Below are 115343 nucleotides of genomic sequence, written 5' to 3' on the forward strand. Positions count from 1 at the left end.
GTCCGTTGCGCGAGCATCGTCCCAACCGTCACCTCGGAGCGCCTCTTCCACTGGATCTACGACATGGGCTTTCAAGTGTCGATGGCGACCTGAAACACCTCGCTGGTCGCTGTCACGCTATCACCCGCAGCGTCCAGGATTCCTTGCGAGAACTCTGATCGTGCGGGGGCTGCCTGCCAGGCCTCGTACGCGGACGTATCAGGCCATCTCGCGACGACGACCACGGTGCCGGGATCGTCCGATGTCACGCAGAGCTGGGCCGATACGGCTCCTGACTCCTCGAGTATGCGAGCCCTCGCGTAGTAGCGGACGACGTCGCCGCTGCGTTCCCGGGGCACGTGAAGGGTGAGGATCGTGAGCACGCTCATGAAACAAAGTGTTGCACAGATCACCGTCATGCATCTAATGTTGCGCCGCAACGACGGTGAACGGAGATCGACATGACCACCTCTGCGGGTGCGACAGAAACGCAAAACGCTGCCCTCCTGGCGCGACTGGATAATCTGGAACCCGGGAAACCTCACCGGCGTCTGATGTTGATGGGCGGCCTCGGCTACACCTTCGACTCGTTCGACGGCGCCCTCATGGGCTACGCGCTCTCCGCGCTCATCATCATCTGGCACATCCCCGCCGAGGTCGGCGGATGGCTGTTGTCGTCGATCTTCTTCGGGTATCTGGTCGGCGCGCTGGTTGCCGGTGTTCTCGCCGACCGCTTCGGTCGACGGAAGTTGATGATGACGTCGCTGCTCATCTTCTGCGCGTGCAGCCTGCTGATGGGCACCGCGACCTCCCTGCCGGAGCTGTTCATCTGGCGTGCGCTTGCCGGTATCGGAATCGGCGCGGAGACCGCGCTCATCGCCCCTTACATCTCCGAGTTCCTCCCCGCTCGTGTCCGCGGCAAGTTCGTCACCAGGACCGTCGGGTTCCTCGCGTTCGGCTACGTCCTCGCCGGATTGGTCGCTCCGTTGGTCATCTCTCCCCACCCCGCGGTGGGATGGCGGATCGCCGCGGTCCTCTGTGCGCTTCCGGTGGTCCTGCTGCTGTGGTGGCGACGCAAGCTCCCCGAATCGCCCCGCTACCTGCTGGCCAAAGGCCGGATCGAGGAGGCGGCCGACGTGGTCGAGAAGATGGAACGCGAATCCGGCGTCACGCCGGCGGGGGCTCCACCGGTCACCGTCGACACCGCGAAGGGTGCTGCATTCGCATCGCCCCCGGTTGCCCCGCAGCGGGGTGTGCTCGCTCCGCTGGCCGGATTGTGGACAGGAGGATTAGCCCGCACGACGATCATGATCTGGCTGCTGTGGTTCATTCTGATCGGAGTCAACTACGGATTCTCCTCGTGGCTTCCCTCGCTTCTGGTGCTGGAGAAGGGAATCACGCTGACGAATTCCTTCCTCATCGCTCTCGTCACCTCTCTCGCACAGATTCCCGGCTACTACGTCGCCAGCGTGCTGATCGATCGGATGGAGCGGAAGTGGCTCCTCGCCGTCTACGCACTCGGAGCGACGAGCGGTGCGATCGTCGTGGCTTTCGCCGACACCACGCCGGTCCTCGTGCTCGGTTCCGCCCTGCTGGCGGCGTTCACGAATGGGGCGGCTGGCGTGTACTACACGTACACCGCGGAGCTCTATCCGACCGCGGTGCGTGCCACGGCCATGGGCACAGCCTCGGCCGTGGGCCGTCTCGGAGCGATCACCGCACCGATCGCTATCGGCTACCTTTTCGCGCGCATTGGATGGATCAACGTGTTCCTGGTCCTGGTGGGCGCCCTGGTCCTGGCCGTAGCCGTGGTGGTGGCCTTCGGCGCACGCACCTCGGGCCGCAGCCTCGACGAGAGCAAGCCCGACGACCACTGACACCCATCGAGCGGCGGCTGAGGACCGCTTCCTTGCCGCCGCGTCAACTATCGAGAACTTTCAAGGAGACGCCATGCGCACTCGGGTAGTAAACGCCCACACGCTCGAACCCTCGACGGGAGAGCGTCAGAAGAATGTGTGGATCGACATCGCCGACGGGCGGATCGCCGCCAGCGGTGCGGGGGAAGCCCCGGCAACGGCCGGTGACATTCGAGTCATCGATGCGGGCGGGGGCACCGTCATGCCCGGCTTGGTCGACGCCCACGTGCATATCCTGGTGACCTCCACAGATGCCGCCGATCGCGCTCAATGGACGCCGGGCTACGCGACGGTGAGGGCGTTGCGATCGGCGGGCGACATGCTCCGTCGTGGCTTCACCACCGTGCGCGATGTCGGTGGTGCCGACCATGGCATGGCACGTGCCTTGCAGGAGGGCCTGGCCCCCGGGCCGCGACTGATCTTCGGCGGCAAGGCGCTTTCGCAGACAGGTGGGCACGGCGACTTCCGCTCTCTCAACGACGACTCGCAGCCCTGCTGTCAGCTCAAACCGGACTTCGGACGCATCGCGGACGGCGTCGATGCCGTGCGGCACGCGGCCCGCGACGAGTTCCGTAAGGGCGCGCATCATCTCAAGCTCGTCGTCTCCGGAGGGGTCGCGTCCCCGACCGATGAGATTTCAGCAGTTCAGTACACGCCGGAAGAGATACGTGCCGCCGTGGTGGAGGCCGAGAATCACAACCGGTACGTCACGGTGCACGCCTACCACCCGCGCGCGGTGAACCAGGCGCTGAAGGCCGGGGTGCGATGCGTCGAGCACGGGAACCTCATCGACGACGAGTCGATCCGTCTGCTCGTCGAACAGGACGCCTTCCTGGTACCGACGATCATCACCTACGAGGCGATGTACGAGGCCGGCGCGGCGTCCGGCCTCTCCGCAGGATCACTGAAAAAGCTCGACGAGGTACGCACCGCGGCCGTCGCCGCGCTCGAGCAGGCCCACCGGGCAGGAGTGAACCTGGTCTACGGTAGCGACCTGCTCGGTGACCTGCAGACACGCCAACTCGACGAGTTCACCATCCGTGCGCGCGTCCAGCCGAACATCGATGTGATACGCAGCGCCACCAGCACCGCTGCGCGCCTTCTCGGTATGGAGCGAGAGATCGGCACCCTCGCCCCGGGCGCTCTCGCGGACCTGCTCGTGCTGGACGGCGATCCGGAACAGGACCTCGCGGTCCTCACTACACCGGAGCGGCACCTGCGTCACGTGATCCACGGCGGCACCGTCACCGACATCGCCACAGCTCGGCCGCAGTACCGGGCGGCCGATGGGATCTGCTCCGCAACAGCGATGACGCATGCGCACGAAATTCCGGATCGGATCGCCGCCGAAGCTCGATAGGTTCGAAGAGGAGTGGAGATCCGTAGTGAGTGCCGGCCGACTGGTCGTCGCCTCGAATCGGTATGGGGTAGGTGAGGCCATGGCTTTGGGGCGGACGGGGCCGCAAACGAGTCCGATTCGCGAGGATGGCATGACCGCGGCGCGGACCCAGTCGGCAACAGGCTCGGCGGCGAGGGCATCGAACGTCCCGTCGAGGTGTATCAACGCCAGACCGTGCACCAGCGGCCACACCGCATCTGCATCGCGCCCAGGCGGTAGTAGGAAACGTCGGCTGCACAATAGATTTGACCTACTCGCGGGTCGCCGCTGTCGCGGCCGCGCGTTCGGCGGGACGAATGCCGGTGGTGCCGGACCTTCCCGGCGATCTTCGAGCGAAGGCCGCAGCAGTGCTGTTCAGTCGAGGTTACCGACCGATCTCGGGTCGGCGATGGCATCGTTGACCGACGGAAAGTTCAGGGCATCGTCGAGAAGTCGCACCCCGTCTCGGCGAATCCAGTACCGCTTGAGGACTCGTTGGACCATGGAGACTTCGATGTGGTTGATTCCACTCAGGCTAGCCAAGTCGTCAGTTATCAACCGCTCGACGTCCTGCTCGGAACGGAAGCTCCCGATATAGGTCAGTGATGCTGTTCCCGCCACCGTCGCAACCGATCGTGCCGAGGGATGCTTGCTGAGTATTCCGGCGATGGTGGTGAGTTCACCGAGTTGGACGGTCAGATTGATCAGCGCATCGATGGGGTAGCCGATCAGCCCGGGTTCGATTTCGACGCGGGGGGTCACGATTCCCCGGTCGAGGAGACCTAGGAGCACCCGGTACGCAGTCGACTGCGGAAGGTCGAGGGCCCGCGCGACCTCGGTCGCCCCGATCCGTCCGTTTCGTCGCACGAGGCGTGCCACCCTCCACGCTTCTTCGGTCAGTGTCGCGGACTGAACCGTCTCGGAAACACGAGTGCCTTGGAGACGATCGCACTGTTCCCGGCTGAGTCGATTGAGCCGCCATTCCGCTGCTGTTCTGTGGGACTTGAGGACGGTGTCGGTGCGGCTGGAGACCAGGCCGTCGAGGCCGCTGAGTGTATCGATCAGCAGATCCGCACCATCCGCGCGGTTTCGCGGTTGAATGATTGCAAAGATGTCGCTCGGCCCGGTGGTGATCGCCACGTACTGCGTCTGCTCCAGCTGCGAGACTTCGGCCGCCAGCGACGCAACCAGTTTCGGTTCCGCGGACATCCACACATAGCGTGGCGGTACCTCGTCCAGGGCGGACCAATTGATCTGGGCGACCACCCGGAGGTGGCCGTTGTCGATGAGGCGATTCAGGCGTCGGCTGACCGTCGCGGAACTGACGCCGAGAACCTCGGCGAGGTCCCGGACGCCGGCACGCGGTGACCACTGCAGTGCGGCTATGAGGTCCAGGTCGGTTTCGTTGATGCCTTCGTCGAGGCGTTCGTGGTCGGGCACACCGTCGATCTTAGTGGAGCGCGTGTCGATGCCCTACTCAGTCAACCAGACTGTAATGACTGAATGATGCACTAATTGACTACCAGAGGGTTGACGTTTCTCCAAAGGTCGATAAAGTTGCTGATTGTTGCATTCGAAAGGGTGGAGGAAGCGTGCAGATTGTTGACCGACGCGACGGGCTCATGACTGGAACCTTGATGAGGTTCATGTCCACTGTCGAACGGGTGGGAAATAAGCTTCCACATCCGTTCTGGCTGTTCGGGATTCTCAGCCTGGTCCTGGCTGCGGCATCTGCCCTGCTTGCTGCCTTCACGGTGAGCGTTGCAATGCCCGGGAGCGGAGACACGGTTGCCGTTCGCAGCTTGGCATCGTCGGACGGAATCACGATGGCGCTGAGCACTGCCGTCGAGAATTTCGTGACCTTCCCGCCTCTGGGAAACGCGCTGGTCATCATGATCGGGGTTGCGGTCGCGGACAAAGCCGGACTCCTGAGTACTGCACTGCGTGCGGCGGTGCTGCGGGTGCCGCCCAAGATGGTCACTTTCGGGCTGGCCTTCACCGCCATGATCGCGCATGTCGCGTCCGATGCTGCATATATCGTGTTGATTCCGTTGGGCGCCATCGTGTATCGGGCAGTTGGTCGCAGCCCCATCCTCGGTATCGTGGTCGCGTTCGTGTCGATATCGGCCGGCACGGATGCCAGCCCACTGATAACTCCGACCGACGTCATCTTGTCCGGCCTGACCACCGCGGCCGCGCACACAATCGACTCCGCGGTCACAGTCGGGCCGGTCGCGAACTACTACTTCTCCCTCGCCTCCTCAGTAGTACTTGCCCTGATCATCACGCTGGTCGTCGAACTGTTCATCGCCAAACGCGTCGAACAAGACGGTTACGACCTGCCTGCCGAGACCGAGGACGAAATCAACGCGCGCGGCCTGACCGCGGACCAGCGGCGCGGGTTGCGTAACAGTGCGGTGTGTACCGCCATACTGCTCATGCTGATCGGGTTGGCATTGCTCCCGTCCGGGTCACCGCTGCGCGGAGAGGGCGGCGCACTGCTGGAATCCCCAGTGGTATCCGAGATTGCAGTCGTGTTGTCGCTGATGTTCGCCGTCACCGGTGCCATTTACGGCATGGCGGTGGGAACGGTGCGTACCAGCCGCGACATACCCGAGCTGATCACGGCGGGTCTGCGCGACATCGCGCCGATCGTGATGTTGTTCTTCGCAGTGTCCCAGTTCCTGGCGTACTTTCGATGGACCCACATCGGCGAGGTCATCGCGGTGCAGGGCGCAGGCCTACTGAAGGCCGCCGATGCGCACACCCTGGTGATCGCGGCCGGACTACTCATCCTCGTCAGCTTGATCAACTTGATCATTACCAGCGGATCGGCGATGTGGTCATTGATCGCACCCATCTTCGTGCCGATGTTGATGCTCCTCGACATTCCCCCGCAGACGACACAAGCGCTGTATCGCATCGCTGATTCATGCTCAAACGTCGTCACACCCATGGGTGTCTACTTCATCCTGGCCCTGGGATTCGTCCAGCAGTACCGCAAGAATGCCGGAATCGGAACCCTCGCCGCCATGACCGCCCCGATAGCGATGGCGATGTTCCTCGGCTGGGTCCTGCTGTTTGTCATGTGGTGGATCCTCGGCATTCCCCTCGGACCCGGATACCCCGTCCGATAACCGCCCCGCACGCGCCGATCGTGGCGCGCAGCCTCACCTCGAAAAGGGAGAAACAGGTGTCATACCTGCTCGTTCGCAACGGAAACGTGCTCACCGAAGACTGCACGGGATACGCCTCGGTCGATCTACTGTCCCGGAACGGACAGATCGTAGAAATGGCTCAAGGCATCGAGCCACCGCCTGACTGCGCCGTAATCGATGCGCGTGGCCGGTCGATTCTCCCCGGTTTCGTGGACTGCCACGTCCATTCCACCGCGGTCACCGCCGACACCACGTTGCTCAGAACGCTGCCACCGAGCTACGTCACCGCCGGCGCCACACAAATCCTCGGAAACATGCTCGCCCGCGGGTTCACAACCGTCCGCGATGTCGGGGGCGCCGACTTCGGTCTCGCACGCGCGATCGACGAAGGACTGATCCGCGGCCCGCGCCTGATCTTCGGAGGAAAGGCACTGAGCCAGACCGGCGGCCACGGCGACAAGCGCTCCCCAGGAGTTCAGGCATCCGACGACCATCCCTACTGCGGTGGATCCTGTCGTGTCGTCGATGGCGTCGAAAACGTCCGCTTGGCGGTCAGAGAGGAACTACGCCGAGGCGCCAGCCACATCAAGCTCATGGCATCGGGCGGTGTCGCCTCGCCGACCGACCACATCAACTCGACTCAGTATTCGATACCGGAACTGGAAGCGGCTGTCGCAGAAGCAACCGCCGTCGGCTCGTACGTGACCGTCCACGCCTACGCCCCGGCCGCCATCAACCGAGCACTACGCGCCGGAGCTCGCTGCGTCGAACACGGCAACCTACTCGACGATGACAGCATCGTCCTACTGAAGGAACTGAACGCCTACCTTGTGCCCACTCTGGTCACCTACTGGGCACTCGAACGCGAGGGTCGCGAACACGGACTTTCGGAAACCAGTTGGCGGAAGGTCGCAGAAGTGCTCGAAGGCAGTATCGATGCTCTGCGGCGAGCCTCGGACGCCGACGTGAACATCGCGTTCGGGTCAGACCTCCTGGGAGGCATGCATAAGTATCAGAGCGAGGAATTCCGCATCCGCAGCAAGGTGCAGTCACCGACTCAGATCATTCGCTCCGCCACGACAGTCGCGGCACGTCTGCTCCAAATGCCCGACAAAATCGGAATTCTCACACCCGGCGCCTACGCCGACCTGCTCATCTGGGATGCGGATCCCCTCGAGGACGCAGTCGTATTGGCTCAACCGGATCGCTACCTCGAAGCCGTCGTCAAAGATGGTCAGCTCGTGAACCGACCAGACAATTAAGAGCGGGTCTCATGCGGGTGGATCGAGCGCAGTCCACCGAAAACTGCGCGCGCCGGTGTCGCTCGGCAGGACGCCGAGCGACACCGGTAACCCTTCAGTGCAGGGCGGTTTGGAGGGTGTCCTGCGCCAGCTTCTACGGCCCTAGGGCTGCCTTGGGGTCCGGTCGCGGGTGTCGTACGGCTGACCACGTCATCTCCGCAGCTCAGCGCCGGAACGGACGTCTGAAACACCCGAGATGGGCCTGGATGACTGATGCGTGGAGAACGTCGTGTCCGTTGAAGATCAGTTCGACGGTGTTGGATGCGTCGGCCGCGGACAGCGAGATTCGGTTCGCGTGGACGTTTGGGCCGTCGGTGGCGTCCATGAGGAAGGTGACAGTTTTCTGTGCTCGCGTGTCGCATGCGGTGACACCGATGCGTCGACGAGGCCCCATCCGGTCACGAACGTGGATGGATGGATGGGCGGAGGGGTGTTCACCTATAGCGAGCGATGATGCGGGCCTTGGTAGCTCCACGAACTGATTGACCAGTAATCACACGCAAGAGGGACCTCAAATCACACCTGATCCGGCTTGCTGCGGGCAGTTCCGCACACTTGACTCTCATGAGCCGCCGATGAGGCCGCGCGGGGGAGTGGACTGCCTCACCGTCGTGTCACCGGAGGTCTGCACACCTCACGGCTGAAGAGGGGCCTGTAGGTCTCTGCCAGTATGTGGGGTGAGTGACGTAGAAATTCATTACGTGCGACTAAGTCGACACCGCAGCTCAGTACACTTTTGCATTGCACGTTCGGGATGCACCACCCCGCTCTGCGGAGACACAGCGGTCGCGTCGGTGTCGGCTTACAAATCGCCGATCACGTCGGTCATCAAGCGCGACCGCCCTCCGATGTACCGACCCTTGCCGGGAACCGCACGTTGGCGATTGCCGGCGGAGGGTACGGGCCTCGAGCCCTGACGTCGATTGCGGTACGCTTCGGCACCACCGTCTACAGGTTTTTCGTCTGCACTGCCCATCCCGGCTCCGTGCACAATCCGCAGTCCGTGCCGACGAACTGCTTCTTCGTCGGTTCGCTGTTGTGCAGGGTGTAATCGAACCAGTCGGCCACCATGCCGTAGCCGGCAATCATCATCTGCGCGCTGGTGTCGGTGCCGCTGAGCCCGTAGGTGAGGCCACTGTGCCCGGCGGTCTCCTGACTGACCAGGACGGTGGGAACGGTGAGCAGGTCGAAGTTCTCGACGCTGTTTTTCGTCGCCTGGTCCGCCGGCCCGCCGTTGAACAGCAGTGTCGGCACCGTGATGTCGTTTAGCGCGTTCCGCTCGTACCCGAATCGCTTATTGGGGAAGAAGCCGGTGTTCAGTCCCGCTACCGATTTCACGCGCGGATCCGCCGCGGCCAGGAGCGCCTCGACGCCGCCGCAGGACGTGCCCATGACCCCGATCTTGTCGCTGTCGGCCTTGTGGCCCAATTGTTCGGCCGCCTCGTCGGAGTCGACGGCCCAGTCGATGGCATCGGTCAGCCGATCCGGTCGCGCGAGGGTGTCATCGGGGAGCTGGTCGACCGGCAACTCGTCGAGCGCACCGTTCGCGATCACGATGTAACCTTGCGCGGCCACCCCGCTGAGGAAGCTGGTGACCGCGATGTTGCTGGTCCGGCAGCCCCCGTTGGCCCACGCGAGGACGGGCACACTGCTGTCGGGGAACGCACTCAGGTCAGCAGGATGGTAGACGGTGTGCCCGTCGAGTCCGTTCGTCCTTTCCCGCACCGTCGCGTGGTAGTCGTCCCGCGATGAGGCGGCGGCTGCGGGTTCCTCCGCCGACGCCGTAGATTCTGCCGAGGAGCACCCGGTCAGGGCGAGGCCTCCCAAGATTGACAATCCGGCCAGCGCGGATACCGCCCGTAGATGGTTGTAGCGCATATTGTCTCCTTCAAGTCTGAAGTGGTCAGGACTGAGCGACGGGAAGCTGGACGAGCGACGGGGAGCTCGGATCGGACACGATCTCGACGGTCGACCCTTGTGCATCGGGCAGCGGGATCGTCTCGCGGTGGTCGTAACCGGTCACCGTGACCTGGATGCGGTGGCCGGCGCGGAACACGTACGACATCGGGAGGATGTCGAACCGCATCCGGGTCGCCTCGCCCGGTGTGAGCGGTTGCGCGTCTTCCCGGTACGACCGGTGGAACGGCACTTCCGCGGGAAGTTCGTACGGTGCCTCGGTCTCCGCGCGCAGCGATGCGGTGAGTCGGCCCTCTGTGATCACGGAGACCGTGCCGTCCGGTGCGACATCCTCGATGTAGGCGAAGATGTGGGCGTCGTCGCGGTCAACGCGCACGGTCACGTCGGCGATCGGGGTGCCGGTGACCTCCGTGTCCTTCTCGAGTGCTGCCCCGACGAAGAAGGCCCCGGCGCCGGGGACGTGGCAGGGCTGGACGGTAGAACCCTCGCCGGCGTCGGGGCACTCCACTACGGTGTCGACCGTGAATCGCGATGTCCCGGGCGCGGTGGAACCCAGGACGCCGTCGCCGCCGAGGGCGAAGTCGGTGAGCCCGGACGAGGTTGGTGGCCACGATTCGGCTGTGCGCCAGCCGATGTCACCGGTGGGGTCGTCGATGGAGTCCACTATGGCGTATCGGATCGGGGGTGCTTCGTCGATGCCGGTGTCGATGCCCTTGAGGTGAAAGTCGAAGAACCGCTGCGCTTCCTGAACGAGTGCCAGACCAGGGTTCTCGCAGTGCCGCCAGGGACCGATCAGCAGCTTCGATCCGGAGGTGTTCAGTGCCGTGACGATGCCCTGGTCGCGGAATTCGTCGCGCCAGCCGCCGACGATGTACAGCGGCACCTGTGACTCCCGGATTTGATCGGCGTAGGTGCTCAGGCTGCCTTCGGCCCAGAAGCGGGATCCCACCAGCGTCGAGTAGTCGTCGCGGTAGGGCATACCTGCCCACATCTGTGCGAGCGGGGTGGAGAGTTGGTGCTGCTCGGCGGCTTGGCGCAGGAGAGTCTTGTCGTCGTCGCCGGAGACCGGGGTCAGTGCAAGATCGTCCTCTACCTTGCGTGTGGGGCCGTATCCCCACTGTGCGGCGATGCCGCCTCGGCGCATGGCGTCGTACTTGTTCCACGAGAAGCAGCCCGCGAAGGCCGCCTTCAGGTGTGGCGGACGCATGCTGACGGCGTGCATGGCAGCATCGCCGGTGTTCGAGCAGCCGTAGACCCCGACCTGCCCGTTCGACCACGGTTGGGTGGCGAGCCACTCGGTGACGTCATAGGCGTCCTGCGCCTCCACGCGGTCGTGGTATCCGCGGCGCACCCCGAACGACTGCCCGTTACCGCGGCGTGCGACCTGCGCGACGACGTAGCCCTGGTCGGACATGGACGTGAGGTTCGAGTAACCGGCCTCTTTCGGGCCGACACCGTCCTTCGGGCTCGGATAGATGTCGAGCTTGTGATGCCAGATCACCGGGAACCGTCCGTCGACAGCCTGCCCGTTTTCGGCCGGCCTGTGCAGCAGGACCGCCAGCTTCGTTCCGTCGCTCATCGGAACGTAGAACGTCTCGGTGGTGCGCTCGGTGAACTGCGGGGTGGGCGCGTACTCGGCAAAATCTGCTGCAATCTCCCCACTTTCACCGATTCGTGGCACGACCACCGCCAGGCCGGCCACGACGGCAACTGCGATCAGACCGGCGAGAAACCAGCGAATTCTCGACATCATTTCCTCCGAGGACGTTGCGGGAACGCGTCCAGCCGGCCGAACGTCAGCTTCGGGCAGGACGCTTGTCGTCCGTGCGAGTGCGCGGACGGGTAGTGCGCGGCGTGCGCGCGAGGACCGCACCGCACACCAGACAGGCGAGTGTTCCGACGGCCATTGCCCAGCGCGCGGACGCACCGTCGACGATCGAACCGGCGATGATCGCCCCGACGGGGGCGACACCGACACTGCTCATGGTCAGCAGCGCCGAGGACCGGCCGAGAAGATGGGACGGGCTCAGGGTCTGGACGGCACTGCCCAACGAGCTTTGGAATGCACCCAACCCTAGACCGATAATGGGTGAAACAACAAGGAAAACAACAATATTGGGAGACAGTGCCGCGCAGGCCAGCGCGCCGCCGAGGACCATGGTGGCGAGTGCGACGACGCGGAGACGCACCTGGGCCAGCGTGGAGACGACGAGTCCACCCACGACCGCGCCGACCGCATTGAGTGCGTGCGCGGCACCGAGCTGCGGGGCACCGGCGTCGAGGCTGATGGTCACCATCGCCGTGACGACCACCATGAAATTCATCGCCAGCACTGTCACCGCGACGTTGGTCGCGAACAGTCTCCGCAACGTCCGGTCGGCCAGTAATGTGCCGATGGCACTGCGCGCTTCGTCCGAGTCGGCGGGTCGAACGGGACGCGCCACGAACCGCTTCGCGTTCATCGAACACATCGCCAGGATCACGAATCCGTAGGTCGCGGCGTTGATGCCGAAACACGTGGCCGGACCGGCCACTGCGTAGGCGATGCCGGCGATGCCCGGGCCGATCGACCGGGCCGCCGACAGGGCAACGGTATTGAGCGATACCGCCACCCCGAGTTCACGTGCTCCGACGAGTTCGAACAGGAATGCTTGGCCCGCCGTGCGGTCGAACGCCTGCACCACCCCGGAGAACGCGACGATTGCGAGCAAGATGGGAAGGTGGTCGATGCCGGAGCTCGCCGCAAGAGCGAGCATCGCCGCGGCGAGCGAGGACAGTGCCGCGGTGACGAACAGGATTGACCGGGGACGGAACGTGTCCGCGGCAGCACCGGCCACGGCGGAAAGCAGCAGGATCGGTGCGAACTGGCATACCGTGACGAGGGCGAGTGCGCGGGCGCTCTCGGTTTCCTCGACAATCCACAGGCTCAATGCCAGGTTCTGGAACCAGACACCGGTATTGGAGGCGATCTGGCCGGTGAAATAGAGGGCGAAGTTGCGCCGACGGAGCGGTGGCGGGACGAGGGAAGCCATCGGGGCCTCAGCCGAGGACTCTCCTCTCGAGAAAGCCGCCGATCGCGTTCTCGACTACCGTCGCCGTGTCGCCGCGCGAATCCGCGTTACTGGCATTGATTTCGAGTACGGGAATTCCGGCTTGCTCGAGTGCCGCGGTGGTGAAGGTCCCCCCGGGCACGTCGTCGGCCACGAGGTGGACGACCGCATCGACTCCATGGGCGAGCGCCTCCTTCACGTACCACTGCGACGACCACGGCGGTGTGTAGAGCTGGTCGGTGAACCCGACGAACCGGGCGGCGAGGGTCCGCATCGGGTCGTCCCCGTAGCGAGGGTAGCCGTCGGCCGCGATGGCCAGGTACATGGACCACACGAAGACGGCCCCGTACTTATCCTGGAAACGCTGGTACAGACCTAGGTCGAACCAGAGACCGCGTCCGATCCACATGAGGCGGACCCGCTCGTCCGGGCATACGGCCCGGCGCGCGTACACGGCCTGCTCGACCTCCTCATAGAGCGCGCGTGCGGCGTCGCGCGCCCACTCGCTGCCGCGGTGCCACTGCGGGATCATCACGGCCGGGATGCTGTCGTTGACCGAAACGGGAGTGGGACGGGAGGACGCGATCAGGTCCCGTGTCCGCCTGTTCCACTCGGCTTGCTCGTTGACCAGATCCATCACGGCGGCGAGGCGGTCGAGGTCGAACGTCCGACCCGTGCGTTCGGTGAGGAACTCGACGAGTTGCCAATTCTCGTCGGTCATCAGGTCCAATCGGTCGGCAGCGTACGCCTGATCCCACCGATGCGGGACGAGGTCCCACCAATTGTCGGGTGCAGTGGTCGCCGAAGATCGCTCGAACGCGAAGAACTCGGTCTCCGGATGCTGCGCCCACAGGTCAAACACCTTCCGGGTGGCGTCCCCACTGCTCTCGGCGATAACGAAGTCCGGTCGGGGCAGCCCACCCCAGGGCGCCTGCTCGGCTGGGAGGTTCATCGATCCCAGTCCGATCGCGTCGTACTGGTACGAGTCGTCCGGATAGCCCAGCCCGGCAATGGTGTTCAGGCTCGCCGGGCCCAACCGTTTGGCGGCCACGACGGACGCCCACCACTGGTTGACTACGTACGGGATCCCCATCGCGCGCAGGATTTCCTGAGGTGCGTCCGCGTTGACCAGCGCAAGCGGGGCGCCGGCGGCCACCTCGGCTCGCATCTGCGCGAACCACTCCTTCTGGCGGGCGGTGGCCGCGGTCGCTGCGGCCAGCCGCTCCGGTGACGCTGTATGTGCTGCGCTCATCGTGCGGATACCTCGCAATCTTCCCGGGTCAGCCGTTGGAGGGCTTCCCCCAGTTCCCTGTCCGGCCAGGTACGACCACCCCCGGCCACTTTCTCCGTGCGCACGCACTCACCGACTTCCCGGACCAGTGCGGGAAAGTCCCAGTCCGGTGCGGGATCGTTGCGGCGGACGAGGGACAGGACCGCATCCGCAGCGGCGCGCCGCACACCCTCGGCGCTATAGCCGGCCCGGTCGGTCAACCCCGACGTCTGCGCCATCACCCCGCAGTACAGGCGATGCAACGCGATTGCGCTGTGGGCACTGTCGAGGTCGTCACCTGCGGCCGGCACCGGCCACAGGTCCGCCACCGCATCACCCCAGCTGTGGTCGTCGCCCACCAACCGCGCACCCGCCGACTCGAGCGCGGCGTAGGCGTGGTCGTGGTCGTGTGGGCTGCCGGTGAGGAAGACGCGCGGCCCCGCCGGGATCGGTGACGGGTCCGCGAGCAACGCCTCCGCCAGTGCGATGCACTCAGTGGGTTCCGCGGACTGGCTGAGCGCGAACAACCGGAGGGCGTCGACACCCGACACTGTCGGGATGGCCGATCTCCGTCGTTCGCGGACCTCGACCAGTCGGCATCCGAGGCGGGCCCGGACAGTTTGTGCTGCACGAAGATTTTCGAGCGTATGCGGCCGGCCAGTCCATAGCGTGATGGTCTCGGCGAGTCCGGCGATCTGACTCGTGTTGTACCTGCGCGTCGACTTCCGACGCAGATGCAGGACGTCGAGCAGGTGGACGGGCGGCACCGGACGGCCCTGCGCCGCCAGCGCACGCAGTACGTAGAACACGCGCAGCGACGCCTGGCTGTCCCGCGACACGACCAGTCCGCGGAGGAAATCGACGTCCCCCGCGAGGATCTGGTCGAGGATCGAGTAGGCGGTCGCGTCGACCGCACCCCCGAGCAGCGTGACGGCTTCGGGACTGGGTGACCGGTCGACGCTGGACAGCCGGTACGCGAGTGCACCGCAGGACTCGAGGATCTCGGGCGGCACGTCCGCTCCGACGACCCCGATCACCGCCGTCCCGTCGGCCGCGGCGGCGCGCGCACGATCGAGCCGGCTGTCGTAGCGCCTGCGCAGCCGCGCCGATGCGGACGATGCCGAAGACGCAGAGGACGCCGTCACAGCGCTTTACTCTCGACGAGGTCGGCGATGTGCGACTCGTCGTACCCGAGCAAATCTGCCAGGATCTGGGTCGTGTGTTCACCGAGCGCGGGCGCGGGACGGTCGAGCGTGGTCTCGCTGCCGGACATCGTGATCGGCAGCCCGCTTCCGAACAGTTCGACCACGTTTCCGTAGGTCGGGTGTGTCAGAGGTACCACCTCACCGCGTTCGACGACGATGGGGTCGCGCACTGCGTCGCGGGGCGAGCGAACCTCCGCGCATGGCGCACCGTGGCTTTCGAGGTCCGTGATCACCTTTGCAAGGGGCTTGTCGGCCGCCCACTGTCCGATCATCGCGTGGAGATCGTCGGCATTGTGGACGCGGCCGTCGCGCCGAGCGAATCGGGGATCGGTGATCAGGTCGGGGCGCCCGATCGCCGTCAGGACTCCGTGCGCGAATCCGTCGGTGGGAGCGCAGATGGCGAAGTAGCCGTCCTCCGCCTCGAAGGTGCCGAAGGGGGCGAGCCGCGGCACGAGTGCGCCGGTGCGGGTGGGCAGTCCGATCATCTCGAAGGCGTCGAAGGGCTCCGCGGCCACCATGGAAGTCAGCGCACCGAGCATCGAGACGTCGACGTGCTGTCCCCGACCGGTGCTGTCAGCCTGGATGACGGCCGAGAGGGTGCCGATGACGGCGAACAAGGGCGCGACGAGGTCGCCGATGGGTAGACCGAAGCGGATGGGGGCGTCGCCGGGGCTGCCTGCGGTCATCATCACGCCGCTGAGCGCCTGGATGATGGTGTCCATCGCTTTGCCGGTGCCGGGGCCGCCCTGACTGCCGAACCCGCTGATGGAGGTGTAGACCAGTCTCGGGTTGGCGGCGGAGACGGCCGCGTAGTCGATTCCCAGTCGCGCGGTGACACCGGCACTGTAGTTCTCGACGACGATGTCCGCCTGCCCGGCGAGGTCGAGGAAGACCTGCTTGCCGTGAGGGTTCTTGAGGTCGAGGGTCATCGACTCCTTGTTGCGTCCGCGAGACAGCATCGACACCGACATGTCGTCCGCGCTGGTGCGTTTCACCGACAACCCGTCCGGCGTGACGTATGGCGAATTGTTGCGTGCGGCGTCCCCACCGCGCTCGGGGTTCTCGATCTTGATCACGCGGGCACCGAGACCGGCGAGGAGCAGAGTCGCGTACGGCCCGGCCAGTGCGGTGGTGAGGTCGAGGACGACCTTCCCTTCGAGGGGTCGCTGAGCCATTATCGGATCCTTTGCTGTGCAGTGGGTGCGGTGACCATCACGAGGTCACCGTCGCGGTGGAAGTCGGTGTCGAAACCGGCTGCGCGGGTGATCGTCTCGATGTACTCGACGACGCTCTCGGTGCGGGAATCGTCGGCGGTGAGCGGCACCGGTCGCGCGTCGTCGTCGATCCAGCACGGAACGAAGCCGGCGGCGACCAGGCCGTCGGCGTCGAAGGTGCACGTCGCGACGGCGGTGTTGCGGCTCTCGGGGTGGAAGGGGTAGGACGGCATCGCCGGATCGGGGCTGAAACCGAACATTTCCTGTCGGCGGGCGGCCCACGCGCGGCGTTCGGCGGAGTCTCCGCCGACCGGGGTGAGCGCATGGGTGACCGTGACGAAGTTGCCGAGCCCGTGGAAGATCGGCTTTCCGCAGTAGAACTCGATGCCGCGCATGATGTGGGCATGATGCCCGATCACCAGGTCGGCGCCTGCGTCGATCGCTGCGTAGGACACCGGGGACTCGTAGTCGGCGAGGACCGCCGGGGTATGCCCGATTCCCTTGTGCAATGCGACGACGAGGACGTCGACCTGGGGTCGCAACGCGGTGATGTCCGCCTTCATCTGGGCGAGACTGTCCGGTGCCGCGAACGTGTAGACGGTCGGCGGTCCACCCGGGGTGGCGGAGTCGAGTTCGTAGTGGGTGAGCACCTTCACATACGCGGCGCCAGCCTTCTGGGACGCCGCCCAGGACTCGCGCGGTCCGACGCAGTTGTAGCTGAGTACCCCGACGCGCAGTCCGGCCGCCTCGGTGACAGCCGGCTCCCGGGCCTCGGCAAGGTTCCCCCCTCCGCCTGCGGTCCGCAGGCCGGCCTTGCGCGAGTAGGAGATGGTGTCGAGCACACCCTCGGTACCGACGTCGTAGAAGTGGTTTCCCGCGAGGGTGACGACATCAAACCCCGCCTCTGCCACCGCCTCGAGCGCCTGCGGGTCTGCCGGCGGGGCCGGCACGTCAGTGCTCGCCTGCACGGTGCTGGTCGAGTGCGGCACTTCGATGTGCCCGATGGCCACGTCTGCCGACCGGAACAGGTGTGCGCTCGGCGCGAAGTAAGAGGCGGGGTCGGGCTCGTCGAGGACGAGGTCACCGACAGCCATGACGGTGCAGGTCCGGCTCACTGCGACTCCTTCACGAGTTCACGCTCACGGCTTGCTGTCAGCGATTGGGTGAATCGGCTCAGGAATCGCTGCAAGCGTTCGCTTTGCGGGCGTTCGAAGAACTCTTCGGTGGTGTTCTGCTCCACCACCTTGCCCGCGACCATGAACACGCAGCGGTCAGCGACCTGTCGAGCAAACTCCATCTCGTGGGTGACAACGATCATCGTCAGCCCGGCTCGGGCGAGATCCTTGATGACACCGAGCACTTCGTCGACCAGCTCGGGATCGAGTGCGCTGGTCGGCTCGTCGAACAGCAACACTCGCGGACGGGTGGCCACCGCCCGCGCGATCGCGACCCGCTGCTGCTGCCCACCCGACAGTTGCCGAGGGTGGGCCTGCGCCTTGTCGGGCAGTCCGACCTTCTCGAGCAACGTCTCGGCACGGACCCGGGCGTCCTCACGCGAGAACCCGTGGACCGCGACGGCCGCCTCGGTGATGTTGCGCAGCACGGTCCAGTGCGGGAAGAGGTTGAACTGTTGGAACACCATTCCCATGCGTCGTCGTTGCTGGGCGACCTGTTCGTCGGTGAGTGGGCGCAGGGCTCCGTGCCGCTGCGCGAAACCCAGCAGTTCGCCGTCGAGGTACATGGCGCCGCCGTCGATCTTCTCGAGTTGGTCGATGCAGCGGACCAGGGTCGATTTCCCGGAACCGGAGGGGCCGAGGATCACCACGACCTCACCTTCGGCTACCTCGAGGTCCACTCCGTCGAGCGCGGTCGTGCCGTGATAAGTCTTGCGTAGGTTTGTCACCCGGACTACGGGGGTAGTTCGGTCGGTCATCGCGAGGCCCTTCCTCGAAGAAATGTGGTGCGCCAGGAGGTGGTAGCGCCCTCGTCACGGCGTTGGCCCTTGCCGTACCGGCGTTCGAGTCGGCGTTGCACGAAAGTGAGCAGCGAGACGACGACCAGGTACCAGATGCAGGCCACCAGCAGCAGCGGAACCACCTGGTACGTGCGGTTGTAGATCAGCTGCACGGAGAAGAGGAGGTCGGTCATGGCGATCACCGAGACCAGGGACGTGCCTTTGAGTAGCGAGATGAACTGGTTTCCGGTCGGGGGAACGATGACGCGCATGGCCTGCGGAAGGATGATGCGCGAGAAGGTCCGCCACTGGGTGAAACCCATGGCGCGTGCGGCGTCGCGCTGGCCGGCATCGACCGCGCCGAGCCCGGACCGGATGATCTCGGACATGTACGCGGCCTCGTGCAGGCTCAGGCCGATCAGGGCTGCGGTGAGCGGGCTGATCAGTGCGGTCGACGACCACGACCCGAACGTGGGTCCGAACGGGATTCCCACGGAAATCTCCGGCAGAAGGTAGGCCAGGTTGAACCAGAAGATCAACTGCACCAGCGGCGGAATGCCGCGGAAGACGCCGACATAGGCCTGGCACACGATTCGTACGGGCCAGAAGTCACTGGCATGGCCGGCCGCGAGAGCGATGCCCAACAGCGATCCGACCGTCATGCCAACGATGGTGATGAACACCGACATCGCGAGACCCTGCAGCACCGTCGGGTAGAACAGGTAGCCCCAGACGATGTCCCAGGCGAACCGTTCGTTGGTCACCACAAAGTTGACGAATTGGGCGGCCAGAACCAGGAGGATCACCGAGATGATCCACCGGGCGGGGCGCAGGCGTGGCCGGGCCCGGGCGACGTCGAACTCTTCGGGTCTCGGTCTGGTGTGAGGTTCCGCGGACACTGGGGCGGTCATCGAGTTTCCCTGCTCTTCGGACATGACGGGGGCAGACAGGCGCGGGTTCATGCGGCCGGGGTGGGGTTGAGAACCGGAGCGGTAATGGCGATGTCCTCGAGCTGCCACTTCTTCACCAGCTCCTGGTACTGCCCGTCCTCGAACAGCAACTTGAACGCCTCGTAGAAGACCGGTCCGAGTTCATTGGTCTTCGGTGTCAGGAGGACGAGCTGGTCGGCGAGTGCGCCCTGCTCCTCGGTTTGGGCGACGGTACGCCACGTGTTCGGTTGCGCCGCTGCCGTATCGATCGCACCGCTCTGTGTCAGCGCCGCCGAATCGGCCCGGCCGGATTGCACTGCCAGCAGTGTCGCGTTGGTGTCGGCGAGACCGACGAACTCCACCCCCGGCTGCCCCTTGGCGGCGCACCAATCGGACAGTTTGTGGACCTGTTCCTCGGTGATGGATCCGACGACCCCTGCGGACCGGGTCCCGCAGAGCGCGTCGGCGTTCTCGGCGTCGATGCCCCCGTTCATCGGGATGAGGTAGGAGGTGCGGCTGGTCAACCATTGGACACCGTCGAATTGTGCGAGCCGGTCCGGTGTCGCCTTCACAGGGCCGTTGAAGGCGTCATACCGGCCGGAGAGCATCCCGGAGAGCATGGCGGGAAGACCGCTGGTGATCTCCGTCCGGACGGGAATTCCCAGCACTCCCGACAGCGCCTGCTGGACGTCGGGGTCCATCCCGGTGAGCGTTTTGCCATCCGGTCCGACGGTCCGGTATGGGGGGTGCGAGTCGCCGGCGAAGACGATCTCACCCTTGTCCTTGATCGCCTGCGGCAGTTGGTCGTACAGGACGCCGGCGTTGGCGCCCGGCCCCGACAGCTTCTCGGTGTCGGCGGTCCTCTGATCGATCGACGTACACCCGGCCAGCGCCAGCGCCGATAGCGCGACGGCGGCGCAGAAGGTCTTTGAACGAGTGAGCCTCATTGGTCCCTCACTTGGTGGTCGAGAGGCCCCGAGACTCAACAGTCCCTGAAGCCGGAAAGTGATGCGTGCAACAAGGACGAAGTTAGTTCAATACATGACTTCCGTCAACGATATGACGAAAGTTGCTACGCCTCCGAGTTCGTGGCCCGCAGATCGAGGCGTTCTCCGGCTTCCATCCGGGCGACCGGGTCGAGCTGATCGTGCAGCGCGCGGAACAGGCGCTGCGCCGGCGCCGCGGGCCAGTCCGCGGGCAGGTGCTCGAGTGGCAATCGAGGGTCCTGACGAATTACCTCGAGCCACTCGGTGACCAGAACCAGTTGGGTGGCCAGCGCGCCGCCCGCACGACTGCCCGGGTCGTTCCATCGGTCGAGGAACTGCGCATATCGGTCGGCGATACCCGCTATGTCCCAGGCGTCACGCAGCATTGCGGGCACGTCCATCCCGGACTCGGCCCTGCTGTAGAACACGCGCACCTTGTCACTGCCCTCGACACCGTCGAGGACATCGGTGACATCGCGTGTAGACGGTGAAACCCACAGTCCTCCTTGAAGGGAGCCGAACCCCGCCCACTGCAGACGTGCCCGGAGTTCGTGGCGCTGCTTCTGCCAGGAGTCGGGAAAGCTGAAACTGAGAAGGGTCCATGTTCCATCCCAGCTGCTCTCGACGGCGCCGGTGCGCCAGATCCGGACGTGGCCGTCCTGCAAGATGGCTTCCGCTCGCGAGGTGAGTCCGACATACGTGCGTCGTCCGTGGCGGTGCTTTGTCAGGAGACCGCGTCTGACCATGCGGTCGAGCGCAGAGCGGGTGGCATGTTCGCCGACGCCCACTGAAGTCAGGACGTCGAGGACGCTCGACGTACCGACGAGGACGTCGCGGCCGAGCACGTAGCGGCCGAGGACCGTCAGCAGGACGCTCTGCGCCTTCACTCCAGCGGCGGCGTCATAATGCGAATCCGTTACGTTCGTCATAAAAGTGACGATACTCCCCGGATCGACAAATGGCATCAGGGCGCGCGGAAACAACCCCTGCCCTTCACTGGGCGCAGGGCAGGTCAATCTGATCCGCCACCGTGAACACTGGTTGTGCGGGCGGCCTCCTTTCTCAATACGCGACAAATGTTACCCCGAACGGGCACTGGTATGCATCCTTTTCTTTTGACTCTTTGTAGGAGGACGACCACCCGACCACCACCGATACTCTGTGACGGTGAGTGACAGCCCGATGCGACCGCAGTACCAGAATTCCCAGCGCCTCCTGACGACACTGCTGGGCGACTACTGGTTCTGGCGCCGCGAGCCGTTACCTTCGCGGGTACTGGTCGACCTGCTCGCCGAATTCGGACTGGCCGAACAGGCCGCGCGCGCCGCGATCCGCCGACTCGCCGCGCGCGAACTCGTCACCGTCTCGAAAGTCGGCCGGACCACGTTCTACGGCGTCCCACCCAAAACCGAGGACCTGACCATGGAACGGCTCACCCGCATCTTTCGATTCGGTTCGGGAGACCGGGCCTGGGACGGTTTCTGGACCTTCGTGATGTTCTCCGTACCGGAGGACCAACGCGAGCTGAGGCGGACCCTCCGCACCCGGTTGCGAACGCTTGGCCTCGGATCCCTCTACGACGGCGTCTGGGTATCGCCGTGGGATCTCACCGAAGAAGCCTGCGCTGTGCTGGCAACTGTCGGTGTCGACCGCGCCACCGTCAGTCGCGCCCGAATCACGAAGAGTGCCTCGTTCAGCGGCGACCCGGTACAAGCGTGGGATCTGCCCGAACTTGCTCGCGAGTACGACAGTTTCGTGGCCGACACCGCCCGGCTGCGGACACGAGTCACCGAGCAGCAGACCACCCCCGCGGACGCCCTTATCGTCAGGACCAAGGTGATGGCCCGGTGGCGAAGCTTCGCCGACATCGATCCCGATCTGCCGGCCGAAGTCCTGCCCAGCCCGTGGCCCAGAGACGCGGCACGACGTCACTTCGTCGAGATCTACGACAACCTCGGCCCCCTCGCGGAAACGAGAATGCGGGAGATCGTCAAGCGGCACGCGCCGGAACTCGCCGACCTCGCCGTGCACCGCACCAGCACGGATCTGCGGCGCGGCGCACGTAGGCTCGGCTCCGACGTACGCTGAGAGCGCTCGGCATGCGCCACAGGCGAACTCGTCGGTGGTGTGGTGCGTACTTTCCGGTTGTCGAGAACAATCCCGACCGCATCGTCGATCCCACCGTGCAGGACATCCTCGCGGAGTGGTTGGCCACGAACGAGTGCCGGAGGCTGGACAGAGGTGGGGTATTCCAATCGATGAACTCGCCGTCGCGTCTGGTACCGCGAGGCCACGGGCACCCCATCGGTGTGGTGGTCAGGTCGGCCAACCCGCAAAGTACCCGAACCGGGAGAGGAGGCGGCGTCGGGGCCACTGCCGAGCCATCCCAGCCAGCCTGGATGCGCCAGCCAGCCGACCGAACGGATGCTGGGCGGCCTGGGGCGCTGCGCGTAGATGGATGTCTTTGTGCGGGATGGATGGAACGGATCGATGGTGGAGTGGGCATTGGGAGGGACGGGCGGGCGGATGGAGGAGAGGGTCGGTCGGGTCGATGTGTCTGTGGGCATAGATGGATGGAGAGGTGTTCACCTATTGCGGGTTGTGATGCGTTGGTAGCGGAGTGGCTGGGCTGACCAGTCGGTAATCACACCTTGAATGGTCGTCAGATCACACCCTGCGAACTGTCAACGGCATCGTTCTCAAGGAAGGAAGCGGCATCAAACCCGGGACGGTTCAACATGCGACATCGGACAATTTAGTCGTCGAAGATGTGCGATAGTTCGTCGCGCTTGTTCGACATCTGGTTCTCGATGTAGAGAGCGTTGACAAGCGCGAGTGCCAAGATGATTGCCGCGACCACACGGACCCACTTCGCCGCACCAAAGAAGAAAGCAACAGCCACGCCTGCTCCGACGACTCCGACTCCTGTCCAGATCGGGCCAGAGCCGGTCAGGAGACTGACCGACTGCATGGACATCGCCAATCCGATGCCAACGAGCACACAGACGCCGATCGCAACCGCTCTTTGCCTGCTTGGTCCGGGGCTGGACGCCGAAGTCGTGACAACAGGGGCGGACCATGCGGTGCCGTCCCAATAGATCTTTTTTGCAGGGTCGGATGGATCTGGATACCAACCGGGCGCTGGCTGCGTCATGTTTCCCGCTTCTGTTTAGCTGCACTATCTACAGGGAGAACAGCATAGCCAGGGCGGACATCGTGCAGAGAACTCTGGAGTTGACCCCTGACGGGGACACCTGACTGACGGGACGGCAGGTCCCGCGCGAAGGATGTCCATATGTCGGGCAAACGCAAGCGGTACACCCCGGAGTATCGGGAGCAGTCCGCCCGTCTAGTGATCGAGACCGGACGTCTGATCGCGTAGTCGCGAAGAAGAGCGGGGTCAGCGAACAACTGCTCGGCAAGTGGGTGGCCCATGTGAAGGCGCGCTCCGTCATTGAACATGACCGCGCTCCGGACGTCGACGCGCGAGCCGAGCTCGAACGGCTCCGCCAGGAGAACTCCGAATTGCGTTTGGACCGCGAGTACTTGAAAAGGTTGCGGCCTTCTTCGCAACCGAATAGAACCGGTACACGCCTACTGGCTGATCGACGCGGAGATAAACGCGCCCCGGACCAGCATTCCGATCCCACCCGGCACCTATAGCGCGCGCGAATGCCCACCGAGGTCGAAACTCTGGGCGAACGGGTACACGACAGTTGCTAGTAGACCGGGTTTGACGTCCTAGATTGAGCCCGATCAGGCGGAAATCGTGGATCGCGGCACATAGGTGACCCAAAACCAGGTTGATGGGTGAACACCCTATGGATGGATGAACGGAGGGGTGGAGCCGGAGCGCGGGGGTGTTCACCTATTGCGAGCCGCCTTAATGCTGGCCTGGGTAACTCCACGAACTGACTGTCTGGTAATCATGCGTAAGTAGGCCCCTCTAATCACACCTGTTTCCGCTTGCTGCGGGCATGTCCGCGCACTACCTGCGAACGGTGCGATCGCTGCAGATCGTTCTGGTGGGCGGGCAAACCGGCTGGCAGCGCCCCGGATGGGACAACGCTCCAATAGAGCGGAGGTGTCCCGACTCAGTGCATCTGATGCTGTGTAGGTTCCGCGAAGGGGTGTTCTCCAGAATGCGCATGTTTCATGAGCCATACGGATTCTGGCGCCGAGGCTGGTTCGCGAGGAATCTGCCGGGCTGTCGAACCGCTGTCGCGACAGGCTTGTGAGACGTCGCCTACCGGTCGATTGTCAGGGACTGTCCCACGGTCTCGAGCACAGGGTTTAACGGTGGTATCGGTAGAGTGGTTCGGCGACGCAGACGGGTTTGTCGGTGGCACTGCATTCCACGGTCACTGCGGAGACGATCTGGACTCCGGCGTTGATGTCCTGGGCCGAAATTATCTCGGCGTTGAGCCGGACCTTCGATCCCGCGGGGACGGGGGCCGGAAACCGGACCTTGTTCAGGCCGTAGTTCACCGCCAGGGACGTGCCCTGAACTTCGAGAACCTGCGCGAACATGACGCTGAGCAACGACAGGGTGAGGTAGCCGTGGGCGATGGTACGCCGGAACGGGCTTTCCGTGCGGGCCCGTTCCGGGTCGAGATGGATCCATTGGTGGTCGTCGGTGGCGTCGGCGAAGGTGGTGATTCGGTCTTGGGTGATCTCGAACCAGTCACTGGGGTCCAGTGTGGTGCCGACGAGGTTCTTCAACCCGTCGACGGTGGTGGTTGTGGGCATGGTGGTTACTTTCGACGCGATGGGCTTGCGGGGTGTGGTGCGGTCAGGTGATGGTCATGCCGCCATCGACGGCGAGTGTTTGTCCGGTGACGTAGCCGGCGGCGTCGGAGGCGAGCCAGATGAGGGTGGCGGCGAGTTCGGTGGCATCGCCGGTGCGCCCGAGCACCATCCGTGACGCGAGGCTGTCGAGGTAGCCGTCGTGATATTGGTCGGTCATCTCGGAGGCGAAGAAGCCCGGGGCGAGTGCGTTGACGCGAATTCCCTTGCGGGTGCCCCATTGTTGGGCGAGGTCTCGGGTCAGACCGATGATTGCGGCTTTGCTGGCGCTGTAGGCGGCCTGGGGCAGACCGGCGGTGGTGAGCCCGAGGACGCTGGAAATGTTGACGATGGAACTGCCGGGTTGCATGACCTTCCCGCACGCCTGGGCGGTCCAGTAGGAGCCGCCCAGGTTGATATCGATCACCGAGCGAAACTGGTCGGGGGTTTCGCGGGTGGCGGGGTGGGCGGTGGCGATTCCGGCGTTGTTGACGAGAACGTCGACGCGGCCGAACTCGGTCATTGCTGCGTCGACCAGAGCGGTGCACTGATCCGGATCAGCGATGTCGGTAGCTACGGGCAGGGCCCGTCGGCCGGTGGCACGGACCAGTGCGGCTGTGTCGCCCAGTTTGTCGACGCGACGCGCCGCGAGGACGATGTCCGCGCCGGCCTCGGCGAGGGCCTGAGCGAAGGCCACGCCGAGACCGGACGAGGCGCCGGTGACGATGGCGACGCGGCCGTCGAGGCGGAATTTGTCGAGCACACTCATGTGTGATGTCTCCTGGGGTTCAGAACCAGCTGGGGTTCATGTCGAGAGTGGTCCGGTCTCCGCTGGCCAACAGATCGAGTTGCGGGCCGACCTTGGGCAACTCGTGGGTGTAGAAGTAGCGGGCGGCCATCCGCTTTCCGTCGTAGAAGTCACCCCTCTTACCCTCGGTGGCGATGAGCTGTTCGAGCCACATCCACGCGATGACCGTGTGCCCGAAGGCTTCCAAATAGACCGACGAGTTCGCCAGCGCGGCCGCCGCGTCACCGGACGCCCACAAGGCGGCGGTGATGTCGACGACCCGGTTCCAGACGGTGTCGAGGGCGTCGGCGTAACCGGTGGCGTCGCCACCGAGAGACCGAGCCCGCGCGACGGTGGCAGCGATCTTCGATCCGAGCAGTGAGAGTCCGGCACCGTCGTGCATGGTGACCTTGCGGCCCAGCAGATCCAGCCCCTGGATCCCGTGCGTGCCCTCGTGGATCGGATTCAATCGGTTGTCGCGGTAGTACTGTTCGACGTCGTAGTCGCGGGTGTAGCCGTAACCGCCGTGCACCTGAATCGCGAGGCTGTTCGCCTCGAGGCACCACTGCGACGGCCAGCTCTTCGCGATCGGGGTCAGCACGTCCAGGAGCAACGTCGCCTGGTCGCCGGTGGCCGCATCGTCGGCCGTGTCGTGTTCGTCCACCAACCGTGAGCAGTAGAGGCCGAGCGCGAGCGCGCCCTCGACGTAGGACTTCTGGGCCAACAGCATGCGGCGGACATCGGCGTGATCGATGATCGGCACCGGCGGCGAGGAGGGGTCCTTGGCGCCGAGAGGGCGGCCCTGGGTCCGCACCGTCGCGTAGTCGAGCGACTTGCGGTATCCCACGTATCCGAGGGCGATCGCGAGGAACCCGACACCGATCCGGGCCTCGTTCATCATGTGGAACATGTAGGACAGGCCGCGGTGTTCCTCGCCGACCAGGAAACCGACAGCACCCGATTTCCCACCGGGGGTGTGGGTGCCGTCGCCGAACGCGAGCAGGGTGTTAGTGGTGCCGCGGTTGCCCATCTTGTGGTTGAGGCCCACCAAGGTGACGTCGTTGCGCTCGCCGGCGGCACCGTCGGCGCCGGGAAGGTATTTCGGGACGATGAACAGCGAAATGCCCTTGACACCCGGGCCGCCACCCGGGGTCTTCGCCAGCACCAGGTGCACAATGTTCTCGGTGAGTTCGTGGTCGCCACCGGAAATCCACATCTTCGTTCCGGTGACCCGGTAGCTGCCGTCGTCCTGCGGCACCGCGCGGGTGGTGATGTCCGCCAGCGAGGATCCGGCCTGCGGCTCGGACAGGCACATGGTGCCGAACCAGCGGCCCTCGAGCATCGGACGGACGTACTCGTCGATCTGCTGCTCGGTGCCGTACTCGGCGAGCAAATTCGCGTTGGCGATCGTCAGGAACGGATAGGACGAGGTGCTGGCGTTAGCCGCCTGAAACCAGGCCATCGCCGCCCGCGCCACCGTGGTGGGCAACTGCATCCCGCCGACGCTCTCGTCGAATGACCCGGCGATCAAACCGGCCGCCGCGTAGGCGTCGAGCGCCGTCTTGACCTCCGAAATCATCTCGACGGTGCCGTCCGGGCGCATGGTCGGCTCGTGCGCGTCCGCCTTCTTGTTATGGGTGGCGAAATGCTTGTGCGCGAGGTCCGCACTGAGGTCGAGCACCGCGTCGAAGGTGTCCTTCGAATGTTCGGCGAAGCGTTTACGCGAGGTCAGTGCGACCACGTCGAGCCACTCGTAGAGCAGGAAATCGAGATCGCGGCGAGAAAGTACATCAGTCATGAGAATCGGTTCCGTTCACAAGGTGGGCGCGCTCAGATGGAGATGCCGCCGTCGACCGGGAGGACGACTCCGGTGATGTAGCCGGCTTCCTCGGAGGCGAGAAAGGCGATGGCGTCGGCCATCTCGGCGGGGTCGGCGAACCGCGAGATCGGACCGGTGACTTCGGCGATCTTCTCCTTCGGGATGGAGGCGGTCATCCGGGTCGCGGCGTTCGGGGAGATCGCATTCACGGTGACCCCGAAAGCGGCGAGCTCTTTCGCGGCGGTCTTGGTGAACCCGATGATCCCGGCCTTCGCGGTGGCGTAGTTGGCCTGCCCGCGGTTGCCACGTAGCCCGGTGTAGGAGGTGATGTTGACGACCCGCCCGAATTCCTGGCTCCGGAAGTGCGGCACACAGGCCCGGGTGAACCGAAACGTGCCGCCCGCGTGGACATTGAGGACCTGGTCCCAATCCTCGTCGGTCAGCTTCCACAGCACCTTGTCGCGCAGGATCCCGGCGTTGTTGATCAGAATGTCCACCCGCCCGGTCTCGGCGATCACGGTAGAGACAACGTTCTCGACGTCACCGGTGTCGCTGACGTCGGCGGGGATGCCGATGGCGCCGACCTCGCGGGCGGCCTTGTCGAGTTCGTCCTTGTCGAAGTCCACCATGAACACGGTCGCCTTGGCCTCGGCGAAGTGGCGGGCCAGGGCCTGGCCGATGCCGCGGGCGGCGCCGGTGACGATGACGGATTTGCCGGTGAAGTCGTACGTGATGTTGCCCATCGAGGTTTCCTGTCTTTCTTCTCAGCTGAGGCGTTCGAGGACCATGGCCATGCCCATACCGCCGCCGACGCACATGGTTTCGAGGCCGAACTGCTTGTCGTGGGTGGTCAGGTTGTTGAGCAGGGTCGCGGTGATGCGGGCACCGGTCATGCCGAACGGGTGGCCGAGGGCGATCGCGCCGCCGGAGACGTTGAGCTTGTCCTCGTCGATGTTCAGCTCCCGCGCCGACCCGATCACCTGCACGGCGAACGCCTCGTTGATCTCGAACAGGTCGATGTCGGAGATGCCCAGTCCGGCGATGGCGAGGGCCCGCTTGGACGCCTCGATCGGGCCAAGTCCCATGATCTCCGGCGACAGCCCGGACACCCCGGTGGACACGATCCGGGCCAGCGGGGTCAACCCGAGTTCCTTGGCCTTGGTGTCGGACATGATCACCAGGGCGGCGGCGCCGTCGTTGAGCGGGCACGCGTTACCGGCGGTGACGGTGCCATCCGGACGGAACACGGGCTTGAGCTGGCTGACAGCCTCATAGGTGGTGCCGGCGCGGGGGCCGTCGTCGGTGGACACGACGGTGCCGTCGGGCAGGGTCACCGGGGTGATCTCCCGCTCGAAGAAGCCCTCGTTGATTGCCGCCTCGGCGCGGTTCTGCGAGCGCACCGCCCACCGGTCCTGCTCTTCGCGGGTGATGCCGGTGATCTGCGCTACGTTCTCGGCGGTCTGGCCCATCGCGATGTAGGTGTCGGGGACCAGGCCCTCCTCGCGGGGGTCGACCCACTGCTGGCCGCCCTGGGCGAGCTTCTCGGTGCGGGTCTGCGCGTCGGCGTACAGCGGGTTCTGGGTGTCGGGCAGCGAGTCGGAGTTGCCCGCGATGAACCGGGACACGGTCTCGACGCCGGCGGAGATGAAGACGTCGCCCTCACCGGCCTTGATCGCGTGCAGTGCCATGCGGGTGGTCTGCAGCGACGACGAACAGTACCGGGTGATGGTGGTGCCGGGGATGAAGTCGTAGCCCAACTGCACGGCGACGTTGCGGCCCATGTTGAATCCCTGCTCGCCGCCGGGCAGGCCGCAGCCCAGGATGAGGTCGTTGATGTCGGTGGGATCGAGCGCGGGCACCTTGTCGAGCGCTGCCTGGACCATCTGCGCGGCGAGGTCGTCGGGGCGCATGCCCTTGAGCGATCCCTTCATGGCGCGGCCGATCGGGGAACGGGCGATGGAGACGATGACAGCCTCGGGCATGCGGAACTCCTGGATGCGGGTCGTCTGGCGACGGTGATGGGAAAGCTATGTAGCCAAAAAATATGCAACCGCATATTTTCTATGCGCTTGCATATACTGATGGTGTCGGCGGAGACCTGTCAACCCCCGCCAATCGAGAGGCAACAGTGTGATGGATGCATCGCTAACCGCAGCGGTCGGCGAGCTGGGTACCTCGAAAGCCGCTGCGCGGATACGCGCCGCGGCCATCGAGGTGTTCGCCGCCAAGGGGTACGGCGCCACCACCACCCGGGAGATCGCCGCCAGCCTCGACATGAGCCCAGGAGCCGTATACCCGCACTACAAGACCAAGGAATCCCTTCTCTACGCCATCAGCCTCGAAGGCCATCATTCGGTACTGGCGGCCATCACCGCCGCTGATTGCCCCGACGTCGCGGCGCCCGACCGGCTGACGTCGACCGTGACGGCCTACGTGATCTGGCACGCCGACAACCGCGCCAGCGCCCGGGTCGCGCAGTACGAACTACGCTCGCTCTCGCCCGAGCACTTCGCAGTCATTGCGGACATCCGCAGGTCCACCACGAAGGTGTTCAAGCGAATCATCGAAGCCGGCGCAACGGCAGGCGACTTTCATCCCTTCGACATCGAGGCCGCCGCGCTGGCAATCACGTCCCTCGGCGTCGATGTCAGCAGGTGGTTCCCCTCCCGCGCCTACTCCGACCCACGCATTATCGCGGCTCGCTACGTCGAACTTGCCCTTCGAATGGTCGGGTGCGCCGACCGGCAACCCCTCGACAAGCCTTCTTGACACGTGTTGCTGGACTGCAGGATTCGAGAACGTCACCGAAGTGGGCGAGACCTGCGCCGAAAAACAGCCCGCCGCGGCGTCCGCCTAGATCTCGCGGCTCCGAGATCGCGAGGTCACCGTGTCGGCGACAGTCGCCGCCCAGCTATCACCGATTTGGCGATTCCGGCGCGCGCCGTTGTGCCACCCAGGTCGCGATCTGAGTGCGGGAGTTGAACCCAAGTTTGGCGAAGATGTGCTCCACGTGTACGTCGACGGTGCGTCGGGAGATGACCAGCTTGGCCGCCACGTCCTTGCTCGACATTCCCTGCGCCACCAGGTCCGCGACCTCGCGCTCTCGAGGTGTCAACAAGCTGTCGGCCTGTCGGGTCTCGACGGGGGAGACTCGGTGCTCACGGAGCGCGAAGGTCAGCATCTCCTCGACGGTGAGCTGGCCTCCACGCGCAAACGCGGTGTCGAAGCCAGGGTTGCCCATCGCCCGCCGAGCCATGTTCTCGAACTGTTCGCGCCGCGCGAGCAGGTGTTTCGCCCCGAGCAGTGGGACGCCAATGGTCTGCCAGGCCTGGTCCGATGCGCCGAGGAGCACGGCGGCCCGCTCGGAATCGCCGCTCGCCGCGGCGGTCCAGGCGAGAGCGTCCAGGATGAACGCCAGGCCCAGGTTGTCCTGGGTGAACCGCTTGAGCTGGAGCGCCTCGCACAGATCGGCTTCGGCCTGCTCGAGCTCGCCCTGGAGAAGCTTCAGGAAGCCCCTGGCCCACATGGCGTAGGACAAGAGCCAACGCTCGCCGACCTGCTCACATTGCGCGCAAACCTCCTCGGCCACTTCGGAGGCTCTGTCCAGCTCGCCGGACAGCACGTAGGCAATGGTCAGTGCAGGGCGCACACTGTTGGGGTAGTCGGCGGGTACGTCGGCGCACCCATATCGCTCGAGCGCTTCAACCAACAGTGGAATCGCAGCGCTCGGGTCGGTGCCCAGTTCGCGTAGGCCGAGCATATGGGTTGCGTAAGCCAGGCCCCGTGGGTCGCCCAGTCGGCCCGCCAGATCGTGGACGGCGTCGATCAGTGCAGTAGCAGCAGCCTCATCGCCCTGGAAGACAGCGATGTCAGCGGCGGTGCCCAGCGCCCAAACCCGCTCGAGACTCGGTTCTTGATCCAGTGCCAACGCCCGGTCCAGCCACAGGCGGCCTTCGGTCATGAAGCCGAGCGCAGCCCAGAGGAACCAGGGCAGGCCCGCCATCCGCAGTCCGACGCGCACCTCGTCTGGCCGCGCGAGGCAGAATTCGAGCGCCGAGCGCACGTTCGGATGCTCCACACGGAGCAGGGCCGCCCAGGCCTCCTGTCCCGGACCGAACCACTCCGCGGCAGCCTTCTCGATCAGCCGCCAGTACCAATCTCTGTGCCTGCGCTGCACCTTCGCTTCGGAGCCGGACTCTCGTAGTCGGGCCTGGCCGTACTCCCGGATAGTCTCCAACATGCGGAACCTGACACGCCCGCCGTGCTCGCCTCGGGTCAAGATCGACTTGTCGGTCAGCCCGGCCACCGTGTCGAGAATGACCTCCTCGGCAAGCAACTCGTCCGCGCAGACAGCCTCGAGCGCGTCAAGACCGAACCCACCAGCGAACACTGATGCGCGCGCCCACAGGGTCTGCTCCGCCGGAGTACACAGCTCGTAGCTCCAGTCGATGAGGGCCTGAAGAGTCTGATGCCGCTCCGGCAAGTTACGACTGCCCTCGCGAAGCAGCTCGAACCGACTATCCAGCCGATGCGCGAGGTCCTCCACCGTGAGCACGCGCAACCGTACCGCTGCCAGTTCGATCGCCAACGGGATCCCCTCCAGTCGCTGGCAGAGCTGGATGACCGCCTGTTCATTGTCGGGGGTGATCTCGAAGCCGGGAACGACCGCAGCCCCCCGGGCGGCGAACAGGTCGACAGCCGCGAACTGCGTCGCCGAGCCGGGAGCGAGACGGACATCGACGTCGGGCACCGGGAGCGTTGGAACCGGGTACACATGCTCACCGGCGATCATCAGCGCTTGTCGGCTCGTGGCGAGGATCCGCAGTTTCGGCGCCGCCCGGAGCAGCCGGTCCACCAGGTCCGCGGCTGCCTCGAGTATGTGCTCGCAGTTGTCGAGGACTATCAAGGTGTGCCGGGGGCGCAAGTAGTCGGTGAGGACCAACGGGGCGGGGGCTGACTGCTCGCGAATCCCGAGTGCATCTATCAGCGTGTGCGGCAGCAGGTCTGGGTCCTTCAGAGATGCCAGTTCGACCAGGCAAACCCCATCTGGGAAGGCGCGGCGGATATCACGGGCAACCCGCAGTGCGAGGCGGGTTTTGCCGACCCCGCCTACCCCGGTCAACGTGACGAGCCGGTCGACGGAGAGAAGCTTTCGGACAGTCTGGGTCTCGGATCGACGGCCTACGAAACTCGTCAGATCCGCGGGCAGGTTGTCCGGCTGGTTCGCCGACCGTGAAGCCATGGTCCGACCAGACTAACGCTCCGGCCCGACCGGGAGCGGTCGGGCCGGAGCGCGAATAGGTAATGGGATACGTCATTCACACAATGTCCCCCGGGGTGGTCCACAGGCAGGCTGTACAGGCACATCAAACCTAGTCCACTGCTTTGGGAGGCCCCGATGACCGCGACCATAGCCACCGAAATCGATGTCCTTGACGTCGAGGCGGCCGGGCCTGGGGCCCGCTGGGAGACTGCGGTCCGCGATGTCTCGGGGCCCATGACGGTGCAACACCGCAAGAGGCGGGGCAATGCCACTCGCGTGCGTTCGCGAGACGTCGGCGACCTCCAGCTCGCGGACTGGGACTGCCCGCCCCTGCAAAGCGTGCTGTCGCTGGGTAAAGATCGTGCCGCTGAGCGCGATGTCGTCGTGGTCGTGGCAGGTGACTGGGGCGACGAGCGACTTTCCTTTGCGGGCACGGATGCCGCGCCGGTGAACGGGACAGTGGTCGTGGCGACCGGCGGTTACGACGGTGACGGCTTCTCGGTGCCGGAGCGGGTCAGGAAACGCACGCTGACCCTGCCGCGGGCCGCGCTGCTGGCAGCTGGTTGCGACGCGAACATTCCTGGCTGTGTCGTGCTCGAGCAGGACCGGCCGCTGGTTGGCGTCCTGTTTACGACCATTGACCAGGTCTGGAGCCGGCTACCAGCCATGCATCCCTCGGAGATCGAGGCGGCCCGCCGGGCGCTGGTGGCACTGACTGTCGGCATCATCCGCGCAGAGAGCGGCTCTGTCACAGGTCGATCGGCCTTGGCTGCTTTGCGCGCGCAGATTGACAACTGGATCACCCGCAATCTTCGTAGCGGTCCGATCCGTATCGAGGATCTTGCGGCCGCCCATAACGTCTCGACACGAACCATCCACCGGGCCTTCTCGCTGACCGGGGACACCATGACCGCTCTCGTGCGGGCACGGCGTATGGCCGCGGTCCGCGAGGAGCTGGTGAACTCCGACATGACCATCGCGACGATCGCTCACCGGTGGTGCTTCTACGACCCCAGCCACCTTCGCCGGGAGTTCCACCGCTGCTTCGGGGTCTCGCCGAGCGAGTATCGGGAAAGCCACGGCTGCTGATGCCCGTTCTGACTAGTAACGCGTGAAGAAGGGTGCAGATATGGATTTCGGAATGGACGCGACCGTGGAGGTGAGTTCGATCGGACCCGGGGACGTCGCCTGGTCGCCCTCGGCAGAACGGATCGCCGACGCCCGGATCAGTGACTTCATCGACTGGCTGCAGGCGACGGGCCGATTCGAGGCCACCTCCTACCAGTCCTTGTGGGACTGGTCGGTGACCAGTCCGGAGGAGTTCTGGGCGTCGATGAAGGACTACTTCGGGGTGACCATGACCGGCGTTGGCCCGGTGCTGCCAACCCGGGAGATGCCCTTCGCCGAATGGTTTCCCGGCAGGCGGCTGAATTATGTGGACATGGTGCTGAGCCACGCCACGTCGTCCCGCCCAGCGATCATCGACGATTCCGAACCTGGCGGGCCCGGGCCGCGGACGGTTTCCTGGACCGAACTCGCCTGCCAGGTCACCGCGCTGGCGAACTGGCTGCGCGCCCGGGGCGTCGGCGAGGGCGACTGTGTGGTCGGATACCTCCCCAACGTTGCCGAGGCGGTCATCGCCTTCCTCGCCACCGCGAGCGTTGGAGCGACCTGGTCGTGCTGCGGACAGGACTATCAACCCGAAGCGGTTGTCGACCGCCTCGGACAGCTCGCGCCGGTGGTCCTCGTCACGGCCGACGGTTACCGCTTCGGCGGACGCGAGGTCGACCGCCTCGCGGCCCTGCCAGCCCTGCAGGCCGGGATGCCGACGCTGCGTGAGGTGCTCGTCGTCGATCGACTTCACTCTGGGGCGAGTGTTCCCGCAGGCACCACGCCCTGGGTCGAGGCAGTCACCGGGGGTGGGCCGGCCATGACTCCCGCGCACGTGCGGTTCGACCACCCCCTCTGGGTACTGTTCTCCTCGGGGACGACCGGGAAGCCGAAGGGGTTTGTTCACGGCCACGGTGGAGTCGTGCTCGAGCACCTCAAAGCCCTGGCCCTCCATCTCGACCTAGGGCCTTCCGACACGTACCTGTGGTACACCTCGCCGAGCTGGATGGTCTGGAACTCCCTCGTGAGCGGCCTCCTCGTCGGCGCGACGATCGTCTGCTACGACGGAAGTCCGTCGTACCCGACCGACGACGCGCTATGGGCTCTCACAGCCCGACACGAGGTCACCGTGCTGGGCACGAGCCCGGCATACCTCCAGGCCTGCGCCCGGGCCGGCCGGTCACCCGGCACCGACCACGATCTGTCTCGGCTGAGGACGATCGGGGCCACCGGCTCCGTGGTCGCTCCCGAGTTGCACTTCTGGGTTGCCGATCACGTCGGCCGCGATGTGCCGCTCGCCTCGGTGACAGGGGGAACCGATGTCGCCAGCGGGTTCGCGGGCTTCGTGCCGATCCTGCCGGTGCGGGCCGGGGAGATCTCGGCCCCATACCTGGGCGTGGCCCTTGACTCGTGGGACGCCGACGGCCGCAGCCTGCGCGATGCCGTGGGCGAGTTGGTGGTGACACAGCCGATGCCGTCCATGCCGACCCGATTCTGGAACGACGGCGACGGGGCCCGCTACCGAGAGACCTATTTCGAGAGCTACCCCGGGGTCTGGCGGCATGGTGACTGGGTCACCATCACCGAGCGCAACACCGTGATCGTCCACGGACGATCTGATTCCACGCTGAACCGTAACGGGATCCGGTTCGGTACCGCCGACATCTATCGCGTCGTCGAAGAACTCCCGGAGGTAGAGGAAGCCCTCGTCATCGGGGCGGAGCAGCAGAACGGTGAGTACTGGATGCCGCTGTTCGTCGCACTGTCCGAGCACGCCGAGCTCGATGACGCGCTCCGCGAGCGCATCATCGGGCGGATCCGCGAGGCGGTCTCACCCCGAGTCGTGCCGGACGACGTGATCGTCGTCAGGGCGATCCCGCACACCCGGACAGGCAAGAAGCTTGAGGTTCCGGTCAAGCGCATCCTGCAAGGCAACGACGTCGCCGCGGTCGCCGAAGCACGGTCGATCGACGACCCGTCCCTGCTGGAAACCTTTGCCCGCTACGCAGCCACCCGTGCTGCGAACTCACCGGTGCATGGCTGATGACCAAGGGAGACGACCTACTTGGCCATGGCGGCCGGTTCGTCACGCCGAGCGAATCGTGGCGGCTGTGTACCGGTGTCCGGCACGGCCGACCTATGTCCCGGAAACGGCGCGCTCATACCGTTGATCTAACTGCGGTGGGCCGCAGGCCCACCCGATGCCACTGACCAATCACTCTCATTCTGGAGGTTCTTCATGAATACCGACATCCGCCCGCCCGCCGCAGCCGCCCCGCCGATCCGAGCGACCGTGTACGTCGGTCGCTGGCCCGAGATCCCCGCGGGAGACTGGCCTGATGTTCCCCGCGGCACGTTCTCGCCGACCACTGCGACGTTGATCACCGGTCCGACCGAAGCTGTGCTCATCGATGCGCAGTATCTCAAGGATGACGTCCGGGACCTGGGGGACCTGATCGAGCGCACCGGGAAGCAACTCACGACGATCTACGTGACGCACGCCCATGCCGATCACTACCTGGGCATCGGTCCCCTCAAGGAGCGGTTCCCGGACGCGAAGTGCGTTGCGCTGCCCCACGTGGTCGAGGCCATGAAGGAATCCATGGAACTGCAGCAACAGCAGTGGGCGATGCTGTTCGGCGACGCCTGCGTCGTCAGTGATGCGCTCCCCGACCCGATCGACGACCGGACGCTCTATGTTGACGGCTCGCCTCTCAACATCGTCGAGGTGAAGCAGGCCGACATCCATCCCACGACAATCGTGCACATCCCGGAGATCGATGTCGTCGTTGCCGGTGACTCCATCTACAACGAGATCCACCCGATGCTCGGCCTGTCGACGCCCGAGGAATGGCAAGACTGGCTCGAGACCGTGGATCTGGTGGAGAAGCTGGCACCCAAGGTGATCGTCGCCGGCCACCGCAGGCCCGACGGCGACGACCACGCCGTCGATGCCATGATCGCCGAAACACGTTCCTACATCCAGGACTTCGCGGCTGCCTACGAGGTTGCAAGCGATGCGGAGGACCTGGTCCGCATCATGTCGGCGAAGTACCCGGGGCATGGAAACCTCTGGACCTTGCAGTTCTCGGCCATGAACGCGATCCAGCTTCGAGACTCAGGTTCGACCGCGGCGGAAATCCGGCCGTAACTTCCCAGGCTGGACCCCACGCCAGCGAACGACGCCGCAGCTCGGGACTCGCAGAACAGCGAGCCTCGAGCCTCGACGCGGGACCCTCCTGCCCCGGCCCATCGCGGCGATGGGTGCAGTTCTAGGCGCTCGGCTGGGCACCGCCACTCGATACCGCGTGGTGGCCGCGAGACATTGTGCCACTCGCTCACCGCGCAACGGCACCACGGTCGAGTCGTACGTCGCGCCGTGAAACAGGCGGGCCGAACCGGGTGCGTCTCGACGGCCGGCCCAGTCCCGAAGCGGATATCGATGGATTTCGCGGCCGGGGTAGCGGCAAACCGAACGTGGCGGACGTGTCCTCGGAGTGGGCGCAAGCATCCCTTCAATGGTGTGTTCCACGTCACTACCTTCTTCAACAAGCGTACAAATTTCGGAAGGATCGCTCATGCCACGTGAGGATATTGAATTCTCAGCGGACAATGTCACTTTGCGCGGATGGTTCTATCCCGCAGAAGGGGCCGATTCCAAGGGCCCACTGGTGGTGATGGTCCATGGACTGTCCGCCGTCAAGGAAATGTATCTCGACGACTACGCCGAGTCCTTTTCCCAAGCGGGACTGAACGTTCTGGTGTACGACCACCGAAACTTCGGCGCGAGCGACGGCGCTCCGCGTCAGCACATCGATTCGATCACCCAGGCCCGCGACCTTCGCCACGCCATCACGTATGCGACTGGCCGCGAGGACGTCGACCCCGGCCGTGTCGGCATCTGGGGATCCAGCCATGGCGGCGGCCTCGTGCTGAGCGTGGCCGCCGTCGATCGTCGGGTGCGGGCCGTTGTCGCTCAGGTCCCGTTCATCAGTGGGTCCGGCCAGATGACGCGGCTCGTTCGTCCCGACTTCCTGCCAACGGTGCGCGCCCAGTTGGACGGCGAACGACGCAACATCTACGACGGCGGGGAGCCCACGCTCATGCCGGCCGTGGACGCCGATCCGTTGGCTCCCGCGCTGATGTCCAGCGTCGAATCCTGGGAGTTCTTCACCAAAACCGCGCAGGACAGGGCTCCGTCCTGGCGCAACGAGGTGACCCTCGGTTCGCTCGAGCGGATCGTCGAGTTCGAGCCCGGCGATGGAATCCACCGGATCTCACCGACCCCACTACTGATGATCGTGGCTGACCAAGACATCAGTGCGTACGCAGAACTTGCCTTCGAGGCCTACGAACGGGCCCTGCAGCCCAAGCAGTTGCTCGTGCTGCCTTGTGGCCACTTCGACGTGTATACCGGTGCCGCGTTCGAGGCGTCGTCTAAGGCTGCGTGCGAGCACTTTGTGCGCGCCCTGGCGTAGGACCCGTCCGCGACTACGGGTCCATCAAGACCTTCGTGCGGGCAACATCAGACCTCAGTTTGATGAGCCCATTCGGACCGTCCGACAGAAGCAATCGCTATCGCGGCACAAGTCCCGCCGCACCAATCCAATGAGGAGGAACCGCCATGCCGTACTGGGAGATCTTCACCCCCGAGAATGCCTTCACCCCCGAGGACAAGGAGCAGCTGTCCGAGGCGATCACGTCAATCTACGTGGACTACGTCAACCTGCCACGGTTCTACGTGGTCGTCCTGTTCAAGGACATGCCGAAGGAGACGATGTATGTCGGGGGAAAGGCGAACAACAACTTCGTCCGGATCCGACTCGATCACATCGCCCGGCAGATGGAGACCGCAGAGGTTCGCGCACTGATGATGACAGTGGCCGAGGAGAAGCTCGCGCCCTTCATCAAGGAGCGCGGCTACGACTGGGAGATCCACATCGATGAGACCCCCATGGACCTCTGGCGCACGCAGGGTCTCGTGCCGCCGCCGCCGGAGTCGGACATGGAGAAGCTCTGGGCCAAGGAGAACCGACCCGTCCCGTACGACGTCGCTGCCTCGTGACTGAGGATCCCGGGGCGGCGCTGTGCCCCGGGCCTTGTCGGTCCTCTCATCCCGCGGAACTCGAACTGGCTCAGTACATCGTCTAATGGAAAGGAAGGTGGCCATGCCTGCATCACTCGAAGGTAAGGTCGTGATCGTCACTGGATCGGGCGGCGGAATCGGCGCTGTGATCGCCGCCCGGTTCGCGAAGGAAGGCGCTCGGGTTGTCGTCTCCGATCGAGACCGCGGAGCCGCCGAGGCAGTTGTTTCCCGCATCCCCGGCGCGAGCGCAATCCCGGCTGATGTGACCCGCGAGCAGGACGTTTCTGCGCTGATAGAACGGACTGTCGAAGAGCATGGGGCTTTGCATCACGTGGTCGCCAACGCTGGGATCATCAGCGCATCGCATCCGATCGCGGAGACGCCGCTCGATGTTTGGCGATCCACCATGTCAGTGAACCTTGACGGTGTCTTCCTGACCATCAAGCACAGCGCGGCGGCTATCGCGAATTCCGGTGGTGGATCGATCCTCACCCTCTCGTCCATTTCGGGGACCGGGGGCACACCTCTCGCGGCGGCTTACGGGGCGTCGAAAGCTGCAGTTCGTAACCTCACCGCAACAGCTGCAGGTGAACTCAGAGCACAGAACGTCCGAGTCAACGCCCTGGTGCCCGGCTACGTTGATACTCCGCTCGTTGACTCTGAAGTCCCAGTTTGGGAGTCCACCATGGGCCTCGCCCCTGGCGGTTTCGCTCAGGTAATCGACCAGAAGCAGGGGCGGTTGATATCCCCAGAGAATATCGCAGATGCGGCTCTTTTCCTCACTTCGGACCAAGCTTCGATGATCACCGGGAGTGCCTTGACCGTCGACGGCGGTTTCACGAGCCAATTGTTCTGAAAAGTTCATAGGATGGGTTGTGTCACGGGAGTCCAACGTGAGGTCACCATAATTCAATGCCCGGCGAAATACAGCGGACTGCCCGGGAAACCGTTCCCCGGGAACCGCGGCTCGACGGCAGTCCGCAGGCGGCGAGACCCTCGACCGCTGGCCCCTTCGGCCGAGGGCCGTCACCCGTCGCGCGTGGACCGAGGACGAATGATCGAACCCACCTCCTCGGGCCCCGCGCGGCCCGGCGCGAGATCATGCTCACCCCCTTCGATGAACTCCTTGACAGTGCGTTGCGGTGGGGGTGTTTGGAGTGCGAATTACTTCGACATGTCGCGGCGTTGAATTCCCTGCTCTGCCCGGCAATGTTGGGTGGTGGTGGAATCGATCTGCCGAACCTCCTTCACCCCCTCCATGAACTGAGGAAACGACAAGGGCACTGGGGAATGAGGAATCTGATGCAGACACGCGAGTTTACATAATATCCGTTATCAGAACTTTGGGAACGTTTGGATAGCAACATATTTCGCCAAATGTTCGACGCGGGCCACTGAGTGCCTGCCTGAAGTCGCAGCAGTCGAGATCACAGTTTCGCACTGGTGGGTCGGCGCCGGGGTGCGCACACGTGGTGTGCGCGACTAGCTCACGACCCCGCCGTCGGGTATGCCGTCTGGTCTCGGTGGGTCGGGTGCGTTCTTGTTTTTGGTGACTTGTATTGCTCAGGAGCTGTGCGTGGCGAATTCGGTTGCGGCAGCGAGCATGGTGTCGCGCACGGTGTGGAGGTTCGCTTCGCGGAGTAGCTGTGCGGGTGGTTGGCTGTCGAGTGCGGAGTTTCGTCCTTGGAACCAGGTTTGGATGACGGCGGGGGTGTCGCGCGCGCCGATTCGTCGTGCGGCGTCGAGGGCGACCTGGAGTCGGTCGAGGATGGCGTGGTCGGGCAGTGGGGTGGTGCCGTCCACCCATCCGTGGACGGTGGCGGTGTCGGGCGCTTCGGCCAGGTATGCAACGAGTTTCGCGCCCAGGAGTGACCGCAATTCGGTGATGAGGGTGCGCGCTGCCGTGTCGGGTCCGGTGCCTGTGTCGACCATTTCGCCTCTCCTCGGTCAGCCCCCGTGTGCTGTTCACGCTACTCGGGTTACGGGTGGGGATGTTACTTCGAGATGCGCATGTCGCCGCTGGTCAGGGCTTTTCTGGGTGCCGCCGCTGGGTTAGCGTGAAGGTATCGGATCTGCCTCACACGCTGGATAGGGGAGCAAAAACTTCATATCTGCGTGCTCCGACTGGAGGTGATCCGCTCAACTACCTTTGAACGCACCGAAAGACACCGAATGACGCTCGGTGTCTTTCGAATTCGTCAGCTGTGGTGCAGCTGACCCCATGTGATTCATGAGGAGTAGACACTCATGACGATACTCCCTTGCGCTTTGATCGGCGACGGGCTTATTGGAAGTCACCTGTTGGATGGGGAACGGTGATCACTGATGACGGCCTACAGCGGCGAACTGATGACGCCGATGGCATCGCGGCGCGTATCCGGTGTTTTGAACCACGATCGGTCGATCCCGCCGCGTGGTCGGTGGTGGCGCCGTGGGTGCGCGAGACCGTCGAATTGTCCGGGCCCAGGTTGCACAGTCAGGCGGCGAACGCGTTGAAGGCGCTGTCGCGGTTCGCGGTGTGGGCAATCGATGTGGGGTACGACCTCGACCGGGAGACGGTGCTGACCCCGGAGGTGCTCGAACGGTATCGGGTGACCGGGATGCGGGAGCTGGCGCCGACCTCGCGGTTGACTGAGATCTCGCGGCTGCGCAGGGTGGCGCGGGCGGTGACGCGCCGGGCGCCGTGGCCGGCACCCGGCGAACAAGGAGCCCGGCAGGGCTTGTCCGCGCCGTACACGCACGAGCAGGTCGAGGCGTATTGGGCGGCCGCGATGGCGCAGAACGGGCCGTTCCGGGTGCAGGCGATGACCGCGGTCCTGGCGTTGACGGTGGGCGCAGGGGCCCGCTCGGGCGAGTTGTTCGCGGTCACCCGGGCCGATGTGGTCGAGGTCGGCGGCGTGGTCGCGGTGGCACTCGGATCGGTGTCGGCACGCCGGGTGGTTTCGGTGCGGGCCGGGTGGGTGGAGAGGCTGAAGGGGGTCCTCGCGGGGGCGGGGACCGGGCCGTTGGTGGCCTCGCATCGTGCCGGCCGGGATCAGGCGGCGGCGTTGCTCGCCTCGTTCGAGTACCCGGCCGGGTTGCCGCGGTTGACGGTCGCGCGGTTGCGGTCGACCTGGCTGACCGGTGTGTTGTCCGATTGTGGGGTGGCGGAGATCTTCGCGGCCGCCGGGATCGTGAGCGGGAAGGCGTTTTCGGATCTTGTTCCGTATCTTCCTGTCCCGGAGGTCGGTTCGCCCGGGTGGCGGCGGTTGGCGGGAGGGCAGCAGTGATGGCGCCGCGGACATCGGAGCAGATCATCGAGCTGTACACCCCGCGGATGCCGGCGCAGCAGTGGGAGGCGATCGCACCGTTCGTGCGTGACGTCGTTCGGCGCGGGTTCATACCGAGCCAGATCGCGAAGGTCACCGCGACCCGGATCTCGGAGGTGGCGTCGATCGTGGCGTGGGCGCGAGAACAGGGACTGCCGCTCGACGTCGAGCAGGTCTTCCATCCCGCGACGGTGAACCGGTACGCGATGACGGCACCAGGATTGGCGGCCGCCTCACGGTCCACACGACGTGCCACGCTGACGACGTTGTCGCGGCGGATCACCAGGCGGGCGCCCTGGGAACCGCAGCGGGAAGCGTTGCGGTATCCGCGGACGGTCGCGCCGTATACGGCGGCTCAAGTGGCGCAGTTGCTGTGGTGGGCGCCGCGGCAAGCGAGTGCGGTCCGCAGGCGGGGGCTCGCTGCTGCGGTGGCTCTCGGTGTCGGGGCCGGGTTGCGCGGCACCGAGATGCTCAACGTCGGCGTCCCGGATGTGCAGGTCCGCGGCGAGCACGTCATCATCGAGGTTCGTGGCGCGAAGCGGCGGGACGTACCGGTGCGCCCGGCGTACCGCGAGGCGGTGCTGGCGTCCGCGGAGCGAGCGAGCCGTGGGCACTTGTTCCGGGATCCGGTGCCGCGGGTCGAGTTCGTGAGCGATCTGCTCGCGCAGTGCGAGGCCCCGCGTGGAGTGAAGCCGGTGACGTCGTCCCGGCTGCGGTTGACGTGGGAGGTCGCGATGGTGCAGGCCGTTCCGCTACCGATCTTCATGAGGCTGTCCGGGCTGACCGCGACCTGCAAGCTGAACAACCTTCTCGCTCTCGACACCCAGGGCACGCGTGCGCGGTGGAGCATCGCCGAGTTGGACGCGATCGCCGAGGCGGTGCCCTGGTGAGCGCGAAGGGCAGGGTTCGTCGTCTGCATGAGGTGTCCACCGCCGTGCATCGGACCGAACCATGGCAGTTCAAGCGGGTGGTCGCGGTGATCGAGCACTGTGCGGCGCGGGAGTTCGTGCGGGAGGTGTTCGATCACCACCGCGGCGCGCACCGGGTCTTCACCGCTGATGCGTTCCTCGCCGCGTACCTGCTGACACCGATGCTGGGGTTGCCGATGCACCAGACGAAGGTCGCCGAGGTCGTGCGGGGATGGTCGAACTCGCAACGCCGCCAGGTGGGACTGCCCGCACACATCGAGATCAGCTACAAGAGCGTCAACGACGCGCTGCGGCGGTTGATGAAGGCATGCCGGTCGCCGCGCCATCCGGAGTGGGACGAGCGCGCCGTCGCCCAAGCCCTGCTCGATGCCACGTTGTGGTGTCACCTGCCGACCGGGACCGTGGCTCTGGATTCGACCGACCTCTCGACGTGGGGGCGGGTGCGGCACCGCAAACCGCTCGTCGACGCCGACCCCGACTCGCCTCCGCCGCCGGATCATCCGCTCGCGCCGCCGGATCCGGCCCATCCGCATGCCCGCCGGCGCGATCACCACCTCCCGGACGCCCCGGTCGGGGCGGATGGCCGGTACATCTACACGGTCGACATGGACGCGCGGATGGGCTGGCGCAGCAGTGAGTTCGAGGAAACGATCTTCTTCTGCGGTTATGACCTGCATGTGATCACCGATGTGCCATCCGTGCCCGGCCGTGGCCCGGTGGTGCACGTGGCCCGGGCGATGAACCTCTCACCGGCCGGGTCGCACAAGGGCATCGGTGGCCTGCCCGCCGTTCACGCGCTCGGTGACACGATCGGCAAGCCGCGACAGCTCATCGCCGACCGCGCCTATAACTACGTCACCGATGAAAAGTTCGCGCTGCCGGTCTGGAGGCTCGGCTACACCACCATCTACGACCTGCACCCGAAACAGCGCGGTACGCACCCGGGACCCGTGGGCTCACAGACGATATGGATCGACGGCACCCTGTACTCGGCGAGTCTGCCAGAGGGCCTCGAGGAGATCGACCCGATCGACGTCGACATGAAGGACGAGGTCCGTGCCCGAACCGAACGACGCCACCAGGCACGGCAGGTCTACGCCTTCGTTCCGCACGGGGCCGGCGCCCCGACGGATCCCGCCGTTACCGCGGGCCCGCCGTCCAACCTGCCCGGGTGCGCTGCCCGAACAATCCCGTCTCGATGCGCGCCCCACAGAGCATGCCGACGACCTCCTGCACACCGGGCACGGCATGCGGATGCGGGCACACCATTACGTTGAACGACTCGGACTACCCGGACATGCGGATGCCGTTCCAGCACGGCACCCTGGCCTGGGAGGCGTCCTATCACTGCTGGGTCGGGATCGAGAGTCTGTTCGCCGACCTGAAGAAGAACCGGCTTGGTGTGCACCGCGGCTACTTCCGGGGCTTCGGGATCCGCCGTTACACCCTGCTCGCCGGCTTCACCCTCGCCGCCCTGAACATCCTCAATCTGCACGACTGGGCGACCCGGCGCGAGGTTCTCGATTCCTGGGGGCGGTTCCTCGGCGAACCGGAACCCGAACGCCGACTCCGACGACGGCGGCGTCGCAGCACCCACTCCGCCACGCGACACGCAACATCTCTGGCTGCCACGGGACCGGGCAGATAGCTACCCCGCCCCGGCAACGGAATCCACGGATCCCGGTAGTCGACCTCGACCACCCACCGAAAATGACCCATTATCGGGCACGGGTTCGCCAGATTTGCTGCTCTCACAGCTCGAACGTCTTGCACACCGACCGAAGAAGCGGGCGGCGCAGCGTCGAATGCGCAGAAATAAGGGTCCGAATCGGATCCCGGGTCTAATAGGTGAACCCGACACGGCCTATTGGGTGCACACCCCGTGGGTGAGCGGAGCCGATGACGGGAATCGAACCCGCGTATTCAGCTTGGGAAGCTGATGTTCTGCCATTGAACTACATCGGCGCGCACGATATTGGGCGCCCGTAGGCAGGCCCAACACCCTGCGGCGGAAACATTATCAGATGGTGATCCGGACTACCCGGGCACACTCGCGGTGTGTCATACGAGGGGTTTGCCGGCCTTCATTCGGCGTCGCAGATCGAACATGAGCAGGTTGTAGGGGAACTCCCGGATGGGGACGGGGATGCGCCTGCTGACGGTACCGATGGTGCGGAGGGTCCGGTCGAAGCGCTGCTGATCCTTGTCGGTCCATGTCAGGTGCATTTCGTCGCGGAACTGCTGGGGCAGGAAGCCGTTGGTGAAGAACATGTTGAGCCGGCCGAACAGGCGGGAGACGATGGCGGGCAGGAATTCGAGTTGTGCGATGGAGAGGACGTGTTCGCGGATGGTGTCGTCGATCGACACTTTGTCGAGGGCTTTGTTCCAGTACTCGTCGAATGCGATGCGGTCTTCGGGCCACATGTCCGGGGGTACCTGGAGGGTGGTGCCGAACGTGGCACCTTCTTTGTAGAAGAACTCGGCGGCGGCGGGGGAGAGGTCGCCGTGCAGGGCGCGGTTGACGTCCTCGAACCCCCGGTAGATGCAGGCGGCAACCCACAGCTGCAGTTCGGGGTCGAACGCGTTGTATTGCACGGGACTGTCGGGGGTGGAGCGCACCTTGGCGTGGGCGCGGTTGACGCCCTTGCGGAAGGCCGCCTTCTCCTCGTCGGTGCCGCGGGCCGCCACCACGAGGTAGGTCAGCGTGGTGCGGGTCCGCTTGATCGGGTGCCTGAACAGCTGGCCGCTCTCGACCTTGCTTTCGTATACGCCGTACCCGACCCCGGGATGGGCGAGCTGCATGATGATGTTCGCGGCGCCTGCCAGTAGTCCGGCGCCGTCCATGACCTGATCGAGACGGTCCGGTACTTCGAGTGACGTCGACATTTGTGTTCCCTCTCCCCACCACGGATTCGCTATCTGAACACGACCGTACTCACATATATGTCCGCCGTCCAGAGTCCGGTGGAAAGATGGTCCGCATGGCTACCGCACCGGTGAACGCGAACGTCGGACACTCGACGAGCGACGGTGGGCGCGTCTATGGCGGCCAGGAGCGCGACCAGCGCACATCGGAACGGCGCGGCCAGCTCATCGAGGCCGGGCTCGACCTGCTGGGCAGCGCGGACGGCGACCACGCCCTGACCGTGCGCGGAGTCTGCAAGCAGGCCGGACTCGCCACCCGCTATTTCTACGAGAGCTTCACCGACCGCGACGCGCTGACCGTCGCCGTCTACGACCACGTCGTGGAGCGGATCGCCACCAGCACCCTGGACGCCGTGTCGAACGCCGGGCCGGGTGAACGCGACATCGTGCGCGCCGGCGTCCGCAACATCGTGCGGGAGGTCGCCGAGGATCCGCGTCAGGGCCGTCTCATGTTCTCGGTGGCGCAGTCGAGCGCGGTGCTGGCGCAGCGCCGCCTCGACAGTTCGCGGCTGTTCGCGGGCCTCGTCACGAAGCAGACGGTCGGGTATTACGAGGTGGCCGAGAGCCCGCACCTCGACCTGGCCGCGCACTTCATGGTCGGCGGCCTGGCACAGACCCTGACGGCGTGGTTGAACGGCACCGTGACCCTCCCCGAGGACGAGCTCGTGGACACCTGCACCGAACTGCTGCTCTCGATGGCCATCCACACCCGTTAACCTCTACCTGTGCTCCTCTCCGATCGCGATCTCCGTGCCGAAATTTCCGCTGGACGTCTGGGCATCGACCCGTTCGACGATTCGATGGTCCAGCCCTCGAGCGTGGATGTGCGCCTCGACAGCCTGTTCCGGGTGTTCAACAACACCCGCTACACGCACATCGACCCAGCTCAGCGGCAGGACGAGCTGACGACGCTGGTCGAGCCGGCCGAGGGGGAGCCGTTCGTCCTGCACCCGGGTGAGTTCGTTCTCGGCTCCACGCTGGAGGTGTGTTCGCTGCCCGACGACCTGGCGGGACGCCTCGAGGGCAAGTCCTCGCTCGGCCGCCTCGGACTGCTGACGCACTCCACGGCCGGGTTCATCGACCCCGGCTTCAACGGGCACATCACCCTGGAACTCTCCAACGTCGCGAACCTGCCCATCACCCTGTGGCCGGGCATGAAGATCGGCCAACTGTGCCTCCTGCGGCTGTCGAGCGCGGCGGAACACCCGTACGGCAGCTCCGCCGTCGGCTCCAAGTACCAGGGCCAGCGCGGCCCGACGCCGTCGAAGGCCTACCTCAACTTCGCACAGAGCTGAGCCGCGCGGCCCGACGAAAAAATTGCAAACCGAGTGGTCCGCTACTCGTGTGTATTGCGGCGGGTGAGAGAAGACTGAGATTCGAAGCCGCCCTCTCCTGGGCGTTCGATCCCGGAGGCCGCCATGAAAGACGTAGTCGTGTTGTTGCCCGGCATCGGCGGGTCGGTCCTCGCCCGTGACGGCAACGACGTATGGGCACCGACACCGGGCGTGGCGCTGGCGGGCGTGCTGTCGCTGGGCGGCAACATCAAACGCCTGAAGCTCGACGGCGACGATCCGGACGTCGACGACCTCGGAGACGGCGTCGTGGCCACCCGCCTGGTCCCGGACTTCCACTTCGTTCCCGGGCTGGACTGGAAGATCGACGGGTACACGAAATTCCGCGACGACGTCGTCCGCCGATTCGGGGTGGTTCCCGGTGACAACTATTTCGAGTTCCCCTACGACTGGCGGCGCGACAACCGGGTGGCGGCCCGCGCCCTGGCCCGACGGACCCACGACTGGCTGACGCGGTGGCGCGAGAAGTCCGGCAACGCGGACGCGAAGCTCGTGCTGGTGTGCCACTCCATGGGCGGAATCGTCGCTCGACTGTTCCTCGAATTCCTGGACGGGTGGCGAGATACCCGCACCCTCGTCACGTTCGGCACCCCGTACTCGGGTTCGGTCAATGCGCTCGACTTCCTCGTCAACGGGTTCCGCAAGGGCTGGGGCCCGTTCACCGTCGACCTCAGTGCGCTGATCCGATCGTTCACGTCCGCCTACCAGTTGCTGCCGTCGTACCGGTGCATGGCGGGCGACGACGGGTCGTGGCTCGCGCTCGACGACGAGAAGATCGACTGGTCGGGGACGGGTCTCGACGCCGGCCGGATGGCTGCGGCGGTGCGCCTGCACCGAGGTCTGCGCGACGCCGTCGACGCACGGCTGGATTCGGGACACGACGGCTACGACATCCGGCCGGTGATCGGCGACTTCCAGCCCACCAAGTGGGCCGCCCGGCTCGCCGGGACGAAGGTCGAGACGATGACCGTGCGCGGACCCGACGAGAGCGGCGGCGACGGCACCGTGCCGAAATTGTCGTCCACCCCGCACGAACTCATGACGGGATGGAAGAACGCGGCCTTCTTCAGCCAGCGGCACGGATCCCTCCAGAACGACGACCCGGTGCTCGACCACGTGGGTGGAATCCTGAACACCGCGACGCTCGCGCCTCCGAACGTATTTCCGGCGGTGAACGAATCGGTCGCGCTGGAAGTCGACGACGTCACGACCGCCGAGCCGCTGGTGATCCGGGCGCGCACCGGCGCCGGGGGCGCTCGGCTTCTCGCGACGGTCGAGCCGATGGCCGGCGGTCCGAGCCGCGAACACCCGCTGGTGTCGACCGCGGACGGCTGGCAGCAGACCAGCCTCGACGGGCTGACCGCCCAGGACTACCGGATCACCGTCCGCGCTCCCGGGGTGCATCCGGTCACCGACGTCGCGAGTGTGGTCGACCTCGACGAGATCGCCCGGTCCGTGGACGTCTAGGAGCGCCGACGCATGGGACCGACACCCGGTTTCGAGGCACTGGAGATCAGCGTTCTCCGGGCCGGCGACCACGTCTGGCTCTCGGCGCAGTCGCGGATGGGTTCAGTCTTCGCGGTGCGGCGGCCGATCCCGGAATGGAAACTGCCGAACGACGTCACCGGGAAGACGATCGACACACCGTCCGACTGGTTGACCGACACCGTCCGGCACGCGCGCACCGACGCCGCAACCCATGCGCTCGACGTCGGGAAGGTGTTGACGGATCTGGTGTTCGGGGTTCCGGACATCGTCACGCTGCTGCAGCAGAGCCGGGGGTTGGCCCGGACCACGGGAACCCAGCTTCTCCTGCGCGTCCTCGCCGCGCCGCAGGAAGTGTGCGCCTGGCCGTGGGAGTTGCTGCTGGATCCGCAACGACCCGACCAGTTCCTCGCCATGGCGCGCGACGTCCACGTGGTGCGGTCGGGACGGTCGCGCACCTATCCGTTGCGTCAGACGCCGATCGAGCCGCCGCTCAACCTCCTGCTGGTGATGTCGAGCCCCTTGCGGGAGGGCCCCGAGGATTCCGAGGCCCCGTTCGACCTGTATGCCGAGAAACGTAGCCTTCTGTCGGAATTGCGGCCCCTGGTGGACCGGGGTCTGCTCCGTGTGGTGGTCGAGGACCGTCCGTCGGTCGAACGGCTCCGCAGTCGAATGGGCATGCAGAGACGCGGGTTTCACCTCTTCCACTACCTCGGCCACGCCAATCCGGACGGGCTCAAGCTGGAGCAGGGCAACGGCCGCGGGAGGCTGCTGCCCAGTCAGGAATTCGCATTGCTGCTGCAGCAACTCCCGGACCTCCGGCTGGCCGTGTTCGCGGGCTGTGAGACGGCACGCGCGCCGGCCGGTGCCGCCGACGACGACCCATGGCCCGGTCCGCTGTCGTCCGCCGACATCTGCGTGCGTGATGCATGCCCGATGGTGATCGGGATGCAGGCGGTGCTGCCCTTCCGGACGGAGCGACTGCTGACGCGCTTCTTCTACCAGGCACTGACCGCCGGCCAGCCTGTCGCCGAGGCGTTGCGGCTGGCGCGGCTCGCGATCAACGGCGACGAGAACAGCGGTGACCCGCTGCTCGACTGGGCGGTGCCGTGCCTGTTCGTCGGGGGTAGCGAGCCCGGCGCGATCATCGACCCGGAGGCGCGGGCGCGGCCGGAGCCACCGTCCCGGCGGGTCGGGTTGCGGCTCGGTATCCATCAGGGCGAACTTCGCTTCATCTCCCGCCTCGCGGAGCTGCGCGAGGGGGTGGACGTGCTGTCCGGGCAGACGCCGGCGCGGTTGCTGCACGTCGTCGGAATGCCGTCGACGGGAAAGACCTCGCTTCTGGACCGGGTGCTCGACGAGCTCGACCCGCAGATCGCACATCTGTACATCAGCGCGAACCGGCTGCTCGCGGAACCCGACCCGGTCCGCGAACTGGCCCGCCTCGTCGACGAGCTGATGCGCGACGTCGGGGTGCGCACCGCCCGGCCGGGCAGATTCAGCGCCGGCGACTGGTGGGAGCGACTACTCGGCGACCTCACCGAAGTCCCGGTCGCGATCGTCATCGACGATGGTGACCTGCTGCTCGGCGACGCACCCGGCGCCCCGGGCCTCCTCGACGCGCTGGTCCTGCTGACGCAGCGGCGCAGCAAGGCGCGGCTCGCGGTGGCGGCCACCGCGGACCTCGTGGAACTGACGCGATCGCTCCGCCCCTCGGAGGTGCGCACGATCCGCCTCGACGCCCTGTCGTGGCCCGAAGTGTGGCAATGGATCCGGCGCAATCTGCCGACCCTGACCCGTTATCCGGAGAAGGACCTGTCCCGGCTCTACACCGACGTGCGGCACCTGGAACTGTGGGAGCAGTTGGCCGATCTCGCCGCCCGGAACGGCACGTTCGACCCGCGGGACCTGCCGGTCCTCGTCCGGCAACTCGGCGTCGGCGCCCCGAAAGCGGAGCCCCAGGTATCGAACGGGTCCGACTTCTTCGGCGCCGAAACCGCTGTGCCCGAAGCGGAGGCGGCGGCATCGTCGCCGGTGCGGCGCGCGTTGCGGTTGGCGGTCGCGGGTCCGTTCACGGTGGGCCGACGCGAGGAGATCGCCGTCTCTGTCACGCAGTGCGCCATCAAGCACGGGGTTCCGGGGCGGGTAGTAGCCGGAGAGACGGGGGAGGGCGAATCGGCACTGGCCGAACTCCTTCCCGGGGAGCTGGCCTTCGGCGACGGTATCCCGTCCGAGCGCGACGTCTGCCGGTGGATGGAGGAGGCTGCGCTGGCCGACGCGGACATCCTGGTCTTGGACTACGGCAACGCGGTGCCGACGGATGCGCAGAATGCGGTGATTGCGCACCTGGTGAGCGACGGCAGGCTGGTGATCGCCTCGGGCGACCACTCGGACGAACCGGCATATCCGGCCTGGAGTGCGGACGCGTTCGCCGTCGGAGCCGTCGAGGACGACGGCACACTCACCCACGAAACCCCGTACTTCCCCGACGCGGGAAAACCCGACATCTACGCGCCGCGGACGATCACCGGGACAGCGTGCGAGCAGCTCGTCGATCGACCGGAGATGGACGGCACGACGTTCGCCGCGCTGTACGTGGCGGTTACCGCGATGCTGGTGTGGGCGACCGACCGCGACCTGACGGCGCAGGAGGTCCGGGCGCTGCTGGTCGAGACGGCGACACCGATCTCGGCGGCGCGGGGCGACACCGCGAAGCAACTCGACGTCGAGGCGGCGCTGGATTCCGCGCGGCGGAAGGTCATCGTCGGCGCGCTCGGGTCGGACGCACTCGAACTCGGGCAACTCCTCGCGGAAACCCCCATCCGGCCGGAACTGGCGGTACCCCTCCTTGACGACCTCGTGGCCGACGGCGACCGCATCCGACGGGTCGTCCGGAACGGCATCGAACAGTACGAACGCGCCGACACCGTGGTCGGACCGAGAAACGAGTAGCCCACTACGCATGACCGACGTGCCCGCGACGAGCAGGCTCGCAATCACAGGACGAGCCGCCCGACCTACGTGAGGACCGAGTCATGACCATCGTCGACAACATCGGAGACGGACAGTCGCAGCGCGCGATTCCCGGGGGAACGTTCGAGGCGGAATGGCAGCGACAACGCGATGCGGCGGAACTGCGTGCCCGCGAACGGGCACCGCAGCGGGGCGAGCACGTGGACGCACTCAACGGCCCCGGAGGCGTCGCCGCCGCGGATACTCCCGAACGGATCGCGAAGCGCGTGGACCGGCTCGGTCGCTACTATGCGGCGGGGGACTGGGAGGCCGACGCCCTCCCAGATCGGTTACTCGAGAAAATAATCAACACAGCCGATTTCGTCGGCGTCCGATACCTCGATGCCGGCGCCGCCGCCGCCCGGTCGATCGGACGCGTCAACATCCGCGACGCGCGGGGAACCCTGCAGGGCTACGGCACGGGCTTCCTCGTCTCACCCACGCTGCTGCTGACCAACCATCACGTGCTGCCGAACGCGGACACGGCCCGCAGCAGCGTGATCGAATTCGACTACCAGGACGGCATCGACGGGAAACCGCGCCCCGTGCAGATGTTCCCGCTGGACCCGGGTCGGTTCTATCTCGCCGACCGGGAACGCGACTTCGCGCTCGTCGCGGTCGGAGCCGAACCCGGAACGCTCGCCCAGTTCGGTTTCAACCCGCTGATCCAGGCGGAGGGCAAGGCCGTCATCGGCGAGTTCGTGACCATCGTGCAACACCCCCGCGGCGAGAAGAAGCAGATTGCCCTGCGGGAGAACCGTATCGTCGACATACCCGAGCGGTTTCTGCACTACTCGGCCGACACGGAACCCGGATCCTCGGGTTCGCCGGTCTTTAACGATCAGTGGGAGGTGGTCGCGTTGCATCACGCGAGTGTGCGGGCGCCGCAGCACACCGAGTTCGGTGGTGTCCTCAACGAGGGGGTGCGCATCAGCCGCATCCTCGAGTACGTGCGCGCGCAGAACCTGGCCCCGCAGTCGCGTGACCTCGTCGACGACGTGGTCCGCGCCGAGCGGGCGGCACCGACGAAATCCCCGGCCGTCGAACGCGAACGGGAAGTGACCGTCCGGGTTCCCCTCGAGATCACGGTGCGTCTCGGCTCCGTCGACTCACCGGCCGCCACCCGGCGACCCGCTGAGCCCGAGGCGATCTCGATCGACCCGGACTACAGCACGCGCGGGGGGCACGACGCGAACTTCCTGCGGGTGCCGCTACCCCTTCCGCGGCCCGGGACACCGTCGGTCGCGTCCCCGGAGTTGACGTACCACCACTTCAGCGTCGTGATGCATCGCGAGCGGGCGCTGGCGCTGTTCACTGCCGTGAACATCGACGGAACGCAGTCGCAGAGCCCGCGGCGCGACAGCGACAGATGGATTCTCGACCCGCGACTTCCGGCCGACCAGCAGACGGGGGAGGACGTGTATCGGGACAATCCGCTCGACCGCGGACACCTCGTGCGCCGACTCGACCCGGCGTGGGGACCGCTCGCCAAGGCCGCGAACGACGACACGTTCCACTTCACGAATTGCACTCCGCAACATCACAATTTCAACGCCGGCCAGACGCTGTGGCTGGGCCTCGAAGATTACGTGTTGAAGAACGCGGACAACGCCGATCTCGCCGTCAGCGTCGTCACCGGACCCGTTCTCGCGCCCGACGACCCCGAATACCGCGGGGTGGCGCTGCCGCGTCAGTTCTGGAAGACGGTGGCCATGGTGAAGCAGGACGGTGGTCTCTCGGTCACCGGATACCTGCTCAGCCAGGCCGCCCTGCTCGACGAATTCGCCGAGGGGGAGGAGGCGTTCTCCTACGGCGCGTACCGCACGTTCCAGGTGCCCGTGCGGCGGATCGCCCAGTTGACCGGTCTGGTTCTCGATCCCTACATCGCGGCCGATCCGCTCGAGCGGATCGAGGCGAGCAGCCTGCCCCGCGAACTGATCCGTCCCCAGGACCTGATTCTCTGAAACCGAAAGGGAGCCCGACGCCATGAGCACCAACGAATCAGAGGTCGATCTGCCCACGCAGCGCACCTGCGGGGCGATGGACGTGCACCGCCGGTTGTTGACCGAGTCGGAGTCTTATCGCATCGCCCGATCGGAGATCGAGAACCAGACCATCGACCTGGAATCGCTGCAGTCGATCGCCGCCCGCGGCGTCGCACGGATTCCGGTCGTCGTTCACGTCGTCTGGAAGGCTGCGGCGCAGAACATCTCCGACGCGCAGATCGAGAGCCAGATCGCGGTGCTCAACAAGGATTTCCGGGCCACCAACGACGACGTGGACACCGTTCCGTCCGTGTTCGAGTATCTGGTCGGTGACGCGGGAATCGAGTTCTATCTCGCCGACACGAATCCGGACGGGCGGGCGACGAACGGAATCACCCGAACTGCAACCGAAGTCGACGCGTTCGACCAGAATGACGGCGTCAAATCCGCGGAGACCGGCGGCGCCGATCCGTGGCCGACGCAGAGATACCTGAACATCTGGGTCTGTGCTCTCGGCGGTGGTCTGCTCGGATACGCGCAGTTCCCCGGCGGTCCGGTCGCCACCGACGGCGTCGTGATCACCTACACCGCGTTCGGGACGACGGGCACCGCACGGGCCCCGTTCAACCTCGGGCGCACCGCGACCCACGAGATCGGGCACTACTTCAATCTCTTCCACATCTGGGGCGACGACGGTACCGGGTGCCGGGGCTCCGACGAGGTCGGCGACACCCCCAATCAGGGCGGGCAGAACGTCGGGATGCCGCGATTCCCGCACATCAGTTGCGGGAACGGCCCCCACGGCGACCTGTTCATGGATTACATGGACTACACGGACGACGCCGGGATGGTCATGTTCACCAAGGGGCAGGGCGCGCGGATGGGAGCGTGCCTCGACGGTGTCCGGAAGCAGTTGTGGACCGGGCGGGCCGCGAGTCCGGCATCGTCTGCCGTCCTCGCCCGGGGCGCCGCCACCGGCCGCTGGGGGCATTCGTTCGAGGAGGACCACGACGGCCTCCGCGTCTACCGGCCCGCCGAATTCGACTTCCCGCGCGCGAGGGGGCGCGGCGGTATCGAATTTCGGCCGGACGGCTCGTTCGTCGATTGGGCGATCGGCCGGGGAGACGCCAACGAGGCACGAGAGGGGACGTGGGTGCCCGCCGGCGACGGACGGCTGGAGGTGACCACGGCGGCGGGCGACTCGCGCACCGTCCGGGTGGTGCGGCTCGAGGAGGACCGTCTCGAATTGGACGTGGGTGACGCCTCCGGATAACCCCGCGACCAGACCTGCTCTGCCCGTTCCTTTCACCCGCGGAGGATGACAACTCGAGAATCCGAACGGCCTACCGTGGCTGGAAACCCTCTCCGCCCGGCATTCGGAAGGAGCCTTCGATGAACCAGATCCGGCCCGGTAGACCGGCCGCCCCCACCGTCGACGCGAAACGGCTGTGGGCCGGAGGTGCCGCCACTGCGCTCGTTGCAGCCCTGGCCGCGGTCGTCGGGTTGTTGATCGTCCGCGGGCTGCTCGACATCCCGGTGATCACCCCGGCGACCACCGTGGGAAACTCCCAGGCGAGCACCCTCGCCGTCGGCGCCGCCGTCGCCGCCTTGACCGCCACCGCGCTCCTGCACGTGCTCATGGTCTCGACGCCGCGCGCGGCGACCTTCTTCGGCTGGATCTGCGTACTCGCGACCCTCGTCGCAACGCTGTGGCCGTTCACTGTCGAGGCCACCATCGCGTCGCGGATCGGCAGCGCGGCGATCTACTTCACCGTCGGTATCGCGATCGTCTCGCTCCTCTCCGGCGTCGCGGGATCGGCGCGGACCTCGCGGCCGGAAACGTGGTGACCGGGCGCCTGGGAGTCATTCCCGACAGGCACCGTCGCACACTGGCCGAGCTCGGCGAACGCCTCGATCTCTCGGTCGGCGACCGGGACGCCAAACGTTCCGCGTTCTGGGTGATGTTGACGCTGTCGGCCGTGATCGCGGTGGCCGGTGTCGTGGGTGATTCCACCGCCACCGTGATCGGTGCGATGATCGTCGCACCGTTGTCGACGCCCATTCTCGGGGTGGGGTTGGGCATCACCACCGGCAACGGCCGCCTGATCGGGCACAGCCTGTTCTACGTCCTCGCCGGCATCGCCCTCGTCGTCGTGCTGGGCATGGCATTCGCGCAGGTATTACCGAATCCGTCGAGTGTGCTGACCAATTCGCAAGTAACCGGCCGTACGTCACCGACCCTGATGGACCTGGCCGCCGCGCTGGCCACCGGACTGGTCGGCGCCGTCGCCGTCGCGAGGAAAGACGTCGGTGACGTACTTCCCGGCGTCGCCATCGCCATCTCCCTGGTCCCTCCCCTCGCGGTGGTGGGGGTGTGCCTGGGATCGGGGGCTCCCTCCCTGGCTGTGGGAGCGTTCGTGCTGTTCGCGTCCAATGTCGTGGCGATGGTCATCACCGCGACGGCCGTGCTCGTCGCCGCGGGATACGCCCGGGAAGTCGGGAGCGCCACCGGCGCGCACCGGCGGCGCGCGTATACCGTCCTGGCGCTGGTCCTGGTCGCGGTCGCGATCCCCATGGTGGTCAACTCGCTGTCCTCGCTGTGGGCGCGGCAGATCTCCACCGCCGCGGAGAACTGGCTCGCCGGCACTCCCGGCGCCGAGGTCACCGACGTCACCTGGCAGGGCGGCACTGCCACGGTCGCGGTGCTCGGTCCCGAGACGCTTCCGCCGCTCGACGAGCTCGAGAAATCTGTCGATGCGCTGGTCCCGTGGAACCCGGACGTGCAGGTGGTGCACACCGTCGGGGCTCGGCTCGTGGCGGAGTGACCGGTTGTCCGCCGACCTCGCCTGCGTCGAACCGGCACGGGTCGAAGTCAGTATTTCTTGGCAGCAGCATGTTTCGTGTGCTCCACACTGCCGTGCGCTGCACGACGGCATTCGGCCCACGAGTGGGTCGTTCACTCTAGCGGTGGGACCTACCTGCGGAGATATAATTCTCTGACCTGGTATTCACACTCAGTGACGCGGTTCCGCCGTACTCGGGGAGACGGATTGGCGCGCCCCGAAAGGAATTCCGATGTCTACTCGACAAGTGGTGGGCCGGTTGGGTGCAGTGATAGCCGTGGCAGGCGCACTGTCGTTCGCAGTGCCCTCGGCCGTCTCCGCGGCGCCCTTCATCCCCGGCTCGATGTCGACGTGCGCCCCCGGCGCGTGGCTGGTGTTCAACGCGGAGCGGGTCGCGCCCGACCGGATCCGGTACACCACCGCCGCGCCGCTCGCGCAGTGGAACGGTGCCGTGGTGCAGTTCACGAACCTCACCACCGGATTCCGGGGTGTCGCGTTCGTCAACGACCCGGTGCCCGCAGCCGTGGGATTCGGCCCCGTGCTGAGCGAGATCGCCGGACTGCTGCCGTGCTTCGTCAGCGCGGGCGTCACCATGTCCTGACCCCTCAGCTGGGGTCGGAGCCGCGGACGGCCGCCAACCACACCGCGACAGCCGCAGCCACACAGGTCGCGCCCGCGAACGCCGGGACCCCGCCGCCCGCGACGTAGACCCACAGTGCCCCGACGAACGGTGCCGCCACCGCGAACTGGGCGTCGAGGACGATCCGGCGGGCCGGTCGAGCGGCCACCCGCGCGCGCACCGGGCCGTCCGGATCCGGGCGAGACGGGTTGTCGATCAACCGCCCGGCCGGCTCCGAGCGACGCGCTCGACCGGAGGGAAGCAGTCGACGGCCTTCCCAGACGACGACACGGCGACGCCCCGCGCCGTGCACCGTCGCCGCTGTCGGGGTCGGCAGGGTGACCAGGACGGGATCGAAGAACACCGGAATCCACAACGAACCCGGTTCCTGACGAACCTCGATCCAGGACCTGCTGGTCAGCCGATGCTGCTGGCGGACCCGGTGCACGGTGGCAGGCCGACCCGGCTCCGACCCCGAACGGGTGGCAGCGAACCACGTGTAGCCGGTGACACCGAGCACCGTCGCCGCGACCACGACCAGTGCGCTGAGCTGATCGGCGTCGGCGACCACGGCGAACGCGCCGCACACCACCAGCGCACACGCGCCGACGGCAACGGGATAGCGGACGGCCACGAACCCGCTAATTCAGGAAGCCGATCGTGGTGTAGTCGTAGGACGCAAGGCCGGCGGCACCGAAGTTCGCCAGGTTGTCGCGCACCGCGACATTGCCCGGCGCCTGCACCAGCGGCAGCGAGAACCCCTCCTCGAACACCGCGGTGTCCACCTCGTTGGCCAGTTCGATCGCCTTCTGCGGGTCGAGTTCCGAGATCGTCCGCTCGATCAGCGCATTCAGTTCGGGCGAACCGATCCGGCCGTAGTTGCCCTGCAGGTCGTCGGGGTTGTACGCGTAGATCTGGGGCAGGCCGCTGAGCGGGAACGGGTCACCCACCCAGGAGAATTGGGCGATGTCGAAGTCGCCGGGCTGGATGACATCGGTGAAGAATCCGGTGCCGCCGCGGGTGTCGATGTTCAGTTTGACGCCGATCTGCGCGAGGTTCTGCTGAAGGATCTGCGCGATCTGGACCCAGGTGGTCGACTGGTACATCACGTCGCGGATCTCGAGCCTGCGCCCGTCCTTCTCCCGGAACTCGCCGTTGAGTGTCCAGCCGAGTTCGTCGAGCCGCCTCGCGGCCTCCTCGGGGTCGTAGGAGACGGCTGCGCTGTTGTCCTGGTAGCCCTCCTGACCGTTGAGGTAGACGTGGTTGTTCAGCGGCTGGGGATCGTCGACCAGACCGTTCTGGATCGCGGTCGCGATGCCCTGCCGGTCGATGCCCTTGGACAGCGCCACCCGCAATTCCGGATCGGCGAGGATCGATCCCTCCGCGCCGTTGAACGTGATGTGCGAGAACTGGTTTCCCGGCGCCCGGCGGATCGCGATTCCTGCCGAACCCTGTGCGGTCTTCACCTCGTCGATGGTGCCCAGTCCGGACGCGTCGATCTCGTTGTTCTGCAGAGCGGGAATGCGCGCGGCGTCGTCGAGAACGCTGTAGGTGATGGTGTCGAGTTTCGGAGTGTTGCCCCACCACGCGGGGTTGCGGCCCAGTGTGATTCGGTTCTGCGCCCTGTCGATCGACGCGATCCGGAACGGTCCCGACGTCAGCGTGACCCCGTCGCGCAGACTCTCGTTGAACGCCTCGGGGGTCGCGGTCACCGACTTCGGGTAGAGCATCGAATTGCCCGCGAACTGGCCCTTCCATTCGGCGTACGGCTCGGCGAACGTGATCACCGCCTGACGGTCGTCGACGCCGCGCTCGACCCTGTCCACCCGCTCGAACCCGGACGTGTTCGCGATCAGGAAGTCCTTGTTCTCACCGCTGAGCGCCGCGGCCTGGGACTGGATGTCCGCCCACGTGATCGGGGTGCCGTCGGACCACACCGCCATCGGGTCGATCGTGTACGTGACCTGCTGGGGATCGGTGCCGGTGAGCGCGACGTCGGTGAAGTAGTCGTGGTTCACCGACAGCGCTCCCGAGGCGTCGGTGCTGAACGCGCGGGGCATCATCGGCTTCAGCATGGCGCCGATCTCGGTGTCGTTGCCGTCGTTGGACAGCGTGTTGAAGTTCGGGGGGAAACCCGACAACGCCAACCTCAGGTTTCCGCCGTCGCGCAGCTCGCTGGGGTCGTGCGGGTTGATGTCGTTGGTGGTGCCGATCGACCCGGATCCGGCCTCGACATCACCGGTGTCCGAACCCCCGCAGCCACCGAGAAACAGGCCGAGGGCCAGGACCGATACCGCGAGGCGGGTGCGCGCCGAACGAATCCTCATGGGGGTGCCCTTCCTCGAAGTTCGCTGAGGCTAGTGTGCCAAAAACGTCGGATCCGGAACGGGAATTGCCTCGAGGAGCGCCCGGGTGTACTCGTGCTGCGGATCCTCGAAAATCGTCTGCGCGTCCCCCGACTCGACGATTCTGCCCTGGTACATCACCGCGACGTCGTGCGCGATGTTGCGGACCACCGACAGGTCGTGGGAGACGAACAGGTACGACATGCCCCGCTGCTCCTGAAGATCGCGCAGGAGGTTGAGCACCCCGGCCTGGATCGAGACGTCGAGCGACGACACCGGCTCGTCGAGGATCAGCAGTTCCGGGTCGAGGGCGAGCGCCCGGGCGATGCTGATCCGCTGCTTCTGGCCGCCCGAGAAATCGGCCGGATAGCGATCGGCGTGCTCGCGGCGCAACCCGACGAGGTCGAGCAACTCCGGCACCCGGCGGCCGACCTCCTCACGCCTGCGACCGTCCAGCCGGAGTGGCTCGGCGAGAACGTCGAACACCGGCAGCCGGGGGTCCAGTGACGCCGTCGGATCCTGGAAGACGACCGCCATCTTGCGCCGGATCGCACGCTTGTCAGGTGGGCTCAGCGCCGCGACGTCGGCGCCCAGCACCGCGATCGAACCGGCTTCCGGCGCGGCCAGGTCGAGAATCTGCGTCAACGTGGTCGATTTGCCCGAGCCGGATTCACCCACCAGCGCCAGCGTGCGGCCGGCGCGGATGTCGAAGCTGATGCCGTCGACCGCCCGGATCTCGCCCCGCTTGCGGCGGAACACCAGACCGCTGGTGATCGGATACGTCTTCACGAGATCGGTCACCTGCAGCACCACCCGCTGTTCGGGTGCCGTCTCCGCGGTGGGGGCGGGTGCCGGCTGGTCCCGCCGATACGCCGTGAACAGGTCCCGGGTGTCCGTCTCGTCGACGCGGATGCACGCAGCCTGATGACCGGGTCCGGTCGAGACGAGTTCCGGCTCGGCGAGCAGGCAGGCGTCGACCGCGAGCGGGCAGCGCGGCGCGAACGTGCAGCCCGGTGGCAGCGAATGGAGCGCGGGCGGGGCACCGGCGATCGAGACCAGGCGGCTCCGGATCGGCGCATCCATCCGGGGTACCGACACGAGTAGCCCTGCGGTGTAGGGCATCCGGGGCTCGGCGAACAGTTTGCGCACCGGCGCCGACTCCACCACCCGGCCCGCGTACATCACCACCACGCGGTCGGCGAGCGTCGCGGCGATGCCCATGTCGTGGGTGATCATCACGACGCCGGCGCCGGTGAGGTCGCGGGCCTTGCGCAGCAGGTTCAGGATCTGCGCCTGCACGGTCACGTCGAGGGCGGTGGTCGGTTCGTCGCAGATGATCAGCGCGGGGTCGTTGGCGATGGCGATGGCGATCACGACGCGCTGGCGCATGCCGCCGGAGAACTCGTGGGGAAAGGCCTTGGCGCGCACCTCCGGATCGGGTATCCCGACCAGGTCGAGGAGCTCGACAGCACGCTGCGCGGCATCCTTCTTGCTGCTCGCCCGGCCGTGGACGAGCAGCGCCTCGGCGATCTGGTCACCGACCCGGTACACCGGCGTCAACGCGGACAGCGGGTCCTGGAACACCATGCTGACCGTCTTCCCGCGCAGCGCCGACAGCTCCTTGTCGCCCATGCCCAGCAGCTCGCGGCCCTGCAACCGGATGGAGCCGGTGACGCGCGCGTGCTCGGGCAGCAGACCCATCACGGCGAGGGACGCCACCGACTTGCCCGAACCCGACTCACCCACGATGGCGAGCACCTCGCCGTCGGAGACGCTGTAGCCGACACCGCGGACCGCCTCGATGCGGCCCTCCTCGCTGGGAAAGCTGACCCGCAGGTCCTCGATCTCGAGCAGCGGCCGCCCGGTCACCGCGTCGCCTTCTTCTTCCGCTTGCGGGACCGGGCGCGCGTCGAGCTGGGGTCGACCGCGTCGCGTAGACCGTCGCCCACCAGGTTCGCCGACAGCACGGTGATCACCAGCAGTCCGCCCGCGAACAGGAACAGCCACGGGTAGGTGAGGGCGGATTCGGTGCCGTCGGCGATCAGCGACCCGAGAGAGATGTCCGGCTTCTGGACACCGAACCCGAGGAAGCTGAGCCCGGTCTCGGCGAGGATCGCGGCACCGACGTTCAGGGTCGCGTCGATGATCAGAATCGACGCGATGTTGGGGACGATGTGGCTGGTGATGATCTTGTGCGTGGGGGCGCCCATGTACCGGGCCGCCTGGACGAATTCCCGCTCGCGCAGGCTCAGCGTCATTCCCCGGACCATCCGGGCGGTGATCATCCAGCCGAACACCGCCAGCAGCAGGATCAGCAGGGCGATCGAGCTCGAGGACTTCAGCCGCGGAGTGAACACGGCGATGATGATGAAGCTGGGAACGACGAGCAGCAGGTCGACCAGCCACATGATCACCCGATCCGGCCAGCCGCCGACATACCCTGCCAGGGCACCGACGAGCGCCGCGATGGCGGTGGAGAAGATCGCGACGCAGATCCCGATGATCAGCGACTTCTGCAGCCCGCGCAACGTCTGGGCGAGAACGTCCTGGCCGATCTGGTTGGTGCCGAACGGATGTTCGGCGCTGGGCGGCTGCAGCAGCGCGGTGTAGTCGAGTTGCTGATAGTCGTAGGGGAGCAGGTACGGTCCGACGAAACTGCCCACGAACAGCAGCACCAGGACGCACACCCCGGCGATGGCGGGCTTGTTCCGGAGAAACCGCCGCCACAGCAGGGTCCGGCGACCGACGGCCGACACCGCCGCATCGGTGGACGCGATCTGGATCTCGGTCACCCGACACGCACCCTCGGGTCGAGCGCCGCGTACACCACGTCCGAGAGCAGCCCCGACAACAGCACGATCAGCCCGGTGAACGACGTGATCGCCACGACGATGTTCGTGTCCTGATTGTCGATGCCGATCACGATCCACTCGCCGATACCGTGCCAGCCGAAGATCGTCTCGGTGAACGTGGCGCCGACGACCAGCGCCCCGAATCCGTAGGCGAACAGCGTCGCCATCGGGATCAGTGCCGTCCGGAGCCCGTGCTTGAGCAGTGCCGCCCGCCGGGTCAGTCCCTTCGCCCTGGCGGTCCGGATGAAGTCGCTCCCCAGAACGTCGAGCATCGCGTTGCGCTGGTACCGGCTGTAACCGGCGATGCTGCCCAACGCCAGCGCGATGGTCGGCAGCACGAGATGCTGCACGCGGTCGACGAACTGCGGCCAGAACCCGGTGATCGTGCTGGCCGAGGATTCTCCGGTGTACAGGAAGATCTGGTTGCCGGTGGCCGAGTTGATCTGGAGAGCACCGTATTTCAGCAGGGTCGCGACGAGGAACACCGGCGCACTGAGAATCAGCAGCGACAGGACGGTGCTGAAATAGTCACTGAACTTGTACTGCCGGATCGCACCGGCGGCGCCGATCAGAACACCCAGCACCGCTCCGATCACGGAACCGAGGATCAGCAACCGCATGCTCACCAGGATCCGGCGACCCAGCTCGTCCGACACCGGCTGACCCGTGATGGTGGTGCCAAAGTCGCCGTGGACCACGCCGCCCAGCCAGTTCGCGTACCGCACCGGGATCGGATCGTCCAGATGCAGTTCGGCGGCCTTCGCGTCGATCACCGATTGCGGTGGCCGCGGATTGCGCTGCTCCAGGCTGTCGAGCGGACGGAACGTGAGCGAGGCGAGACTGAACGTCAGGAACGACGCCAGCAGCAACAGCACCACGTAGTTGAGCGCTCGTCGTAGCAGGAAGCCGGCCATCCGTCCCCCTCGCAACTAGGGCTCAGGCTTGAAATTATAGGAGCGTGGCGTCGGACGTCAGCTCGTCTCGGCGAAACCGGCGCCGGGTCGGAGATCGCCGCCAGGCACGTCGCGTCCCCGCTTGTTAGCGTGGCGGGGTGATACTTCGTGCCGGGTCCGCCGAACCGCTGACGCGGCGCACGGCACACCTCACGACGTACGACGAGCACGCGGTGACGGTCCCGCGCTCCGGCGATCGTGCGGTGGTCGCGGTGCCGCGCGGGGTGACGCCGTCCGCGGTCGCGTACTACCTGCACGGGCGGACGGGGGACGAGAGGTCGATCGGCGACCGCGCCGGCCTGCGGGACGGCTTGCTGGACGCCGGCTACCTGGTCGCCAGCCCCTACCTGCACGGCGACCAGTGGGGAAACCGGCCGGCGCAGGACGCGGTGGTCGCACTGGACGAGTGGGTGTCGCATCGGTGGCCGGTGACACGCCGCTTCCTGATCGGCGAATCGATGGGCGGTAACGCCGCCGCCAACGCCGTACGCCTGAGGGAGGTCGTGTGGGACGGAGCCGTGTTCATCGCTCCGTCGCTGTCGCTGCGCGCGGTGTGGGAACGGGGCGAACACGGACGCGACACCGTGCGGGACGCCTTCGGCGTGTCCGCAGACGGGCACGACCTCGAATCGAAGACCGAGCGCTGGGACGCCGTCCGGCACGAGCCGGGAGACTATGTCGGAGTGCCGATTCGGGTGTACGCGTCGCGGGAGGACGAGGTGGCGAACATCGCCGGCGTCACGGGACCGTGGGTCGAGATGCTCCGTCGAGGCTCGGACGCCGTCGAGTTCGTCGAGGTGAGCGGACCGCACGTCTCGGAAGACCACTTCCGCACCGCGGAGGTCGTGCAGTTCTTCGAGAGGATCCGGTGAACACGGGGAGGCCTTCTCGGCGAAGACCTCCCCCCGTTGTTCAGGCCTCGGTGCGGTGCGTGGTGTCCAGGCGGAAGATGTTGGTGAAGAAGTCCTTGACGGCCTGGATCTTCTCGTTGGTCAGCTCGATGGCGTGGCGACGCGATTCTTCGAGCGCGGTGGACATGGCGGCTTCCTTTCGTCGAGGTGGCACAGCATGGCGATCGACAGTCTGCCTCACGATGCTGACGTCCGCATGACGAACAGGTGTCCTCCGCGCAACTCGAACCGCAAGCGGGGGAGCACGTTCGGCTAACCTGGCACGATGACGACGAGCAGCACGGACGGCCGGGTCGCGATCACCTACTGCACCCAGTGCCAGTGGCTGTTACGCGCAGCGTGGATGGCGCAGGAACTACTCGGCACGTTCGGGCAGGAACTCGGCGAGGTCGCGCTCGTCCCCGGCACCGGCGGGATCTTCCGCATCACCGTCGACGACGAACTGATCTGGGACCGCAAGGAGCAGGGCGGCTTCCCCGACATCACCGTGCTCAAGCAATTGGTCCGGGACCGGGTGGCACCAGACCGCCACCTCGGGCACAGCGACCGTAAGAGTCCCTAGGGTCAGATTCCGACCGCGCGCTCGAGGGCGCGCAGTTCGTGCCCCAGCCGGGCGGGGATCGACTTCAGGTCGGGCACCGCGCTGCGGCAGCCGGTGACCCCGAACGAGATGATGTCGTCGTTGCTGGTGCAGGTGATGTTCAGGCCCTGGCCGTCGACGGGCACCGACAGCGGGTAGATCGCGTCGAGTCGCGCCCCGTTCCAGTACAGCGGCGAGCTGGGGCCCGGAACGTTGGAGATGATGAGGTTGAACGGCGGGCGCACCCGCGAGTTGTGCCCGAACAGCATGCTCGCGCCGATCGGTGCCGCGCCGAGAGCGCTCATCGCGAGGATCTGCGTCGCACTCATCGTCTCGTACGCCTCCTTGCCCTCGCGCATGGACGTCCGGATGGTGTCGAGGCGATCCGCCGGATCGGGGAGGTGGGTGCCGAGGTTGCACATGAGCACCCCGATGTTGTTGCCGTTCGACGCCTCGCGCTGACTCTTCAGCGACACCGGCACCATCGCGATCAGCGGCTCGGCGGGCAGCGCGTTCTGGTCCTCGAGGTAACTGCGGAGCGCCCCGGAGGACATCGCGAGCACGACGTCGTTGATGGTGGTGTCGGACAGCTTGGCGACGAGCCGGAGACGTTCGAGCGGCCACGACTGCGCCGCGAACTGGCGGGCACCGGTGATCGGCACGTTGAACGGGGTCTTGGGTGCGGACAGGGCGAGCGGGCCGCCCTGGTCGCGGAAGGCGCGGGACACGGTGCCGGCGAGCGCGGGCACGAGCCCGGCGACCTCACCGACGGTGTCGCGGGCCGCGCGGAACGTGGAACCGGCCAGACCCGACAGGCTGAACGCCTTCGACGGCGTCCGCTGCGGCCGCGGTCCCCGCGGCTGCCACGGGGCAGGCACGTCCCGGTCCTCGGAGTTCTCGCTGAGCGCGTTGCGCAGCATCTTCATCGCGGTGACGCCGTCGGCGACCGCGTGGTGGATCTTGGTGTAGACCGCGAACCGTCCGTCGCTCAGTCCCTCGATGAGGTGCATCTCCCACAGCGGGCGGCTGCGGTCGAGCAGCGAGCCGTGCAGCCGCGAGCACAGTGCCATCAGCTCGGCCTCGCCTCCGGGGGCGGGCAGCGCGTCGTGCCGGATGTGGTGACCGAGGTCGATGTCGTCCACCGTCTCCCAGCTCCACTGACCGAGCGTCGAGAAGGACCGGTGGGCTCGCTTGGCGAGCCGGGGCGTGACGATCCCCTCGCCGTCGGCGAGGGCGCGGTCGAGCATCGCGCGCATGTCGTAGGTGTCGGCGCCTTCCGGGAGCTGGAAGATCTCTACGCCGCCGACATGCATCGGGTGCTCACGGGACTCGCCGAGAAGGAACATCGAGTCGAGAGGGGACATGGGGAGCGGCATCTAGGGCCCTTTCCATCCCGTAGACGACTTCCCGGATCGCGGGAGGGCTCGTCTGTGGTCTGAGGTAACGGGAGATGGTGACGTTCCGTTTGTCAGGGACCACCACCGGATAACTAATTGATATGGGACGGGTCACGAAAGCGTGACGTCGTATTTCTACAGGTTTCGCGTGAGCCATGCCACTAGACAAGCGTCCAGTTTGGATGGTGTCATTCGGGTGGAGTACACCGAACATGAACTCCGTGTGAACATCCGAATTTTGTGCACTCAGTGCGGAATTCGCGAATCCCGGCCTGCATAGGGCCGAAAGTCCCTACTCGGTAAGAATTGTGGCATGAACAAGCACTGGGCGGTTGTAAAGCACGTGCCGTTCGAAGGGCCGGCACTCGTCGGTACTTTGCTGGCGGAGCGGGGAATTCGCTACACCGAGTACCCCATGTACCGGGCGTCCGAACTGCCGGCCGTTCACGACATCGGCGGCCTCGTGGTGATGGGCGGTCCGATGGGTGCACGCGATGACGTTACCCACCCGCAACTTCCACGAGAGCGAAACTTCATCAAAGAAATTGTGGACGCCGGACTTCCAATGCTGGGAATCTGCCTCGGCGCGCAGCTTCTCGCCGCCTCGTTCGGCGGCGCGATCCGCCGGGGGCCGACCCCGGAGAACGGCGCCGGGACGGTCACGGTGTCCGAGGACGGGACGCGCGATCCCGTCTTCGGTTCGGCCGGCGCCGAGGTGCCCGTCGTCCACTGGCACGGCGACACCTTCGACCTCCCCGCCGGCGCGGTCGGGCTGGCGAGCAGTCACCTCTACGAGAATCAGGCGTTCGCGATCGGCCGCCGGGCGTACGGGTTGCAGTTCCACGTCGAACTGACCCGCGCGCAGCTGCCGGTGATGCACGCCCACATGCCGCCGGGCACCGCGCCGTCGGGGGAACACCTGGACGACGTCGAAGCGGCCGGACGGATCATGATCGGCTCGTTCCTCGACCTCGCCGACAGCTGAGAGGAGCGGGCGAGCGGTCGCCGATGAGTTTTGCGCACCGCCGCGGTCTGTACCGATGACCTTCCGCACTGCGCGGAACCCGAGAAGGAGAATCACATGTCCCGGATGCTCTTCGTGAACCTGCCGATCAAGAACCTCGACGCGACCAAGACGTTCTTCGCCGGACTCGGCTTCGAGTTCAACTCAACGTTCAGCGACGACTCCTGCACCGCCATGGTGATCAACGAGTACACGTCCGTGATGCTCCTCGTCGAGTCCCGGTTCAAGGACTTCATCGAGGGCGGCATCTGCGACACCTCGAAGTCCGTCGAGGCCCTCATCTGTATCTCCGCCGACAGCCGCGAAGAGGTCGACCGCCTCGTCGACAAGGCCCTCGCCTCCGGCGGGACGTCGTGGGGCAAGCTCCAGGACGAAGGCTTCATGTACGGACGCGCGTTCCGCGACCTGGACGGTCACGTCTGGGAGGTCATGTGGATGGATCCGGCCGCCGTGCCGGCGTAGGGGTCAGGTGGGCGGGGTCTCCGCTAGTCCGAACTTCTCGAACAGATCGACGTCGAAGAAGCAGACGACATGGGAGACCCCGTCAGCCGTGACGTCCAGGACGTGGAGCTGGAACGGACGGTGGACGCCGTCCTCCCCGCGCATGTACAGGCCGAGGGCCGGCTGTCCGTTGGCCGCCGTGGGCAGCAGGCGCATGTCGCCCGGCCCCTTGGCCGGACAGTTTCCGCTGATCAGGGTGCCGATCGAGGCGCCCCCGCGATACCAGCCGTCGAACGGGGGCATTTCCCAGACGGCGTCCTTGGTGAACAGTTCGACGATCGCGTCGATGTCGTAGTCCTCGAACGCGGCGACGTAGCGGTCGAGGAGGTCGCGCTCCTCGGGTGATTCCGGTTCCACGAGAGTGTCGGCCGTCGGCGTGGCCAGTTCGAGTTGCGCACGTGCACGCTGCAGCAGGCTGTTGACCGCCGTCGTGGTGGTACCGAGAGCCGCCGCGACCTCCGACGCCTTCCACTGCAACACGTCGCGGAGGACGAGAACCGCACGCTGACGTGCAGGAAGATGCTGAAGGGCGGCGATAAACGCCAGCCGCACCGACTCGCGCGACGTCACGACGGTGGCGGGATCGTTCGCGTCGTCGTCGATGAGGCGGTTGGGGAGCGGTCCGAGCCACGGCACCTCGTGTCGTTCGACGAGGTCGGCGGTCGGGTCGGAGTCGGGCGCGCCCAGCCCACTCGGCAGCGGACGCTTGGATTTACTCTGCAGGGCCGTCAGGCACGTGTTGGTGGCGATCTTGTACAGCCACGTCCGCAGCGACGCCTGCTGCTGGTAGCCGTCGTACCCCCGCCAGGCCCGGATGAAGGTCTCCTGCATCTGGTCTTCGGCGTCGTGAAGTGAGCCCATCATGCGATAACAATGGGCGAGCAACTCGCGCCGGTAAGGGTCGGCGAGTGCGAGGAAATCCCCGTCGAGCGACTGCGCAGCCGTCATGGTTGGAGCTTACTGCGGCCGTCCGACAGATGTCGGGCCCTCGCGCCCGGCGTTCAGCCCCAGTTCACCATCGGCTGCCCCGTCTCGAGCAGCGTCTTCATTCCGCTCAGCACCTCGTTCCAGCCGCCGCCCGCACCCTCGGACTCGCGCCTGCCCGCAACCATCTCGGCCAGGCCCGGTGCGTTGGTGAGGTCGTGTGTGACAGTCAGTTTCGCGACACCGGGGCGGCTCGACTGCATGATCTCGTAGGTCAGGGTGGTGAAACCCTCCACGTTGTCGGCGTCCATCAGCATCCGCCACGTCTGCACCAGCTTCTTCGGCGGATCGGACTCGATCACCTCGCCGTCGACGATCGCGTCCGGCACGCCCGGGTATTCCTTCATCGCGTCGTCCGCGCGCGATCGGAACGCACCGCCCGCGCGGAGGTCGTAGTCGACCAGACCGCCGTAGCCGTACTGCTGCGACCACTCGGGTTTGGTGATGGCGTCCCAGATGGCCTCCGGCGTCGCCTTGATATAGACCGCGTAGATCTGGAATGCGTCAGCGGTAGTCATTTCTCTTCCTCCAGTTCGGCTTTCAGCTGAGCGAGCGCACTGGTGTGACGCTCGGTGTATTTGTCGATCCACCGGTTGTGGATCAGCTGTATCGGCACAGGATTGAGGTAGTGAAGTTTTTCCCGGCCGGAGCGGCGCGTGACGACGAGTCCCGCGTCTTCGAGCACACGCAGATGCTTCATGACCCCGAATCGCGTCATCTCGACCTGCGACTCGAGTTCGGTGAGCGTCTGACCATCCTGGGCGAACAATCGGTCGAGTATCAGGCGGCGGGTGGAATCGGCCAGCGCCTTGAAGACGTGATCGTCGTCCATGAATCGACAATAGGTGACCATTTAGTCACATGTCAACGCCTGTGAGTACTTATTAACCGCCGGCGGTTAACAAGTACTCACAGGGGAAGTTTTCGCCCGGTTCACGCGCGCGCCACGGTGCGTCCACGAACCAGGGCAGTCCGGTCCCTACCGTCCGAGGGTCCCGGTTCGTCACCATGGAGGTTTCAGACAGTGTCCACTGCACCACTCAACCGCCGCGGGTTCCTCGGTCGCACCGCGCTCACCGGCCTCGGTGTGGCACTCGCCGGAAGCGTCGACGCCCTCGTCCGGCCGGCGTTCGCGTCCGCGGCGCCGGGACAGGCGATCGGCTACGGACCGCTCGTACCCGACCCGAACCGCATTCTCTCGCTCCCGGTGGGTTTTTCGTACACCGTCGTCTCCCGGTCGGGTGAGACGCAGTTGGACGGTGGCGTACCGGTGCCGAGCGATCCCGACGCCATCGGGGTGTTCGCGCGACCCGGCGGTTCCACACTCGTCACCAATCACGAGATCGGCAGCGACGAACCGTTCGGTGTGCCCGCTCTCGACGGATTGACGTACGACGCGGGCGCGCGCGGCGGTACGACCACGACCGCGGTCGGCGCCGATGGCGCACGGCAGGGCCAGTACGTCAGCGTCGCGGGCACCGTGAACAACTGCGCGGGCGGCATCACCCCGTGGGGGACGTGGTTGACCTGCGAGGAGACGGAGGCGCGCGCGGGGGAGGACGGGTTCCTGCTCGACCACGGCTACGTCTTCGAGGTGGACCCGGCGAGTCGGGACGCGAACAGGGGCAAAAGTCCTGTGCCGCTGAAGTTCCTCGGCCGGTATGCGCACGAGGCCGTGGCGGTGGATCCGGCGTCGAGCACCATCTATCTCACGGAGGACGCGTCCGCGCCGAACGGCCTGTACTACCGGTGGACGCCGCCGCAGGGTTTCCGGGGCGGGCCGAACGCGCTGCGCGAACTCGCGCAGTCTCCGGGCGGCGACGCCGCGGGCGCTCTCCAGGCGATGGCGTGCTTCCAGGGCGGAACGCACGTCCCCGACCTGTCGCAGGCCACCGAGCCGGGAACCGTGTACGCCGTGCAGTGGGTAGGTGTGCCGGACCGTGACGCGACGAGCACGCCGGTGCGTGAGCAGTTCGGGAACGACGTCGTCACCCGGAGCCGCAAACTGGAGGGACAGTGGTGGGGCGACGGCGGTGCCTACTTCGTCGCGAGCTACGCACGGACCAGCGACGGCAGCGTCGCCGAGCACGACGGCCAGGTGTGGTTCTACGACCCGGCGAAGCAGACCGTCACGCTGAAGACCCTGTTCGGCGTCAATCCCGATCCCGCGGTCGACACCGGAAACTACGACGGGCCCGACAACATCACCGTCTCGCCGTACGGCGGCGTGATCCTCGCCGAGGACGGCGAAGGGATCAGCCACCTCGTGGGCGTCACGGCGGAGGGTGAGCCGTTCGCGATGGCGCGGAACGAGTTGAACGACAGCGAATTCTGCGGTCCGGCATTCAGTGCGGACGGGAAGATCCTGTTCGCGAACATCCAGTCGCCGGGGTTGACACTGGCGATCACGGGTCCGTGGCACCGTCCCCTGCCGTGAGTACTTGTTAACCACGGGCGGTTAACAAGTACTCACGGGCCGGAGGCATAAACCCAACCGCGGAGTGCGAGGAACCGCAGCCCGCCGACGACGGCGCTGACGGCGATGACGAGCGCGACCTGCGCCGGACCGTCGGCGCCGGGGAAGAGCATGTGCAGGAGGGCGAGCGCGAGTGAGCTGACGGCCAGGCCGATCAGCGCGAGGGTTCCGCCTTCCCACTGTGCGACGAACCAGCGGACGCGGTCCACGGCACGGAAGGTGAGCCGCCGGTGGAGTTCGTTGGCCAGCATCGAACTGGTCACCACGCCGACGAGGTTGGCGACGAACGACCCGTACATGTCGAGGGTGAAGAACGCGAGAGCGTAGAGCACGTTGCTCGACGTGCCCACCAGCGTGAACCGGGTCAATTGAGCGAACACGCCGCCGGCCCGCCCACGTAGAGGGGGATACGTGGGCGGGCCGACGGCGTCGTGGAACTGAACGATCATCTCATTCAGCGGATGAGGGCACCGTTGCCGGTGTCCGTCACGTGGCCGCCGCCGAGGACGCCGGCCACTTGCTCCTCGCTCAGTCCCAGCTCGCGCAGGCGATCCCAGACCGCGTCGAATTCGACGAGCTTGGCGTTGAGATCGTTGCGCAGGCGGTTGACCTCGTCGCGGATCTTCTCCGCTTCGTCGATCGCTTCCAGCGTCTGCTCCGGCTGGGGCAGAAGCATGGACAGGAGACGGTCCCGGGCGTCGGCGCTCAACCCCGCGAAGGGCTGCCGCTGATCGGCGGGGGCCTCGTGCCTGCCGCCGCGGACCTCGGACGACTGGATCGGCGCCGTGTCGGGCTCGAGTGCGTACTCCGGAACGGGGGCGTACTCGGGTTCCTGGACGGGCTCCTGCTCGCTCGACAGGTCGATGGTGCGACGCAGCGGGCGGTTGGGCAGCAGGATGACGGCGATCAGGGTGATGACGGCGACGGCGGCGGCGATGAGGAAGATCCGGCCGGTCGCGTCTCCGTATGCGGCGCGGATGACACCCTGCACCGGAGCGGGCATGGACGTCAGGTCCAGGCTTCCGCCGCCGCTGCTCGACCCGGTGGGGATGCCGAGCTTCGCGAAACCGTCGGCCGACAGGTCGGCGACGCGGGTGGCCAGCACCGATCCGAGAACCGAGACGCCGATCGCGCCACCGAAGGTCCGGAAGAAGGCGACCGAGCTGGATGCCGCACCGATGTTCTGGACGCTGACGGTGTTCTGCACCGCGAGGACCAGGTTCTGCATCAGCATGCCCATGCCGAGACCGATGATCGCGATGTACGCGCCGACGAGGGTCAGGCTGGTCTCGTGATCGATGGTGCCGAGCAATCCGAAGCCGACGATCATGAGGACGGCGCCGCCGACGACGAACGGCTTCCACTTGCCGAAGCGAGTGATGAGCTGTCCGGATCCGACCGTGCCGAGGAGCATGCCGGCGACCATCGGGATCGTGAGCACTCCGGCCATCGTGGGGGTGTAGCCACGCGAGGTCTGGAAGTACTGGCCGAGGAACGTGGTGGAACCGAACATTCCGACACCGACGGCGACGGACGCGATGATGGCGAGTCCGGTGGTCTTCTCCGTGACGATCTTGAGCGGGATGATCGGCGACTTGGCCTTGGCTTCGACGAGGATCGTCGCGGCCAGCAGGAGCACACCGGATCCGACGTACATGACCGTTTCACGGGAGAACCACTCGTAGTAGCCGGCCTTGCCGGCGAACGAGACCCAGATCAGCAGGATGGACACACCGGCGGTCAGCAGCAGGGCGCCGAGCCAGTCGATGGAGACGTCGTCCTTCTTCTCGGTCGCGAGGTGGAGGGTGCGCTGCAGCAGGAACAGTGCGATGACGGCGAGCGGCACGCACACGAAGAAGCACCAGCGCCAGCCGAGGGGGCTGTCGACGATGACGCCGCCGAGGATCGGGCCACCCGACATCGACACGGCCATGACGGCACCCATGTAGCCGGAGTAGCGGCCGCGCTCACGGGGAGCGACGATCGTGCCGATGATGGCGACGACGAGAGCCGTCAGGCCACCCATGCCGATGCCCTGGATGACGCGTGCGGCGAGCAGGATCGGCACGTTGTGCGCGAAGCCGGCGATCACCGAACCGATGACGAAGATGACGATCGCGCTCTGGACGAGGACCTTCTTGTTGAACAGGTCGGCGAGCTTGCCCCAGATGGGTGTCGAGGCGGCGTTGGCGAGCAGCGCGCTGGTGATGACCCAGGCGTACGCGGTCTGCGTGCCCTTCAGGTCACCGATGATCGTGGGGAGAGCGGTGGCGACGATCGTGCTGCTCAGCAGCGCGGTGAACAGCGCGGCGAGCAGGCCCGTGAGGGCTTCGAGGATTTGGCGGTGCGTCATGGCCGTCGTTTCTTCAACCGGCGGCCGAGTCTGTGTTTCGGTCATACGCTTTGTGTTCCAATCGGGTTCGAGCTCGTAACGATCCGGTGCTCTGGATCGAAGAGTGTTTCCTTCAGGTGCCGGATGGATTCGAGGGCAATCGCTGCCTCGGTTTCGTTCCAGCCGGTCATCAACTTCTGCATTCGTGCCGCTCGCTGTGTTCTCACGTGCTTGACGTACGCCATTCCCTCCGGCGACACGCGTATTCGGAATGCGCGTCCGTCGGCGGGATCCGAGTGGCGGGTGACGTAGCCGACGTCCACCAGATCGGTGATCTGGCGACTGAGTGAGGACTGGCTGACACACAGTTCGGTGGCGAGTTCGTTCTGCCGGCATTCCCCCCGAGCCGCGAGGACGAGGAGGACCCCCGTCAACGCGCGCGGGATGTGACCGTCGCCTTCCGACACCAGGGCGTCGCGAAGCACGCGGCCGAAGAGGAAGACCTCGTCGATGAGCGCTTCGGTGGTGCCGAGAGATACGGACGGCACGGTAGGCACTGACGAGACGGACATGGCAACCCCTGAAGGACGACTTACTTGATGCAAGCAACTATATACATCGTTAGCGCAAGCAAGTAAGTCGATTCGGTGTCTGATGCATCACAAAACAAAGTGACCTATTATCTGCGTATGAATGCAGATAAGCGCGCTTGTCGGCGCCGACTCGACGAAGACCAGGTCGGGCTGGTGGTCGAGGTCTTCCGCATGCTCGCCGACGCCACCCGGGTGCAGGTGCTCTGGCAACTGGTGGGAGGCGAGCTGTCGGTGAACGAGCTGGCCGAACGGGTGGGGAAGCCGGCACCGTCCGTCTCGCAACATCTCGCGAAGCTCCGGATGGCGCGGCTGGTGCGCACGCGGAGGGAGGGAACGTCCATCTACTACAGCGTCGCCAACGAGCACGTGCAGCAGTTGGTCACCGACGCCGTGTTCAATGCCGAGCACGCGGGCCCCGGCATCCCGGGACATCACCGCGCCACCGGCGATCTGCAGGTGATCCACGACGACGCGGACCTCGCCGCGGAGGGAGACGGCTCGTGAACGGCCACGGACATTCCCATGGGCACGGCCACGGCCACGGAGATTCGGGTGGCGTCCGCGGGGCGATCCGCGAGATCTTCGCCCCGCACAGCCACGACTCCGCGGACAGCGTCGACGACGCGCTCGAGGCGAGCGAGATCGGGATCCGGGCGGTCAAGATCAGCCTGGTGGTGCTGGGAGTCACCGCCCTCGCTCAGGTGATGGTGGTGGCGCTGTCCGGGTCCGTCGCGCTCGCCGCCGACACCGTGCACAACTTCTCCGACGCGCTGACAGCGATTCCGCTGTGGATCGCGTTCGCCCTCGGACGGCGGGCGGCCACCCGGCGATTCACCTACGGCTACGGCCGGGCCGAAGACCTGGCTGGGTTGTTCGTCGTGGTGATGATCGCGTTGTCCGCGGTCGTCGCGGGTGTGGAGGCGACCCGCCGCCTCCTCGATCCGGTGCCCATCGACCACCTCGGGTGGGTGGCCCTCGCCGGTGTCATCGGATTCGCCGGCAACGAGTGGGTGGCGCTGTACCGCATCCGGGTCGGCAGGCGGATCGGCTCCGCCGCGCTCGTCGCCGACGGGCTGCACGCACGGACCGACGGATTCACTTCCCTCGCCGTGGTATTGGGCGCCGGCGGCGTCGCGGTCGGGCTTCCTCTCGCCGACCCGGTGGTGGGCCTGGTCATCACGGCCGCGATCCTGCTGGTGCTGCGGACCGCGGCACGCGACGTGTTCCGGCGGCTGATGGACGGCGTCGACCCGGAACTCGTCGACACCGCCGAACGGGCCCTCGCCGCCGAACCGGGGGTGGTCGGGGTGCGCAGCGTCAAGATGCGGTGGATCGGCCACCACCTGCATGCCGACGCCGAACTCGACGTCGATCCCTCGACCAGCCTGCGCGACGCGCACCGCGTGGCGCACACCGCCGAACACACACTCACCCACGCGGTTCCGAAGCTGAGTACCGCCCTCATCCACGCCTATCCGGCGCACGACGCGGAGGCGGTCGGTCAGACGGCGTGACTCGCTTTCATCGCCGGTCGGGGCCGGTGGCGACCGGCCGCCCGGGATCGGACGACCACTGCGACCAGGACCCCGGATACAGGGCGGCGTCGATGCCGGCGAGCGCCAGCGCCGCAACCTGGTGGGCCGCCGTCACACCCGATCCGCAGTACACGCCGACGGGACGTCCGGGCTCGACGCCGACCGCGGCGAATCGTTCGCGCAGCACCTCGGCAGGCGCGAACCGTCCGTCGGGCCCGAGATTCTCGGACGTCGGGGCGCTGCGGGCACCGGGAATGTGCCCGGCGCGGGGATCGATGGGTTCGGTCGCGCCCGAATACCGCTCGGCGGCACGCGCATCGAGAAGGTGGCCGTGGTCGGCGAATTCGGCGGCCTCGTCCGCGGTCAGCGTCGGCAGGTGGCCCGCAGTGAGAACGACGTCACCGGGCAGTGGTGGGTGCTCGTCGCCGGATCGGACGGGATGGCCCGCCGACGTCCACGCGCCGAGACCACCGTCGAGCATCGTCACGTCGGCAACTCCGGCCCAGCGCAGCACCCACCACGCCCGCGCGGCGGCAAGGTTCCCGGTGGCGTCGTAGACCACGACAGGGCTGCCGGCCCGGACACCCCACCGGCGCGCGGCGTCCTGGAGGTCCGTCACCGTCGGCAGGGGATGCCTGCCCAGTTCCGGGGATCCAGGGGCGGCCAGTTCGGTCTCCAGGTCGACGAACACGGCACCGGGAATGTGCGCGTCGAGGTAATGCTGCCTGCCTTCGGTGTCGCCGAGCGCCCACCGCACGTCGAGAAGGACCGGCGGAGCAGCGCTGTTCAGCGATTCCGCCAACTCGTCGATCGTCACCACAGTGCTCATCGCACCACTGTCGCACAACGCAGGTTCGGTGTGCCGCGCTGCTGCTCGCGGCCGCGGTGTTCGGGCTGGCCGGGTGTCATGTCAGCCCCGACGCACGGGTGCCCGCCCGTACGGTTGCCGCACAGGCGCGGCAATTGGCAGTTCCGGGATCGGCCGCGTCACCGGAAAGGAGTCGAGAGTGAACGGGCTGCCGTGATGGGCGAGCTGAACAGGTTCGCCGGACAGAAGCCGGTAGGTTGCGGTCTTGGCGCGGACGTCCACGTGGATCTGGCTGCCCCGCACCGTCATCCGGAACGACAGATTGACCAGCTGCGGTGGGATCCGCGGTGCGAACGAAATGTTGCCGCCGTGATCGCGCATTCCACCGAATCCCGCGACGCACGCCATCCACGTTCCGGCGAGTGAGGCGATGTGCAATCCGTTCTCCACGTTGGCATGGAGGTCGTGGAGATCGGTCAGGGCGGCCTCGGCGAGGTAGTCGTAGGCGAGTTGAAGTTGCCCGACCTCGGCGGCCATCACGGACTGCACACACGCCGACAGGGACGAATCCCGAACCGTCAGGGCCTCGTAGTAGGCGAAATTGGCGATCTTCTGTTCGTCCGTGAAGGCATCGCCGCGAAGATACATCGCCAGCACCAGGTCGGCCTGCTTCACCACTTGCTTGCGGTAGAGGTCGAAGTACGGGTAGTGGAGCAGCAGCGGATAGTGCTCGGGTGGTGTGCCTTCGAAGTCCCACTCGGCGTGGTGCGTGAAGGCGTCGGATTGCTGGTGGACGCCGAGAGCGTCGTCGAACGGAATGCGCATGTGCTCGGCGGCGTCTCGCCAGAGCGCTGCTTCCTCGTCGTCCACACCGAGCTCGCGCGCCAGGCCGGGGCGTCGCTCGCAGGCGGCCGCCGCGTCGTGCAGATTCTTCTGCGCCATGAGGTTGGTGAACACGTTGTTGTCGGCGACGGCGGTGTACTCGTCCGGCCCGGTGACGCCGTCGATTCGGAACTCGCCCTGCGCATTGTGGTGGCCGAGCGACGTCCACAGCCGGGCGGTCTCCACGAGCAGTTCGACGCCGCATTCGGCTTCGAACTCCTCGTCTCCGGTCGCGGCCAGATACCGGGACGTGGCCGCGGCGACATCGGCACCCACGTGGAAGGCCGCGGTTCCCGCGGGCCAGTAGCCGGAGCATTCTTCGCCGTTTATCGAGCGCCACGGGAACACGGCGCCTGCCTGCCCCAGTTGTACGGCGCGGTTCTTCGCCTTGTCGAGCGTGGAGTGCCGCCAGCGCAGTGCGTCGCGGGCCGAGTCCGGCACCGTGTACGTGAGCAGGGGGAGGACGAATGACTCGGTGTCCCAGAACGCATGACCGTCGTACCCGGGCCCGGTCAGGCCTTTCGCCGGGATCGCCCGCGATTCACCGCGGGCACCGGCCTGCAGCACGTGGAACAGCGCGAACCGCACCGCCTGCTGCAGTTCCGCGTCGCCGTCGATCTCGACGTCCGCCGTCTCCCAGAAGGCGTCGAGGTACTCGCGCTGGCGTTTCAGCAGGGTGTCCCAGCCGGTTTCGAGTGCTCCGGCGAGCGCCCCCTCCACCTGGCCGCGCAGGGCCGGAGTCGACCGCCGTGCCGACCATCCGTACGCCAGATACTTCGTCACCTTCAGGCGCTCACCCTGGGGGATGTCGACGGCCACGGTGAGCCGGGCCAGATCCTCTTCGGTCTCGATGCTGCACCGCCCGTTGGCGGGGTAGTCGACCTCGTGGTCCATCCCCGCGGCCATGCGCAGGCCCGACGCACGCGTGTGGTGGGCGAGTACCGCCCTGAAGTCGTGGGCGGCAGCGAAATCGGAGACCAATGGAGTGTCCAGGGCGGCAGCGACTCTCGGGTCGTCCGTGCGGGCGGGGATGTGTTCGTTGGCGAGCAGATCCGACTGCAGGACGAGTTCGATGTCCCCGTCGAGCGGCTCGACCTCGTAATGGATGGCGGCGACCGCACGCGAGGTGAACGAGACGAGTCGTTCCGAATGGATTCGCACGCGGCGTCCGGTCGGCGACGTCCACTCGGTGGTGCGGCGCAGGGTGCCCGAGCGGAAGTCGAGGACGCGCTCGTGCGCCGGTGCACTCCCGTACCGCATGTCCATGGGCTCGTCCTCCACGAGCAGGCGGATGATGCTGCCGTCGGTCACGTTCACGACGGTCTGCCCGTCTTCGGGGTAGCCGTAACCCGCCTCCGCGTATGGCAGGGGACGTTGCTCGTAGAACCCGTTGAGGTAGGTGCCGGGGAGACCGCGCGGTTCACCCTCCTCGAACGTGCCACGAATCCCGATGTGTCCGTTGGACAGTGCGAAGGTGGATTCGGTGGCGTGCAGTGCCTCCAGATCCAGTCCGCGCCAGCGCAGCTGCCACGGCGAGATCTCGTAGCCCTTGTCGTCCATGCTCACCTTTCCAGGAGTTCGGCCAGGTCGTTCACCACCACGTCGGCGCCGTGTTCGCGTAACGCCTCGGCCTGATCGTTGCGATTCACCCCGACGACGTAGCCGAATTCGCCTGCCCGTCCCGCTTCCACTCCGGACAGGGCGTCCTCGAACACGGCCGCCTGATCGGGATGCACGTTGAGGGCGCGGGCGGCCGCGAGAAACGAATCCGGCGCGGGTTTCCCGCGGAGGCCCTGCTCGCTGATCACCACCCCGTCGATGCGGACGTGCACGTAGCGGCTGAGATCGGCCGCGTCGAGGACGGCCTTGCCGTTCGCGGACGACGTGACCACGGCGATCTTCAGGCCGGCGTCGTACGCCGCGCTGATGTAGCGGACCGAACCGGGGTAGGGGCTGACGCCCTCTTCCTCGATGACTTTCAGCAGCAGCCGATTCTTGCTGTTCCCGACACCGTTCACGGTCTCGGCGCCGGGTGGATCGTCCGGCGATCCCTCCGGCAACGTGATGCTGCGGGACGTGAGAAAGGTCCGGACCCCGTCGGCGCGGGGACGTCCGTCGACGTAGTCGTAGTAGTCCTGGTCGGTGAACGGCCGGAAGTTGGCGCCCTCGCGATGCTTCAGGAACTCGTCGAACGTGCGTTTCCACGCCTTCCGGTGCAGCACCGCCGTTGCCGTGAGCACACCATCGAGATCGAACAAGCAGGCCGAGATCGCATCAGGCAGTCCCATCACCTCCCCGACGGTACCGCCGTCGACGGCGGTTTCGCTGAGGCGCGCGCAAATCCTGTACCGAACGGACCGGCATCAGGTCGTTGACTTCCAGTCGAGGGCGGTCGAATACTGAGAGTTCCCACCGACTGTTGCGGAGTGCACCGTGAACATGGAGGAACCGGCCCCATCGGAGCAAGTGAAATCCCTCGCCGTTCGCGCGATGGAGATCATGGCGAACGGAAGCCGCGCCGATTTCGATTCCGTCGTCCACTCGGACGCATTCAACCGGGAGAGCGCGACGGAACCCCCGCGGACGCGAGGGCGTGGACCCGACGCGTTCTACGCTACCGCGGTGTGGCTGCGCTCCGCGTTCGCCGAGCTGCGGTTCGACGTCGAGTATGTCGTCGTCGAGGGCGACCTCGCCGTCGTCTACACGATCATGAAGGGCAGGCACGTCGGACCCTTCGTCGTCTACGACGAGCAGGGATCGATCGATCAGGTGTTCGCGCCCACGGGGCGATCGTTGGCGGTCAACCAGTCGCACTGGTTGCGCGTCGAAGACGGCCGCGTCATCGAGCACTGGGCCACCCGGGACGACCTCGGTCAGGCGGTCCAGCTGGGCTGGGTGCCGCCGACGCCGCTGTCGATGGTCCGCAATGCCTGGGCCAAGCGTGCGGCGCGCAGAAACGCGCAGAGCTGAGCCGCCGTTCGTGTCGAAAGGGTGACGATTCCTCGCAAAAACGCCAAAACGTACCAAACGGACCGTATGTTCCGTTCGATCGATAGATACTCGAACGAAGGAGACGGTCCTTGAAACGCTCGGTGGTTATCGCGGCAAGTTGTGCGCTCCTGACGCTGTCGGCCTGCGGGTCCGACGGCGAACCGACGCCGACATCCGAAACGTCCAGCTCGACAACAAAGGCGACACCCGCCGCCGCCACGACCACTCCGCCGACGTCGGAGCTCGCACCGCCGGCTGTCGCGCCCGAGTCGAACGGAGGCGGCGGCGGTTCGTCGGGGACCGGGCAGGGCGGTTCCGGCGGGGGTGGGCAGGCTCCGGTCGCAGGCCAGCAGCAACCGCCGCCGGTGGTACCGCCGCCTGCAGTGGTTCCGCCGGCGGTCGAGCAGCCACCCGCATCCGAGCAGCCACCCGTGGTCGAAGAGGAACCGCCGGTGGCCGAGGAGGAGCCGCCGGTCGAGGAGACCGAGCCGCCGGTCGAGGGAGAAGATCCCGAGGCCGAGGGCGAGGATCCGCCGGGAAACGAGGAACAGACACCGGAGAATCCCTGATGCACTCCGCCTGCGCGGGCACACTCACTCGGTCAGTTCGTTGACGCGATCCGCGAGCAGCGCGCAGTAGGTCCGGTCGGTGCCCGGGGCGAGCCGCACCCGGTAACTGGTGTGGTCGCCCCGGAACAGGTAGCCGTTCACGTCGTCGATGGCCTCGGCGTATTGCTGCCACACCGTCCACGGGCGCCACCAGTTCAGAATCACCGCCTGCCACCGGCGGGTACGGAGCCGGTCGAGGAGGTCCGTCACCCATGCCGCCGGGTCGGCGAGTGAGAAGGCCGCCGACTGGTCTGCGAACGTGCGCAGCGGCGAGTTGCCCGGGCAGCAGCAGATGGCGTCCAGTGGGTCGGCGATCTGCCACACGGGCATCCCCGTGATCGGGCGTTGCCCGGCGATGCCCCACCCCGGCAGGTCCGGAGACGCCGGCCGGAGGGGATCGGCGATCAGTCCGACCCCACGCACATCCAGGGCGGGGTGCTGGCCCCGTCCCACCTCGGCCGCCACGTTGCCGGCGAGCGCGGCGCCGCCCGAGTAGCCGAGCAGAACAACGGGATTCGGGTCCTCCGCGATCATCCGCAACAGGAGTGTGCGTCCTTCGGACAGCGCCTTGTCGAACGCTGAACCACCCGGGTCGGGCACCGGTCCGTAGCTCGCCTCCCACGGAACCTGCTTGACGACGAACCGCACGGGATCCAGCAATTGTGTCGTGTTGGTGAGCATGTTGACGCCCCGATCCTCACCGATTCCGCGGCAGCACAGAACAGTGATCATGCAACCTCCCATGTGAGTGCCGAGGCGCACCCGAGCACACTGTGCCACTCACGTGCGGGGGTGTCCCCTGATCGGGGGAGTCGAGATTCATCCGATGCACCGCCTGATCGGTGGACAGACGCCGGTGCCGGGGCGGGAGAGAGTTGTCTCGTACCGGGATCAACCGTTCACGTGGACAGGAACCTTCGGCATGTCACCCATCTCCAGTATCGAGGTCGCCCGAGCCCGGCGGTCTCGCCGCGTGTTGTTCGTCGGCAATCCCACCCGCTACAACGATGTGTCGCAGTGGGCGATGGTCCGGCAATGGGTGGCCCTCCACGGAATGGAACCGATCCGCGAACTCGAGGGTGACGTGCTCTGCGTCATCGTCACCGAGGACATCCTGGACGGACGTTGTTCGCCGAAGGAGTCGGCTGCCGTTCAGCGCGCCCGTGCGCTCGGCGTGCCGTGCATCAGCGTCCATGACACGACCTTGATCTGGCAGGTGACCGCCCGCGTTCGGGCGCGAATGGGGCGGCCACAGGTCGGTGCGTCGGCCGCGCCCCACCTTGGCGGGGCGTGACACGGGAGAGCGTCGATGCCGGACCGTTCGAATTCTCGAGTCAGTCACCGAATTTCGGTGCTGGCTCGTGAAAATTGATCTTCGATTCGGTGATGGGATCGCATACGTCTCGCAATCGCCAACTTTGGGTATGCAATTCGAGTGTTGGCAGAACTTGGAGTGCGCGAAGACGCCTTGATGCGGACTTGACTGCGTGAAAATCTTTCTGCCCGAACACCTGTGGTCAGTTTGCCGAAAAAGACTGTCCCCGAACCAATTGTAGGAGCGAATAACCGCTGCTCAGTCCGTATTTAGTGCAGACCGCACGGTCTCATGTCGCCGGTGCGGATGAGACAGGACGGAATCGCGCTGATAGCGTCCACACTCGTTGTGAATGTTCGAAGTCGTCTATCTACATGGCGGTGCTCGGGGCACTTCTGGTTTTTGCTCGTTGGTGACGACGGCACTGTCCGCGTCCGGAGATCCGCTGTCGTGAAACGGCCGACTCGACCATCACACTCTGCCGACGGTCGGTTCGACAGTGGAGGGGATGCATGGCGACGTTCAACTCGACTGTGGAGAGATCTTCAGCTGTTCACAGCGTTGCGGCGGTTTCAGCGCAACGAGGGGTCGCACGCCGACACTGGCTGGCCGTGTACATCAGGCGAATTCTCCTCACCGACACCCTCGTCGTGGTGGCAGCGGTGGCTCTGGCTCAATGGGTGCGCTTCGGAGGCCCCGGGTCTCTTGTCGACTCACGCACTCTGAGCAATGTGAGCTACGGTCTGATTTCCGTCGCTCTCGTGGCGTCGTGGCTCGCCATGCTCGCCGTCTTTCACGTGCGATCCCCACGAGTGGTCGGGAGTGGCCCGGAGGAGTATCGACGCATCGCCACCGCGACGCTACGACTGTTCGGGCTCATCGCGATCGCAGCGCTCCTCCTGCAGTTGGAATTGGCACGGCTGTACCTGGCGATCGCATTCCCCACGGGTCTGCTCGGTCTCTTGCTGACCCGTTGGATGTGGCGCCGCGTCCTCGCTCGCAAGCGTGCGCGCGGGCTGTGCCAGACATCGGTGTTGGTCGTCGGAGGCGAACACTCCGTGCGCAACCTCGCAAGGACCTTCGACCGTGGAACAGCGGACGGGTACACCGTGGTCGGGGTATGTATCCCAGCTCATTACCGGTCGTCCGACGACACGATCACCGTGGACGGACGGTCGATTCCGGTCCTCGGCGACGAGCACGACGTCGTCGATGCGATCGAGCGATCCGGTGCCGACACCGTCGCGGTCACGGCGACCGAGCATCTCGGCCATCACGGGCTTCGTGAAATGGTGTGGGACCTCGAACAGTTGGACGTCGACATGGTGGTCGCTCCGGGAATGATGGACGTCTCCGGGCCGCGCCTCGAGATGCGACCTGTCGCGGGTCTGCCTCTGATCCACGTGGAGAAGCCGCGCTATCACGGCGCGAAGCGGTTCGGGAAGACGTCGTTCGATCTGATCTTTGCCATTGTTGCGCTCGTGCTGGCGAGTCCCGTGATGGTTGTCGCGGCGGTGGCGGTCAAGCTGACGAGTCGAGGGCCGGTGTTCTACAAATCGGAACGAATGGGCATGGATGGCAGGCCGTTCCCGATGCTGAAGTTTCGGTCGATGGTGGACGACGCCGACAAGCACCGCGCGACCCTGAGCGGGCACAACGACGGTGCCGGAGTTCTGTTCAAACTGCGGGAGGATCCGCGTGTCACTCGTGTCGGCCGCGTCATGCGCAAGTTCAGCATCGACGAGTTGCCACAGTTCATCAACGTGCTGCGACGCGAAATGAGTGTGGTGGGACCGAGACCTCCCCTGCGGGTCGAGGTCGAGTCCTACGCGAGCGAGGTGCATCGCCGACTCCTGGTGAAGCCCGGTGTCACCGGCCTGTGGCAGGTGAGCGGACGCTCGGACCTGTCGTGGGAGGACTCGGTACGTCTGGATCTGTCCTACGTCGAGAACTGGTCGATGGTCGGCGACATGCTGATCATCGCCAAGACCCTGAAGGCTGTGGTGGCGAGTGACGGTGCGTATTGATCCACGACGACGACGTCAATGATGCGGTGCCCATCTCGAGATGTGTTTCGAGGCAGATCGACACGGGAAAGCAGGTGATCTGGTAATGCGAATCCTGGTCGATGCCTATTGGTGGGTTGACGGCCCGTATTCGAACCGGCTCGTGTTGCGGGAGATCGTCGGCAGATGGCGGGCGGTGTTCCCCGACGACGAACTTGTCCTTGCGATTCCGTCCAAGTGGAGTAATTCCGATGCAGAGTTGCCTGCGGGAGTCGAGCGTATTTCGACGCGAATGAGACGGCATCCGGCAATCAACGCGATCGAGCTTCCCCTCTACCTCAAGTCAGGGCGAGATTTCGACGCCATCTTTCTGCAGAATTTCGGTGCACCGACCTCGAGCGCTGCGGTTCTCGTTCATGACGTTCTATTCCAGAGCAACCCTGAGTGGTTCACGAAGATCGAGCGACTTTACCTCTCGGCAATTCCGGTCCTCGCGAAACGTACCGGTCTCGTCATGACCACTACGCAACACGAGGCGAAGCGCGTAGCCGCGTACAACTCCCTCTCGTCGGAAGTAGCTGTGACGGGCCTGGGGCTGTCGACGACACTTCTGACCGCTCCTGCACGAAAGCCATCGTTCGGATTGAAGTCCCACGCGTTCTTGCTGACTGTAGGTCGACTGAATATTCGCAAGAATCTGGAGAACACCATCGCCGCCGCGATCGAATCAGGTGCAATCTCAGAGCACTTTCCCCTCGTCGTTGTCGGTCAGAGATCGGGCCGCTTCTCGGAGTCCAGTGTGGTCAGGTCGGGGGTGGCCACGGGTGCAGTCATGTTCGTCGAATTCGCGCCGGATGACGAGTTGCGGTGGCTCTATGAGAACTGCGCGCTCTTCTGTTTCCTTTCCCTCGGTGAGGGATACGGCCTGCCGCCGGTGGAGGCGGCGTACTTCGGCGCGCGCGTTCTCGTGAGCGACATACCAGTATTCCGAGAGAATCTCGGCGGAGCTGCGGAGTATGTCGATCCGAACGACGTCTCGGCGATCTCGAACGCGATCACCGATTTGTTGGCCCCAGCCAGGTATGAACGGGGATATACGACGCCGCCGGGTGCGGAATGTCGAATAACAGGGGACTGGGACTTCACCGTGGAAACCATCAGAACTGGCATCGCGGAACTAGCCGACAGCACGTAGTCCCGACCGCTTCTTTGTGAACAGTGTGGTTTCGACAGGAAGAGCAGGAGTTCAATGACGTCAGTGGGCCGTTCGGTTGCAATCATCGGTACGAGGGGATATCCGAGTTACTATGGCGGCTTCGAGACCCTGATCCGGCGTCTCGCTCCGTGCCTGGCGGAGAAGGGGTGGGATGTCACCGTCTATTCACGCCCGGGCGCAACGGTCCCTACCGACCCCGCCCGGGACCGGAGAGTCGTTGTCCGCAACACGATCGGGTTCGAATCGCGCTCTCTCAGCACGCTGTCCTACGGGCTGACATCTTGCCTGGATGCGGCGGTGAAGAAGCCCGACGTTGCCCTTGTTCTGAACGTGGCGAACGGGTTCTGGCTGCCTGCGCTGAAGTCACGTGGAATTCCCACTGTCGTCAACGTGGACGGGATCGAATGGGAGCGCGCAAAGTGGGGTAAGGGCGCCAAGAAGGTGTTTCGCACCGGTGCCTCCCTCACGGCGCGTTACGCGACGCGCTTGGTGGTCGATTCCCTCGAAATCAAGCGTCGGTGGGAAAACGACTTCCAACGTGAGGGCGATTTCATACCGTACGGAGGCGACTTCGTCGCTCCGCTTCCCCCTGTCGAGGGACTCACTCCGAAGAAGTACGTACTGATGGTGGCACGTTTCGTTCCGGAAAACACCGTGGTCGAGTTCTTCGAAGCTGCAGAAGTCCTGAGTCGCGATCGCGACGTCGTCATCGTCGGATCATCGGGGTACGGCGGCGAGTTGGATGAGCAGGTGCGCGCCCTGGCGCAGCGAAATGAACGGATCACGTGGATGGGCCACGTCAGCGACGACCGAAAACTGTTCTCACTATGGCAGAACGCCGGAGCCTACTTTCACGGTCACAGTGTGGGTGGAACAAATCCGGCGTTGGTTCAGGCTATGGCGTGCCAAGCACCCATCGTCGCCCGCGACACCGTGTACAACCGCGAGGTACTCGGTGACGCAGGAAGATTTGTCGCGGCCGAATCCTCGGCGATCGTCACCACGGTGAAGGACGTTATCGCCGATTCGGCAGGCCAGCAGGTAATGCGAGATCGGGCGCTCCAACGGGCGAACGACTACTACACCTGGGAAGATGTCTGCCAACGTTACGAACAGTCTCTCCTCGCCGCGATCGGCTGATCCTCCTCGAGTTGTTCGACAAATCTCCAAGGACCTTGATTGATGATTGCGCAGTCCACTGAACCTCGACGTGTCGCCGGTTGGCGCACTCTCATCCACGAGCGCGACAGGCATGAGTTGGTGACCCTCGCGCTGGTGGTCGCTGTTGTCGTGTCCTCCTTCCTCGGCCATTACGGTGTGGCGATAGCCGGTTACAACGTCCGCGTCGAGCAGGTGATTCCGCTACTCCTCGTAGGGTGGCTGAGTGCGTGGGCGCGGACCAGGGCCGACCTCTTCCGCGCCCTGACACATCCGGTGGTGCTCGTCTTCGGTGCGTTCATCGCCTGGAATGTCGTCGCCACGCTGATGTTCTCTCCGAGCCTCGGAAAGAGTGCGTCGATCCTTGTTTGGTTGGTCATCGATCTACTGCTGCTCGCGGGAGTCATCTCGCTCGGCACGCGCGCGATATGGGCTGAGAACACCGGTATACGTTGGGTCGTTCCATGGGGACTGGCAGGATTCGCCGCGTTCATCGTCGCCAACGTTTCGCATGGCGGCTTCACACCTGGTACGGATTTCGACGGGATGTACCAGGTCTACGTAGCGCGCATGACGTCGCAGGAAGCCAACATCTACGCGTCGATCCTGGTGTTGTGGACTCTTCTCCTGGTGGCGCGAAAGGGACGCAACCGAATCTGGATGATCGCCGCTGCCGTCGCTGTGCCCCTGGGAGTTATCGGTTCACAAACACGCACGGCCGTCTTCTGCCTGGTCGTAGGTCTGATCGTCTATCTCGCGTACGAAGTGGTGCGTTCGTATCAGAACGGTAGGCAACGCACAGGGCTTTGGTTCGGCCCGGTGCTCTTGATCGTGGGGATTGCTGTCGGCTACGGCGTTGCAACCTTCCTTCCCGCCTTCGGTGAGGATGTCGGGCGGGCAGAACCGGCAGTGACGGCGGCGTCGTCCTCCACTGCGGAGGCACTCGAGCCGTCGGGTAAGTTGGGTGACATCGACTTTCAGGGCGGAAACATAGGTTTCAGGATCGAGGTAGCGAAGGCTGCCGCCGAAGACATGCACGGAGCACACCTTTGGATCGGCAACGGCACCAACACATTCAGTCTGCGCCACGACCAGCCAGGCTCGCCCGGAGTTCCCGGCCACATCATCATGCTTCCGGTGCAGATACTCTACGACGTGGGCATCGTCGGTTTGTTGTTGTTGGTGGGGCTCGTCGTCACGGTGTTGCGCCACGTGCCGTGGCAGAGAAGACCGATTGCCTACGCGGTCGTGGTGACGTTTGCCGCGGCAGCAACGATGACCAGCATGTTCTGGTTCGGCGTTACCTGGATCATCATGGCGTCGCTGATCCGTCCGATGACAGACGAGGACGAGGGGACGAATGTCGACGGGGATTCCTCGGCGCACGGGCACGACGACAGCTCCGCGACGGCATCCCCTGCGATGAAGGGACTCTGACTCATGCACCGGAACCTCCTGCACGCCGAGATTGCGGAGGTCGTGCGACGCGGAAACTGTTCCGGTTGTGGGGCATGTGCGCTACTCGACAAGGACGTTGCCCTGGCACTCGCGGACAACGGATTCATCCGTCCCCGTATGAGCTCGTCCGATTCGTCGGAAACCGACCCGACAGCCTTGGCGGAGTTCCGCCAGTCGTGTCCCGGTATTTCCGTGCAGGCACAGCGTCCAGCCGATGCCACCCGTCACGATTTCCTGGGCCCGATAGTGTCGATCTGGGAGGCTTACGCACTTGACGAGGACATCCGATTCAAGGGCAGCAGTGGTGGCACCCTCACGGCCCTGAACGAATGGTTGCTCGCCACCGGGCAGATCGACAGTGTCGTTGTCGCCGCCGCCGCGGAGTCGGGTCCTGCGAGGACCGAATCGAGTGCAGTCCGGACGAGATTGGATGTCGTCCGGGCCGCAGGGTCACGGTATGCACCCACTGCGAATGCGGCGGTGGCCGACATCGACGATCCAGGGTCAGCGGTCGTCGGGAAGCCCTGCGAGATAGCCGCGCTGAGAGCGCTTGCGAAGTCCCGCGATCAACAGCCTCCGCTGCTGCTTTCATTCTTCTGCGCGGGTGTACCCAGTCAGCACGCGACCGACTCCCTGATCCGCGAGCTCGGCGTGGACGAGGGCACTGAGTTGGCAGCAATGCGATACCGGGGGCATGGCTGGCCAGGCGACTTCTACGCGGAGGATGCACGGGGCAACTCGGTTCGGACGACTTATGACGACTCGTGGGGGAAGCATCTCGGGCCGGCGGTCCAGCAGCGTTGCAAGCTGTGTCCGGACGGCGTCGGCGAAAGCGCGGATATCTCTGCCGGTGACTTCTGGCGTGCGGACGCCAAGGGCTACCCCGACTTCACCGATCAGGATGGGCTCAGCGTTCTGATCGCGAGGACAAGGCGAGGCGAGGAGGTCATCCGGCGTGCGGCTCAGGAAGGCGTGATCTCGGTCCGCGCAGTCGACCCGGACGATGTTGCGGCTGTGCAACCGTTCCAGGTGGTTCGGCGCGCCACCCTGCTGGGACGTCTAGCGGGAAGCAGGCTTGCGGGACACCCGACGCCCCGGTATCGCGGCTTTCGCCTGTGGTGGTTGGCGTTGCGATCACCGGTCAGAACCCTGCGTGCCGCGGCCGGAACGTTTCGACGGGCCCGGCGATGGTAGCTGGTAGCGATGCGCGGGTGAAGATCTCGGCGGCTGTCCAGTCGCCGAGCATCATTGCGGTGACACGACTGATCGTCCAGCTTTCCCCCCTGATCACTGCTCCGGTGATCGCGCGAGAGTTAGGGCCCGCAGGGCGGGGCCTCTATTCGGCCTGCTTCGCCGCCACGGTTCTCGCGCCGGTAGTTCTGGGGATGGGGCTACCGCTTGCCGTGCGCCGGCGTGCGTCGACAGGTGCTCCTGACGCGACGCTACGTGCCGTATACCTTGTTCTGCCGTTCTTGGTTCCGGTGGCAGTTGCGGTTGGCTTCCTGATCGAGCGGTATGTCGTCACTGAACTCGATCCCGACAGTGCCAGGGCATTCATTCTCGGGATGGGTTGTTCCGTTGGATTCGTCGCAACACTCTGCTTTCAGAGCGTGTTGATCGGAGGCCGGCGATACGGCGCCATCGCGCTTCTGCAATCGACGCAACCAGTTGCACTTACATTCGGAGTCGCCCTCGGATGGATTCTCGGAAGCCTGACCCTGCCGTGGGTACTTGTCTGTGCGGCAGTGAGCACACTTCTGTCCACCCTCATGGGGGTGTATCTCACGCGGATATCGCCGCGTGGACCGAGATCGCGCCTTCGTCCATTGGCGCTAGAAAGCATTGCCTTTTCCGGGAGTCAAGCGGCAGAGACCGCGTCGAATACGCTTCCTCAGATCATCGCAGTGGTCGCGATCGGGGCTCACGATGCGGGATTGTTTGCTATCGCGATAACAGTTGCGAGCTTGCCGATGACCCTGGGGCACACGATTGCGTCCGTAATGTTCAGGGATGCCGCTGCCTCGGTAGGGGAGGCGAATATGCGCCTGTCGGCGTTGTCGATTCGTATCACCGCCCTGACCGCTATCGTGCCTGTCGTGGTGTTGGCATGTGCGACGCCCCTGCTCATTCCTCTCATCTTTGGTGAGGGCTTCCGGGGTTCGGTTTCGATCACTCTGATCTGTCTGTGCGGATCAGTCCTTCTAACCGTGAACTATGTTGCGTCACAGATGCTTGTGGCGCAAGACAAAGGTGTCCTCATGACCGCCGCGCAGCTAGTCGGACTGGGTCTGAGCGTCGCATTGATGTTTGTTCTGGGACCTGCTCTGGGCGGCGCAGGGGCGGCGCTGGCGTCTGTTGCGGGCTGGCTGTTGACAACCCTCGCGAGCGTGCGTGCCCTCCGACTGAGTGCCACGTCGTTGCTGTTTCACGCCGGTGACCTCCGTCAAGCCTTCACTGTCGTGACCAAGGGCCACATCGATCACGGCGCTGTCTGACCGACACCGATGTCGCCGAGGGTGGCACCGAGTTCGTCCATCCTCGAATCGGTCCCGACAAGGAGTTGCAGCACCCGGTTGCGTGCCACGGTGAAGTCCGTCGAGTCGATGAGCATGAGGGTCTCGCGAGCTGGATCCGTTGTCGTTCTCAGATCGACGTGCAGGTTCCACCCCAGCGCATCCATCAGTGGTGCGAACTTGCGCGAGTACGCCCAGGGGATCGCCGGCGTACCCACGGACAGCGAGTTGAGGCAGGCGTGCATGCGCGCACCGACGACCACATCGGCCGTGGCGAGAATGCCGCGAACCGATGTTAGGGAGTCCGGAACGAGGATCTCGACCGAGTCTGCGAAGTACCTCCCGAGTTCTCGGACTGCCGGTACATCGTTATCTGTCACAGCCGAATCGAGGACGTGGGCAAGGAGGGCGACCCTACGATCGCGTTGGAGCAGCCCATCGATCAGGGCAGTGATGGATCGACGATAGCTTTCGTAGTCGACGTGCGGATTTTCGTGCCAGAGAAGCCCGGAGACGTTGATCACCACGTCCCGCTCGATATCGCCGGTGTGTTCTGTACGCGGCAGCGCAAACACCAGGTCTGTCGACTCGGACGTCGACTGCCTTCCCAGCTGTTTCGCATACTCGAGACTGACTGGATCGCGGGCGAACACGCTGGTGGCCCGTTCGAGGGATCTCGTCGCGATGATCCGCCCGAGCCTGCTGTCGAAAGGGCCGATCGTCTGGGGCATTAGAATGGTCGGCACCCGCAACTGTGCGGCGACGCGCTGTACATAGGCCATCAAGATGAGGCGTCGAAGCCCGTAGATGTCCGTGAAGCTGTCGCCCGCGCCGGTGTCCAGAATCGCGTCGTATCGGGAGAGTTCCCGCTTGATCGGTCCGCGTGAGCGGAAGACGTCCCGGAGCACGCTTCGCTTGCTGAGTGGGGTGTCGTCACTGTCCTGGGTGTGGAAGGTCAATTCGGCGTTCGGCCATCTCCGTTCGACAATCGACTCTGTTCCCTCCGCCAGAGCGCGAAGGCCGAGATTCGTCGACTCCCGATCGGCCCAGAGCACGAGGATTCGCGGATTCGGACCGGTCATGCCGTGACCTCATCGATTCTGCTGGATTGCGCGAGAAGTGAGCGGGTGTACCAGAGGAACTTGTGCGACTCGGACCGCCACAGCACTGACCGTTCCGGTGAGCCGAGCGATTTCATGTAGAACGCCACCGACCTCGATAGTAGGCCAGCGGCGACGGAGGCTTTCCACACCACACTCTGCACACGATTCTGGGCCATCTTCCACTTGTACAAGTCGTAGAGATTGATCACCCATGCAGGATTCGGCCTTTCCGATGCGTTGGGGCCTGTACTGCCTCCGACAACGTGGGTTCCTGTTTGTTCGGCACTCATGATGATTCGCATGCCGTGTTGCCGTGTGCGAAGACAGAACTCCAGGTCCTCCGCATACATGAACCATCTTTCGGTGAGTCCGCCCAATTCGTCCCATGTCTGCTTGCGGACCATCATGCATGCTCCGGATACCCAATCCAGCTCTCGCGTTGCGAAGTCGTGGGTATGGAGGAGATACAGACCTTCGAAACGAGGATGTCTGTGCGACAGTCGCGAAAGGCCCGAAAAGTGGTTGAACACGCTGACGACGTTGGGTCTCCTGCCGCCCTCGCGGATCTGGAGGCGGCCGGCCGGTTGAGTGAGCGTCGGTGCGACGATCCCGACCTCTGGCGACTCGTCGAAGATGGTCGCCAGAGCGAGTACGTCTCGAGGGGAGATGCGTGCATCGGGATTGAGCAGCAGTATCGCTCGCCCCCGTGCATGGCGTGCCGCGCGGTTGACACCACGGGCGAAACCCACGTTCTCCTCGTTCCGAACTACGACTGCGTCTGGCGCTTCCTCAGCGAGAACCGCCAGTGTGCGATCCGCGGAAGCGTTGTCCAGCACGATGAGCTCGATTCCGTCCTGTCGGGACAGTGGGCGAACGCAATCGCCGATGACGGCTTCGCTGTTGTAGGTCACTATTATCACGGAAACCTGCGATTCGCTCATCACGTTCCTTCGATTCGTGCGTGGGTAGTGCATAACCGACGAACGAAAGGATCATCCACCGCACACTGGCGCATTGACGGTCACTTTCGGATCGTCGACGAGTGGCTGGACCGGCACCCGCGCCTCACCCGGTGCGGTGGGTTCGTTCAGTTCGAACCGCAACTCGACGGTCGCGCCCTTCGGGATGGTGACGGGGACTGTGAAGATCGGGTGACCCAGCTCCTTTCCCTGGATGGCGAACGACTGCTTGCCGTCGATGCTCGCCTTCGTCAGGGTCGCGCCGTTGGTCGACAGTAGCGACACCATGGCGAGGTTGGTGCCGTATGGCAGCGGCTTGTCCTTGAAAGTGCCTGCGACAACGCGAGGAAAGTTGGTGTCCGGCGTGTTGTTGGTCAGCCGTACGGTGACGGCGGTCGCACGTGTGTCACCTGTGCAGTCGCCGGCGGTGTAGTCGATCTCGCGTTCGAGGTAGTAGTCCAGCTTGTTGCCGCCGTTGTTGTTGATCACGACGCCTGCGTACGGGGCGGGATCCTGGGGCACTGTGTATCCCAGCGTGGTGTCGGCGAGAATCGCCTGCTCTTCCGGATGCGCACTCCACACGGCGATGCGTCGCTCCCCGGCGGCCCTCCCGACCGCGTCGAGAAGTCGCTGGGGTGATTCGATCTTGCCGGTCATCTTCTCGACGACTTTCCCGGCGATGGTCTGCAGGTATTCCTTGCGGTCGGCGTTGTCGGCGTGGTAATTGGCCTCGTCGGTGATAAATCGGGTGTACGCGGTGGATTCGGTCAGTTCCACGACGTTTCCGGCATCGACAACCTCCCCATCGGGCAGGGTGACCGGGCCGACGGCGGCCAGGACGTAGCTCAGTGCCACAGGATCCGTCGCGATTGCTCCGTCCACCTGCTCACCCGACTCCTGCGCCCACATCGACTGCCAGATCCGGCCGGCGTACGGGAAGTGGGAGCTCAGGTTGCTGTTTCGGATGTCGACCGAGGGATTGTAGTTGCCGTACATGCTCTTGTAGTCGGGGCCGAGATCGAGAGGTCGCTTGTCGTAGGACACTTCGGTGTTCTTGCCGAGCTTCTCGATGCCCAGCTTTCCGTCGCTGGCGCGGATGACGCTGTAACCGCCGACGAGTCCGCCGGTGGCGCGTGCCTCCGCGTTGGTCTGAAACGCGAGGAAGTAGCTCCGCGGGCCGTCGAGGCCCAGCATGGCCGGAAGTACTTTGGCGCCGATCGTCGTGTTTTCCAAAAGTTTTGCCACGTCGTCGGTCTGATTCTGTAACTCGGTCCGCGCATCGTCCACCAGGCCGACGTATCCCGCGCCTCGAATGCCCTGTGCCTGAGTTGCCAGGTTCCGCGCTGCAGTCGATGTCTCCTGCAGCGCCGGGGCCGCGTCGCGCAGCGGCTGGAGTTGTACGCTGCCGCCCTCGCCGATCAGATCCCGGGGTGACAACGCGACGCCGACGTCGACCGCGGGTGTGAGAACGTCGCGAGTGAGCCCGACTACGACGTCGGACATCTGCTGCGCCGATTCGAACGGGGCTCCGACGCCGGGCACGGCTGCCAGGGAACTCCACGGGACCGAGTGCAGGTTGTCCTGTGCACCCTCCGCCCGTTCCCGGGCTTCGGCCGCCGCTCGCTGGGCGCCCTCCGTGTCGCCGTCGAGCAGTGAATCCTTCGCGAGCTGCGCGTTGTCCCGCGCGCCGGTGAGGTTGTGCTGGACCTGCCAGGCCGAGAAGCCGAACCATGCGACGACGGCGACGGCGGCAACGCCTACACCGGTCAGTACGCGCCGGCGTACGGTCCATCGGCGCGGCGCCGTCGGCGCCTCAGCTGGTATCGAACCGTCGCTGTGGGAGTTGTTGGGCGACTTCGCGTCCATTCAGGTCTGCTCCTAGCTATCGAGGATAAGGTTTCTGGTCGCGTAGCTGAACTGCCAGTCGCGGGAGGAATGCGCAGGACTACTGCCGGTCGTGTCATGATGACGGTTTCCGCTGCCGCACTCCCGTTTTCTGCGAAGTTCGTGGACTTGCGCCAACCTGTCGTATCCTCCAGTGTCCGTGTCTGTTCCGGTTATCAAAGAGTAAGGGTAAGCGTCGTCATGTTCCTGTTCGGTGGTGGCACGGGTACCCGCCGCACGAGCGCTGCGCACGAGCTGGGACTGCGAGTAGGGTCACCGTAACGATTTCCTCTGCAACACCCATACGTATACGGCCCGCTTTCGGGCTGTTCGTCAAAGTTGTAGATCGGGGGACAGATAGTGGGCTCGGGGTTCCCGCGCAAGACTGCAGGTGACGTGGATTCACGTGCATTCCCGCTCTCGCATGCCCAAAAGGGACTGTGGTTCGCGCAGCAGTTGGAACCGAACGTCCCCATTCTCGTCGCGCAGTACGTCGAGCTGCGTGGGCCTGTGGACGTCGGAGCGTTGAAGTGGGCGTCCGAGCAGGGCTCGTTCGACATCGAGTCCCCCGGGGTTCGGATCGTCGACTACGCGGGTGAGCCGTACCAGTTGGCGGACGAGACGATCGACGACGAACTCGCCTACGTCGACCTGCGGTCCCGTGAAGATCCCGTGGCGGACGCGCACCGATGGATGGACGAGCGGCGACGCCGCCCCATGTCGGTGTACCGGGACCGGCTGATTTCGGCGACACTGCTGCACGTCGGCCGTGACCACTACTTCCTCACCACCTTCGCGCACCACCTGATCCTCGACGGCTACGGCGCCATGGTGCTGATGAATCGGGTCGCCGAGCTCTACACGCACGCGGTCGAGCGCACCGAAGCTCCTGCGTCGAAGGCCCTGCCGCTTCGCGAACTGTACGAGGCCGAGGACGCGTACCCGCGGTCCCGCCGATTCGAGATCGACCGAGAGTACTGGGCCGAACGAACGGCGAACCTGCCCGAGCCCTCCCGTTTGACCGACCGGGAGAGCGCCCCGTCGGCTGTGTCGTTGCTCGCCAGCAAGGTGATGGATCCCGGCGTCGTCGACGAGCTGGAAGCACTCGCTCGAGAGTGGAATTCGTTCGAGGTACCGATCGTGGTCGCGGCGTTCGCCGCATTTCTCGCGCGGATGACGGGCAATTCGGATGTCGTGCTGAGTCTCCCGGTGTCTGCTCGCACCACCGCGGGCGCGCGCCGTTCGGGCGGCAGTGTGGCCAACATCGTTCCGCTCCGGATCGCGGTGGATGCGCACGGGACTACCCACGACCTGGTGCGCCGTGTCCAGCTGGAACTGACCGGTGCGCTGCGACATCAACGTTTCCGGTACGAAGACATCCTCCACGACATGCGGTCGACCTCCCGCGTCGGCCGCGGCTTCGGGCCGATGGTCAACATCATGATGTTCCACACCGAGACGTGGTGGGGTGAGGTACTCGGTGAATTGAACGTTCTCACCGCCGGCCCGGTCGACGACCTTGCGGTGGCGATCTATCCGGGTGCCGCCGGCCAGAACGTGCGCGTGGACTTCGAGGGCAACCCGGCGGTGTACGAACGAGACGAACTTGCGGGACACCACGAGAGATTTCTGGAGTATCTGGGCGGATTCGTCGGCGCGGATGCCGAGGCGGCGGTCGGCAGCCTGCCTTTGCTCACCGACGACGAACTCGAGGCGCTCGTGCCTCTCACCGGCCCTCCCTCGGTGTCGTCGCTCACCCTTCCGGACATGTTCGACCTGACAGTGGATTCCGACACGGTTGCCGTTCGCTGTGGCGATGTCGAGATGACCTACCGCGCTCTGCACGAGCGATCGAATCGGCTCGCGCGCAGACTGCTCGCGCAGGGTGTGGGCGTCGGCAACCGCGTTGCGTTGATGCTGCCCCGTTCGATCGAACAGGTGGTCGCGGTGTGGGCCGTCGCGCGTTGCGGTGCGGCGTTCGTTCCGGTGGACCCGGACTATCCGGCCGAACGCATCGCGCACATGATCGACGAATCAGGCGTCACCATCGCTGTCGCAACGGAACCGGAGGTGGTGCCTCCCGGTGTCGAGTGGGTGGATGTGGCCGATGCGCCGGGGAACGGCGCACCTGTCGCCGATGCTGAACTGGCACACCCGATCAGGCTGGACAACGCGGCGTATGTCATCTACACGTCCGGCTCGGTCGGGGCGCCTCGCGGTATCACCATGCCCCATTGGGGACTTGCGAATCACGCTGCCGCATTGCGTCGTCTCTACGCAGCAGATTCCCGCTCGCGAGTGCTGATGTGCGCGTCGCCCTCGTACGACGCCTCGATTCACGAGTTGCTGGTCGCGGTCACGGCGGGCGCGACGCTGGTGATCGCGCCGCCGCCGGTGCGCGGAGGGAAAGCGCTCGCCGAGCTGCTGCAGCGGGAGCGGATCACCCACTGGACCACCACACCGGCCGTCCCAGCGCAGATGGATCCGGCTGGATTGACCGATCTCGAGGTACTCGCCGTCGCGGGCGAGGTCTGCCCGCCGGAACTGGTGGCGCGGTGGGGCGTGGGGCGCACCGTGCTGAACCTGTACGGTCCGACGGAAGTGACCGTGTGGGCCACGGCCACCGACGCACTCGTCCCCGGTTCCCGCACCACGATCGGGCGACCGATCGAAGGTGTGTCCGCAGTGGTGTTGGACCGTTTCCTGCAGCCCGTGCCGGCCGGAGTGGTGGGCGAGTTGTACCTGTCCGGTCCGGGAGTGGGCCGCGGATACCTGGAGCGGCCGGGTGCGAGCGCGACTCGTTTCGTCGCCAATCCGTTCGCGACCGATCTGCGACGCATGTACCGGACGGGCGATCTCGTCCGGTGGTCGAAGGACCACGAGTTGGAATTCGTGGACCGGGCCGACGATCAGGTGAAGATCCGCGGATTCCGGGTCGAACTGGGCGAGATCACCGCAATCCTCGGTCGGCATCCGGGTGTCGACACGGCCATCGCCGTGGCACACGACCGGAACGGTGAGTTGGTGGTGGATGGTTACGTTCACGGCACCGGCCTGGATCCGGACGACGTTCTCGCCGGCGTGGCGGAGCGGCTGCCGGCGTACATGGTGCCCTCGACGGTCACGGTTCTCGATGCGGTGCCGCTCACCCCCAGCGGCAAGGTCGATCGATCCGCGTTGCCGATTCCCGCGCCGTATGAACGCGAATTGCGCTACTGGACAAGGCAGCTCAGGGGTCTGCCGAGTTCCCTGCCGTTGCCGGTGGACCACGAAGTCTCGGTGAACTCCGGGGCTCTCACCGGTGTGGTTCCGTTCGCCGTGGATCCCGCCGTGTGCCGGGATGTGCACCACCTGGCGGCCCGGCACGAGGTCTCGCTCTTCACGGTCGTGCACGCGGCCGTGGCCGTGTTGTCGTCCGTCGTGAGCGGTGAGGACGACCTCGCCATCGGAGCGGTCCTGCCGGACTGCGCCGACGGACGGGACGGTCACGATTCCGACCCTCTGGTGCTGCGAAGCAGACTGGATCCACGTCTGACGTTCGAGGAGTTCCTGGTCGAAACCCACCGCGCCGAGCAGGCTGCACGTGCGCACGGTGCGGTCCCGTTCGCGCAGGTGGTCGATGCTGTCGGGCAAGAGCTTTCGCCGGATCGTCACCCGCTCTTCCAGGTGATGCTGTCGGTGGAAGCGGAGCCGGTGCGGGAGTTCGACGGCCTGGATCTGGTGGTATCGCTGCGCGGTCGGGTCGACGGCCACGGCGACCGGATCGAGGGGGTATTGCGTTACGCAGCATCTCGTTTCGAGCAACAGACCGTGGAGCAATGGACGCGGCGGCTGCACCGGCTCTTCGTGGTGGTCGCCGACAACCCCGGCGTTGCGCTGAGCTCGATCGACCTGCTGACGCCGAACGAGCGGGCCGGAGCCATCGGTGGAACGAGGGATTCAACGCACCGGGGCATGTCGTTGCCCGAGGTCTTTCTGCAACGAGTTGCCGACCGCCCGGACGCCGCAGCCGTCAGCTGCGGTGGGGAGGTGCTCTCCTATGCCGAGATCGACCGTCGCTCCGACCGGCTGGCGCGGACACTGAGAGCGTCCGGAATCGGAGATTCGAGCATTGTCGCTGTCGGACTGTCGAACTGGGTCGACAAGGTCGTTGCGCACATCGCCGTGCTGCGGGCGGGCGCAACCTGCCTGCCCCTGACTCCCGACCATCCCACCGAACGCATCCGGTACATGCTGGCCGACGTGGTGCCGACACTGCTGCTCATCAGTCGTGCCGATGCCGGAGCGATCCCGCACGGCGGATATCCGACAGTGCTGCTCGACGAGGTCGAGCTGAACAACGATGACGACCGCGACGTCACCGCGTCGAAGTCGGAACCGATTCACCCCGACCGCGTTGCCTATGTGCTCTGCCCCGTGGGCTCGGAACCGGTCGCGGTGACCCACGCGAATGTGCTGGCATGGTCGGGCAACGACTGCGACGCCGTGGTGGCGGACATCTGGGATCCACTCGTCGATGGCGGGACGGTGGGGCGCGATCGACGGGACCGCGAGCCTGCGCAACCCGCCGAACTGGATGCCGGGTCCCGCATCTACGTGCTGGACCGGGCGTTGCGGCCCGTTCCGCCCGGCACGGTCGGGGAACTGTATGTGGGAGGGCAGCAGGTTGCCCGAGGATTCCACCGTCGGCCCGGGGGTACTGCCGAACGGTTCGTGGCAGACCCGTTCGTGCCCGAGGGTACGGAGGGAGCCGGGGGAGTACGGATGTACCGAACCGGGGACCGAGGGCGGTATCTCGACGGGCGACTGGAGCGACTGCCGGGGACATCCGGAGACAGCAGCCTCGCCCGGTGGCAGCGGGCGTTGCGCGGCGTCGGGTCGTCGTCGCCGGTGCCGACCGATCGGGTAGTCGGGGGAGCCATCTCCCCGTCGGACTGCGTGCACGAGTTCGCGATCGGCTCCGATCGCCACGAGGCAGCCCTGCGGTTGGCGCGCGAGCAGAGCGTGACGCTGTTCACGGTGTTGCGGGCGGCTCTCGCAATCCTGCTCGCACGCATCGGTGTTCACCGCGACATCGTCATCGGCGGCAATGCGGGGCTGACACGAGATCGCGCCCACATGGTGGCGCTGCGGGCCAGCGTCACCCCGGACATGTCGTTCCTCGAGGTCCTCGAGCAGGTCCGCAGCTTCGATGTTGCGGCTTTCCAGGACGCGGACGTGCCGATCGAGGCCCTGGCCGACCTGCTCGGTGGCGAGCGACCGCAGGTGTCGCTGGCGCTCGCACCGACCTCGGAGAACCACACAACGCCGACGCCGTTCGATCTGGCCTTCACGTACTCGGAGCGCTGGTCGGATCACGACCCGGTCGGAGTGGACGGTGTCGTCACCTACACGCCGTCGCTGTTCGACGCCGCGACCGTTCGATCGCTGGCCGAGTTGTTCGTGGACGTGCTGGCCGTCGTCACCGACCGCCCCGAGATCGACGTGGGCAGCATCGGCCTCGCCGCCGGCGCAGTCCTCGACGGCGGCGAACCTTCCGAACCGAGAACCCTTTCCGAGATTCTGGCCGGCACTGCCCGCAACTTCCCGACCGTGCCGGCGCTCTCCGACGGTGCCGTGACCCTCACCTACCGTGACCTCGACGCGCGATCCGATTCGTTGGCGCGGGTCCTGATCGACGCAGGTGCGCGGCCGGGCCGCGTGATCGCGCTCGCCCTGCCGCGGTCGGTGGATTTCATGATTGCGTTGTGGGCCATCACCAAGACCGGGTCTGCCTTCCTCCCGGTGGATCCGACACATCCGGCGGAGCGTCTGGAGAGGGTGCTGACCGAGGCCGACGTGTGTGTCGGCGTCGGGGAGATGTCGGTGGGCGGTTCGCGGATCGCGTGGCTGCCGGTCACCGCGGGCGAGTATCTGAAAGATGTGGCTCCGGTGCATGTTCCGGTGCATCCGGACGAGGTGGCGTACGTCATCTACACGTCGGGTTCCACCGGTACGCCCAAGGGGGTGATGGTGCCCCACCGCGGTGTGTCCTCGCTGACCGAGGAAGCGGTGCGTCGGTACCGGGTCACGTCGGACTCGCGGGTGCTCCACGCCTACAACCCCACCTTCGACGCCGCGCTCCTCGAGGCGCTGCTCGCGTTCGGTTCGGGTGCCTGCCTGGTGGTCGCCCCCGCCGAGGTGTATGCGGGACCGGATCTGCACCGAGTGCTCGTCGAATACCGGGTGAGCCATTATCTGTCGACACCGGCAGTGCTGGCGTCTCTGAGCACGGACGGGCTCGAGCACATCGACGTCGTTGCGGTCGGCGGAGAGGCTCTGCATCCCGATCTTGCCGCGGCATGGAGCGACGGCCGGCGGATGCTCAATGCGTACGGGCCGACGGAGTCGACCGTCGTCGCCACCCTCGCCGCGGTCGAGCGCCACGTGACCATCGGTGGACCGATTACCGGCACCACCGGTCGGGTGCTCGACGACCGCTTGCGCCCGGTTCCCGTCGGTGCGATCGGCGAGCTGTATCTGTCCGGTTCCGGACTGGCGCGCGGCTACGTCGGTGATCCTGGGCGGACCGCGGTGCGGTTCGTTGCGGGTGCGGGCGGTACCCGCATGTACCGGACCGGCGACCTGGTGCATCGCCGCGCCGACGACAATCTGCAGTTCATCGCTCGAGTGGACCGGCAGGTGAAGATTCGTGGCGTCCGCATCGAACCGGGGGAGGTCGACGCGGTGATCACCCGGGTCGCCGACGTCGACGGTGCGATCACGGTGGCCCGGCCCAACGCGGCCGGTGCCGACGCGTTGGTGTCGTATGTCGTGCCCCGCGGGTCCCTCGACGTCGAGTTGTTGCGCAAGAGACTCGAAGACGTGTTGCCGTCGTATCTGGTGCCTGCCGCAGTCGTGGTGCTCGACGCATTTCCTCTCAACCCCTCGGGCAAGATCGACGTGAAGGCGTTGCCGGCGCCGGTACTCGAGTCGAGGGTCTTCCGGGCACCCGTGTCGCCGGTGCAGGAGGCCGTTGTCGCCGTCTTCGCCGAGGTGCTCGCGGTGGAACAGGTCGGGCTCGACGACGAATTCTTCGCACTGGGCGGTAACTCGCTGATCGCGACGCAGGCGGCCGCCCGATTGGGTGAGGCGCTGAACGCGCACGTGCCGGTCCGGATGCTGTTCGAGGCGTCGACGGTGGAGGCGCTTGCCGAGCAGGTGTCTTCGGTGCTGGGTACAGGTAACCGCCCGGTCCTGTCGAGGCGGCCTCGACCGGAACGCATTCCCTTGTCGCCGGCGCAGCAGCGGATGTGGTTCCTGAGCCACTTCGACCCGGCATCCCCGGCCTACAACATGCCCCTGGCCGTGCGGTTGACCGGAGCGCTGAACGTGCCCGCACTGCAGCAGGCGGTGCACGACGTGCTGGAACGGCACGAATCTCTCCGGACGGTGTTCCCGGAACACGACGGCGAGCCGCTGCAGATCGTGATGCCCGCAGAAACTGTGGAGTTGGATCTGTCCCCGACAATCGTCGCCGAAGACGCTGTCGACGCCCACGTACTCTCGGTCGTCGCACGAGGATTCGACGTCTCGGCGTCGGTCCCGATCCGTGGGCGACTGCTGCGGGTGAGCGACAACGAACTGATCCTGGTCGTGGTGGTGCACCACATCAGCGCGGACGGCTTCTCCATGGCGCCGCTGGCGCGGGATGTGGCGGCGGCGTACCTGGCGCGGTCGCGGGGCGAACGTCCCGGGTGGACACCGCTCGAGGTTCAGTACGTCGATTTCGCGCTGTGGCAGCGGGAGGTGCTGGGCGACGAAGGCGACCCGGAATCACTGGCGGCGACGCAGATCGACTACTGGACGCGCAGACTCGCGGGGATACCCGAGTTCCTCGAGCTTCCGACCGACCGCCCCCGGCCCGCGACGCGCATCAACCGGGGTGCCGTCGTCCCCGTGACCATCGGTGCCGACACGCATCGACGTCTCGGTGATATTGCACAACAACACAATACGACCCTGTTCATGGTGATGCACGCCGCTCTGGCGGTGTTGCTGGCGCGCCTGACGGGGACCTCGGACATCGTGATCGGCACTCCGGTCGCTGGCCGCGGTGAACGGGTGCTCGACGACGTGGTCGGCATGTTCGTCAACACGTTGGTACTGCGTACCGAGGTGGATCCCGGCGCCTCCCTCCTCGACGTTCTGGACCAGGTCCGCGAGACCGATCTCGGGGCGCTGGCCCACGCGGAGGTGCCGTTCGAGCGGCTGGTCGAGATTCTGAACCCGGCTCGTTCGCAATCGTATTCGTCGCTGTTCCAGGTCATGCTCGCATTTCAGAACCAGGCCGCGGCGGCGCTGGAACTGCCGGGACTGACCATCGCGCCGCTCGACATCGATGCGCAGGTCACCAAGTTCGATCTCGACTTCTCGCTCTCGGACAGCTACGACGCGAACGGTGACCCGGCCGGTGTCTCCGGGACGCTCACGTACTCCACCGAGTTGTTCGATTCGGAGACGGCGGATCGGTTCGCCAGCGGTTTGGTGCGCGTCGCGGAGGCTTTCGCAACGCAATCGGGAGGTCGGGTCTGCGAGCTGTCCTTGCTGACGGACGACGAGACGGCCCGGATGCTGGACACGTGGAATTCGACGGACGTGGAGTTGGGCGCAGCGACGCTGGTCGATCTTCTCGATGCTCAGGTGGCCCGCGTCCCAGGTGCTGTTGCCGTGGTCTTCGAGGGCGATGCGTTGACGTACGGCGAGCTGGACTTGCGCGTCAACCGCCTGGCGAGGCTGCTCGTCGAGCGTGGAGTGGGCCCGGACTCCCTCGTGGCGCTTGCGTTCGAGCGCTCGCCGGACATGATCGTCGGAATGTGCGCCGTCCTCCGGGCCGGCGGTGGTTACGTGCCCCTCGACCCGGACCATCCGGCGGAGCGTATCGAGGACGTGCTGAGCTCCGCAGCAACGGATCTGGTGTTGACCACGTCGTGGACGCGCGTGTCCTTGCCTGCCGGTATCGCACGCGTCGACATCGACACCGTCGATCTGTCCGGGTTCGGTTCGCACCCGATCTGCGATGCCGACCGGGTGCGTCCGCTGCGGCCGCAGAACACCGCCTACGTTCTCTTCACGTCGGGATCGACGGGACGCCCCAAGGGCGTGGCCGTCAGCCACGCGGCAATCGTGAATCAGTTGCGCTGGCTCGCCGAGGAGTACGAGGTCACCGCCGACGACCGCGGAGTGCTCAAGGCTCCGTACACGTTCGATGTCTCGGTGTGGGAGATCTTCCTGCCCCTGATCGTGGGTGCCCAACTGGTGGTGACGCGGCCCGGCGGGCATCGCGACCTCGGTTATCTGGCGGCCGTCATCCGCGAGCACCGGATCACGATGATGCATTTCGTGCCGTCGGTCCTGGCCGCGTTCCTCGCGATCGGTGAGGGGGAGGCCCTGTCCTCGCTACGGCACCTCCATGTGGGCGGCGAGGAGGTGGCGTCCGAGCTCGCGGAGGACGTGATCGCTCTCCGTCCGGGCGCATTCCACAATACGTATGGTCCCACCGAGGCGGCGATCACCACGACAACCTTCAGGCTGGGCGAATCCGTGGATGCGCGAGTGCCGATCGGTGCGCCGGTGTGGAACACCCGGGCGTACGTGCTGGACGCACGGCTGAATCCGGTTCCGGTGGGTGTGGCCGGCGAGCTCTATCTCGGCGGCGACCAACTGGCCCGCGGCTATGTGCGACGCAGCGAGCTCACCGCGGAACGATTCGTAGCCGACCCCTTCGGCCGGGAAGGGGACCGCCTGTACCGCACAGGCGATCTCGTGAAATGGACCCGAACTGGCCAGCTGGTGTACCTGGGCCGAACGGACCTCCAGGTCAAGTTGCGTGGCCTGCGAATCGAACTCCGGGAGACCGAGTCGGTGCTGGAGGCGGCGGCGGGGGTGTCCCAGGCCGCCGTGGCGCTGGTCTCGGACGAGCGTGGCGGTGACCACCTCGTCGGTTACGTCGTGGCCGAACAGGGCCGGCGGATCGATACCGACGCATTGGTGGCGTCTGCCCGAGAACGGCTACCCGCGTACATGGTGCCGTCGCAGATCATGGTTCTGGACGAGCTGCCCCTGGCGTCGGCCGGGAAGCTCGACAGGCGTGCGCTTCCGAAGCCGCGGTTCGAACCCCGGGCGTTCCGCGCCCCGGTGACGGACACCGAGGTCGCGGTGGCCACCGCCTTCGCGGAGCTGCTGGGTATCGAGAGGGTCGGCGCGGACGACAATTTCTTCGAGCTGGGCGGCAACTCTCTGCTGGCTGTCCGCGTGGTGAGTGCGCTCGAGGCGTCCACCGGTGTTGCGGTTCCGCTGCAGACGGTGATGACGGATCCGACCCCGAGTTCGATAGCGGCACGGTTGAGTTCGGCCGATCGGCACCGTGACGGGGCGCTCGATGTCCTCTTCCCCATCCGGTCGGCAGGGGAGGGGCGGCCGCTGTTCTGCATCCACCCGATTGTGGGTCTCGCCTGGTGTTACACGGGTCTGACGTCCAGGATCGATCCCGAACGGCCGATCTACGGCCTTCAGTCGCCGGCGATCACAGGCGAGGACTCGCCGCCGGCGTCGATCGACGATCTCGCGGCGAGGTACGTGGAGGAGATCCGCAAGATCCAACCCCGCGGGCCGTACGAACTCCTGGGTTGGTCGCTCGGCGGAGTCCTCGCGCATGCAGTCGCGGTGCAACTCCAGGCTGCGGGTGACGAGGTGGCGACCGTCGTGATGCTCGACAGTTACGCGCAGCAGCCGGACCCGAGGGACACCGAGATGCCGTTGAGCGCGGGCGACCTGCTGGCGGGAATCGGCGTCGATGCGGACGTGCCGGCGGCCGTTGCGGACATGACACCCGAATCGGCGGTGGACCTACTGGCGGCGACGGGCGGCCCCACGGCCGTTCTCAGCCGCGACCAACTCCACAGGCTGATCGAGAGCGCCGCACACAACTGCGCGCTGCTCGAGCGCCATACCCCGGGCGTCTTTCGAGGTGATGTCGCGTTCTTCACTGCCGGCCGGGACGATCCGACGGGATCGGCGGCGGCAGCGAGTTGGGAGCCCCACGTGACGGGCGCTGTCCGGAACCGCCTCGTCGACAGTGCGCATTGGCACATGACGTCACCTGGGGTGTTGAGGGTGGTCGGGTCGGCCCTGAGCGGCTGACCCGGTCAGTACCGGGTCCGGAACGGCGTTCGGCGGCGTCGCCCGGTCCGTCGAGCCGACGGTCGGTCCCCGGTGGTCGAGAACGTCCAGACGGCGATGGCGACGGCCGCAACGGACAGCAGATCGGACACCGTGAGGCCGTGCGTGGCGTCGAACTCCCACAGCACTTGACCCTCGAGCGGGCCGTTGCCGAATATCCACAGCACGGCGGCAGCGACGGTGGCTGCGGCGGCCGCGCGGGAGGGTCGTGCAAGGCACAGTGTGGTCGCCGCAAACAACAGGTTCATGAACACGAGTGGATAGAAGGGCAGCGCCATCCCGTCATTCTTCCAAGCTGCAGCGGGACCGCACCCGGTGGGGCGCGGTCATGCGACCGTTCGGTCGGGAGGGTCGTTCTTACTCGTCGCGTCCTCTTTGGCGGGCAGTTCGTGCAGGTCTTTCTGCCGTATCGCTTTCCCGATGAGGATCGCGAGCGGCACCGACAGCGCTATCCACACCAACGCGACCCAGGCAATCCACCACACAATTCGAGTATGCCCGCCCCTGGACGCTTGCCCAAGGGCGCCGCGGTCCGTGGGGACTGGTCGGTAGCACAAACTCGCAAAAATTACCTGGTTATCGCTGGTTTGCCCTGTCAAGTTCGGGGCACCCCCTTCGGTAGGGATTGGTTCTCTTTTCAAGGAGGTGGGTGATGACGACACCAGGTATGTCGATCGAGAGACACCCTGATATCGCCGAGTTGCGGGCTCGCTACGACCGAGTCTCGGAACAGCCGATGACGCAGGTCACCGAAGGCCTGATGTTCATGGCGGGCCTCTACATGGCGGCGTCGCCGTGGATTATCGGGTTCGCGAGCCAGTCGGGCCTGGCGATGTGCAATCTGTTGTCGGGTGTTGCGGTGGCACTGCTTGCCGTCGGCTTCACGTCGGCCTACTCACGCACACACGGCATGGCGTTCGTCGCGCCGCTGCTGGGTCTGTGGATGATCGTCAGCCCGTGGCTGGTCGTCGGAGTAACCACCACGGCGGGAATGATCTGGTCGAACGTGATCTGCGGCATCGTCGTCTGTCTGCTGGGCCTGGGCATCACCGCCATGGGGATGGCGGACGGCGGAATGCGGATGAGGAGGAGGTAGTCGCGGCGCGTGCCTTCATGGGGATGGGGCACGAGTCACAAAAGCGCCCGCCGACTCGGTGGGCGCTTCTGTGAGTTCACCTAATTTTGTTTGAGGAACGCGTCGTGCTCCTGGTGGGAGCGTTTGATGAGGTCCATGAGTGCGGTTTCTTCGCGGACCATCTTCTTGAACTTCGGGTCGAGCTTCTTGAGTTGTTCCTCCTCGTTGATCAGCTTGTCGTACATCCGTTCGCGCTCTGCCTTGTCGGCGGTGTAATCGAGGTCGAGGTAGTTGATCGCGTGCCGCCGGGCACCGGCGATCGCGGACTGCGCTCTGCCCTTCTGGCTCGTGAGCGACGCGATGACGGTGATCACGAGGATGCCGATGATGACTCCGAGCGACACGAAGGTGCTGATTTCGACGACATTCACGGGTTCGCCGTCGTTGACGAACGGCAGGTTGTTCTCGTGCAGCGCGTGCAGGATCAGCTTGACCCCGATGAACGCAAGGATCGCGGCGAGTCCGAACGACAGGTAGATGAGGCGGTCGAGGAGTCCGTCGAGCAGGAAGTACAGCTGTCGAAGACCCATCAGCGAGAACACGGTGGCCGTAAAGACGACGAAGACGTTCTGGGTGAGGCCGAAGATCGCGGGAATGGAGTCGAGCGCGAACAGGATGTCGGTGCCGCCGATCGCGACCATCACCAGCAGCATCGGCGTCATCGCCCGCTTGCCGTTCTCGATGGTGAAGAGTTTGTCGCCGTCGTAGTGCTCGGTGGTGTGCATGAACTTCTTCGCGATCCGGATGATGAAGTTGTCGGCCGAGTGCGAATCCTCGGTCTCGGGTCGCAGCAGGTTGCCGGCGGTGATCAGCAGGATGAGGCCGAAGAAGTAGAAGATCCACGCGAACGAGTTGATGAGCGCGGCGCCGAGGAAGATGAACGCCGTCCGGGCGAAGATCGAGAACACGATGCCGAACAGCAGGACCTTCTGCTGGTCTTCGCGCGGCACCCGGAAGCTGGACATGATGATGAGGAAGACGAAGAGGTTGTCGACGGACAGCGCCTTCTCCGTGACGTAGCCGGCGAAATACTCCGAACCCATGTCGACGCCGCCGAAGATCAGGACCGCGACGCCGAAGAGCAGCGCGAGGCCGACGTAGATCGACGACCAGATCGCCGCTTCCTTCAGCGTCGGGATGTGCGCGTGGCGGACGTGGAAGAAGTAGTCGAACGCGAGCAGCGCGACGATCACGATGATCGTCACAATCCAGGCGAACGGGGTCACATGCATCGTCTCTGCCTTTCAGCTGAAGCGAACGCGCCTGTTCGTCAGCGTAGTCGCGCGCGGGGCGCGACTTGGCAGAACCGCCGCTGTCGCCGGGACGGCACCCGTGCTTCCGTCCCGGCGACCGGGCTCATCGTCGGTCGCCGAACACCGTCCGGTGCCAGTCCTTCCTGGCGGTTCCGGTGATGTCGGACATGACGTGCTTGACGTTGGTGTACTCGTCGAGCGAGTACGTCGACATGTCCTTGCCGTAACCGGACGCCTTGTACCCGCCGTGGGGCATCTCGCTGATGATCGGGATGTGGTCGTTGATCCACACACAGCCCGCGGCGATGTCGCGGGAGGCGGTCTGGGCCCGGTACAGGTCCCGTGTCCACGCGGACGCCGCCAGCCCGAAGTCGGTGTCGTTGGCGAGTGCGATTCCGTCCGGATCGTTTTCGAACGGCAGGACGACGAGAACCGGGCCGAAGATCTCCCGCTGCACGATCTCACTGGACTGGTCGGCACCCACGACGAGCGTCGGCTCGTAGTAGAAGCCGGATGCGAGATCGCCCCCGGGGACGGATCCGCCGCGGACGATCTTCGCCCCGGTGTCGCGGGCGCGATCGATGAACCCGGCGACGTGCTGCTGCTGTCGCCGCGACACCAACGGACCCATGTCGGTGCCGGGATCGGACGGATCACCGAGCCGGACGGTGTCCATCAGCGAGGCCACCCCGGCGACGAAGTCGTCGTACAGCGGCCGCTGCACGTAGGCGCGGGTGGCCGCGGTGCAGTCCTGGCCCGAGTTGATGAGGGCACCGGCGACGGCTCCGTTGATCGCGGCCTCGAGATCGGCGTCGTCGAACACCACGAAGGGGGCCTTCCCGCCCAGTTCCAGATGGAGTCGTTTGCCCGCCGCGGCGCCCGCGATCTGCCGTCCCACGGGTGTCGACCCGGTGAAACTCACCATGCTCACGTCCCGGTGCGACACCAGCGACGACCCGGTCGTCACGCCGCGGCCGGTGATCACGTTGACGACGCCGTCCGGCATTCCGGCTCGGGACGCGGCCTCCGCGAACAGCAGCGACGTGAGGGGAGTGATCTCCGCCGGTTTGAGCACGATGGTGTTGCCTGCGGCGACCGCGGGCAGGACCTTCCACGCCGCCATCTGCAGCGGATAGTTCCACGGCGCGATCGAGCCGATCACCCCGACCGGTTCGCGGCGGATGGTGGACGTGTGGTCGGGGGAGTACTCGCCCGACGCCTTGCCCTCCAGGTTGCGGGCCGCGCCGGCGAAGAACGACACGTTGTCGATCGACCCGGGAACGTCGAACTCGGTCGACAGTTTGATCGGTTTGCCCGTCTGCCGGGTTTCGGTGCGTGCGATGTCGTCGGACATCTCCGTGAGCTCGGCGGCCCATCGGGTCAGGACGGCGGAACGCTCGCCCGGGCTCGTCGTCGACCAGTCCGCGTAGGCGGTCTTCGCGGCGGCGACCGCGTCGTCGACGTCGTCCACCGACGCCTCGGTGCGGGAGGAGATCACCTCGCCCGTGGCCGGATCGAGCACCTCGTACCGCTCGGCCGCCCGTCCCTCTCGGTAGCGGCCGCCGACGTACATCCCGGGAAGGTCCTGGTGGTTCACAGCAGGGTCCAGGCTTCGGTGAGGACGCTGCGGAGGATGTGTTCGATTTCGTCGAATTCGGCCTGTCCGCAGATCAGGGGTGGGGCGAGTTGGATGACCGGGTCGCCGCGGTCGTCGGCGCGGCAGTACAGGCCGGCGTCGAACAGGGCGGTGGAGAGGAATCCGTGCAGGATCCGTTCGGCCTCGTCGTCGGTGAACGACTCCTTGGTGGTCTTGTCCTTGACCAGTTCGATGCCGTAGAAGAAGCCCTCGCCGCGCACGTCCCCGACCATCGGTAGGTCGGTGAGCTTGTCGAGGGTGGCCCGGAACGCCGGTGCCTGCTCGGCGACGTGGGTGTTGAGGCCCTCGCGTTCGAAGATGTCCAGGTTCGCCAACGCCACCGCCGCCGAGACGGGGTGCCCGCCGAAGGTGTAGCCGTGCGCGAACATCGAGGTCCCGTCGGCGAACGGTTCGAACAGCCGGTCCGAGGCGATCATCGCCCCGATCGGGGAGTACCCCGAGGTCAGGCCCTTGGCGCAGGTGATGATGTCGGGCACGTATCCGAAGTCGTCGCAGGCGAACATCGACCCGATCCGGCCGAAGGCGCAGATCACCTCGTCCGAGACCAGCAGCACGTCGTACTCGTCGCAGATCTGCCGGACCCGCTCGAAGTAGCCGGGCGGGGGCGGGAAGCAGCCGCCGGCGTTCTGCACCGGTTCGAGGAAGACGGCGGCGACGGTGTCCGGGCCCTCGAATTCGATGGCCTCGGCGATCCGGTCGGCGGCCCAGATCCCGAACGCCTTCGGGTCCGAGCCGAGGGGTTCGGGGGCCCGGTAGATGTTGGTGTTGGGGACCCGGAACGCGCCGGGGGTGAGCGGTTCGAACGGGGCCTTCAGGGCGGGGATGCCGGTGATGGCGAGGGCGCCCTGCGGGGTGCCGTGGTAGGCGATGGAGCGGGAGATCACCTTGTGTTTGCCGGGTTTGCCGACCTTCTTGAAGTACTGCTTGGCCAGTTTCCAGGCGCTTTCGACGGCCTCGCCGCCGCCGGTGGTGAAGAAGACCCGGTTCAGATCGCCCGGGGCGTAGCCGGCGAGGCGTTCGGCGAGTTCGATCGCCGGTGGGGTGGCGTAGGACCAGAGTGGGAAGAATGCGAGCTGTTCGGCCTGTTTGGCGGCGGCCTCGGCGAGCTCGGTGCGGCCGTGCCCGGCCTGGACCACGAACAACCCGGACAGTCCGTCGAGGTAGCTCTTGCCGGCGGTGTCCCAGATCCGGGCGCCCTCACCGCGGGTGATGATCGGCGGGGTGATGTTCTGCCCGTGCCGGGAGAAATGCCCCCACAGATGGCGGCGGGCGGCCGCCTCGAGGTGCGCCGTGGTGGGCGAAGAGTTGGTAACCGTAGTCATCGGGTTCCCCAATCATATTGCTGTTTGACAAGTTTCAGGTACACCATCGTCTCGGTGCCGAGCACACCGGGAATAGTGCGAATTTCTTTGTTGAGCACGGTCAGGAGGTGGTCATCGTTCTCGCACACGATCTCGGCCAGGATGTCGTACGCGCCTGCCGTCAACACGACGTAATCGATGGCGTCGACGTCCGCGAGCCGGGCGGCGATCTCGGTGACGTCCCCCGAGCAGCGGATCCCGACCATGGCCTGACGTGAGAATCCCACTTGCACCGGGTCGGTGACCGCGACGATCTGCGTGACGCCGGTGTCGATCAGCTTCTGCACGCGTTGGCGTACAGCCGCTTCCGACAATCCGACGACCTTGCCGATGGCCGAGTACGACCGTCGTCCATCCTCCTGAAGTTGCTCGATGATCTGCTTGGACACGGGATCGAGAGAGGCAGGCTGCTCAGACATGGTCGAATCCTCCCTTGCTCGTCGTGTCGAAGACAATCGGCTCGGACATTTCGAAACTATCGCCTCTTCCTGGTGACGTGGGTACTCACGATTCGGGCACCTTCACTTCGGTGTCGGCGGTGAGGGTGCGTCCGCGGAAGAAGTTCCGGGAGCCCGTCGCGAAACACAGCAACATCAGGGGGATTCCGACCACCAGCATTCCGACGCCGAGAACGAACACGCCCCCGAACGGTCCGAACGCGGTGAATCCGTAGTCGGGACGCAGCATGTCGACTGCGCTCTGGACGAAGGCCCACGTCATGCAGAGTGCACCGAGAAGCGGAAAGATGCCGCGCATGAACAGATTACGTGCCGAGTCGAGGAGTGTCCGACGGAAGTACCAGACGCACGCGTAGGCGGTGATGCCGTAGTAGAAGGCGACCGCGAGTCCGAGCGACGCCACCGAATCCTGCAGGGCGTTGGCGCTGGCGAACGACAGGACCAGGTAGAACAGGAGTGCCGCAGCTCCCATGACCAGGGTTCCGAAGCCGGGGGTCATGTACCGGGGGTGCACGGTGGAGAACCGGCGCGGCAGTGCCTCGTAGACCGCCATCGACAACGTTCCGCGGGCCGTCGGCAGGATGGTGGTCTGGGTCGAGGAGAGCGCGGAGATCGAGACCGTCAGCAGCAGCAACGAGGCGGCCACCGGCCCGGCGACCGGTCCGCCCAGCGTGGTCAGCACGTCGTCGACGTTCTCGGGATTGTTCAGTCCGATCCCGGTGTCCCCGAACCCGGCGAACGACTGGACCGCGTATCCGACCAGGACGTACGTGGCGACGAGAATGACCGTGGTCAAGACTGCGGCGCGACCGGGAGTCCGCTCGGAATCCTTCGTTTCCTCACCGACCGCCAGGCAGGCGTCCCACCCCCAGTAGATGAAGATGCACAGGATGATGGCCTGTGCGGCACTGGACATCGAGACACCGGTCGGAATGATCCAGTCCAGTCGCGGGGTGACTGCCTGCGGGCCGGCGGTGCCGCCGAACACCTTCGACAGTGCGAGGACGCTGACCCCGATGAGGACGGTGAACTGCACCGCGATCAGGACGTTCTGCAGGCGTTCGCTGATGAGGATGCCGCGAAAGCTGACGTAGGTCATGGCCGCGATGAAGAAGCAGCCCAGCAGCACCTTCGCGGCGAGCGACTCGGCTGCCGCGTGCAACCCGAGAACCTCGAACAGGTAGATCGCCGCGATCTCCGCGGTGTTGGCGAGGACGATGATCGCGGACACGGCGAGTCCCCACCCAGCCATCCAGCCGATCCACGGGCCGAACGCCTTGGTGCCCCAGGTGAACGAGGTGCCGCAGTCCGGGGTGTCCCGATTGAGCTCGCGGTAGGCGAACGCCGTGAGCAACATCGGGATGAACGCGACGAGGAACATCGACGGTGCCTTGTCGCCGACGGCCAGGACGACGTATCCCAGTGTCGCGGCGAGGCTGTAAGCGGGAGCGACCGAGGACAGCCCGATCACCGTGTTGCCGATCAAACCCAGTGCGCCGCTGTTGAGGCCCTTCGCGGTGCCGAGCGGATCGTGGGTCTTCGAGGGCTGGGTCTTCAAGGGTGGCGGTTCGGCAATGCTCATCAAGTCTCCCTCGAGGTGTGCGGCTGCGGGCAGAGGTGCCCGTGCGGGTGTGATGAAGGGGTGTAGTGGTTTTCGCGGTTACGCTTCCGGCGCGGCGATGAAGATCTTCCGCAGCGTGTCACGCACGATCCACCGGGTTTTCTGCCCGGACCGCACGTGGACGACACTTCCGGGACCGAGCTCGAGATCGGGGGTGTCGTCGTCGAACTGCACTGTCGCGTCGCCGCTGAGTACCACGAACACCTCGTCGATCTCGACGTCGGACGAGACGCTGGGCTCGATCTCCCACACGCCGACGGTGACACCGGCGAAGTCGCCGAGTACTCGTTCGCCGACCATCGGCACGCTGTCGCCGATCGCCTGCTCGTCCGGGAGACGGTGGTAGTCGAGATCGGTGGTTCGAGCCTCGATGTGCGGTCCGGATTCCCAGGCGACGACCCCGGTCGCGGGGTCGATCACGAGTCGAATCCCAATCCCACCGCGTCGAGAGCCTTGAGGAACAGGTTCCGCCGGCCTTCCGTGTGATCGGCGCGATCGAGGGACCACCGGGTGGCGTTGATGCCGGCCGCCGCCAACGGTTCGGGCGGGAAGGGGAGGGGCATGGACTTCACCAAGTCCAACTCCGTCAACGCCGTCGTCTCACCGGACACCTTGTCGAGCATGACGTTCGCCGCGAAGCGGGAGGCGCCGACACCGAGACCGGTGAAGCCGGCCGCGTACGCGATCCGCCCCTTCGCCGCGGAACCGAAGAACGAGCAGAAGCGCGTCGACGTGTCGATGACGCCACCCCACTTGTGGGTGAACTCCAGGCCCTCGAGCTGCGGGAACGTCGTGAAGAAGTGGCTCGCGAGCCTCGTGTGGGATTCGGGACGGTCTTCGAGGTCGTGGTGCATTCCCCGCCCGAAATGGTAGATCGCGTCGTATCCGCCCCAGAGGATTCGGTTGTCGCGGGTGAGCCGGTAGTAGTGGAATTGGTTGGACATGTCGGCGACGCCCTGCCGGGCGGACCATCCCACCTCGGCGAGTTGTGCGTCGGACAGCGGTTCGGTCATGAGCACGTAGTCGTACACCGGAACCGTGTGCAGCCGGTACCGCTTCAGCAGGGACGGAAAGGCATTGGTTGCCAGGATCACTCGGCCGGCCGACAGGGTCGCGGACGCCGTCCGAACGCCGACCCGGGACGACGATCGGGAGCGGACGAGATCGAGGACCTGGGTGTGCTCGAACATCTCGACACCGTGCTCCGCACAGGCCCGGCCGAGTTCGGTGGCGAGCTTGGCCGGATGCACCAGCGCGGTGGACTGCTTGTCCCACACGCCGGCCAGATACGTCGGCGAGTTCACCTGCGCGCGCATCGCAGGCCCGTCCAGCACCATGGTGGTAGCGCTCGGCGGCGTGTCGAGCACGTCCTTCGCCTGGTAGTCGGCGATCGCGACCGAGATCGCGCCGTTCCGTTCGAAATCGCAGTCCAACCCCAGGGTGTGGACGGTCTTCTCGATGGCGTCGAGGTTCTCGAGCCCGAGCGCCTCCAGAGCGTCGATCTCCCCTGGCCAGCGTCTACGTCCGTTCTCGCTGCCGTGGGTCAGGCTGGCTTCGACGAACCCGCCGTTACGGCCGGATGCCGCCCATCCGATGGTCTCGCCCTCCACGAGCGCAACGGACAGGTCGGGGTGGCGCTGTTTCGCGAGCAGAGCACTCCAGAGTCCGGTGTATCCGCCGCCGACGACC

Annotated in this window: 95 protein-coding genes and 1 tRNA gene (2 of these 96 running past the window's edge); 43 read left to right on the forward strand and 53 right to left on the reverse strand. The window is 65.8% G+C overall.

What is annotated here, in order from left to right; translation table 11 throughout:
* Nucleotides 1-32 carry the 5' portion of a MurR/RpiR family transcriptional regulator gene (locus QM693_RS05760; RefSeq protein WP_283333364.1) on the reverse strand. The gene continues 802 nt to the left of window position 1, outside the view, so only the first 32 of its 834 coding nucleotides appear in the window; its start codon is at nucleotides 30-32; its stop codon lies off the left edge, out of view.
* Nucleotides 33-71: 39 nt separating this feature from the next.
* Entirely contained in the window at nucleotides 72-368 is a 297-nt protein-coding gene (locus QM693_RS05765) for a putative quinol monooxygenase (protein WP_283333365.1), read from the reverse strand.
* 165 nt (nucleotides 369-533) lie between these two features.
* Here QM693_RS05765 and QM693_RS05770 point away from each other — a divergent pair, with 165 nt between their 5' ends.
* Together QM693_RS05770 and QM693_RS05775 are read left to right on the forward strand one after the other, a co-directional pair.
* Entirely contained in the window at nucleotides 534-1856 is a 1323-nt protein-coding gene (locus QM693_RS05770; protein WP_283351691.1) for an MFS transporter, read from the forward strand.
* A 73-nt stretch (nucleotides 1857-1929) separates the two neighbouring features.
* Entirely contained in the window at nucleotides 1930-3255 is a 1326-nt protein-coding gene (locus QM693_RS05775; RefSeq protein ID WP_283351692.1) for a metal-dependent hydrolase family protein, read from the forward strand.
* Nucleotides 3256-3648: 393 nt separating this feature from the next.
* On the opposite strand, the gene QM693_RS05780 is transcribed toward QM693_RS05775, so the two are convergent.
* The gene (locus tag QM693_RS05780) at nucleotides 3649-4713 is read right to left on the reverse strand and encodes an Lrp/AsnC family transcriptional regulator (protein ID WP_283351693.1); all 1065 of its coding nucleotides are present in this window, start codon (nucleotides 4711-4713) and stop codon (nucleotides 3649-3651) included.
* 206 nt (nucleotides 4714-4919) lie between these two features.
* On the opposite strand from QM693_RS05780, the gene QM693_RS05785 reads away from it, so the two are divergent.
* Together QM693_RS05785 and QM693_RS05790 are read left to right on the forward strand one after the other, a co-directional pair.
* Entirely contained in the window at nucleotides 4920-6410 is a 1491-nt protein-coding gene (locus QM693_RS05785) for an AbgT family transporter (protein ID WP_283333369.1), read from the forward strand.
* Between the two features lie 155 nt (nucleotides 6411-6565).
* Nucleotides 6566-7693, forward strand: coding sequence for a metal-dependent hydrolase family protein (locus QM693_RS05790; RefSeq protein WP_283351694.1), 1128 nt, complete (start codon nucleotides 6566-6568; stop codon nucleotides 7691-7693).
* A 987-nt stretch (nucleotides 7694-8680) separates the two neighbouring features.
* On the opposite strand, the gene QM693_RS05795 is transcribed toward QM693_RS05790, so the two are convergent.
* The 11 genes from QM693_RS05795 to QM693_RS05845 all read right to left on the reverse strand — a co-directional run bounded on the left by QM693_RS05795 (nucleotide 8681) and on the right by QM693_RS05845 (nucleotide 21186).
* Entirely contained in the window at nucleotides 8681-9610 is a 930-nt protein-coding gene (locus QM693_RS05795) for a poly(ethylene terephthalate) hydrolase family protein (protein ID WP_283333371.1), read from the reverse strand.
* A gap of 25 nt (nucleotides 9611-9635) precedes the next feature.
* Nucleotides 9636-11399, reverse strand: a complete 1764-nt coding sequence (locus QM693_RS05800) for a CocE/NonD family hydrolase (protein WP_283351695.1) — start codon at nucleotides 11397-11399, stop codon at nucleotides 9636-9638.
* 46 nt (nucleotides 11400-11445) lie between these two features.
* Nucleotides 11446-12681, reverse strand: coding sequence for an MFS transporter (locus QM693_RS05805; protein ID WP_283333373.1), 1236 nt, complete (start codon nucleotides 12679-12681; stop codon nucleotides 11446-11448).
* A gap of 7 nt (nucleotides 12682-12688) precedes the next feature.
* Nucleotides 12689-13951 carry a 2-hydroxyacyl-CoA dehydratase family protein gene (locus tag QM693_RS05810; protein WP_283333374.1) on the reverse strand — a complete coding sequence of 421 codons (1263 nt, stop codon included), beginning with the start codon at nucleotides 13949-13951 and terminating at the stop codon, nucleotides 12689-12691.
* On the reverse strand, nucleotides 13948-15114 hold the full coding sequence (locus tag QM693_RS05815) for a 2-hydroxyacyl-CoA dehydratase family protein (protein WP_283333375.1): 1167 nt from the start codon (nucleotides 15112-15114) through the stop codon (nucleotides 13948-13950). Before QM693_RS05815 ends, QM693_RS05810 begins: the two co-directional genes overlap by 4 nt.
* Nucleotides 15111-16349, reverse strand: coding sequence for a CaiB/BaiF CoA transferase family protein (locus tag QM693_RS05820; RefSeq protein WP_283333376.1), 1239 nt, complete (start codon nucleotides 16347-16349; stop codon nucleotides 15111-15113). The genes QM693_RS05815 and QM693_RS05820 overlap by 4 nt, the downstream gene beginning before the upstream one ends.
* Nucleotides 16349-17503 carry a CapA family protein gene (locus QM693_RS05825; RefSeq protein ID WP_283333377.1) on the reverse strand — a complete coding sequence of 385 codons (1155 nt, stop codon included), beginning with the start codon at nucleotides 17501-17503 and terminating at the stop codon, nucleotides 16349-16351. Before QM693_RS05825 ends, QM693_RS05820 begins: the two co-directional genes overlap by 1 nt.
* Nucleotides 17500-18321 (reverse strand): amino acid ABC transporter ATP-binding protein, encoded by an 822-nt coding sequence (locus QM693_RS05830; RefSeq protein ID WP_283333378.1) that lies wholly within the window; start codon nucleotides 18319-18321, stop codon nucleotides 17500-17502. The genes QM693_RS05825 and QM693_RS05830 overlap by 4 nt, the downstream gene beginning before the upstream one ends.
* Nucleotides 18318-19253: an amino acid ABC transporter permease gene (locus QM693_RS05835; RefSeq protein ID WP_283333379.1), complete on the reverse strand. Its 936-nt coding sequence runs from the start codon at nucleotides 19251-19253 to the stop codon at nucleotides 18318-18320. Before QM693_RS05835 ends, QM693_RS05830 begins: the two co-directional genes overlap by 4 nt.
* 47 nt (nucleotides 19254-19300) lie before the next feature.
* Nucleotides 19301-20218: a transporter substrate-binding domain-containing protein gene (locus QM693_RS05840; protein WP_283333380.1), complete on the reverse strand. Its 918-nt coding sequence runs from the start codon at nucleotides 20216-20218 to the stop codon at nucleotides 19301-19303.
* Nucleotides 20219-20343: 125 nt separating this feature from the next.
* Nucleotides 20344-21186 carry a PaaX family transcriptional regulator gene (locus QM693_RS05845; RefSeq protein ID WP_283333381.1) on the reverse strand — a complete coding sequence of 281 codons (843 nt, stop codon included), beginning with the start codon at nucleotides 21184-21186 and terminating at the stop codon, nucleotides 20344-20346.
* A 238-nt stretch (nucleotides 21187-21424) separates the two neighbouring features.
* Here QM693_RS05845 and QM693_RS05850 point away from each other — a divergent pair, with 238 nt between their 5' ends.
* Nucleotides 21425-22345: a PaaX family transcriptional regulator gene (locus QM693_RS05850; RefSeq protein WP_283333382.1), complete on the forward strand. Its 921-nt coding sequence runs from the start codon at nucleotides 21425-21427 to the stop codon at nucleotides 22343-22345.
* A gap of 667 nt (nucleotides 22346-23012) precedes the next feature.
* Here the strand turns inward: QM693_RS05850 and QM693_RS05855 are convergent.
* The 6 genes from QM693_RS05855 to QM693_RS05880 form a co-directional block, all read right to left on the reverse strand.
* On the reverse strand, nucleotides 23013-23411 hold the full coding sequence (locus QM693_RS05855) for a DUF2510 domain-containing protein (RefSeq protein ID WP_283333383.1): 399 nt from the start codon (nucleotides 23409-23411) through the stop codon (nucleotides 23013-23015).
* Between the two features lie 1139 nt (nucleotides 23412-24550).
* Nucleotides 24551-25006 carry a MaoC family dehydratase gene (locus tag QM693_RS05860; protein ID WP_283333384.1) on the reverse strand — a complete coding sequence of 152 codons (456 nt, stop codon included), beginning with the start codon at nucleotides 25004-25006 and terminating at the stop codon, nucleotides 24551-24553.
* A 43-nt stretch (nucleotides 25007-25049) separates the two neighbouring features.
* On the reverse strand, nucleotides 25050-25811 hold the full coding sequence (locus QM693_RS05865) for an SDR family NAD(P)-dependent oxidoreductase (RefSeq protein WP_283333385.1): 762 nt from the start codon (nucleotides 25809-25811) through the stop codon (nucleotides 25050-25052).
* A gap of 19 nt (nucleotides 25812-25830) precedes the next feature.
* The gene (locus QM693_RS05870) at nucleotides 25831-27627 is read right to left on the reverse strand and encodes an acyl-CoA dehydrogenase (protein WP_283333386.1); all 1797 of its coding nucleotides are present in this window, start codon (nucleotides 27625-27627) and stop codon (nucleotides 25831-25833) included.
* Nucleotides 27628-27659: 32 nt separating this feature from the next.
* Entirely contained in the window at nucleotides 27660-28391 is a 732-nt protein-coding gene (locus QM693_RS05875) for an SDR family NAD(P)-dependent oxidoreductase (RefSeq protein ID WP_283351696.1), read from the reverse strand.
* Nucleotides 28392-28412: 21 nt separating this feature from the next.
* Entirely contained in the window at nucleotides 28413-29630 is a 1218-nt protein-coding gene (locus QM693_RS05880; protein ID WP_283351697.1) for an acetyl-CoA C-acetyltransferase, read from the reverse strand.
* 151 nt (nucleotides 29631-29781) lie between these two features.
* Between QM693_RS05880 and QM693_RS05885 the strand changes: the two genes are divergently transcribed.
* A complete protein-coding gene (locus QM693_RS05885) occupies nucleotides 29782-30417 on the forward strand; it encodes a TetR/AcrR family transcriptional regulator (RefSeq protein ID WP_283333389.1) in 636 nt (211 codons plus the stop codon).
* A gap of 145 nt (nucleotides 30418-30562) precedes the next feature.
* Here QM693_RS05885 and QM693_RS05890 read toward each other — a convergent pair whose 3' ends face one another.
* The gene (locus QM693_RS05890; RefSeq protein ID WP_283351698.1) at nucleotides 30563-32890 is read right to left on the reverse strand and encodes an ATP-binding protein; all 2328 of its coding nucleotides are present in this window, start codon (nucleotides 32888-32890) and stop codon (nucleotides 30563-30565) included.
* A 156-nt stretch (nucleotides 32891-33046) separates the two neighbouring features.
* Between QM693_RS05890 and QM693_RS05895 the strand changes: the two genes are divergently transcribed.
* The 6 genes from QM693_RS05895 (at nucleotide 33047) to QM693_RS05920 (ending at nucleotide 39963) form a co-directional block, all read left to right on the forward strand.
* On the forward strand, nucleotides 33047-34000 hold the full coding sequence (locus QM693_RS05895) for an AraC family transcriptional regulator (RefSeq protein WP_283333391.1): 954 nt from the start codon (nucleotides 33047-33049) through the stop codon (nucleotides 33998-34000).
* A gap of 40 nt (nucleotides 34001-34040) precedes the next feature.
* Nucleotides 34041-36065, forward strand: a complete 2025-nt coding sequence (locus tag QM693_RS05900; protein WP_283333392.1) for an acetoacetate--CoA ligase — start codon at nucleotides 34041-34043, stop codon at nucleotides 36063-36065.
* A 195-nt stretch (nucleotides 36066-36260) separates the two neighbouring features.
* Complete coding sequence (locus QM693_RS05905; protein ID WP_283333393.1) at nucleotides 36261-37172, forward strand: MBL fold metallo-hydrolase; 912 nt, start codon at nucleotides 36261-36263, stop codon at nucleotides 37170-37172.
* Nucleotides 37173-37599: 427 nt separating this feature from the next.
* A complete protein-coding gene (locus QM693_RS05910; RefSeq protein WP_164065032.1) occupies nucleotides 37600-38499 on the forward strand; it encodes an alpha/beta hydrolase in 900 nt (299 codons plus the stop codon).
* 146 nt (nucleotides 38500-38645) lie between these two features.
* On the forward strand, nucleotides 38646-39086 hold the full coding sequence (locus tag QM693_RS05915) for a tautomerase family protein (RefSeq protein ID WP_120661785.1): 441 nt from the start codon (nucleotides 38646-38648) through the stop codon (nucleotides 39084-39086).
* 103 nt (nucleotides 39087-39189) lie between these two features.
* Complete coding sequence (locus QM693_RS05920; protein ID WP_283333394.1) at nucleotides 39190-39963, forward strand: SDR family oxidoreductase; 774 nt, start codon at nucleotides 39190-39192, stop codon at nucleotides 39961-39963.
* A 707-nt stretch (nucleotides 39964-40670) separates the two neighbouring features.
* On the opposite strand, the gene QM693_RS05925 is transcribed toward QM693_RS05920, so the two are convergent.
* Nucleotides 40671-41039 carry a hypothetical protein gene (locus QM693_RS05925; RefSeq protein ID WP_283333395.1) on the reverse strand — a complete coding sequence of 123 codons (369 nt, stop codon included), beginning with the start codon at nucleotides 41037-41039 and terminating at the stop codon, nucleotides 40671-40673.
* 503 nt (nucleotides 41040-41542) lie between these two features.
* Between QM693_RS05925 and QM693_RS05930 the strand changes: the two genes are divergently transcribed.
* The 4 genes from QM693_RS05930 to QM693_RS05945 are packed head-to-tail and all read left to right on the forward strand — an operon-like array spanning nucleotide 41543 to nucleotide 44992.
* A complete protein-coding gene (locus tag QM693_RS05930; protein ID WP_283351699.1) occupies nucleotides 41543-42376 on the forward strand; it encodes a hypothetical protein in 834 nt (277 codons plus the stop codon).
* Entirely contained in the window at nucleotides 42376-43305 is a 930-nt protein-coding gene (locus QM693_RS05935; RefSeq protein WP_283351700.1) for a hypothetical protein, read from the forward strand. The genes QM693_RS05930 and QM693_RS05935 overlap by 1 nt, the downstream gene beginning before the upstream one ends.
* 44 nt (nucleotides 43306-43349) lie before the next feature.
* Entirely contained in the window at nucleotides 43350-44621 is a 1272-nt protein-coding gene (locus QM693_RS05940) for a hypothetical protein (protein ID WP_283351701.1), read from the forward strand.
* Nucleotides 44618-44992: a hypothetical protein gene (locus QM693_RS05945; protein WP_283351702.1), complete on the forward strand. Its 375-nt coding sequence runs from the start codon at nucleotides 44618-44620 to the stop codon at nucleotides 44990-44992. Before QM693_RS05940 ends, QM693_RS05945 begins: the two co-directional genes overlap by 4 nt.
* A 246-nt stretch (nucleotides 44993-45238) precedes the next feature.
* On the opposite strand, the gene QM693_RS05950 is transcribed toward QM693_RS05945, so the two are convergent.
* Nucleotides 45239-45309 (reverse strand) — tRNA-Gly (locus tag QM693_RS05950).
* Nucleotides 45310-45405: 96 nt separating this feature from the next.
* Nucleotides 45406-46230 carry an oxygenase MpaB family protein gene (locus QM693_RS05955; protein WP_283351703.1) on the reverse strand — a complete coding sequence of 275 codons (825 nt, stop codon included), beginning with the start codon at nucleotides 46228-46230 and terminating at the stop codon, nucleotides 45406-45408.
* An 86-nt stretch (nucleotides 46231-46316) separates the two neighbouring features.
* On the opposite strand from QM693_RS05955, the gene QM693_RS05960 reads away from it, so the two are divergent.
* The 9 genes from QM693_RS05960 to QM693_RS06000 all read left to right on the forward strand — a co-directional run bounded on the left by QM693_RS05960 (nucleotide 46317) and on the right by QM693_RS06000 (nucleotide 57547).
* Nucleotides 46317-46985, forward strand: a complete 669-nt coding sequence (locus QM693_RS05960; RefSeq protein WP_283351704.1) for a TetR/AcrR family transcriptional regulator — start codon at nucleotides 46317-46319, stop codon at nucleotides 46983-46985.
* A gap of 9 nt (nucleotides 46986-46994) precedes the next feature.
* Complete coding sequence (gene dcd / locus QM693_RS05965; RefSeq protein ID WP_005238072.1) at nucleotides 46995-47564, forward strand: dCTP deaminase; 570 nt, start codon at nucleotides 46995-46997, stop codon at nucleotides 47562-47564.
* Nucleotides 47565-47687: 123 nt separating this feature from the next.
* The gene (locus tag QM693_RS05970; protein WP_283351705.1) at nucleotides 47688-49088 is read left to right on the forward strand and encodes a lipase/acyltransferase domain-containing protein; all 1401 of its coding nucleotides are present in this window, start codon (nucleotides 47688-47690) and stop codon (nucleotides 49086-49088) included.
* Between the two features lie 12 nt (nucleotides 49089-49100).
* Nucleotides 49101-52058, forward strand: a complete 2958-nt coding sequence (locus tag QM693_RS05975) for a CHAT domain-containing protein (RefSeq protein WP_283351706.1) — start codon at nucleotides 49101-49103, stop codon at nucleotides 52056-52058.
* A gap of 83 nt (nucleotides 52059-52141) precedes the next feature.
* Nucleotides 52142-54082, forward strand: a complete 1941-nt coding sequence (locus tag QM693_RS05980; protein ID WP_283351707.1) for a DNA/RNA non-specific endonuclease — start codon at nucleotides 52142-52144, stop codon at nucleotides 54080-54082.
* 22 nt (nucleotides 54083-54104) lie between these two features.
* Entirely contained in the window at nucleotides 54105-55376 is a 1272-nt protein-coding gene (locus QM693_RS05985; RefSeq protein ID WP_283351708.1) for a zinc metalloprotease, read from the forward strand.
* A 119-nt stretch (nucleotides 55377-55495) separates the two neighbouring features.
* Nucleotides 55496-55951, forward strand: a complete 456-nt coding sequence (locus QM693_RS05990; protein WP_283351709.1) for a DUF6069 family protein — start codon at nucleotides 55496-55498, stop codon at nucleotides 55949-55951.
* Nucleotides 55945-56928, forward strand: a complete 984-nt coding sequence (locus QM693_RS05995; RefSeq protein WP_283351710.1) for a TIGR00341 family protein — start codon at nucleotides 55945-55947, stop codon at nucleotides 56926-56928. Before QM693_RS05990 ends, QM693_RS05995 begins: the two co-directional genes overlap by 7 nt.
* Before the next feature lie 250 nt (nucleotides 56929-57178).
* A complete protein-coding gene (locus tag QM693_RS06000) occupies nucleotides 57179-57547 on the forward strand; it encodes a hypothetical protein (protein WP_283351711.1) in 369 nt (122 codons plus the stop codon).
* 4 nt (nucleotides 57548-57551) lie between these two features.
* Here QM693_RS06000 and QM693_RS06005 read toward each other — a convergent pair whose 3' ends face one another.
* Genes QM693_RS06005 through QM693_RS06025 form a run of 5 tightly spaced genes read right to left on the reverse strand, consistent with a single transcriptional unit; the run spans nucleotide 57552 to nucleotide 63676 of the window.
* Nucleotides 57552-58157 (reverse strand): hypothetical protein, encoded by a 606-nt coding sequence (locus QM693_RS06005; protein ID WP_283351809.1) that lies wholly within the window; start codon nucleotides 58155-58157, stop codon nucleotides 57552-57554.
* A gap of 49 nt (nucleotides 58158-58206) precedes the next feature.
* Nucleotides 58207-59892: an ABC transporter family substrate-binding protein gene (locus QM693_RS06010; RefSeq protein WP_283351712.1), complete on the reverse strand. Its 1686-nt coding sequence runs from the start codon at nucleotides 59890-59892 to the stop codon at nucleotides 58207-58209.
* 30 nt (nucleotides 59893-59922) lie between these two features.
* Nucleotides 59923-61779, reverse strand: a complete 1857-nt coding sequence (locus tag QM693_RS06015) for a dipeptide ABC transporter ATP-binding protein (protein WP_283351713.1) — start codon at nucleotides 61777-61779, stop codon at nucleotides 59923-59925.
* Nucleotides 61776-62702, reverse strand: a complete 927-nt coding sequence (locus QM693_RS06020; RefSeq protein ID WP_283351714.1) for an ABC transporter permease — start codon at nucleotides 62700-62702, stop codon at nucleotides 61776-61778. The genes QM693_RS06015 and QM693_RS06020 overlap by 4 nt, the downstream gene beginning before the upstream one ends.
* Nucleotides 62699-63676, reverse strand: coding sequence for an ABC transporter permease (locus QM693_RS06025; protein WP_280780759.1), 978 nt, complete (start codon nucleotides 63674-63676; stop codon nucleotides 62699-62701). Before QM693_RS06025 ends, QM693_RS06020 begins: the two co-directional genes overlap by 4 nt.
* Before the next feature lie 137 nt (nucleotides 63677-63813).
* Between QM693_RS06025 and QM693_RS06030 the strand changes: the two genes are divergently transcribed.
* Nucleotides 63814-64587 (forward strand): alpha/beta hydrolase family protein, encoded by a 774-nt coding sequence (locus QM693_RS06030; RefSeq protein WP_283351715.1) that lies wholly within the window; start codon nucleotides 63814-63816, stop codon nucleotides 64585-64587.
* A gap of 40 nt (nucleotides 64588-64627) precedes the next feature.
* On the opposite strand, the gene QM693_RS06035 is transcribed toward QM693_RS06030, so the two are convergent.
* The gene (locus tag QM693_RS06035) at nucleotides 64628-64753 is read right to left on the reverse strand and encodes a hypothetical protein (RefSeq protein WP_005257351.1); all 126 of its coding nucleotides are present in this window, start codon (nucleotides 64751-64753) and stop codon (nucleotides 64628-64630) included.
* Nucleotides 64754-64891: 138 nt separating this feature from the next.
* Between QM693_RS06035 and QM693_RS06040 the strand changes: the two genes are divergently transcribed.
* Nucleotides 64892-65188 carry an Rdx family protein gene (locus QM693_RS06040; protein ID WP_011597547.1) on the forward strand — a complete coding sequence of 99 codons (297 nt, stop codon included), beginning with the start codon at nucleotides 64892-64894 and terminating at the stop codon, nucleotides 65186-65188.
* A gap of 2 nt (nucleotides 65189-65190) precedes the next feature.
* Here QM693_RS06040 and QM693_RS06045 read toward each other — a convergent pair whose 3' ends face one another.
* Nucleotides 65191-66582 (reverse strand): WS/DGAT/MGAT family O-acyltransferase, encoded by a 1392-nt coding sequence (locus QM693_RS06045; protein ID WP_283351716.1) that lies wholly within the window; start codon nucleotides 66580-66582, stop codon nucleotides 65191-65193.
* A gap of 334 nt (nucleotides 66583-66916) precedes the next feature.
* Here QM693_RS06045 and QM693_RS06050 point away from each other — a divergent pair, with 334 nt between their 5' ends.
* Together QM693_RS06050 and QM693_RS06055 are read left to right on the forward strand one after the other, a co-directional pair.
* Nucleotides 66917-67588 (forward strand): type 1 glutamine amidotransferase, encoded by a 672-nt coding sequence (locus QM693_RS06050; RefSeq protein WP_283351717.1) that lies wholly within the window; start codon nucleotides 66917-66919, stop codon nucleotides 67586-67588.
* A gap of 96 nt (nucleotides 67589-67684) precedes the next feature.
* On the forward strand, nucleotides 67685-68089 hold the full coding sequence (locus tag QM693_RS06055; RefSeq protein WP_025432041.1) for a VOC family protein: 405 nt from the start codon (nucleotides 67685-67687) through the stop codon (nucleotides 68087-68089).
* A 3-nt stretch (nucleotides 68090-68092) separates the two neighbouring features.
* Here the strand turns inward: QM693_RS06055 and QM693_RS06060 are convergent, their stop codons facing one another.
* The 3 genes from QM693_RS06060 to QM693_RS06070 are packed head-to-tail and all read right to left on the reverse strand — an operon-like array spanning nucleotide 68093 to nucleotide 69944.
* A complete protein-coding gene (locus QM693_RS06060; protein ID WP_061043871.1) occupies nucleotides 68093-69076 on the reverse strand; it encodes a sigma-70 family RNA polymerase sigma factor in 984 nt (327 codons plus the stop codon).
* Between the two features lie 53 nt (nucleotides 69077-69129).
* Complete coding sequence (locus QM693_RS06065) at nucleotides 69130-69630, reverse strand: SRPBCC family protein (RefSeq protein ID WP_283351718.1); 501 nt, start codon at nucleotides 69628-69630, stop codon at nucleotides 69130-69132.
* Entirely contained in the window at nucleotides 69627-69944 is a 318-nt protein-coding gene (locus QM693_RS06070; protein ID WP_005573288.1) for an ArsR/SmtB family transcription factor, read from the reverse strand. Before QM693_RS06070 ends, QM693_RS06065 begins: the two co-directional genes overlap by 4 nt.
* Nucleotides 69945-70136: 192 nt before the next feature.
* On the opposite strand from QM693_RS06070, the gene QM693_RS06075 reads away from it, so the two are divergent.
* Nucleotides 70137-71549 (forward strand): alkaline phosphatase PhoX, encoded by a 1413-nt coding sequence (locus QM693_RS06075; RefSeq protein WP_283351719.1) that lies wholly within the window; start codon nucleotides 70137-70139, stop codon nucleotides 71547-71549.
* A 32-nt stretch (nucleotides 71550-71581) separates the two neighbouring features.
* On the opposite strand, the gene QM693_RS06080 is transcribed toward QM693_RS06075, so the two are convergent.
* From QM693_RS06080 to QM693_RS06090, 3 genes are read right to left on the reverse strand one after another with little or no spacing between them, the layout of a single operon-like run.
* On the reverse strand, nucleotides 71582-72037 hold the full coding sequence (locus tag QM693_RS06080; protein WP_005238131.1) for a GtrA family protein: 456 nt from the start codon (nucleotides 72035-72037) through the stop codon (nucleotides 71582-71584).
* A 5-nt stretch (nucleotides 72038-72042) separates the two neighbouring features.
* On the reverse strand, nucleotides 72043-73986 hold the full coding sequence (locus tag QM693_RS06085; protein WP_283351720.1) for an MDR family MFS transporter: 1944 nt from the start codon (nucleotides 73984-73986) through the stop codon (nucleotides 72043-72045).
* A complete protein-coding gene (locus QM693_RS06090; protein WP_016883656.1) occupies nucleotides 73983-74492 on the reverse strand; it encodes a MarR family winged helix-turn-helix transcriptional regulator in 510 nt (169 codons plus the stop codon). Before QM693_RS06090 ends, QM693_RS06085 begins: the two co-directional genes overlap by 4 nt.
* 117 nt (nucleotides 74493-74609) lie before the next feature.
* Here QM693_RS06090 and QM693_RS06095 point away from each other — a divergent pair, with 117 nt between their 5' ends.
* Both QM693_RS06095 and QM693_RS06100 read left to right on the forward strand, forming a co-directional pair.
* A complete protein-coding gene (locus tag QM693_RS06095; RefSeq protein WP_280780768.1) occupies nucleotides 74610-75017 on the forward strand; it encodes an ArsR/SmtB family transcription factor in 408 nt (135 codons plus the stop codon).
* Nucleotides 75014-76027 (forward strand): cation diffusion facilitator family transporter, encoded by a 1014-nt coding sequence (locus QM693_RS06100; RefSeq protein ID WP_283351721.1) that lies wholly within the window; start codon nucleotides 75014-75016, stop codon nucleotides 76025-76027. Before QM693_RS06095 ends, QM693_RS06100 begins: the two co-directional genes overlap by 4 nt.
* A 7-nt stretch (nucleotides 76028-76034) precedes the next feature.
* Here QM693_RS06100 and QM693_RS06105 read toward each other — a convergent pair whose 3' ends face one another.
* The 3 genes from QM693_RS06105 to QM693_RS06115 form a co-directional block, all read right to left on the reverse strand.
* Complete coding sequence (locus QM693_RS06105) at nucleotides 76035-76868, reverse strand: sulfurtransferase (RefSeq protein WP_283351810.1); 834 nt, start codon at nucleotides 76866-76868, stop codon at nucleotides 76035-76037.
* Nucleotides 76869-76958: 90 nt separating this feature from the next.
* Entirely contained in the window at nucleotides 76959-79298 is a 2340-nt protein-coding gene (locus QM693_RS06110) for a glycoside hydrolase family 65 protein (RefSeq protein WP_283351811.1), read from the reverse strand.
* 2 nt (nucleotides 79299-79300) lie between these two features.
* A complete protein-coding gene (locus QM693_RS06115) occupies nucleotides 79301-80026 on the reverse strand; it encodes an HAD family hydrolase (RefSeq protein ID WP_105414169.1) in 726 nt (241 codons plus the stop codon).
* 151 nt (nucleotides 80027-80177) lie between these two features.
* Between QM693_RS06115 and QM693_RS06120 the strand changes: the two genes are divergently transcribed.
* Nucleotides 80178-80708: an ester cyclase gene (locus tag QM693_RS06120; protein ID WP_283351812.1), complete on the forward strand. Its 531-nt coding sequence runs from the start codon at nucleotides 80178-80180 to the stop codon at nucleotides 80706-80708.
* A 110-nt stretch (nucleotides 80709-80818) separates the two neighbouring features.
* Nucleotides 80819-81298, forward strand: coding sequence for a chromosome condensation regulator RCC1 (locus QM693_RS06125; protein ID WP_283351722.1), 480 nt, complete (start codon nucleotides 80819-80821; stop codon nucleotides 81296-81298).
* Between the two features lie 24 nt (nucleotides 81299-81322).
* Here QM693_RS06125 and QM693_RS06130 read toward each other — a convergent pair whose 3' ends face one another.
* Nucleotides 81323-82069 (reverse strand): alpha/beta hydrolase family protein, encoded by a 747-nt coding sequence (locus QM693_RS06130; protein WP_283351723.1) that lies wholly within the window; start codon nucleotides 82067-82069, stop codon nucleotides 81323-81325.
* A 190-nt stretch (nucleotides 82070-82259) separates the two neighbouring features.
* Here QM693_RS06130 and QM693_RS06135 point away from each other — a divergent pair, with 190 nt between their 5' ends.
* The 7 genes from QM693_RS06135 (at nucleotide 82260) to QM693_RS06165 (ending at nucleotide 90985) form a co-directional block, all read left to right on the forward strand.
* Nucleotides 82260-82631: a hypothetical protein gene (locus QM693_RS06135; RefSeq protein WP_283351724.1), complete on the forward strand. Its 372-nt coding sequence runs from the start codon at nucleotides 82260-82262 to the stop codon at nucleotides 82629-82631.
* 533 nt (nucleotides 82632-83164) lie between these two features.
* Nucleotides 83165-84679: a sugar transferase gene (locus QM693_RS06140; protein WP_283351725.1), complete on the forward strand. Its 1515-nt coding sequence runs from the start codon at nucleotides 83165-83167 to the stop codon at nucleotides 84677-84679.
* 85 nt (nucleotides 84680-84764) lie between these two features.
* Nucleotides 84765-85853: a glycosyltransferase family 4 protein gene (locus QM693_RS06145; protein ID WP_283351726.1), complete on the forward strand. Its 1089-nt coding sequence runs from the start codon at nucleotides 84765-84767 to the stop codon at nucleotides 85851-85853.
* Nucleotides 85854-85907: 54 nt separating this feature from the next.
* Complete coding sequence (locus QM693_RS06150) at nucleotides 85908-87014, forward strand: DUF1972 domain-containing protein (RefSeq protein ID WP_283351727.1); 1107 nt, start codon at nucleotides 85908-85910, stop codon at nucleotides 87012-87014.
* A gap of 42 nt (nucleotides 87015-87056) precedes the next feature.
* A complete protein-coding gene (locus QM693_RS06155) occupies nucleotides 87057-88469 on the forward strand; it encodes an O-antigen ligase family protein (protein WP_283351728.1) in 1413 nt (470 codons plus the stop codon).
* A gap of 138 nt (nucleotides 88470-88607) precedes the next feature.
* Complete coding sequence (locus QM693_RS06160) at nucleotides 88608-89684, forward strand: Coenzyme F420 hydrogenase/dehydrogenase, beta subunit C-terminal domain (protein ID WP_283351729.1); 1077 nt, start codon at nucleotides 88608-88610, stop codon at nucleotides 89682-89684.
* Between the two features lie 17 nt (nucleotides 89685-89701).
* Complete coding sequence (locus tag QM693_RS06165; RefSeq protein ID WP_283351730.1) at nucleotides 89702-90985, forward strand: lipopolysaccharide biosynthesis protein; 1284 nt, start codon at nucleotides 89702-89704, stop codon at nucleotides 90983-90985.
* On the opposite strand, the gene QM693_RS06170 is transcribed toward QM693_RS06165, so the two are convergent.
* From QM693_RS06170 to QM693_RS06180, 3 genes are read right to left on the reverse strand one after another with little or no spacing between them, the layout of a single operon-like run.
* Complete coding sequence (locus tag QM693_RS06170) at nucleotides 90970-92085, reverse strand: polysaccharide pyruvyl transferase family protein (RefSeq protein ID WP_283351731.1); 1116 nt, start codon at nucleotides 92083-92085, stop codon at nucleotides 90970-90972. The genes QM693_RS06165 and QM693_RS06170 overlap by 16 nt on opposite strands.
* Nucleotides 92082-93047 (reverse strand): glycosyltransferase family 2 protein, encoded by a 966-nt coding sequence (locus tag QM693_RS06175; protein ID WP_283351732.1) that lies wholly within the window; start codon nucleotides 93045-93047, stop codon nucleotides 92082-92084. The genes QM693_RS06170 and QM693_RS06175 overlap by 4 nt, the downstream gene beginning before the upstream one ends.
* Before the next feature lie 51 nt (nucleotides 93048-93098).
* Entirely contained in the window at nucleotides 93099-94931 is a 1833-nt protein-coding gene (locus QM693_RS06180) for a DUF4012 domain-containing protein (RefSeq protein ID WP_283351733.1), read from the reverse strand.
* A gap of 414 nt (nucleotides 94932-95345) precedes the next feature.
* Here QM693_RS06180 and QM693_RS06185 point away from each other — a divergent pair, with 414 nt between their 5' ends.
* Nucleotides 95346-106130 (forward strand): non-ribosomal peptide synthetase, encoded by a 10785-nt coding sequence (locus tag QM693_RS06185; RefSeq protein WP_283351734.1) that lies wholly within the window; start codon nucleotides 95346-95348, stop codon nucleotides 106128-106130.
* Between the two features lie 5 nt (nucleotides 106131-106135).
* Here QM693_RS06185 and QM693_RS06190 read toward each other — a convergent pair whose 3' ends face one another.
* Together QM693_RS06190 and QM693_RS06195 are read right to left on the reverse strand one after the other, a co-directional pair.
* Nucleotides 106136-106447 (reverse strand): hypothetical protein, encoded by a 312-nt coding sequence (locus tag QM693_RS06190; protein WP_283351735.1) that lies wholly within the window; start codon nucleotides 106445-106447, stop codon nucleotides 106136-106138.
* Nucleotides 106448-106495: 48 nt separating this feature from the next.
* Nucleotides 106496-106654, reverse strand: a complete 159-nt coding sequence (locus tag QM693_RS06195; RefSeq protein ID WP_280780789.1) for a hypothetical protein — start codon at nucleotides 106652-106654, stop codon at nucleotides 106496-106498.
* Nucleotides 106655-106821: 167 nt separating this feature from the next.
* On the opposite strand from QM693_RS06195, the gene QM693_RS06200 reads away from it, so the two are divergent.
* On the forward strand, nucleotides 106822-107265 hold the full coding sequence (locus QM693_RS06200) for an SPW repeat protein (protein ID WP_271213923.1): 444 nt from the start codon (nucleotides 106822-106824) through the stop codon (nucleotides 107263-107265).
* An 80-nt stretch (nucleotides 107266-107345) separates the two neighbouring features.
* Here the strand turns inward: QM693_RS06200 and QM693_RS06205 are convergent, their stop codons facing one another.
* The 7 genes from QM693_RS06205 to QM693_RS06235 form a co-directional block, all read right to left on the reverse strand.
* Nucleotides 107346-108536 (reverse strand): TerC family protein, encoded by a 1191-nt coding sequence (locus QM693_RS06205; protein ID WP_283351736.1) that lies wholly within the window; start codon nucleotides 108534-108536, stop codon nucleotides 107346-107348.
* Between the two features lie 124 nt (nucleotides 108537-108660).
* Nucleotides 108661-110154, reverse strand: a complete 1494-nt coding sequence (locus QM693_RS06210; RefSeq protein WP_283351737.1) for a gamma-aminobutyraldehyde dehydrogenase — start codon at nucleotides 110152-110154, stop codon at nucleotides 108661-108663.
* Entirely contained in the window at nucleotides 110151-111536 is a 1386-nt protein-coding gene (locus QM693_RS06215; protein WP_283351738.1) for an aspartate aminotransferase family protein, read from the reverse strand. The genes QM693_RS06210 and QM693_RS06215 overlap by 4 nt, the downstream gene beginning before the upstream one ends.
* Nucleotides 111533-111994, reverse strand: coding sequence for an Lrp/AsnC family transcriptional regulator (locus QM693_RS06220; protein ID WP_009478710.1), 462 nt, complete (start codon nucleotides 111992-111994; stop codon nucleotides 111533-111535). The genes QM693_RS06215 and QM693_RS06220 overlap by 4 nt, the downstream gene beginning before the upstream one ends.
* A gap of 85 nt (nucleotides 111995-112079) precedes the next feature.
* On the reverse strand, nucleotides 112080-113615 hold the full coding sequence (locus tag QM693_RS06225; protein ID WP_283333437.1) for an APC family permease: 1536 nt from the start codon (nucleotides 113613-113615) through the stop codon (nucleotides 112080-112082).
* A gap of 78 nt (nucleotides 113616-113693) precedes the next feature.
* Entirely contained in the window at nucleotides 113694-114074 is a 381-nt protein-coding gene (locus tag QM693_RS06230) for a cupin domain-containing protein (RefSeq protein ID WP_283351739.1), read from the reverse strand.
* Nucleotides 114071-115343: the 3' portion of an NAD(P)/FAD-dependent oxidoreductase gene (locus QM693_RS06235; RefSeq protein WP_283351740.1), read on the reverse strand. It continues 152 nt past the right edge of the window; the window shows 1273 of its 1425 coding nt (coding positions 153-1425); its start codon lies beyond the right edge, outside the window — the gene reads right to left on this strand; the stop codon is at nucleotides 114071-114073. Before QM693_RS06235 ends, QM693_RS06230 begins: the two co-directional genes overlap by 4 nt.

The sequence above is a fragment of the Rhodococcus sp. IEGM 1305 genome (assembly GCF_030058635.1).
Lineage (GTDB): Bacteria > Actinomycetota > Actinomycetes > Mycobacteriales > Mycobacteriaceae > Rhodococcus_F > Rhodococcus_F opacus_D.

Bases quoted from the DNA above. Each gene is read 5' to 3' on its own strand.
- QM693_RS05765 (WP_283333365.1), bottom strand. From the start codon at position 368: ATGAGCGTGCTCACGATCCTCACCCTTCACGTGCCCCGGGAACGCAGC.
- QM693_RS05770 (WP_283351691.1), top strand. From the start codon at position 534: ATGTTGATGGGCGGCCTCGGCTACACCTTCGACTCGTTCGACGGCGCC.
- QM693_RS05775 (WP_283351692.1), top strand. From the start codon at position 1,930: ATGCGCACTCGGGTAGTAAACGCCCACACGCTCGAACCCTCGACGGGA.
- QM693_RS05785 (WP_283333369.1), top strand. From the start codon at position 4,920: ATGTCCACTGTCGAACGGGTGGGAAATAAGCTTCCACATCCGTTCTGG.
- QM693_RS05790 (WP_283351694.1), top strand. From the start codon at position 6,566: ATGGCTCAAGGCATCGAGCCACCGCCTGACTGCGCCGTAATCGATGCG.
- QM693_RS05795 (WP_283333371.1), bottom strand. From the start codon at position 9,610: ATGCGCTACAACCATCTACGGGCGGTATCCGCGCTGGCCGGATTGTCA.
- QM693_RS05800 (WP_283351695.1), bottom strand. From the start codon at position 11,399: ATGTCGAGAATTCGCTGGTTTCTCGCCGGTCTGATCGCAGTTGCCGTC.
- QM693_RS05805 (WP_283333373.1), bottom strand. From the start codon at position 12,681: ATGGCTTCCCTCGTCCCGCCACCGCTCCGTCGGCGCAACTTCGCCCTC.
- QM693_RS05810 (WP_283333374.1), bottom strand. From the start codon at position 13,951: ATGAGCGCAGCACATACAGCGTCACCGGAGCGGCTGGCCGCAGCGACC.
- QM693_RS05820 (WP_283333376.1), bottom strand. From the start codon at position 16,349: ATGGCTCAGCGACCCCTCGAAGGGAAGGTCGTCCTCGACCTCACCACC.
- QM693_RS05830 (WP_283333378.1), bottom strand. From the start codon at position 18,321: ATGACCGACCGAACTACCCCCGTAGTCCGGGTGACAAACCTACGCAAG.
- QM693_RS05835 (WP_283333379.1), bottom strand. From the start codon at position 19,253: ATGACCGCCCCAGTGTCCGCGGAACCTCACACCAGACCGAGACCCGAA.
- QM693_RS05840 (WP_283333380.1), bottom strand. From the start codon at position 20,218: ATGAGGCTCACTCGTTCAAAGACCTTCTGCGCCGCCGTCGCGCTATCG.
- QM693_RS05845 (WP_283333381.1), bottom strand. From the start codon at position 21,186: ATGACGAACGTAACGGATTCGCATTATGACGCCGCCGCTGGAGTGAAG.
- QM693_RS05855 (WP_283333383.1), bottom strand. From the start codon at position 23,411: ATGACGCAGCCAGCGCCCGGTTGGTATCCAGATCCATCCGACCCTGCA.
- QM693_RS05860 (WP_283333384.1), bottom strand. From the start codon at position 25,006: ATGCCCACAACCACCACCGTCGACGGGTTGAAGAACCTCGTCGGCACC.
- QM693_RS05865 (WP_283333385.1), bottom strand. From the start codon at position 25,811: ATGAGTGTGCTCGACAAATTCCGCCTCGACGGCCGCGTCGCCATCGTC.
- QM693_RS05870 (WP_283333386.1), bottom strand. From the start codon at position 27,627: ATGACTGATGTACTTTCTCGCCGCGATCTCGATTTCCTGCTCTACGAG.
- QM693_RS05875 (WP_283351696.1), bottom strand. From the start codon at position 28,391: ATGGGCAACATCACGTACGACTTCACCGGCAAATCCGTCATCGTCACC.
- QM693_RS05880 (WP_283351697.1), bottom strand. From the start codon at position 29,630: ATGCCCGAGGCTGTCATCGTCTCCATCGCCCGTTCCCCGATCGGCCGC.
- QM693_RS05885 (WP_283333389.1), top strand. From the start codon at position 29,782: ATGGATGCATCGCTAACCGCAGCGGTCGGCGAGCTGGGTACCTCGAAA.
- QM693_RS05890 (WP_283351698.1), bottom strand. From the start codon at position 32,890: ATGGCTTCACGGTCGGCGAACCAGCCGGACAACCTGCCCGCGGATCTG.
- QM693_RS05895 (WP_283333391.1), top strand. From the start codon at position 33,047: ATGACCGCGACCATAGCCACCGAAATCGATGTCCTTGACGTCGAGGCG.
- QM693_RS05900 (WP_283333392.1), top strand. From the start codon at position 34,041: ATGGATTTCGGAATGGACGCGACCGTGGAGGTGAGTTCGATCGGACCC.
- QM693_RS05905 (WP_283333393.1), top strand. From the start codon at position 36,261: ATGAATACCGACATCCGCCCGCCCGCCGCAGCCGCCCCGCCGATCCGA.
- QM693_RS05910 (WP_164065032.1), top strand. From the start codon at position 37,600: ATGCCACGTGAGGATATTGAATTCTCAGCGGACAATGTCACTTTGCGC.
- QM693_RS05915 (WP_120661785.1), top strand. From the start codon at position 38,646: ATGCCGTACTGGGAGATCTTCACCCCCGAGAATGCCTTCACCCCCGAG.
- QM693_RS05920 (WP_283333394.1), top strand. From the start codon at position 39,190: ATGCCTGCATCACTCGAAGGTAAGGTCGTGATCGTCACTGGATCGGGC.
- QM693_RS05925 (WP_283333395.1), bottom strand. From the start codon at position 41,039: ATGGTCGACACAGGCACCGGACCCGACACGGCAGCGCGCACCCTCATC.
- QM693_RS05935 (WP_283351700.1), top strand. From the start codon at position 42,376: ATGGCGCCGCGGACATCGGAGCAGATCATCGAGCTGTACACCCCGCGG.
- QM693_RS05955 (WP_283351703.1), bottom strand. From the start codon at position 46,230: ATGTCGACGTCACTCGAAGTACCGGACCGTCTCGATCAGGTCATGGAC.
- QM693_RS05960 (WP_283351704.1), top strand. From the start codon at position 46,317: ATGGTCCGCATGGCTACCGCACCGGTGAACGCGAACGTCGGACACTCG.
- QM693_RS05970 (WP_283351705.1), top strand. From the start codon at position 47,688: ATGAAAGACGTAGTCGTGTTGTTGCCCGGCATCGGCGGGTCGGTCCTC.
- QM693_RS05975 (WP_283351706.1), top strand. From the start codon at position 49,101: ATGGGACCGACACCCGGTTTCGAGGCACTGGAGATCAGCGTTCTCCGG.
- QM693_RS05980 (WP_283351707.1), top strand. From the start codon at position 52,142: ATGACCATCGTCGACAACATCGGAGACGGACAGTCGCAGCGCGCGATT.
- QM693_RS05985 (WP_283351708.1), top strand. From the start codon at position 54,105: ATGAGCACCAACGAATCAGAGGTCGATCTGCCCACGCAGCGCACCTGC.
- QM693_RS05990 (WP_283351709.1), top strand. From the start codon at position 55,496: ATGAACCAGATCCGGCCCGGTAGACCGGCCGCCCCCACCGTCGACGCG.
- QM693_RS06000 (WP_283351711.1), top strand. From the start codon at position 57,179: ATGTCTACTCGACAAGTGGTGGGCCGGTTGGGTGCAGTGATAGCCGTG.
- QM693_RS06010 (WP_283351712.1), bottom strand. From the start codon at position 59,892: ATGAGGATTCGTTCGGCGCGCACCCGCCTCGCGGTATCGGTCCTGGCC.
- QM693_RS06025 (WP_280780759.1), bottom strand. From the start codon at position 63,676: ATGGCCGGCTTCCTGCTACGACGAGCGCTCAACTACGTGGTGCTGTTG.
- QM693_RS06035 (WP_005257351.1), bottom strand. From the start codon at position 64,753: ATGTCCACCGCGCTCGAAGAATCGCGTCGCCACGCCATCGAGCTGACC.
- QM693_RS06040 (WP_011597547.1), top strand. From the start codon at position 64,892: ATGACGACGAGCAGCACGGACGGCCGGGTCGCGATCACCTACTGCACC.
- QM693_RS06045 (WP_283351716.1), bottom strand. From the start codon at position 66,582: ATGCCGCTCCCCATGTCCCCTCTCGACTCGATGTTCCTTCTCGGCGAG.
- QM693_RS06050 (WP_283351717.1), top strand. From the start codon at position 66,917: ATGAACAAGCACTGGGCGGTTGTAAAGCACGTGCCGTTCGAAGGGCCG.
- QM693_RS06055 (WP_025432041.1), top strand. From the start codon at position 67,685: ATGTCCCGGATGCTCTTCGTGAACCTGCCGATCAAGAACCTCGACGCG.
- QM693_RS06060 (WP_061043871.1), bottom strand. From the start codon at position 69,076: ATGACGGCTGCGCAGTCGCTCGACGGGGATTTCCTCGCACTCGCCGAC.
- QM693_RS06065 (WP_283351718.1), bottom strand. From the start codon at position 69,630: ATGACTACCGCTGACGCATTCCAGATCTACGCGGTCTATATCAAGGCG.
- QM693_RS06070 (WP_005573288.1), bottom strand. From the start codon at position 69,944: ATGGACGACGATCACGTCTTCAAGGCGCTGGCCGATTCCACCCGCCGC.
- QM693_RS06080 (WP_005238131.1), bottom strand. From the start codon at position 72,037: ATGATCGTTCAGTTCCACGACGCCGTCGGCCCGCCCACGTATCCCCCT.
- QM693_RS06085 (WP_283351720.1), bottom strand. From the start codon at position 73,986: ATGACCGAAACACAGACTCGGCCGCCGGTTGAAGAAACGACGGCCATG.
- QM693_RS06090 (WP_016883656.1), bottom strand. From the start codon at position 74,492: ATGTCCGTCTCGTCAGTGCCTACCGTGCCGTCCGTATCTCTCGGCACC.
- QM693_RS06095 (WP_280780768.1), top strand. From the start codon at position 74,610: ATGAATGCAGATAAGCGCGCTTGTCGGCGCCGACTCGACGAAGACCAG.
- QM693_RS06110 (WP_283351811.1), bottom strand. From the start codon at position 79,298: ATGGACGACAAGGGCTACGAGATCTCGCCGTGGCAGCTGCGCTGGCGC.
- QM693_RS06115 (WP_105414169.1), bottom strand. From the start codon at position 80,026: ATGGGACTGCCTGATGCGATCTCGGCCTGCTTGTTCGATCTCGATGGT.
- QM693_RS06120 (WP_283351812.1), top strand. From the start codon at position 80,178: ATGGAGGAACCGGCCCCATCGGAGCAAGTGAAATCCCTCGCCGTTCGC.
- QM693_RS06130 (WP_283351723.1), bottom strand. From the start codon at position 82,069: ATGATCACTGTTCTGTGCTGCCGCGGAATCGGTGAGGATCGGGGCGTC.
- QM693_RS06135 (WP_283351724.1), top strand. From the start codon at position 82,260: ATGTCACCCATCTCCAGTATCGAGGTCGCCCGAGCCCGGCGGTCTCGC.
- QM693_RS06140 (WP_283351725.1), top strand. From the start codon at position 83,165: ATGGCGACGTTCAACTCGACTGTGGAGAGATCTTCAGCTGTTCACAGC.
- QM693_RS06145 (WP_283351726.1), top strand. From the start codon at position 84,765: ATGCGAATCCTGGTCGATGCCTATTGGTGGGTTGACGGCCCGTATTCG.
- QM693_RS06150 (WP_283351727.1), top strand. From the start codon at position 85,908: ATGACGTCAGTGGGCCGTTCGGTTGCAATCATCGGTACGAGGGGATAT.
- QM693_RS06155 (WP_283351728.1), top strand. From the start codon at position 87,057: ATGATTGCGCAGTCCACTGAACCTCGACGTGTCGCCGGTTGGCGCACT.
- QM693_RS06160 (WP_283351729.1), top strand. From the start codon at position 88,608: ATGAGCTCGTCCGATTCGTCGGAAACCGACCCGACAGCCTTGGCGGAG.
- QM693_RS06170 (WP_283351731.1), bottom strand. From the start codon at position 92,085: ATGACCGGTCCGAATCCGCGAATCCTCGTGCTCTGGGCCGATCGGGAG.
- QM693_RS06175 (WP_283351732.1), bottom strand. From the start codon at position 93,047: ATGAGCGAATCGCAGGTTTCCGTGATAATAGTGACCTACAACAGCGAA.
- QM693_RS06180 (WP_283351733.1), bottom strand. From the start codon at position 94,931: ATGGACGCGAAGTCGCCCAACAACTCCCACAGCGACGGTTCGATACCA.
- QM693_RS06190 (WP_283351735.1), bottom strand. From the start codon at position 106,447: ATGGCGCTGCCCTTCTATCCACTCGTGTTCATGAACCTGTTGTTTGCG.
- QM693_RS06200 (WP_271213923.1), top strand. From the start codon at position 106,822: ATGACGACACCAGGTATGTCGATCGAGAGACACCCTGATATCGCCGAG.
- QM693_RS06205 (WP_283351736.1), bottom strand. From the start codon at position 108,536: ATGCATGTGACCCCGTTCGCCTGGATTGTGACGATCATCGTGATCGTC.
- QM693_RS06215 (WP_283351738.1), bottom strand. From the start codon at position 111,536: ATGACTACGGTTACCAACTCTTCGCCCACCACGGCGCACCTCGAGGCG.
- QM693_RS06220 (WP_009478710.1), bottom strand. From the start codon at position 111,994: ATGTCTGAGCAGCCTGCCTCTCTCGATCCCGTGTCCAAGCAGATCATC.
- QM693_RS06225 (WP_283333437.1), bottom strand. From the start codon at position 113,615: ATGAGCATTGCCGAACCGCCACCCTTGAAGACCCAGCCCTCGAAGACC.